Source organism: Thermoactinomyces vulgaris (genome assembly GCF_003688725.1).
GTDB classification, from domain to species: Bacteria; Bacillota; Bacilli; order Thermoactinomycetales; family Thermoactinomycetaceae; genus Thermoactinomyces; species Thermoactinomyces vulgaris.
Genome location: NZ_REFP01000007.1, coordinates 634,600 through 747,683, shown reverse-complemented (window position 1 = coordinate 747,683; position 113,084 = coordinate 634,600). Strand labels below are relative to the sequence as shown.

122 protein-coding genes, 2 pseudogenes, 1 CRISPR repeat array and 1 riboswitch (1 of these 126 running past the window's edge) are annotated in these 113,084 nt (G+C 45.1%); of the genes and pseudogenes, 58 read left to right on the top strand and 66 right to left on the bottom strand.

Going from position 1 to position 113,084, the window contains the following annotated elements; translation table 11 throughout:
* Positions 1-194: 194 nt before the first annotated feature.
* The 6 genes and pseudogenes from ATH33_RS04200 to ATH33_RS04175 all read left to right on the top strand — a co-directional run bounded on the left by ATH33_RS04200 (position 195) and on the right by ATH33_RS04175 (position 6,098).
* Positions 195-1,157 carry a hypothetical protein gene (locus tag ATH33_RS04200; protein WP_062843039.1) on the top strand — a complete coding sequence of 321 codons (963 nt, stop codon included), beginning with the start codon at positions 195-197 and terminating at the stop codon, positions 1,155-1,157.
* A 17-nt stretch (positions 1,158-1,174) separates the two neighbouring features.
* On the top strand, positions 1,175-1,681 hold the full coding sequence (locus ATH33_RS04195) for an Imm6 family immunity protein (RefSeq protein WP_062843038.1): 507 nt from the start codon (positions 1,175-1,177) through the stop codon (positions 1,679-1,681).
* A gap of 1,040 nt (positions 1,682-2,721) precedes the next feature.
* A complete protein-coding gene (locus ATH33_RS04190; protein ID WP_181729121.1) occupies positions 2,722-3,165 on the top strand; it encodes a hypothetical protein in 444 nt (147 codons plus the stop codon).
* Between the two features lie 583 nt (positions 3,166-3,748).
* Positions 3,749-4,570 (top strand): annotated as a pseudogene (locus ATH33_RS13960) (DUF2207 domain-containing protein); the annotation flags it as partial.
* Positions 4,571-4,965: 395 nt separating this feature from the next.
* The gene (locus ATH33_RS04180) at positions 4,966-5,532 is read left to right on the top strand and encodes a phage tail protein (protein WP_121874109.1); all 567 of its coding nucleotides are present in this window, start codon (positions 4,966-4,968) and stop codon (positions 5,530-5,532) included.
* Positions 5,529-6,098, top strand: coding sequence for a hypothetical protein (locus ATH33_RS04175; RefSeq protein WP_121874108.1), 570 nt, complete (start codon positions 5,529-5,531; stop codon positions 6,096-6,098). The genes ATH33_RS04180 and ATH33_RS04175 overlap by 4 nt, the downstream gene beginning before the upstream one ends.
* A 527-nt stretch (positions 6,099-6,625) precedes the next feature.
* Here the strand turns inward: ATH33_RS04175 and ATH33_RS04170 are convergent.
* Positions 6,626-7,081, bottom strand: a complete 456-nt coding sequence (locus ATH33_RS04170) for a hypothetical protein (RefSeq protein WP_121874107.1) — start codon at positions 7,079-7,081, stop codon at positions 6,626-6,628.
* Between the two features lie 190 nt (positions 7,082-7,271).
* Between ATH33_RS04170 and ATH33_RS13535 the strand changes: the two genes are divergently transcribed.
* From ATH33_RS13535 to ATH33_RS04145, 6 genes are all read left to right on the top strand, one after another.
* Positions 7,272-7,430, top strand: coding sequence for a hypothetical protein (locus ATH33_RS13535; RefSeq protein ID WP_170151227.1), 159 nt, complete (start codon positions 7,272-7,274; stop codon positions 7,428-7,430).
* Between the two features lie 171 nt (positions 7,431-7,601).
* On the top strand, positions 7,602-7,919 hold the full coding sequence (locus ATH33_RS13955) for a type II toxin-antitoxin system PemK/MazF family toxin (RefSeq protein WP_121874106.1): 318 nt from the start codon (positions 7,602-7,604) through the stop codon (positions 7,917-7,919).
* A 299-nt stretch (positions 7,920-8,218) separates the two neighbouring features.
* Positions 8,219-8,638: a hypothetical protein gene (locus tag ATH33_RS04160; protein ID WP_121874105.1), complete on the top strand. Its 420-nt coding sequence runs from the start codon at positions 8,219-8,221 to the stop codon at positions 8,636-8,638.
* Positions 8,626-8,943 carry a hypothetical protein gene (locus ATH33_RS04155; RefSeq protein WP_121874104.1) on the top strand — a complete coding sequence of 106 codons (318 nt, stop codon included), beginning with the start codon at positions 8,626-8,628 and terminating at the stop codon, positions 8,941-8,943. The genes ATH33_RS04160 and ATH33_RS04155 overlap by 13 nt, the downstream gene beginning before the upstream one ends.
* A gap of 938 nt (positions 8,944-9,881) precedes the next feature.
* Positions 9,882-10,577 carry an N-acetylmuramoyl-L-alanine amidase family protein gene (locus tag ATH33_RS04150; RefSeq protein WP_062843037.1) on the top strand — a complete coding sequence of 232 codons (696 nt, stop codon included), beginning with the start codon at positions 9,882-9,884 and terminating at the stop codon, positions 10,575-10,577.
* 46 nt (positions 10,578-10,623) lie between these two features.
* Complete coding sequence (locus ATH33_RS04145; RefSeq protein ID WP_062843036.1) at positions 10,624-11,382, top strand: PIG-L deacetylase family protein; 759 nt, start codon at positions 10,624-10,626, stop codon at positions 11,380-11,382.
* Positions 11,383-11,418: 36 nt separating this feature from the next.
* A CRISPR array of direct repeats spans positions 11,419-11,742; the repeat unit is 36 nt; unit sequence GTTTCAATCCTCTAAGAGAGGTGTAATCATTCTGAC.
* 344 nt (positions 11,743-12,086) lie between these two features.
* Here the strand turns inward: ATH33_RS04145 and ATH33_RS04140 are convergent.
* The 3 genes from ATH33_RS04140 to ATH33_RS04130 form a co-directional block, all read right to left on the bottom strand.
* On the bottom strand, positions 12,087-12,431 hold the full coding sequence (locus ATH33_RS04140) for a DUF4064 domain-containing protein (RefSeq protein WP_062843035.1): 345 nt from the start codon (positions 12,429-12,431) through the stop codon (positions 12,087-12,089).
* Between the two features lie 12 nt (positions 12,432-12,443).
* A complete protein-coding gene (locus tag ATH33_RS13530) occupies positions 12,444-12,620 on the bottom strand; it encodes a hypothetical protein (RefSeq protein WP_156473324.1) in 177 nt (58 codons plus the stop codon).
* Between the two features lie 786 nt (positions 12,621-13,406).
* Positions 13,407-13,952 (bottom strand): GNAT family N-acetyltransferase, encoded by a 546-nt coding sequence (locus tag ATH33_RS04130; protein ID WP_121874103.1) that lies wholly within the window; start codon positions 13,950-13,952, stop codon positions 13,407-13,409.
* 376 nt (positions 13,953-14,328) lie between these two features.
* Between ATH33_RS04130 and ATH33_RS04125 the strand changes: the two genes are divergently transcribed.
* Positions 14,329-14,712: a VOC family protein gene (locus ATH33_RS04125; protein ID WP_037995994.1), complete on the top strand. Its 384-nt coding sequence runs from the start codon at positions 14,329-14,331 to the stop codon at positions 14,710-14,712.
* 302 nt (positions 14,713-15,014) lie between these two features.
* On the opposite strand, the gene ATH33_RS04120 is transcribed toward ATH33_RS04125, so the two are convergent.
* From ATH33_RS04120 to ATH33_RS04100, 5 genes are all read right to left on the bottom strand, one after another.
* Positions 15,015-15,248, bottom strand: coding sequence for a hypothetical protein (locus ATH33_RS04120; RefSeq protein ID WP_037995993.1), 234 nt, complete (start codon positions 15,246-15,248; stop codon positions 15,015-15,017).
* A complete protein-coding gene (locus ATH33_RS04115) occupies positions 15,236-16,066 on the bottom strand; it encodes an MFS transporter (protein WP_121874102.1) in 831 nt (276 codons plus the stop codon). The genes ATH33_RS04120 and ATH33_RS04115 overlap by 13 nt, the downstream gene beginning before the upstream one ends.
* Before the next feature lie 232 nt (positions 16,067-16,298).
* On the bottom strand, positions 16,299-16,898 hold the full coding sequence (locus ATH33_RS04110; protein ID WP_121874101.1) for a competence protein CoiA family protein: 600 nt from the start codon (positions 16,896-16,898) through the stop codon (positions 16,299-16,301).
* 96 nt (positions 16,899-16,994) lie between these two features.
* Positions 16,995-17,528 (bottom strand): superoxide dismutase family protein, encoded by a 534-nt coding sequence (locus ATH33_RS04105; protein ID WP_121874100.1) that lies wholly within the window; start codon positions 17,526-17,528, stop codon positions 16,995-16,997.
* A 429-nt stretch (positions 17,529-17,957) separates the two neighbouring features.
* Positions 17,958-18,425 (bottom strand): SMI1/KNR4 family protein, encoded by a 468-nt coding sequence (locus ATH33_RS04100; protein ID WP_170151226.1) that lies wholly within the window; start codon positions 18,423-18,425, stop codon positions 17,958-17,960.
* A 251-nt stretch (positions 18,426-18,676) separates the two neighbouring features.
* Here ATH33_RS04100 and ATH33_RS04095 point away from each other — a divergent pair, with 251 nt between their 5' ends.
* From ATH33_RS04095 to ATH33_RS04080, 4 genes are all read left to right on the top strand, one after another.
* A complete protein-coding gene (locus ATH33_RS04095; RefSeq protein ID WP_121874098.1) occupies positions 18,677-19,381 on the top strand; it encodes a pirin family protein in 705 nt (234 codons plus the stop codon).
* 50 nt (positions 19,382-19,431) lie between these two features.
* Positions 19,432-20,049 carry an NAD(P)H:quinone oxidoreductase gene (wrbA, locus tag ATH33_RS04090; protein ID WP_037995980.1) on the top strand — a complete coding sequence of 206 codons (618 nt, stop codon included), beginning with the start codon at positions 19,432-19,434 and terminating at the stop codon, positions 20,047-20,049.
* A 104-nt stretch (positions 20,050-20,153) separates the two neighbouring features.
* Positions 20,154-20,645: an NUDIX hydrolase gene (locus tag ATH33_RS04085; protein ID WP_170151225.1), complete on the top strand. Its 492-nt coding sequence runs from the start codon at positions 20,154-20,156 to the stop codon at positions 20,643-20,645.
* A 333-nt stretch (positions 20,646-20,978) separates the two neighbouring features.
* Positions 20,979-22,178, top strand: a complete 1,200-nt coding sequence (locus ATH33_RS04080) for an MFS transporter (protein WP_049720128.1) — start codon at positions 20,979-20,981, stop codon at positions 22,176-22,178.
* 155 nt (positions 22,179-22,333) lie between these two features.
* On the opposite strand, the gene ATH33_RS04075 is transcribed toward ATH33_RS04080, so the two are convergent.
* Positions 22,334-23,365: a DUF2332 domain-containing protein gene (locus tag ATH33_RS04075; protein WP_062843030.1), complete on the bottom strand. Its 1,032-nt coding sequence runs from the start codon at positions 23,363-23,365 to the stop codon at positions 22,334-22,336.
* 114 nt (positions 23,366-23,479) lie between these two features.
* Between ATH33_RS04075 and ATH33_RS04070 the strand changes: the two genes are divergently transcribed.
* Both ATH33_RS04070 and ATH33_RS04065 read left to right on the top strand, forming a co-directional pair.
* Positions 23,480-23,857, top strand: coding sequence for a hypothetical protein (locus ATH33_RS04070; RefSeq protein ID WP_037995976.1), 378 nt, complete (start codon positions 23,480-23,482; stop codon positions 23,855-23,857).
* A gap of 55 nt (positions 23,858-23,912) precedes the next feature.
* On the top strand, positions 23,913-24,788 hold the full coding sequence (locus ATH33_RS04065; protein ID WP_037995974.1) for a GNAT family N-acetyltransferase: 876 nt from the start codon (positions 23,913-23,915) through the stop codon (positions 24,786-24,788).
* A 497-nt stretch (positions 24,789-25,285) separates the two neighbouring features.
* On the opposite strand, the gene ATH33_RS04060 is transcribed toward ATH33_RS04065, so the two are convergent.
* The 5 genes from ATH33_RS04060 to ATH33_RS04035 form a co-directional block, all read right to left on the bottom strand.
* Positions 25,286-25,606 carry a transcriptional regulator gene (locus ATH33_RS04060; protein ID WP_062843028.1) on the bottom strand — a complete coding sequence of 107 codons (321 nt, stop codon included), beginning with the start codon at positions 25,604-25,606 and terminating at the stop codon, positions 25,286-25,288.
* Positions 25,607-26,717: 1,111 nt separating this feature from the next.
* Positions 26,718-27,074: a VOC family protein gene (locus ATH33_RS04055; RefSeq protein ID WP_037995970.1), complete on the bottom strand. Its 357-nt coding sequence runs from the start codon at positions 27,072-27,074 to the stop codon at positions 26,718-26,720.
* A gap of 43 nt (positions 27,075-27,117) precedes the next feature.
* Positions 27,118-27,750 (bottom strand): TetR/AcrR family transcriptional regulator, encoded by a 633-nt coding sequence (locus ATH33_RS04050; protein WP_037995967.1) that lies wholly within the window; start codon positions 27,748-27,750, stop codon positions 27,118-27,120.
* Positions 27,751-28,682: 932 nt separating this feature from the next.
* Entirely contained in the window at positions 28,683-29,249 is a 567-nt protein-coding gene (locus ATH33_RS04040; RefSeq protein ID WP_062843027.1) for a GNAT family N-acetyltransferase, read from the bottom strand.
* 51 nt (positions 29,250-29,300) lie between these two features.
* Complete coding sequence (locus ATH33_RS04035) at positions 29,301-30,797, bottom strand: carboxylesterase/lipase family protein (protein ID WP_121874096.1); 1,497 nt, start codon at positions 30,795-30,797, stop codon at positions 29,301-29,303.
* Between the two features lie 398 nt (positions 30,798-31,195).
* On the opposite strand from ATH33_RS04035, the gene ATH33_RS04030 reads away from it, so the two are divergent.
* Positions 31,196-31,423: a hypothetical protein gene (locus ATH33_RS04030; protein WP_037995961.1), complete on the top strand. Its 228-nt coding sequence runs from the start codon at positions 31,196-31,198 to the stop codon at positions 31,421-31,423.
* 50 nt (positions 31,424-31,473) lie between these two features.
* Here ATH33_RS04030 and ATH33_RS04025 read toward each other — a convergent pair whose 3' ends face one another.
* The 7 genes from ATH33_RS04025 to ATH33_RS03995 all read right to left on the bottom strand — a co-directional run bounded on the left by ATH33_RS04025 (position 31,474) and on the right by ATH33_RS03995 (position 36,543).
* On the bottom strand, positions 31,474-32,139 hold the full coding sequence (locus tag ATH33_RS04025) for a hypothetical protein (protein WP_147437062.1): 666 nt from the start codon (positions 32,137-32,139) through the stop codon (positions 31,474-31,476).
* A complete protein-coding gene (locus tag ATH33_RS04020) occupies positions 32,114-33,013 on the bottom strand; it encodes an ATP-binding cassette domain-containing protein (RefSeq protein WP_121874094.1) in 900 nt (299 codons plus the stop codon). The genes ATH33_RS04025 and ATH33_RS04020 overlap by 26 nt, the downstream gene beginning before the upstream one ends.
* A complete protein-coding gene (locus tag ATH33_RS04015) occupies positions 33,003-33,386 on the bottom strand; it encodes a GntR family transcriptional regulator (RefSeq protein ID WP_062843023.1) in 384 nt (127 codons plus the stop codon). The genes ATH33_RS04020 and ATH33_RS04015 overlap by 11 nt, the downstream gene beginning before the upstream one ends.
* Positions 33,387-33,615: 229 nt before the next feature.
* Complete coding sequence (locus ATH33_RS04010; RefSeq protein WP_062843022.1) at positions 33,616-34,341, bottom strand: ABC transporter permease; 726 nt, start codon at positions 34,339-34,341, stop codon at positions 33,616-33,618.
* Between the two features lie 36 nt (positions 34,342-34,377).
* The gene (locus ATH33_RS04005) at positions 34,378-35,127 is read right to left on the bottom strand and encodes an ABC transporter permease (protein WP_037995947.1); all 750 of its coding nucleotides are present in this window, start codon (positions 35,125-35,127) and stop codon (positions 34,378-34,380) included.
* 2 nt (positions 35,128-35,129) lie between these two features.
* Positions 35,130-36,041, bottom strand: a complete 912-nt coding sequence (locus tag ATH33_RS04000) for an ABC transporter ATP-binding protein (RefSeq protein WP_037995944.1) — start codon at positions 36,039-36,041, stop codon at positions 35,130-35,132.
* A gap of 103 nt (positions 36,042-36,144) precedes the next feature.
* The gene (locus ATH33_RS03995) at positions 36,145-36,543 is read right to left on the bottom strand and encodes a hypothetical protein (protein WP_037995942.1); all 399 of its coding nucleotides are present in this window, start codon (positions 36,541-36,543) and stop codon (positions 36,145-36,147) included.
* A gap of 298 nt (positions 36,544-36,841) precedes the next feature.
* On the opposite strand from ATH33_RS03995, the gene ATH33_RS03990 reads away from it, so the two are divergent.
* Complete coding sequence (locus ATH33_RS03990; RefSeq protein WP_231564608.1) at positions 36,842-37,057, top strand: DUF4083 family protein; 216 nt, start codon at positions 36,842-36,844, stop codon at positions 37,055-37,057.
* Between the two features lie 27 nt (positions 37,058-37,084).
* Here ATH33_RS03990 and ATH33_RS03985 read toward each other — a convergent pair whose 3' ends face one another.
* Positions 37,085-37,537: a hypothetical protein gene (locus ATH33_RS03985; protein WP_138614971.1), complete on the bottom strand. Its 453-nt coding sequence runs from the start codon at positions 37,535-37,537 to the stop codon at positions 37,085-37,087.
* Between the two features lie 509 nt (positions 37,538-38,046).
* Between ATH33_RS03985 and erm the strand changes: the two genes are divergently transcribed.
* The 3 genes from erm (at position 38,047) to ATH33_RS13950 (ending at position 39,931) form a co-directional block, all read left to right on the top strand.
* Complete coding sequence (gene erm, locus ATH33_RS03980; RefSeq protein ID WP_037995939.1) at positions 38,047-38,850, top strand: 23S ribosomal RNA methyltransferase Erm; 804 nt, start codon at positions 38,047-38,049, stop codon at positions 38,848-38,850.
* 86 nt (positions 38,851-38,936) lie between these two features.
* Positions 38,937-39,560, top strand: a complete 624-nt coding sequence (locus ATH33_RS03975) for a LysE family translocator (protein WP_062843020.1) — start codon at positions 38,937-38,939, stop codon at positions 39,558-39,560.
* 206 nt (positions 39,561-39,766) lie between these two features.
* On the top strand, positions 39,767-39,931 hold the full coding sequence (locus tag ATH33_RS13950) for a D-glucuronyl C5-epimerase family protein (protein ID WP_082240689.1): 165 nt from the start codon (positions 39,767-39,769) through the stop codon (positions 39,929-39,931).
* Between the two features lie 516 nt (positions 39,932-40,447).
* On the opposite strand, the gene ATH33_RS03965 is transcribed toward ATH33_RS13950, so the two are convergent.
* Together ATH33_RS03965 and ATH33_RS03960 are read right to left on the bottom strand one after the other, a co-directional pair.
* On the bottom strand, positions 40,448-41,194 hold the full coding sequence (locus ATH33_RS03965; protein WP_037995935.1) for a PIG-L deacetylase family protein: 747 nt from the start codon (positions 41,192-41,194) through the stop codon (positions 40,448-40,450).
* Positions 41,195-41,258: 64 nt separating this feature from the next.
* Positions 41,259-41,681 carry a hypothetical protein gene (locus ATH33_RS03960; protein WP_037995932.1) on the bottom strand — a complete coding sequence of 141 codons (423 nt, stop codon included), beginning with the start codon at positions 41,679-41,681 and terminating at the stop codon, positions 41,259-41,261.
* Positions 41,682-41,820: 139 nt separating this feature from the next.
* Between ATH33_RS03960 and ATH33_RS03955 the strand changes: the two genes are divergently transcribed.
* The 3 genes from ATH33_RS03955 to ATH33_RS03945 all read left to right on the top strand — a co-directional run bounded on the left by ATH33_RS03955 (position 41,821) and on the right by ATH33_RS03945 (position 46,093).
* Positions 41,821-43,188 (top strand): hypothetical protein, encoded by a 1,368-nt coding sequence (locus tag ATH33_RS03955; protein WP_062843019.1) that lies wholly within the window; start codon positions 41,821-41,823, stop codon positions 43,186-43,188.
* Positions 43,189-43,206: 18 nt separating this feature from the next.
* A complete protein-coding gene (locus tag ATH33_RS03950; protein ID WP_049720118.1) occupies positions 43,207-44,739 on the top strand; it encodes a cell wall-binding repeat-containing protein in 1,533 nt (510 codons plus the stop codon).
* A 151-nt stretch (positions 44,740-44,890) separates the two neighbouring features.
* Positions 44,891-46,093, top strand: coding sequence for an MFS transporter (locus ATH33_RS03945; RefSeq protein WP_062843017.1), 1,203 nt, complete (start codon positions 44,891-44,893; stop codon positions 46,091-46,093).
* 50 nt (positions 46,094-46,143) lie between these two features.
* On the opposite strand, the pseudogene ATH33_RS13945 reads toward ATH33_RS03945, so the two are convergent.
* Together ATH33_RS13945 and asnB are read right to left on the bottom strand one after the other, a co-directional pair.
* Positions 46,144-46,410, bottom strand: a pseudogene (locus ATH33_RS13945) (helix-turn-helix transcriptional regulator); the annotation flags it as partial.
* A gap of 4 nt (positions 46,411-46,414) precedes the next feature.
* Positions 46,415-48,238, bottom strand: coding sequence for an asparagine synthase (glutamine-hydrolyzing) (gene asnB / locus ATH33_RS03935; RefSeq protein WP_049720117.1), 1,824 nt, complete (start codon positions 48,236-48,238; stop codon positions 46,415-46,417).
* 428 nt (positions 48,239-48,666) lie between these two features.
* On the opposite strand from asnB, the gene ATH33_RS03930 reads away from it, so the two are divergent.
* Positions 48,667-49,317 carry a YhbD family protein gene (locus ATH33_RS03930; protein ID WP_121874093.1) on the top strand — a complete coding sequence of 217 codons (651 nt, stop codon included), beginning with the start codon at positions 48,667-48,669 and terminating at the stop codon, positions 49,315-49,317.
* Positions 49,310-50,017, top strand: a complete 708-nt coding sequence (locus ATH33_RS03925) for a bactofilin family protein (protein WP_049720116.1) — start codon at positions 49,310-49,312, stop codon at positions 50,015-50,017. The genes ATH33_RS03930 and ATH33_RS03925 overlap by 8 nt, the downstream gene beginning before the upstream one ends.
* A gap of 34 nt (positions 50,018-50,051) precedes the next feature.
* Here the strand turns inward: ATH33_RS03925 and ATH33_RS03920 are convergent, their stop codons facing one another.
* Complete coding sequence (locus tag ATH33_RS03920; protein ID WP_121874091.1) at positions 50,052-50,612, bottom strand: thioredoxin family protein; 561 nt, start codon at positions 50,610-50,612, stop codon at positions 50,052-50,054.
* 175 nt (positions 50,613-50,787) lie between these two features.
* Here ATH33_RS03920 and ATH33_RS03915 point away from each other — a divergent pair, with 175 nt between their 5' ends.
* The 3 genes from ATH33_RS03915 (at position 50,788) to ATH33_RS03905 (ending at position 52,986) form a co-directional block, all read left to right on the top strand.
* Positions 50,788-51,261 (top strand): thermonuclease family protein, encoded by a 474-nt coding sequence (locus ATH33_RS03915; RefSeq protein WP_181733375.1) that lies wholly within the window; start codon positions 50,788-50,790, stop codon positions 51,259-51,261.
* A 91-nt stretch (positions 51,262-51,352) separates the two neighbouring features.
* The gene (locus ATH33_RS03910) at positions 51,353-52,438 is read left to right on the top strand and encodes a DUF2157 domain-containing protein (protein WP_170151224.1); all 1,086 of its coding nucleotides are present in this window, start codon (positions 51,353-51,355) and stop codon (positions 52,436-52,438) included.
* On the top strand, positions 52,435-52,986 hold the full coding sequence (locus tag ATH33_RS03905) for a GDYXXLXY domain-containing protein (protein WP_062843014.1): 552 nt from the start codon (positions 52,435-52,437) through the stop codon (positions 52,984-52,986). Before ATH33_RS03910 ends, ATH33_RS03905 begins: the two co-directional genes overlap by 4 nt.
* Before the next feature lie 34 nt (positions 52,987-53,020).
* Here the strand turns inward: ATH33_RS03905 and ATH33_RS03900 are convergent, their stop codons facing one another.
* Positions 53,021-53,437 (bottom strand): GNAT family N-acetyltransferase, encoded by a 417-nt coding sequence (locus tag ATH33_RS03900; RefSeq protein ID WP_121874089.1) that lies wholly within the window; start codon positions 53,435-53,437, stop codon positions 53,021-53,023.
* 105 nt (positions 53,438-53,542) lie between these two features.
* On the opposite strand from ATH33_RS03900, the gene ATH33_RS03895 reads away from it, so the two are divergent.
* Positions 53,543-54,934: an aminotransferase-like domain-containing protein gene (locus ATH33_RS03895; protein ID WP_121874088.1), complete on the top strand. Its 1,392-nt coding sequence runs from the start codon at positions 53,543-53,545 to the stop codon at positions 54,932-54,934.
* 76 nt (positions 54,935-55,010) lie between these two features.
* The gene (locus tag ATH33_RS03890) at positions 55,011-55,775 is read left to right on the top strand and encodes a MerR family transcriptional regulator (protein WP_121874087.1); all 765 of its coding nucleotides are present in this window, start codon (positions 55,011-55,013) and stop codon (positions 55,773-55,775) included.
* A gap of 77 nt (positions 55,776-55,852) precedes the next feature.
* Here the strand turns inward: ATH33_RS03890 and lysA are convergent, their stop codons facing one another.
* On the bottom strand, positions 55,853-57,169 hold the full coding sequence (gene lysA, locus ATH33_RS03885; RefSeq protein WP_121874086.1) for a diaminopimelate decarboxylase: 1,317 nt from the start codon (positions 57,167-57,169) through the stop codon (positions 55,853-55,855).
* Between the two features lie 102 nt (positions 57,170-57,271).
* A riboswitch (Lysine riboswitch) is annotated at positions 57,272-57,463 on the bottom strand.
* A gap of 181 nt (positions 57,464-57,644) precedes the next feature.
* On the opposite strand from lysA, the gene ATH33_RS03880 reads away from it, so the two are divergent.
* The 3 genes from ATH33_RS03880 (at position 57,645) to ATH33_RS03870 (ending at position 61,484) form a co-directional block, all read left to right on the top strand.
* Positions 57,645-58,547 (top strand): cation diffusion facilitator family transporter, encoded by a 903-nt coding sequence (locus ATH33_RS03880; RefSeq protein ID WP_049720108.1) that lies wholly within the window; start codon positions 57,645-57,647, stop codon positions 58,545-58,547.
* A 171-nt stretch (positions 58,548-58,718) separates the two neighbouring features.
* Entirely contained in the window at positions 58,719-58,985 is a 267-nt protein-coding gene (locus ATH33_RS03875; RefSeq protein WP_049720107.1) for a hypothetical protein, read from the top strand.
* 369 nt (positions 58,986-59,354) lie between these two features.
* Positions 59,355-61,484: a Piwi domain-containing protein gene (locus tag ATH33_RS03870; RefSeq protein WP_121874085.1), complete on the top strand. Its 2,130-nt coding sequence runs from the start codon at positions 59,355-59,357 to the stop codon at positions 61,482-61,484.
* A gap of 104 nt (positions 61,485-61,588) precedes the next feature.
* Here ATH33_RS03870 and ATH33_RS03865 read toward each other — a convergent pair whose 3' ends face one another.
* Together ATH33_RS03865 and ATH33_RS03860 are read right to left on the bottom strand one after the other, a co-directional pair.
* Positions 61,589-62,491 (bottom strand): DMT family transporter, encoded by a 903-nt coding sequence (locus ATH33_RS03865; protein WP_049720105.1) that lies wholly within the window; start codon positions 62,489-62,491, stop codon positions 61,589-61,591.
* 95 nt (positions 62,492-62,586) lie between these two features.
* Entirely contained in the window at positions 62,587-62,769 is a 183-nt protein-coding gene (locus tag ATH33_RS03860; RefSeq protein ID WP_037994442.1) for a DUF896 domain-containing protein, read from the bottom strand.
* 81 nt (positions 62,770-62,850) lie between these two features.
* Here ATH33_RS03860 and ATH33_RS03855 point away from each other — a divergent pair, with 81 nt between their 5' ends.
* Genes ATH33_RS03855 through ATH33_RS03845 form a run of 3 tightly spaced genes read left to right on the top strand, consistent with a single transcriptional unit; the run spans position 62,851 to position 65,057 of the window.
* On the top strand, positions 62,851-63,507 hold the full coding sequence (locus ATH33_RS03855; protein ID WP_049720104.1) for a YneB family resolvase-like protein: 657 nt from the start codon (positions 62,851-62,853) through the stop codon (positions 63,505-63,507).
* 2 nt (positions 63,508-63,509) lie between these two features.
* Positions 63,510-64,580, top strand: coding sequence for a M42 family metallopeptidase (locus ATH33_RS03850; RefSeq protein ID WP_037994444.1), 1,071 nt, complete (start codon positions 63,510-63,512; stop codon positions 64,578-64,580).
* Positions 64,581-64,592: 12 nt separating this feature from the next.
* Positions 64,593-65,057, top strand: a complete 465-nt coding sequence (locus tag ATH33_RS03845; RefSeq protein ID WP_037994446.1) for a pyridoxamine 5'-phosphate oxidase family protein — start codon at positions 64,593-64,595, stop codon at positions 65,055-65,057.
* Between the two features lie 27 nt (positions 65,058-65,084).
* On the opposite strand, the gene ATH33_RS03840 is transcribed toward ATH33_RS03845, so the two are convergent.
* Positions 65,085-65,594 carry a PadR family transcriptional regulator gene (locus tag ATH33_RS03840; RefSeq protein ID WP_037994448.1) on the bottom strand — a complete coding sequence of 170 codons (510 nt, stop codon included), beginning with the start codon at positions 65,592-65,594 and terminating at the stop codon, positions 65,085-65,087.
* Between the two features lie 96 nt (positions 65,595-65,690).
* On the opposite strand from ATH33_RS03840, the gene ATH33_RS03835 reads away from it, so the two are divergent.
* From ATH33_RS03835 to ATH33_RS03830, 3 genes are all read left to right on the top strand, one after another.
* Positions 65,691-66,911, top strand: a complete 1,221-nt coding sequence (locus ATH33_RS03835) for a cytochrome P450 (RefSeq protein ID WP_037994450.1) — start codon at positions 65,691-65,693, stop codon at positions 66,909-66,911.
* 144 nt (positions 66,912-67,055) lie between these two features.
* A complete protein-coding gene (locus ATH33_RS13525; protein WP_165489744.1) occupies positions 67,056-67,262 on the top strand; it encodes a hypothetical protein in 207 nt (68 codons plus the stop codon).
* 28 nt (positions 67,263-67,290) lie between these two features.
* Positions 67,291-68,217: a S66 peptidase family protein gene (locus tag ATH33_RS03830; RefSeq protein ID WP_231855183.1), complete on the top strand. Its 927-nt coding sequence runs from the start codon at positions 67,291-67,293 to the stop codon at positions 68,215-68,217.
* Here the strand turns inward: ATH33_RS03830 and ATH33_RS03825 are convergent.
* Positions 68,189-68,959 carry an arylamine N-acetyltransferase family protein gene (locus tag ATH33_RS03825; protein WP_049720100.1) on the bottom strand — a complete coding sequence of 257 codons (771 nt, stop codon included), beginning with the start codon at positions 68,957-68,959 and terminating at the stop codon, positions 68,189-68,191. The two genes, ATH33_RS03830 and ATH33_RS03825, sit on opposite strands and share 29 nt — an antisense overlap.
* 99 nt (positions 68,960-69,058) lie before the next feature.
* Here ATH33_RS03825 and ATH33_RS03820 point away from each other — a divergent pair, with 99 nt between their 5' ends.
* Positions 69,059-70,054, top strand: a complete 996-nt coding sequence (locus tag ATH33_RS03820) for an MDR family oxidoreductase (RefSeq protein ID WP_049720099.1) — start codon at positions 69,059-69,061, stop codon at positions 70,052-70,054.
* Between the two features lie 90 nt (positions 70,055-70,144).
* On the opposite strand, the gene ATH33_RS03815 is transcribed toward ATH33_RS03820, so the two are convergent.
* A complete protein-coding gene (locus ATH33_RS03815) occupies positions 70,145-70,759 on the bottom strand; it encodes a PH domain-containing protein (RefSeq protein WP_049720098.1) in 615 nt (204 codons plus the stop codon).
* 108 nt (positions 70,760-70,867) lie between these two features.
* On the bottom strand, positions 70,868-71,698 hold the full coding sequence (locus tag ATH33_RS03810) for a serine hydrolase (protein WP_049720097.1): 831 nt from the start codon (positions 71,696-71,698) through the stop codon (positions 70,868-70,870).
* Between the two features lie 236 nt (positions 71,699-71,934).
* Between ATH33_RS03810 and ATH33_RS03805 the strand changes: the two genes are divergently transcribed.
* From ATH33_RS03805 to ATH33_RS03790, 4 genes are read left to right on the top strand one after another with little or no spacing between them, the layout of a single operon-like run.
* Entirely contained in the window at positions 71,935-72,894 is a 960-nt protein-coding gene (locus tag ATH33_RS03805; protein ID WP_121874084.1) for a GAF domain-containing protein, read from the top strand.
* Positions 72,891-73,076, top strand: coding sequence for a hypothetical protein (locus tag ATH33_RS03800; protein WP_049720095.1), 186 nt, complete (start codon positions 72,891-72,893; stop codon positions 73,074-73,076). Before ATH33_RS03805 ends, ATH33_RS03800 begins: the two co-directional genes overlap by 4 nt.
* Complete coding sequence (locus tag ATH33_RS03795; protein ID WP_121874083.1) at positions 73,073-73,588, top strand: sulfite exporter TauE/SafE family protein; 516 nt, start codon at positions 73,073-73,075, stop codon at positions 73,586-73,588. The genes ATH33_RS03800 and ATH33_RS03795 overlap by 4 nt, the downstream gene beginning before the upstream one ends.
* A complete protein-coding gene (locus tag ATH33_RS03790; protein WP_049720093.1) occupies positions 73,578-73,853 on the top strand; it encodes a TSUP family transporter in 276 nt (91 codons plus the stop codon). The genes ATH33_RS03795 and ATH33_RS03790 overlap by 11 nt, the downstream gene beginning before the upstream one ends.
* Before the next feature lie 672 nt (positions 73,854-74,525).
* Here the strand turns inward: ATH33_RS03790 and ATH33_RS03785 are convergent.
* The gene (locus ATH33_RS03785) at positions 74,526-74,843 is read right to left on the bottom strand and encodes a hypothetical protein (RefSeq protein ID WP_121874082.1); all 318 of its coding nucleotides are present in this window, start codon (positions 74,841-74,843) and stop codon (positions 74,526-74,528) included.
* Between the two features lie 96 nt (positions 74,844-74,939).
* Positions 74,940-75,266, bottom strand: a complete 327-nt coding sequence (locus tag ATH33_RS03780) for a hypothetical protein (protein WP_121874081.1) — start codon at positions 75,264-75,266, stop codon at positions 74,940-74,942.
* A 118-nt stretch (positions 75,267-75,384) separates the two neighbouring features.
* Here ATH33_RS03780 and ATH33_RS13520 point away from each other — a divergent pair, with 118 nt between their 5' ends.
* Positions 75,385-75,558, top strand: coding sequence for a hypothetical protein (locus ATH33_RS13520; protein WP_170151223.1), 174 nt, complete (start codon positions 75,385-75,387; stop codon positions 75,556-75,558).
* A 227-nt stretch (positions 75,559-75,785) separates the two neighbouring features.
* Here the strand turns inward: ATH33_RS13520 and ATH33_RS03775 are convergent, their stop codons facing one another.
* The 4 genes from ATH33_RS03775 to ATH33_RS03760 all read right to left on the bottom strand — a co-directional run bounded on the left by ATH33_RS03775 (position 75,786) and on the right by ATH33_RS03760 (position 79,998).
* On the bottom strand, positions 75,786-76,739 hold the full coding sequence (locus ATH33_RS03775) for an aromatic ring-hydroxylating oxygenase subunit alpha (protein WP_121874080.1): 954 nt from the start codon (positions 76,737-76,739) through the stop codon (positions 75,786-75,788).
* Positions 76,740-76,816: 77 nt separating this feature from the next.
* Positions 76,817-77,749, bottom strand: a complete 933-nt coding sequence (locus tag ATH33_RS03770) for a cation diffusion facilitator family transporter (protein ID WP_181729119.1) — start codon at positions 77,747-77,749, stop codon at positions 76,817-76,819.
* A gap of 152 nt (positions 77,750-77,901) precedes the next feature.
* The gene (locus ATH33_RS03765; protein ID WP_121874078.1) at positions 77,902-78,654 is read right to left on the bottom strand and encodes an SDR family NAD(P)-dependent oxidoreductase; all 753 of its coding nucleotides are present in this window, start codon (positions 78,652-78,654) and stop codon (positions 77,902-77,904) included.
* Positions 78,655-78,807: 153 nt separating this feature from the next.
* The gene (locus ATH33_RS03760) at positions 78,808-79,998 is read right to left on the bottom strand and encodes an MFS transporter (RefSeq protein WP_249037508.1); all 1,191 of its coding nucleotides are present in this window, start codon (positions 79,996-79,998) and stop codon (positions 78,808-78,810) included.
* Between the two features lie 305 nt (positions 79,999-80,303).
* On the opposite strand from ATH33_RS03760, the gene ATH33_RS03755 reads away from it, so the two are divergent.
* Together ATH33_RS03755 and ATH33_RS03750 are read left to right on the top strand one after the other, a co-directional pair.
* On the top strand, positions 80,304-81,521 hold the full coding sequence (locus ATH33_RS03755) for a Tm-1-like ATP-binding domain-containing protein (protein ID WP_121874077.1): 1,218 nt from the start codon (positions 80,304-80,306) through the stop codon (positions 81,519-81,521).
* A 15-nt stretch (positions 81,522-81,536) separates the two neighbouring features.
* The gene (locus ATH33_RS03750; RefSeq protein ID WP_121874076.1) at positions 81,537-82,361 is read left to right on the top strand and encodes a phosphoenolpyruvate hydrolase family protein; all 825 of its coding nucleotides are present in this window, start codon (positions 81,537-81,539) and stop codon (positions 82,359-82,361) included.
* A gap of 48 nt (positions 82,362-82,409) precedes the next feature.
* Here ATH33_RS03750 and ATH33_RS03745 read toward each other — a convergent pair whose 3' ends face one another.
* Positions 82,410-82,991 carry a hypothetical protein gene (locus tag ATH33_RS03745; protein ID WP_147437061.1) on the bottom strand — a complete coding sequence of 194 codons (582 nt, stop codon included), beginning with the start codon at positions 82,989-82,991 and terminating at the stop codon, positions 82,410-82,412.
* Between the two features lie 109 nt (positions 82,992-83,100).
* On the bottom strand, positions 83,101-83,616 hold the full coding sequence (locus ATH33_RS03740; protein ID WP_037995342.1) for a D-glycero-alpha-D-manno-heptose-1,7-bisphosphate 7-phosphatase: 516 nt from the start codon (positions 83,614-83,616) through the stop codon (positions 83,101-83,103).
* A gap of 162 nt (positions 83,617-83,778) precedes the next feature.
* Between ATH33_RS03740 and trhO the strand changes: the two genes are divergently transcribed.
* Entirely contained in the window at positions 83,779-84,696 is a 918-nt protein-coding gene (gene trhO / locus ATH33_RS03735) for an oxygen-dependent tRNA uridine(34) hydroxylase TrhO (RefSeq protein ID WP_037995348.1), read from the top strand.
* 57 nt (positions 84,697-84,753) lie between these two features.
* Here the strand turns inward: trhO and ATH33_RS03730 are convergent, their stop codons facing one another.
* The 9 genes from ATH33_RS03730 to ATH33_RS03685 form a co-directional block, all read right to left on the bottom strand.
* Positions 84,754-85,848, bottom strand: a complete 1,095-nt coding sequence (locus ATH33_RS03730; protein WP_037995350.1) for an SDR family oxidoreductase — start codon at positions 85,846-85,848, stop codon at positions 84,754-84,756.
* Positions 85,849-85,912: 64 nt separating this feature from the next.
* Positions 85,913-86,695 (bottom strand): enoyl-CoA hydratase/isomerase family protein, encoded by a 783-nt coding sequence (locus ATH33_RS03725; RefSeq protein ID WP_037995352.1) that lies wholly within the window; start codon positions 86,693-86,695, stop codon positions 85,913-85,915.
* Positions 86,695-87,849 carry a thiolase family protein gene (locus ATH33_RS03720; RefSeq protein ID WP_037995353.1) on the bottom strand — a complete coding sequence of 385 codons (1,155 nt, stop codon included), beginning with the start codon at positions 87,847-87,849 and terminating at the stop codon, positions 86,695-86,697. Before ATH33_RS03720 ends, ATH33_RS03725 begins: the two co-directional genes overlap by 1 nt.
* Before the next feature lie 20 nt (positions 87,850-87,869).
* Positions 87,870-88,703, bottom strand: a complete 834-nt coding sequence (locus ATH33_RS03715; protein ID WP_037995354.1) for an SDR family NAD(P)-dependent oxidoreductase — start codon at positions 88,701-88,703, stop codon at positions 87,870-87,872.
* On the bottom strand, positions 88,700-90,556 hold the full coding sequence (locus tag ATH33_RS03710; RefSeq protein WP_121874074.1) for an AMP-dependent synthetase/ligase: 1,857 nt from the start codon (positions 90,554-90,556) through the stop codon (positions 88,700-88,702). The genes ATH33_RS03715 and ATH33_RS03710 overlap by 4 nt, the downstream gene beginning before the upstream one ends.
* A gap of 66 nt (positions 90,557-90,622) precedes the next feature.
* Positions 90,623-90,976, bottom strand: a complete 354-nt coding sequence (locus ATH33_RS03705; RefSeq protein WP_231564595.1) for an SCP2 sterol-binding domain-containing protein — start codon at positions 90,974-90,976, stop codon at positions 90,623-90,625.
* Positions 90,977-91,005: 29 nt separating this feature from the next.
* Complete coding sequence (locus ATH33_RS03700) at positions 91,006-92,178, bottom strand: acyl-CoA dehydrogenase family protein (protein WP_121874073.1); 1,173 nt, start codon at positions 92,176-92,178, stop codon at positions 91,006-91,008.
* A 58-nt stretch (positions 92,179-92,236) separates the two neighbouring features.
* On the bottom strand, positions 92,237-92,872 hold the full coding sequence (locus tag ATH33_RS03695; protein ID WP_170151222.1) for a TetR/AcrR family transcriptional regulator: 636 nt from the start codon (positions 92,870-92,872) through the stop codon (positions 92,237-92,239).
* 814 nt (positions 92,873-93,686) lie between these two features.
* On the bottom strand, positions 93,687-94,937 hold the full coding sequence (locus ATH33_RS03685; RefSeq protein ID WP_049720081.1) for an NCS2 family permease: 1,251 nt from the start codon (positions 94,935-94,937) through the stop codon (positions 93,687-93,689).
* A gap of 240 nt (positions 94,938-95,177) precedes the next feature.
* On the opposite strand from ATH33_RS03685, the gene ATH33_RS03680 reads away from it, so the two are divergent.
* Positions 95,178-96,263 carry a tyrosine-type recombinase/integrase gene (locus ATH33_RS03680; protein WP_049720080.1) on the top strand — a complete coding sequence of 362 codons (1,086 nt, stop codon included), beginning with the start codon at positions 95,178-95,180 and terminating at the stop codon, positions 96,261-96,263.
* A gap of 117 nt (positions 96,264-96,380) precedes the next feature.
* Positions 96,381-97,001, top strand: a complete 621-nt coding sequence (gene lexA / locus ATH33_RS03675) for a transcriptional repressor LexA (RefSeq protein ID WP_049720079.1) — start codon at positions 96,381-96,383, stop codon at positions 96,999-97,001.
* Positions 97,002-97,090: 89 nt separating this feature from the next.
* Here the strand turns inward: lexA and ATH33_RS03670 are convergent, their stop codons facing one another.
* The 6 genes from ATH33_RS03670 to ATH33_RS03645 form a co-directional block, all read right to left on the bottom strand.
* Entirely contained in the window at positions 97,091-98,284 is a 1,194-nt protein-coding gene (locus ATH33_RS03670; RefSeq protein ID WP_121874070.1) for a pyridoxal phosphate-dependent aminotransferase, read from the bottom strand.
* A gap of 71 nt (positions 98,285-98,355) precedes the next feature.
* Positions 98,356-99,552, bottom strand: a complete 1,197-nt coding sequence (locus ATH33_RS03665; protein WP_121874069.1) for an acetate/propionate family kinase — start codon at positions 99,550-99,552, stop codon at positions 98,356-98,358.
* Complete coding sequence (locus ATH33_RS03660) at positions 99,549-100,439, bottom strand: 3-hydroxyacyl-CoA dehydrogenase family protein (RefSeq protein ID WP_282957128.1); 891 nt, start codon at positions 100,437-100,439, stop codon at positions 99,549-99,551. Before ATH33_RS03660 ends, ATH33_RS03665 begins: the two co-directional genes overlap by 4 nt.
* A gap of 21 nt (positions 100,440-100,460) precedes the next feature.
* A complete protein-coding gene (locus tag ATH33_RS03655) occupies positions 100,461-101,969 on the bottom strand; it encodes an AAA family ATPase (protein WP_242062442.1) in 1,509 nt (502 codons plus the stop codon).
* Complete coding sequence (locus tag ATH33_RS03650; RefSeq protein WP_037995393.1) at positions 101,962-102,495, bottom strand: hypothetical protein; 534 nt, start codon at positions 102,493-102,495, stop codon at positions 101,962-101,964. The genes ATH33_RS03655 and ATH33_RS03650 overlap by 8 nt, the downstream gene beginning before the upstream one ends.
* Positions 102,496-102,616: 121 nt before the next feature.
* Positions 102,617-103,255, bottom strand: coding sequence for a hypothetical protein (locus ATH33_RS03645; RefSeq protein WP_121874066.1), 639 nt, complete (start codon positions 103,253-103,255; stop codon positions 102,617-102,619).
* A 198-nt stretch (positions 103,256-103,453) separates the two neighbouring features.
* Here ATH33_RS03645 and ATH33_RS03640 point away from each other — a divergent pair, with 198 nt between their 5' ends.
* Positions 103,454-103,651, top strand: coding sequence for a hypothetical protein (locus ATH33_RS03640; protein ID WP_062842990.1), 198 nt, complete (start codon positions 103,454-103,456; stop codon positions 103,649-103,651).
* 92 nt (positions 103,652-103,743) lie between these two features.
* Here ATH33_RS03640 and ATH33_RS03635 read toward each other — a convergent pair whose 3' ends face one another.
* Both ATH33_RS03635 and ligD read right to left on the bottom strand, forming a co-directional pair.
* Positions 103,744-105,042 carry an amidohydrolase gene (locus tag ATH33_RS03635; RefSeq protein ID WP_242062443.1) on the bottom strand — a complete coding sequence of 433 codons (1,299 nt, stop codon included), beginning with the start codon at positions 105,040-105,042 and terminating at the stop codon, positions 103,744-103,746.
* A 66-nt stretch (positions 105,043-105,108) separates the two neighbouring features.
* Positions 105,109-106,011 (bottom strand): non-homologous end-joining DNA ligase, encoded by a 903-nt coding sequence (ligD, locus tag ATH33_RS03630; protein ID WP_121874065.1) that lies wholly within the window; start codon positions 106,009-106,011, stop codon positions 105,109-105,111.
* Between the two features lie 337 nt (positions 106,012-106,348).
* Between ligD and ATH33_RS03620 the strand changes: the two genes are divergently transcribed.
* The gene (locus tag ATH33_RS03620; protein WP_121874063.1) at positions 106,349-106,555 is read left to right on the top strand and encodes a spore coat protein; all 207 of its coding nucleotides are present in this window, start codon (positions 106,349-106,351) and stop codon (positions 106,553-106,555) included.
* 77 nt (positions 106,556-106,632) lie between these two features.
* A complete protein-coding gene (locus ATH33_RS03615) occupies positions 106,633-107,574 on the top strand; it encodes an ATP-dependent DNA ligase (RefSeq protein WP_121874062.1) in 942 nt (313 codons plus the stop codon).
* A 52-nt stretch (positions 107,575-107,626) separates the two neighbouring features.
* Here the strand turns inward: ATH33_RS03615 and nagB are convergent, their stop codons facing one another.
* Both nagB and nagA read right to left on the bottom strand, forming a co-directional pair.
* Positions 107,627-108,364, bottom strand: coding sequence for a glucosamine-6-phosphate deaminase (nagB, locus tag ATH33_RS03610; RefSeq protein ID WP_121874131.1), 738 nt, complete (start codon positions 108,362-108,364; stop codon positions 107,627-107,629).
* 3 nt (positions 108,365-108,367) lie between these two features.
* Positions 108,368-109,552 (bottom strand): N-acetylglucosamine-6-phosphate deacetylase, encoded by a 1,185-nt coding sequence (gene nagA, locus ATH33_RS03605; protein ID WP_121874061.1) that lies wholly within the window; start codon positions 109,550-109,552, stop codon positions 108,368-108,370.
* 290 nt (positions 109,553-109,842) lie between these two features.
* Here nagA and ATH33_RS03600 point away from each other — a divergent pair, with 290 nt between their 5' ends.
* Positions 109,843-111,027 carry a CynX/NimT family MFS transporter gene (locus ATH33_RS03600; RefSeq protein WP_121874060.1) on the top strand — a complete coding sequence of 395 codons (1,185 nt, stop codon included), beginning with the start codon at positions 109,843-109,845 and terminating at the stop codon, positions 111,025-111,027.
* 54 nt (positions 111,028-111,081) lie between these two features.
* On the opposite strand, the gene ATH33_RS03595 is transcribed toward ATH33_RS03600, so the two are convergent.
* From ATH33_RS03595 to ATH33_RS03585, 3 genes are all read right to left on the bottom strand, one after another.
* Positions 111,082-112,410 (bottom strand): APC family permease, encoded by a 1,329-nt coding sequence (locus ATH33_RS03595; RefSeq protein WP_121874059.1) that lies wholly within the window; start codon positions 112,408-112,410, stop codon positions 111,082-111,084.
* 151 nt (positions 112,411-112,561) lie between these two features.
* Positions 112,562-112,996: a pyrophosphohydrolase domain-containing protein gene (locus ATH33_RS03590; protein ID WP_052186687.1), complete on the bottom strand. Its 435-nt coding sequence runs from the start codon at positions 112,994-112,996 to the stop codon at positions 112,562-112,564.
* 23 nt (positions 112,997-113,019) lie between these two features.
* Positions 113,020-113,084, bottom strand: partial view of a ribonucleotide-diphosphate reductase subunit beta gene (locus tag ATH33_RS03585; RefSeq protein ID WP_242062444.1) — the end only. The gene runs 979 nt beyond the window's last position; 65 of the gene's 1,044 nt are visible here — the last part of the coding sequence; its start codon lies off the right edge, out of view; the stop codon is at positions 113,020-113,022.

Below are 113,084 nucleotides of genomic sequence, written 5' to 3'. Positions count from 1 at the left end.
CTGATTTTGGGCATTGTCTTGTGCATCTTTGCCACACCGTTAGGGATTGCCGTACTCAGTGGTATGGCTTTGTCATTTGTGATCAGTATGGCCCTGAATGGTTGGGAAATTAACAAAATGACCTTCTTGAAGCAGCCATTGGCGGCCTCTTGGGATTGATCGGAGGAGGCATCACGGCAGGAGCTTCCCGGGGCTTGGCCAGCGGCATCGGGCAAAAACTGATCATGGGTGCCAAAAATTCCAAATTCTTGGGTCCTGTTCTTCGCGGAGGACAGAAACTGGTTTCCAAGATGCCTGCTCCCATTCAAAAAATGTTTACCAAAGGCGGATTCATCGGAGCAGCCGAGGGTGCCGGCACCAGTGTGGCAGACGATATCCTGCATGGGCGGAAGATCAATTGGAAAAATGCCGTTTTGGCAGGTTTTTTCGGAGCCGGTTCTGTCGTAGTGGTTCATTTTGCCCAGCCAGCGGTCAATAAAGCCGTCGCATCAATGGAACCGGTTTTGGCCAAAACCCCGATTGTCAAAAATCTTTTCACCAAAGTTGGCGATTGCATTGCTGCTCGGCAAACCGGAGGATATCATGCCTTCTTCCTGGTGGTTAAACCCGGATGTGTTGATACAGGCATAACAGACCTACTAAAAAGTGATTTGAAAAAATGGAGAGAAACAGTAGGTACTGATTTAAATACGATTGCTGTCGCCAGAACGGATATTGAAGGTTTGGAAGGCGAAGTGTTCAAAGGTGTGTCTCCACAAGTTATTAAGGCGGCACCAGAAGAAGCAGGGTTAAAGCCATTAGATGAAGAAATGCCAAATAGACCAATTAAGGCACCGTTTAAAAATCCAAAAGCAAGAAATCATGCTGAAGAAATGGTTATAAATAAATTTATAAAAGCAGTTGAGAATAAGTATAGTAATGATTTAGATGTTAAAGGAAAATTATATATTCATCAATCAAATCCAGATGGAGTATGTCCTAATTGTAAATCAGGGCTTTCACGGGATCCTTATGCATCAAAAGGAGTACTGTATCAACTTAGCAAAAAATACCCAAATCTCGAAATTATTGTATCATCCGAAATTGATGAAGGAAGAAAAGTTACTAAAAGACATTTCTTCATAGTAAAAGATGGTAAACAATATAAATATGAGTGATATGGGGGGCTTTAATTATGAAGTGGTACAAAAATATAAATGAAGATGCCAAAGTTGCTTTTGTATTAACTTTGACAGAAAAACTTTCAGATCAAACGAAAAACTACGATTGGTATGATCGGATCAAAAGAGTGGTGGATATGTGCTGGGATTGGGTTGAAAATAGAAAATATAGTGCTGTGGACATTTATGACGTGTTTGCTGATGAAGATGAAGCACTGGTTTTCATTGAGCACTATCCGGGAGTGGTTGATAATCCTGCATTACTATCTCTATTCTTCTGCATATTTGATGGCATCTGTTATGCTATATGGAAAGTCTATCAATTAGAGAAAGATTATTTCCCACAATTGCTTGAAAGCGAAAGTGATCAATCCATCGAGATCTTTATGGAAAAAATCGTAAAAGTAAATGGCTACCAAGAAGAGTGGGCTGAGCGTTTAAAGCAATACCTGTTGGAAAACTATCCGGCAGGCAGTGATAGGAAAATTAAGAGAGAAGAATTGTTGAGATTGATTGCATAAAAAAATGATTAAGTGGAAACATTTCCGCTATATTTGGCGTAATATATGAAGGGGATTTTCCCCTTTTAATCGTCCCAATTGCACAGAAGCAATTGAGTAAAAAGACTTTTAGATGATTTCCAAAGCCGATACACTGAAGTCTTTCACGACTTTCAAAGCTGATATTTTGAAATCATCAAACCCTTTCCCATGGCCATTTTTGGCTGTGGGATTCTTTATTTTGTTAAAGCACAGTTCATTTCACAGTTCAAACCACAGTTACACAGACATGTTCCCGGGTATTTTTCATAACCACTCGACATCTGAATTTCAAGAGGTTTCGGTGGTTATCTGGACTTTCCTCTTTTGAAAAGTAACGTAAGATTTTTTGTTACTTATTAAATCTAGCCAATTCGTTCCACTATCTCCATATGCCTGGACAATAATTAAAAGCCCTCTCCATATCTGGAGAGGGCTTTTTTGTTTCAATCCTCCAGAAGAGGTGTAACCATTTTGACTGTTCGAAGAAACGCACAATCGAAGCGTGGCAGAGTTTGTTTCAATCCTCTAGAAGAGGTGTAACCATTTTGACTGCATGCGTCTGAAACCCTTGGCACGCTTGAGGTTCAGCACCGTTTTTCGAGCACCTTCGTTTTTTAAAGAGCATTAAGTTATTTTTTATGTATCAGCTCAAAACGAAGTGGCTTTTTCCTTTATTTCATGCGGGTTTTAGCTTTTACGAGCAACCCCAGGGATTTTTGACATATCAAGGCGCTCGATAAATCCTTGTATGAACATCAAAAATATCAACTAATTTCAGTCTACAAAAAAATAAAATTCTTGTAAACCTTCAGTTCTAATATTACAGCCCTCTCCGGAAAATGGAGAGGACTGTTTTTGTAATCCTCCAGAAGAGGAAAATTCACCGCCAGTCCACGTTCTACGGATGGCGCAGTCAAGACGAAGACAACAGAGACAACGCCTGCTGCTGTTTACGATGCTTGGTATGATGCGGTTTATGAAGGTTCAAATGGTAGCGGTGGTGGAGGAGATGGAATCTAATGGAAAAAACGGTAACGATTGACGGGAAAGAAGTGCGGCTAAAAGCTACGGCCGCGCTTTCTATTCGCTATAAGTCTCAATTTGAGCGCGATTTTTTCAGTGACATCTTGAAACTTCTTAAGTTGTTCCCGCTAAAAGATTTGGATCTAGATAAAGACGAAGTTGATCAAGATGCATTGAAATATATCGATCATGTAGACTTTGAAGTTTTTTACAACTTGATATGGACCATGGCTAAGAATGCGGATAAGTCTATCCCAGATCCTGAAACTTGGTTTGATCAATTTGACATGTTTTCATTGGAAGACGTCTTACCTGACTTGTTTGAGCTTTTAGAAGGAGTAATGGGGACTAAAAAAAGACTCGCCACCAGCATCAAAAGAGCCGATAAAGACAGAGAGTTTTCTCCTTATATGCAAACACTGCGGTCTGAATCGGGCTGATCTGGAAGAAATGACAATCACAATGTGTTTGGACTATATCGAAGAGTATGTCGAGATGAACAACCCGAAGAAACATAAACAGTCAGTGAAACGATCGACACAAGCGGATTTTGGTGCCTTTTAAGGAGGTGAGTTGATGGTCCAACGAATCAAAGGGATTACCATTGAGTTGGATGGAGAAACAAAAGGGCTGGACAAAGCACTTTCGGATGTAAATAAACGAAGTCGGGAACTTCAAAAAGAACTCCGTGATGTGGAACGCCTTTTAAAGCTAGACCCAGGCAATGTTGAAGCCCTGGCACAAAAACAACAAATTTTAGCTAAGCAAATAGAAAACACAACAGAGCGATTAAACCGTCTCAAAGCAGCTCAGGCACAGGTTGAACAACAATTCCAGCGTGGTGAGATCGGGGCAGATCAATACCGCGCTTTTCGGCGTGAGATCCAGTTCAACGAAGCCCAATTAAGCAAATTTAAGCGGGAGCTTGAATCTGTTAATGAAACTAAAGCCCTGAAGAACACTAGAAGAGATGCGGACCGAGTTGCTGAGAGTCTTGACAAAGCAAAAGAAGCTGCAGGGGAATTAAGAAACCAGCTCGAGACTGTTGGCGCTGCAAGCGCGGCGGGTGCTATAGCAGCGGCGTTGGATTTATCATCGTTAAATACAAGCATTGAAATATCCATGGATGTGCCGGCTGAATCTGTCGAGTCTGTTAAAAGCGCAGTAAAAACAGTAACAAGCTACATTGGGGACCAGGAAGCAGCATTAGAAGGAGTTAGGCGTCAGTGGGCTTTAAATGCAGATGCATCAGACGAGTCAAATGCACGCATTGTCAAAGGTGCAGGAGCGATTGCCAGAGCATATGCAGGTATTGACTTCACAGAGCTGATACAAGAAACAAACGAAATATCAAGATTCCTAGGGATCAGCAATGATGAAGCACTTGGATTAGTGAACGCGCTTTTAAAAATGGGTTTCCCCCCTGAGCAATTGGACATCATCAGTGAATATGGCTTGCAATTGAGGATGGCAGGATATGAAGCAGAGGAGATCCAAGCGATTTTCGCTGCGGGCATTGACACTGGAACCTGGAACATTGACAACTTGCTTGATGGTTTGAAAGAAGGAAGAATCAGGCTCGCTGAGTTTGGCGAAGAGGTTCCTAAAGCTATGGCGGAATTACTTGAAGAAACAAATATATCTGCTGAACAAATGCAAAAGTGGGGGCAAGCAGTCGCGCAAGGTGGAGAAGTAGGTAAACAAGCAATGGTTGAAGTGGCTCAAGCGATTGATGATATAGAAGACGCGACCATCCAAAATGCTGTCGGAGTCGCTACTTTTGGAACGATGTGGGAAGACCAGGGTAGAGCCATTATTGATACGATTCTTGGTGCAAAAAACCAAGTAGTTGATTTAAAGGTGAATCAAGAGCAGCTAAATGAATCTATCCAACAGCTAGACAACGATCCGGTGGTGAAGTTCAAGCAAGCATTACAGGAACTACAGACTGCCCTTTCCCCTCTTTTAGATCAGATTTCAAACATCGTGATGAAAATTGCTGATTTTATCCAAAACAATCCTCAACTTGTGGCAACGATCATGACTATCGTTGGGGTAGTAGGGACCTTATTGGGGGTGCTAACAGTCTTAGGGCCTATCATCAGCGGAATCACAGCAACAATAGGTTTGCTGGCTGGTGCATTTGGGGTTGCATCTTCAACAGTCTTAGTCGCTATAGGTGTACTCGCTTCTTTAATCATTTAGTTTGGCAAAACTGGGACACGATCAAGGCAAAAGCAGTGGCAATTTGGGGTGCAATTAAGAATTGGTTAGTTCAAACATGGGAAAACATTAAAACTCAAGCAAGCGAAAAATGGGAATCGATGAAACAAACGATCCAAAATAAGATGGACAGCGCTAAGAAGAAAGTCACTGATATTTGGAATTCCATCGTAAGCTTTTTGAAAGGGATAAATCTGTATCAGATCGGAAAAGACATCATCCAAGGTTTAATCAATGGGATAAGCAGCTTGAAAAATAGAGCTTTGCAGAAAGCACAAGAAATCGCAGATGGCATCAAAAGCCGCATTAAAAGTGCTCTTGGAATCCATTCTCCATCCCGTGTAATGATGGAATTGGGTGAAGACACTGGCCAAGGGTTTGTTCTTGGTCTGGAGTCAGCGATCAGGAATATCCAGCGTGTATCTGATAAACTTGCCGCCGCTTCAATACCTCAACAAGGTTCAGGTTCATTAGTAAGCACATCAAACGACCGAGTGAACAATATCACAATGTACAACTATGGCCAAGATCTGAGTTCCCAAAGCGTGATTGATGCGCTTCGTCGCAAGGAGTGGTTGGGTTGAGCAGAATTAAATACATGTGGTACGGAACAAAACCGACGATCCGTTTTGATGTTTCCGAACGGTTGACGCTTCAGGATTCCTTCGAAACATTCCCCACGTCTCCTGGGAATAACTTCACGATTCGGAATCCGTCAACCAGGACCGACACAAACGCCGGGTGGTTTCAAACGGATTATCGCGCCTACTCCGGGTCTTATTCAATCCGGAGCGAACCGCTTACGAGTGTTGCTGGTACGCACCAATACGCCAGGATCGACTTTGTTTTTGAAGTGTCTCCATACGCAAGAAATGTAAGAGTGAAGTATTGGTATTTCCAGGATTGCGAGAATAACTTTGATGGGTTAAAGGTTTACTTCAACGGGACCCTGGTTCACAACTATATCACCAATGGGACGTATTATCAGTGGACGCCTGGCGAAATCTCAACGAGTCAACGTGGTCAGTGCACGATCACGTTTGAGTATGACAAAGATGGGTTAAGGGATTTAGGAGAAACCGACGCCGTCACGCGGCAGCTCCTAGGGCTTTTAGTTGTTGGGAACCGCGGCGTGGTGGGAATTATCTAGAGAGATTTGTTACCTAATTCTGTAAAGGTTCTTATGTATCCTCAGTAAATCAATTTATATTAGGTTAATATATCAAAAGAATTATCTAGTTTATATTGTAAAAAAGATAAAAGAGAGCTGCCTAATAACCGGGTAGCTCTTTTTTTGGGAAATAGATTTTTCCTTATTATGAATCAATATTTGGGATATCCGGTGATGTAAATAATCTTCTTCAAAGCGTTCAACAATAATATTTTCAGATCCACAACTAAAGCCGTTTGTAGTAGTTACCAGTGGTGTATCAAGCAGAATCGTAACAGACTGTCAGTTGCAATGCGGGTAGGGGTTTTTTGCCTTCGCCCCCGGGTAGACAGGTGTCAAAATTGATCTTTTAAAACGGTTCTGATCCCGACCAGTATAACACCGTTCCAATGACGCATATAGTGAACGTTTTCTCTTGTAGTTTCATTGGGTTACCCATTAGCTGTCGCTGTCAAATAAGTGAGAAAAAAAGGCCTGAGGTTTTCCCTCAAGCCTCAAGACATTGACTATTCGTACAGATCCTCAATTTCTACCCATGTTTTATTTTGTAGATTGAATACATCATCTGCTTCATGGGTTCTTATATAAAACTGAATACGGGGTGGTCGATTAGTCGCTTTGTCAAAGCACTTGGAAAAGAACGGAATAATCAGCTCGAACATGATATGATCCAGTCTGTCAATCTGGTTTATATAATCATCATTTGGATCAATAAATTGATCAAGCTTGATTCTAATTTGTACTTCATCTAAAAGTGTTTGTATCCTGCTATAATTAATTTCTTCTCCATCAGACATCGGAGTAATACTAATGCCGTATATTCCGTATTCACCACTGTGCACTTCAAACAAAACTGTGTCTGTTTCTGGAGGAAATTGATAAGAAAGTACCTTTTTGATGTTTTGGATTAAACTATATTCATAAGCATAAACAGCTTTTTTAACATCGGAACGATTGATCATCTTAATCCAAACCCCCAAATCTTTCTTCCATCAATATGATTTGCCAGTTCATGGATATTAGTCTTTACAAGTTGCATACTTTCTGAACACTGACCAATAAAAAAGCTATCTTTGCTTAAAGGGGCAACTTTTTTTATTGAACCAACTAGTTATTATAGCATGTTAGAATATTATAAATTGGAGAAAAGGAATGTTGAAAAGGATAATTGAAAATAAATGGGGCTTAAAAGATCCGTTGAGTGGAGAAGAGCTTTTGCAACGGATTGAAGAAATGCAAAATAAAATCAAAGATCTGTTATATCAGAATCATGTGAGTGCAGAGAAAAAATGGATCCTTATTATCTTTTGAGAGAACAGACTGAGATATTAGATCAAATCGCTTGGTACTTAGATAAGATAAATCTTAATAAAAAGCTACAATACACAGAATTCCCCTTATTTTGTTTCGGTATATATTGGGCGTTTTTAGGACAAAATATTGGAAGCGAAATAAATAAGCGAAGGCCAGTCATAGTTATTTCTGCTCCCCCTGGATCTCCATTGTGTTACCGTCATTCCCTTAACAACTAAGCGTAAAAATGACGGGCGTTGGTATCATGTTGATTTAGAGGATCGAAATCATACTGCTATATGTGAGCAGTTGAAGGTGATTAGTCGAGCGAGGTTGCATGTTCCATATCGAAACAAAGGAGGCAAGCATCGGAGAATTGCAGAAATATCCAAAAGTGACAGGGAAAGAATTCCTTCTGTGCTTCAAAGATTATATACAATTGATATTCATGAGGATGATTGCTCCATTGACACTATGTCTTGGAGAGGATATAATAAAGCTACATAAATCGTCCCGTAGCGGAAGTTACGAGTAAAATCGATTCAAATACGTCCCAAAAAGCAATCCCTAAGGATTGCTTTTTGAGTTTTTGCATACTATATAAATACATAATCGTCCCAGTACCTTAAGGTACTGAGTAAAAAAAGGGATGTGACTAAAATGGCCACATCCCTTTTTTAGTATTTGAATTTTGTGTACAGGGCTTGAATAAAAAGCAAGATTTTTAAATACTAGCCAAGATTCTGGGAGATAGATAAAATACAGAATAGATTTATTTTTAAGTGATTTGTATTGGAGGCGTTTTAATGTTATTTAAGAATCAGGAAAGTACATATTATCATCCAGGTGTTTATCGCTTCTATTGGCCTTTTGTAAGCCCGGATTTACTGAAAGATAATGATCATATTCAATTTTGGTACTATGATGTAGAAATTCATGTTGGTCGTTCAGATGACATGAAAGAAGGAAAATTGTTAACCGTGATCATTAAATCATCGACTTTAGGTGTTACCAACTATATTGAATCCATTGCCACACAAATCCGGAACAACTTTTTTCCTAAATTATTTTCGCAATATCAAGCGAACAAAAAATACCTTAATGAGGATACTATTCGTTGGTTAGAAGTCAACTTTGAAACACTCAATCCTAATCGCTGGAATGAAGTTGTTTTAGAATGGGATCATCGTTTAGAGCAATATCAAAGCCCCACATGGAAAAAATAAACACAGATGCCTGGTATTTCGTACAATATCAATCAAAATTGAAAGATTGGGTAAACGCCGCTCTTAAATCATTTAATGGATATTCCTTTGAAACAAACGCCTCTAGATGGATTCTTGAGTTAAAGGAATGGATTGGCGATAACCTCAATAATCTGGATTTAGCAATTGTAGAAGCATTGAAAGAAGTGCTCGAATATGGGCATGCACATAATTTTTTATCCAAAAAGGTAATTGAGACGTTTGAGAACGAACAATTTAAAAAGCAGAAACAACTTGAGTCACCCCAACCTACGACATTAACATAAACTATATTCTATGCAAACAAAAAAAGCCCTCTCCGGGAAATGGAGAGGGCTTTTTTTGTAATCCTCTAGGAGAGGTGTAATCATTCTGACTTAGCTTATCCGAGGATGAAAGGGATCGTCTGCAGATTGGTTTCAATCCTCTTGATGAGGTGTAGTCACTTTGACTATCAGATGCACCACAACCGATTCATTGGCGAAAATGGTTTCAATCCTCTTGATGAGGTGTAGTCACTTTGACGGCATGTGTCTGAAACCCTTGACACGCTTGAGGATCAATATGGTTTTTCGAGCACCTTCGTTTTTTAAAGAGCATTTAAGTTATTTTTTATGTATCAGCTCAAAACGAAGTGGCTTTTTCCTTTATTTCATGCAGGTTTTAGCCTTTGCGAGCAACCCCAGGGATTTTTGACATATCAAGGTGCTCGAAAAAGAACTTCTGTTACAAGCTTGAATATCAGAAATATCAACTAATTTCAGTCTACAAAAAAATAAAAAACCTGTAAACCTTCAGATCTAATATTAAAGCCCTCTCCGGGAAATGGAGAGGGTTGTTTTTGTAATCCTCTAGAAGAGGTGTAACCTTTGACGACAAAGACAAAGAAATCAAAAAACAATTAAATTCTAGGTTTCAATCCTCTAGAAGAGGTGTAACCATTTTGACTGCATGCGTCTGAAACTCTTGACACGCTTGAGGTTCAGCGCCGTTTTTCGAGCACCTTCGTTTTTTAAAGAGCATTTAAGTTATTTTTTATGTATCAAGTCAAAACGAAGTGGCTTTTTCCTTTATTTCATGCGGGTTTCAGCTTTTGCGAGCAACCCCGGGGATTTTTGACATATCAAGGCGCTCGATAAACATCAAAAATATCAACTAATTTCAGTCTACAAAAAAATAAAAAATATTCTGGACCGAAAAACTTGATCAAAGGGGGCAAGTCCAAATGAGCGTGTATGTTGTGATTGATCCTGGACATGGTGGTAAAGACCCTGGCGCTATTGGTTTTAAGATCAATGAAAAAGATGTGGTGTTAAACTTGGCGAAAAAACTAAATGATCATCTTGGCCAATATGAAAAAGCGGTCGTATCCCTTACCCGTTGGGATGACCGCTTTTTGGAACTGAGCGAACGCGCTAAGTTCGCCAATGATCGAAATGCTGACCTTTTCATCTCATTGCATAACAATGCCGCGAGCGCATCCGCCCACGGCTTTGAATCGTTCATCTATGTTAACGCCAGTACTACAACCGCACGGTATCAGACTATTCTCCATGAACAAGTTATGAATTACCTGGCACAAGTCGGTATCCATGACCGCGGGAAAAAACGTGCAAATTACGCGGTGCTCCGTGAAACCAAGATGCCGGCAATCCTACTTGAAAACCTCTTTATCACAAACGAAAAAGAAAATAAACTCTTAAAAGATGATGCCTTCCTGGATAACTTGGCCGCGGCAATTGCCGTCGGGATCGCCAAAATTTTCGGTCTGAAAAAGAAAAACACGGCACCTAAGCCGATGTATCGCATTACCGTTGATGAGGAGGTGATATATGACACAGCCTACGAGTCCAAAATTACTGATGCTGTACTGGAAGCGGTAAGGAAAGGCTCTAAGGAAATCCAATTGAAAAAACTTTAACACAAACCCTGCTAATGGCAGGGTTTTTTTAATGGAGGGATACATCATGAGCAGACCTGTTGTTTTTTACTCACCACATGCAGATGATGAGACGTTGAACATGGGGATCACCATCGCTGAGCATGTAGCAGCCGGCAGGGATACTCATGTGGTTCTGATGACGCATGGTCGCCAATCCGGGGCCCTTAACGTAATCAATGGAACACATGTCAATGGCGGATACTTCTGGGAGATCAAGCACGACCCGGAGTTTGAGGGGTATAAACCGTTGACAGTTGAGCAATTTGCGGAAGCCCGGATGGAGGAGTTTTATAATGCTCTCCGGCAACTTGGTGTACCAGCTGAAAATCAGCATATTGAATATCTTGATGATCCGAACAGCGACGGCGGGGAAAATGTGACAGTGAATGAAGCCAAAAGTGTAATCCAAAAATATATCAACCTGTTCCCTGATGCTGACCACTATACCTTGAGTTATCACGATATCCATCCGGACCATGCAGCATGTGGACAAGCTTTGCAGGATCTCTATGATGAAGGGGCAATTCAATATTATGTCCGCTTTATCATCAGTATGGCCACAAGGGATGACTATGAATCCCGTGGCGCAGCGATTCCTGGCGGCGGTTGGAAAGATACTCCGACGGATAACACCATCAAGCAACGTGTCATCAATGCTTGCCGGTGTTATGCTGCCTGGGCTCCGAGGTTCGGTGCATATGCGATTGGATATCATTCAGTCAGCCGTCAATTTGATAAATTCTTGGCCGATCCGTTCCACTATCTCCACATGCCAGGACAATAATTAAAAGCCCTCTCCATATCCGGAGAGGGCTTTTTTGTTTCAATCCTCCAGAAGAGGTGTAACCATTTTGACCTTCCCTACAACAAAGATACCATCGCAAAAGCTATCGTTTCAATCCTCTAGAAGAGGTGTAATCATTCTGACAAACATATGTTCCATAAGGAGGAATCAGCAATGACATGTTTCAATCCTCTAAGAGAGGTGTAATCATTCTGACGTGAAAGTTACGTTCGTAAACTTAAAAAGAAGTTGTAGTTTCAATCCTCTAAGAGAGGTGTAATCATTCTGACTTAAAGGCGATGTTCGCCAAGGCGATGCGTAAAAGTTTCAATCCTCTAAGAGAGGTGTAATCATTCTGACGGCATGTGTCTGAAACCCTTGGCACGCTTGAGGTTCAGCACCGTTTTTCGAGCACCTTCGTTTTTAAAAGAGCATTTAAGTTATTTTTTATGTATCAGCTCAAAACGAAGTGGCTTTTTCCTTTATTTCATGCGGGTTTCAGCTATTGCGAGCAACCCCGGGGATTTTTGACATATCAAGGCGCTCGATAAATCCTTGTATGAACATCAAAAATATCAACTAATATCAGTCTACAAAAAAATAAAATTCTTGTAAACCTTCAGTTCTAATATTACAGCCCTCTCCGGGAAATGGAGAGGGCTGTTTTTGTAATCCTCCAGAAGAGGAAAATCCCACCTTTAGGTTCATGCTGACATTTCTTTTTGTTTATCCTTGCGGAAGATTCCCATTAATCCTGCAATTACAAGGAACACGGTTGCTAATACATAGAACATCGAGATGCTAATTATTCCGCCGATCCCTGAAATCAGCATCAAAGTGCCGCCGATCTTTGGATTGATCTTTACTACAATTGCTCCTACGATTGCCAAGATGGAAAAAAGGAAAGCTCCCCAACCTAACCCGGTTACCTCCGATGTACCGCCTGAAACAGCCTCATCCACAGCTCCAAAAAAGATAGCAAACAGTGCACCGCCAAAACCGAAAATCCCACCGATAAGCCCCAGGACAAATTCTGTTGTCCGGCTCATTGTCTATCCTCCTTATTGCACTTTGATTTCAAACTCAACCTTGTTGGTGTTCATAAAATCGGATGACATCACTTCGCCTAAATCCATTTTGATTTCTTTGGCTGACTTGGGGTCCAGACGGTCATTATTATTGGTCAAGAAAGTTAGAACGCCATTTTTGTTTGACACCGCCTGCAATCTTGCCGCCAACCGAATCACCCATAAACATGTTGGCGTTTAATTGCTTATCGCCGACAACGATTTTCCCTTCTTGATGAGGCCGGGCATGTGACCGAAACCCCTGACACGCTTGAGGGTCAACACCGTTTTTCGGCACCTTCTTTGAGTTTGGAATGGGTAGACAGCACAAGTAACCTAAGGGATTGATGAACTGTTTGTTACGTATTATCTATATACAGGTCTTCGAGAAATTGTTTAAATGTATTCCTTACCACTACAACAGCTTCCGGATTAAATTTATTTTCACGGAAAAGATCCTGTGCTGCATGATTTGAGTCTACCCAAACAATAATAGGGTCATTTTCGTTATTGGCTGGGTAAAAGAAACAATACTGATTGATTGATGAAAAGCGAACGGAATGAGTTTGCCTTTGCTTTGAATTGATTCATCCTCATCCAATCTGACGTCATATTCTTCAATCATTTGGTCTGGCAAATAAAACCCATCCAGTTGAAGGGGATATGGGTAACCTTTTGCCTTTATGTATATTTCTCCTTCAAGATTTTCCGGCATATCTTATTGGCTATAGAATCTTACAAAGTCTGGTGGCAATTTTATTCCACAATGTTCTTTCACTTCAGCCAATTCATCATCAGCAGGTTTCTCAGTTTCCTCTAATATACGAAATTTAATCATATTTTTTTCACCTCATTTTAATCCACGGGTACCAAAGAAAAGGGTAAACAGTGCACCACCGAACCCAACGATCCCGTCCAAAATTCCAAGAATGTCATCTTTCTTTATTTATTCAAGGCTTACACATAATCAATGACCCGACACAGCCAAATCATATGATGGCGATCTTTTCCCCAGTAATCTTTGGCGATGTGATAAGGCTTGCCAAATTTCCTTAACCACTTTTTTTGTGCATGCATGTAACCGCTGTCCAAACAAAATTGTTCAATTCCGAATTGATGAAGCCGTTGCATCATGGAATGAATCAAAGCGGACGCCACGCCTTTTCCTTGAAAGCCGGGCAATACATAAAGACTGCCAAGTTCCCCGATGGACTCCAGCTTGCCACGGGTCAATTTTTTGATTTCACTTCCGCAAGGCCCGAAAGAAATCGTTCCGATCAGGCGGCCGTTCATTTTGGCAACCAGAAAGGAAATACCCGGGTTGGCATTCTCCAGTGAAGAGGTGAGCAGTTTCTTTTTGGAATCAATCTCAAAGGCCATATCATTGGTTAAATCTCCAAGGCCTTCTTTTTCAAAAGCGTCAATGATTGAGGCTTCAAACACGTCAAACGCTGCTTGGGTATCTTCTTTTGCCGGTTTGGCAATGGATAAATGATTCATCATATTGATTGTCCTTTCATGGAGAAGTAGGTGGGTTAAGACATCAAGTGGATTCAGTTGGATTGAAGCGGGGTTCTTGGAATTATTCGAATACTATGATACTGGTTTTATCTTATAAATGACGCTGAATGCCTTCAATGGTTTATTTGATAAATTTTTGCCTGCAGGTTGGAAGAAGGGGGAGTTGATTAATTACAGCCGGCACTGGGGGCAATGGATTCAAGATAAAAACCATTATTTAATAAAAACAAGTTTGTAAAACAAACTAAATCAACAAAATACAAAGGACATAAAGCACACTTAGAGAAGTATATTTTGTTCGCATCAAGTTAAACAAAGGAATAAATCATCTTAAACAAGGAAAAGGGAGGAAACCCCGATGAAAATTGTTGTGATGAGCTTGTTGGTGAAAGACCAGGACAAAGCACTTCGGTTTTATACCGAAAAACTGGGGTTTATAAAAAAGGAGGATATCCAAGCCGGTGAATACCGATGGTTGACACTGGTCTCCCCGGAGAATCCGGATGGCACAAAATTGTTGCTGGAACCTGCCCATCATCCGGCCGGCAAGGAATACCAAGAGAAATTATATGCTGACGGGCTCCCGGCCGTTCAGTTTGGGGTCGCAGATGTTCATCAGGAGTATGAGCGTTTAAAAGAGAAAGGTGTGAAATTTACCATGGAGCCGACCAACATCGATGGAATCTCCCTGGCAGTATTTGATGATACATGCGGGAACCTGATCCAGATTGTCCAAAGTTGAAGGGGGCTTTTTGGTTATTTGTATTGCTTTCTAAGAGGTATTCGATCCAAACAGATTTATCACATTTACCAAAGGGCAGTAAGAACCACATGGATTCCAGAAATGTCAATGATAAAACACCATTATATGCCCAAACCAGTTTGTAACACAAACACTCATCAACAATAAACATAAAAAACAAAAAACTATCACATACAAACAGTCTTGTCAAAAGGTTTGTATAAAAAGGACTTGGGCATTCCAAGTCCTTTTTATATGACATTGGAGTGCAAAACAAACTTGCCGAGCCGGTATTGCACAAGTCAATGAATGCCGCATAAGAAAGAGATGATCCCGATAACAAGCCCGGTAACGGAAATTCCCAGTTGCTCGTAAGCCCATCCGGATACAATATAGGATAATTGCATCACTCCGCCATAGGTTGCCATATGCAGAGAGAAGACACGGCCGCGAACGGCTTCGGTTGTATTCATTTGCAGCATGTATGTATCAAGCGGGATGATGATGCCGGAAAACAGCCGCATCAAGTAAAGCATGAAGATTCCCGTGAGCAGCGTATTGGTATGTGCAGAAAAGCGAAAAAAACGGCTTGGAAGAGATACGAAGCCCCGTACCACACAATCCCCCGGCGATATTGATGATTCACGAATTTCTTGACAAGATACGCCCCGGTCAAAACGCCCAATCCGTCAACGGCATACAGGATGCCGATCCCCAACCCCTGCATTTGATAAACATTGTTACCGAGCAAAGGGATCAATATGTAATATCCTCCGCCGGCAAAACCCCAACTGATGCCGATGAGGATGATGGCCCTGGCGACTTGATTGCGGGAGGCTTCATGAACCCCTTTTTTGAGTGATTTGAAATACGAATCAGAGTGTGAAGGAGAGACGGATTCGGACCATTTCATCTGAAAAATGCAAAAAGCGGACCAGAAATAAGAGATTGCATTGATGACAAAACAAACCAAAGGGTTGAAAGCTGTGGATACAATTCCGCCCAAAACCGCTCCCAGAATCCCGATCATGCTGTCCGTTGCGGAGGAAAATGAATTGGCTTCCGCCAAGTCTTTTCTGGCCACCACCGAAGGAATGGCTGCTTGGCGGGAAGGGTTAAAAAAAGCACTCAGGCATCCGATCAAAAAAGAACCGGCATACAAGATCCAAACTTGCTTGAAAAGAAAGGAAAACATAAAAGAGGATACTATCAGGCCACGCGCCAAATCCGAGAGAATCATGATTTTTTTCTTGGAAAAATGATCAATCACGGGACCGGTGAACACCCCCAAAAGGGCAGAAGGCAGGGCGCGGCACATCAAAAGAATACCGACCGACAAGGCGGAATCAGACAAAAAAAAGAACGGTTTGTGCCAGCGCGACCTGATTAAACCAATCCCCCAAGACGCTTCCTGTTTGTCCCAACCACAGAAAACGGTAATTGCGGTTTCTGGATATGAGTCTTTTTTTCATCGGTGATCCATCGGTGATCCTCCTGTTGTGCGCAGGTTTATCTGCTTGAAGATGTTGTGATTTAAAGCACCGGCTCCTCGTTAGCAATAACCGGGGAACCGGTACCTGGAAGATTTAAAAATCGAGTTTCAATTGTTCGTATTTTAAAAAAGGTGGTGGCGCCATGGACGAGTTTAACGATTCCAACAAATATGGATCGGACAACACATTCTCTGCTGAAACCTCAAGCCAACGGGAAGATGGGAGACGGGGACTTTGTGCTTCATCAATGATTCCGATATAAAGAAGGGCTTTTCCGTCTTCGTCATGCAGGGAAAGATGGGAGGTGTGGTCACGGAAGCGTTGATCCCATTTGATCTGATAAACCGGGTTTAAGGGAATGGGATGCGGAGGTTGGAAGAAGAAACTGATTTGAATGGGAGTGGTGTTTTTTTGTGCCAACCATTGCTGAAAAACATGGCGGAGAACCCATTTCGCCAAGGTGACCGGCGAATGGTACAGCAAACATTCGCTGTCTTTCATGTGATGATGGGAGAAATGTGTTTTTCTGCGGTTGCTTTTCCTTAATTTCAGCGGTTCTCTACACTCCGGACACCGGTATTTTTGAAAAGAGTCGGCATCCCGGGGGGCAATGAGTGTTTTGCCGTCGGGCGAAAGTCCGCATGGGACCAACCCGTATAACTGACGAAACTTCGCTGGGATTCCGGAAGCCAAGCAGACAACCCCCGTTCCATTCGAATTAAAATTTTTATCTTCTAACAATATTATAAATATTTTATCCAAATAAAACTATTGTTTTCAGAGCTGTTTTTATCGGAATACAGACGTTGAACCATAAACTCCCTGGATGACTCCGCAAGCCAGGCGTTTTCCGGCATTTCCCGAAGGTTGGGAGCGGAAGTCATCCGGGTTTTGATGGATCATGACCGATTTTCCGATCACTTGGGATGGACGGAAGCGGTTGGTGAAAAAGCTCATCCGTGCATACCCGTTATTTGAAAAAAGAACGGGGAAATCGCCGGGATGATTGCCATGAGGTTGGTTGTCCGGATTCCAATGATTACCGGCCGCTTGAAACGGATCGCCAGGATTTCCAACGGCACAGCTGCCGTTTTCATGGAGATGGAATCCAAACGGACCAACGGGTTGCCGGCCGTTTCCTCCCGGTTGATAGGGAGGCAGTCCGCTCACTTCAATAAACACTTCGGTGCCGCCCGGCACTTCTGTAAACGTCACATAACCTCTGAGTTCCGGTGCAAGCGGACCTCCTTGGATCCAAGCATAAGCTTGATAATTGGGTTGATTGGCCAAATAACCGCCAACAGGGTAATGAGCAAGGTACATGTCATGCCACCTCCGGATGAAAAAAGAAGTTTCTTTTTATTCTATGAAGGGATTTCTGGATATCGACCCATTTTGCCGCCCATTTTTGCAGGTTGATACTTTACCGGTTTCCGGGCGTCATTTGTTGTCTTGGATAGTTCCAAGACGATCGCTTTGGACAATATGAAGGAGTGACGGTCTTCTTTTGGATGTTCCCGAAGAAAATCGACATATCAAATATCTTGATATGAACAGCGACGGCCGGGGAAAGTGGTGACAGGAATGAAGCCATTTGATCCATTCCTAGCCAATCTGTTCCATTATGCCGGGACAATAAAAAAGCCTTCTCCAGTCATGGAGAGGCTTTTTTCTATGGGTAAAAGTATGCGAGTTACGATAAAAAAGCACCGGAAATTGTACTACATTTACGATAGCGCTGTAGAAAAGATATTAAAGTTCATACAGACTTTCCAATAATTCATTAAACGATTCTTTTATAAAGGTTACAACGTAGTCCGGATCATCTTCATAATGAGCTTCCCAGTTAATAAGCACAATTGCGGGGGATTCAGTGGATTCCCGATAATCAAAACAATACCATTTATTCTGTCCATCCAATGCGAAAGGGACAAATCCTTCAGGAAGAGTCGGATCTGAGTTTTCGTCCAAGTACATATGTCTATAGGCTCCGATTACATGGCAAAAATCCTCTTCTTCTCCGTCTTCTTTTGAAACAGATAACAATTGATCAAATGGGTAAGGTTCCCCATCAACATCAATGCATACTCCTGGAACACTTCCGTGATAAACCTTCGCCAATTCTACATAATCTCCAGGCAACTTTTTACCAACAAAATCCTCAATATGTTGAATATCTTCATCTGTCGCTGGTTGCTTTACAGCTTCCCATTTAATCATCTTTTTTACTCCTTTCTGTTTTTCCTGAATACAATACTTCGCTTGTATGATGATTCCTTTTACGATGCCACGCATAACTTCCGATTGGATGGGGTGTTGGATTCCGGGTAACGGATTGACAAAAGTCCGTTGGTAACCTATTATACTTATTAAAAGTAAGTTAATTACAAATGTATGAAGGGAGAGGGGAAATAATCATTTTCGTCAACCATAGCAAAGAAAGAATAGAAGAATCGGAAAGGCTGTGAACCATGATTCAAATTTATCCTGCCGAAAACCGTTTTGTGTCTGATCACGGTTGGTTGAAAAGTTATTTCAGCTTTTCATTTGCTGAATATTTTGACCCCGGGAATATGCACTTTGGGCCTATGCGTGTGCTCAATGATGACACCGTCCAACCGGGGACGGGATTTGGCATGCATCCCCACAAGGAAATGGAGATTGTCTCCATTGTGTTGAAAGGGCAATTAAGGCATGAGGACAGTGCCGGCCACATGGAAACATTATCTTTTGGTGAAGTGCAACGCATGAGTGCCGGTACGGGAATTATTCATTCCGAGATGAATCCGTCAGAAACGGAAGAAGTGAATTTCCTGCAGATGTGGTTTTTGCCGGAAACCAGCAGGCTTCAACCTTCCTATGAACAGATATCTTTTGACCCGGAAAACATGAAAAACCGTTTGTTGCCGGTGGTATCCAAGCATCCTGCATCGGATCAGACGGCATCGATTCATCAGGATATGACGATTTATCTTTCCAAACTGGAAGCCGGCAAATCCCTTACGTTTGAGCAGAAAGAAAACCGCCGGATCTTTTTCTTTGTGATCGAAGGCGATGTCCTCCTCAACGGGGATCATGTGTTAAAGCGCCGGGACTCGGCAAGAATAACAGATGTATCTTCGTTAACGGCGGAGACCGATAAAGGTTGTTTTGTGATGTTGATTGATCTTCCTTAACCGGGTGAATTTCCGGTGAGGATCAACCATGACCAACAGGAGGCATGAGCATGGAAAATGTGAAATTGGCGATCATTTATTACAGCTCGACCGGCACCAACTACAAGATGGCTCAAATCGCTGCAGAAACAGCCAAAAAAGAAGGAGCCGAAGTCCGTCTGTTGAGAGTGCAGGAATTGGCCCCGGAAGAAGCCATTGCATCCAATCCGGCATGGAAAGCCCACTATGAAGCCACCAAAAATGTTCCGGTTGCAACGCCGGATGACATTGTTTGGGCGGATGCGATTATTTTCTGCACCCCCACCCGCTTTGGCATTGTCTCATCCCAAATGAAACAATTCCTGGATACAACAGGGGGCATCTGGGCCCAAGGAAAGACGGTCAACAAAGTGGTCAGTGCGATGACTTCGGCCAATAACCCAAACGGTGGGCAAGAAGAGACGGTTTTGTCCTTGTACACAACGATGTACCATTGGGGAGCGATTGTCGTTGCACCGGGATATACCGATCCTTCCATCCCGGCATCCGGCGGCAACCCGTATGGCACTTCCGTGACCATTGACAATAACGGCAATTGGAAAGATGATGCGGAAAAGGCGGTTCAACATCAAACCCGGCGCGTCCTCACCGTGGCGGGCTGGATCAAAAAAGGGCAAAGCCAAAGCTGATTTTATGGCTTTCGGGAAAAAGCACCGGACTTCAATCACCGGTGCTTTTTCATATTATAATGGAAGGGATGGAACATCTTGAGAAAACAAGGAGAGTCTTCACAGTGAAAACAAGAGAAACCGCCCGTATTGTATTACTCAACGAACAAGACCGGATTTTGCTGTTTAAGATGAAAGACCCTTCCGTCACCAGCAAAGAGAATCCGGCCGGAGAGCCGGTTTGGTTTCCGCCGGGAGGCGGGGTGGAAGAAAACGAGTCTTATCTCGAAGCGGCCAAACGGGAGCTGTGGGAAGAAACCGGATTGGCGGACGGTGTGCATTGGGGGCCGTTGGTATGGATCCGGGATATTCATCTGTTCGTCCATCAAAGGAAAACCCGTTTTATTGAATATTATTATGTGGCACGGGTGCAGGGAAAGCAGATTTCGACGGATCATTTTACAGAGGTGGAGAAAGAGACTTACCAAGCCCACCATTGGTGGAGTGTGGATGAAATCTTGAACACCGGGGAACTGATTTTCCCCAAGCAGTTGGGACAAAAATTGATTCCGCTTTTAAAAGGGGAGTATCCTGCCGAACCCATTGCCATTGAATAACCGAATCCATTCTGAACTTTATTCGCATACAGATGCAAATGGGGTGAGTTGGAAAAAGCCGATTCCTGATAAAGGAACGGCTTTACAATATTTATATTTTCAGAAATGTCATACTCTAGGTCCTTGCCCACCTTACAAAATGAGTTCTTTTAATTGCATGGATTCAACTCCTACATCGATCCAAAAGAAACAAAATCATAAAAATATTCAGGGGGACATGAAAATTGCAATCAATTTTACAAAGCGTATGTCGGTTGCTTGGAACCACGGTTAATGACTGATTAACGGAAATAAAAAGTTCGCAATTCTCATTTATATGGGGGAGTAGTTTAAATGGAACCATTAAATCTTTGGAACAAAAACTTTATTTTGTTATGGTTAGGAAACGCACAATCTGGAATAGGAAATACATTTTATATTATTGCCCTGAGTTACTTAATGCTGGAACTAACGGGCTCACCTAAATATACCGCTTTTACTATGGCAGCCTTTGCTGTTCCTTTTGTACTCAGTCCATTAGTGGGCACGATGGTAGACCGGGTGAATATGAAACCATTTCTTGTGGTCGGCGATATAATCCGGGGTTTTTGTATGTTTTTGATTTGTTATTTATATGAGATAAACCTTTTGTCATCGTCTGTCATTGTCTGTTTAGGGTTTGTTTCAGGGGTGGTTGGTTTGATTTACCGTCCTTCTTTTGGTGCGCTGTTACCAAACTTAGTTCCTAAAAAAGATATTTCCAGAGCGAATGCATTAAATGCTTTAGCGGGGCAAATTTCGAGTCTTTTTGGTTTTGCATTCGGGGGATTGATGATTGGTTTTATAGGTACCATACCAGCGATATTTGTTAATGGGGCAACATTTATTATTATGGCCCTGTTATTATGCTTTATTGATTTCCCAATGGTAAAAAAAGAAAGTCAAGAAAGAAAATCTGTTTTGAATGAAACAATTGAAGGGATTAAATATGTTATTTCTTCAAAATTACTTTTTATCGTCCCTGTTATTTTCTTTGTATTAAGCGCTACTTACAGTCCATTGGAGTTTCTTATGCCTGTTAAGTTGAAAAGTATTAATGTAGGTGCAGAAGGTTATGGTGTATTTTTTACTATCCTGACCATTGGTTCCATTTTAGCCAGTGGAGTTATATCAAAGATTGGTAATCATTTGTCAGTTGCAAAAGGGACACTGACGGGTTTAGTCATAATAGCCGTTTCATTACTGGGGATTGCTTTATCAAATTCTTATATCTTGTTTTGTGTTTTTGCATTTACATTGGGATTTGGGATCTCCCTGTCTTCTGTTAATGTTATCAGTTATGCTCAAACGAATGTCAGCGAGAAGTTCAGAGGCAGAATGTTTGGTATATTTGGAGCGATTGAACAAGTTGCAATGCCGGCAACATTAGCTGGTGCCGGCATATTGGTTGATTATTTTCCGGTTCATTTTATATTTATTATGGGAACTATCGTTATTGCTGTTGTTTCAATATGGTGGTTTGTCCTTAATAATTTTGCAAGGTATGCAAATTAAGTTAAAGAATGAGCGGCATTCCGGCAGTGGTGGGCCGATGAAACGGATCCAAGACGGACAAAGAATCCGTGTGGATGGAAATCAAGGGAGCGTGTAAATTTTGGATGACGTATCATGAAGGGGAAATGGGGTCCGGTTTGGGCCCCGTTTTTTTGTCATTTTGAAGGTTTCCACTCGAACCAACGGCCATGCCCCTCGGTTTTGGCCAAAACCTCATGGTTTTTCCTTCCGCCAATATACGACTCCAAATGAAGAACGTCCCGGTCCTCCATGTTGTTGTATAAATGAAAAACGGTTTGCGTTCTCCCCAACTCCCCGATCTGATCCTTCAGCTTTTGCTTCACTTGATCCGGCATTTGGTTGGCCACATGGGTATGAAAGATGCAGAGGGCGGTATTTTCCGGTACCTGACGGGCTAACTTGGGAAGCATTTCAACTCCGTCGCCTTCAATCAGTCGGAGGGGGTGTTTTTTCAATTGCCGTGCGGCTTTTTCAAAAAGTCTGACCCGTTTTTGGTGTTCCGGCCAGATGAGGGATCGCATCCATAAAAAATCCTCCTGGTCCGTTAAATCCATGATGTGCAAGTCGATGCCCATCCGGAAAGCGACAGGGGGACTATCCGGGAACAAGAAGGGTTGCCGGCTCCCCCGTATTTCCGATTCAATCCGGACAGGGGAAGACGGATGCCCGTAAGTATGGCTTCCTCCATATGCATAACTGTAATGATCCCATAACAGTTGCAACCCCGCACTGGTCCCGATTTCGATCAGGGAAAGGGACTTTTTCACCCGGTTGTAAATCAGGCAAAAGCTTGGATAAAGATAAGCGCAACGTCCGATTTCGTTGGTTTGCACCCTTTTTTGCCGGAGAATAGGGATGATTTCGTCCTTGAACAAAAGGCAAAAGTCGCGAAAGGCAGGAAAGGCCTCGTCTGCTTTCCGCGGAGATTTCACCAGATCCGGATAATAGTCTCTTAAAGGATGGTCTTTCCCTTTTAACAACAGATAATGGACCGCCCCAAACAGAAGATTGGGAACGGGTTGTCCACGCAGGGCATGGGATGCCACGGCAAGAAGCTCATCGTCTTGGGCGATTTTTAATGACAACTGTTGATAGAGCGGGCTGGAGAGGTGACATTCTTTCCAAGCAAAATTCCGAAACAAAAAAGATAACTTTTCTCTTTCCATTTCCGAGCGCACCTTCTTTCGCTAAAAACAGTTTCAAAATAAAGGGAATCCGCCAGTTGTTTCCTAATACTATAAAGGGTTCCGATTTATTCCACGGAAAAGGCAGGGGACAAAATGAAAAACAGAGAGACGATTCCTGGGCATTTGCTCTATGATATCTATAACGACGGCGATCTGAATGTTCATTATTTAATGGAACCTTATGATGAATGGAGACAAATCTGGCGGAAAGTCCCTGTGGAGGTGACGGACTGCCTGACAACCCTGGGCTTGAAATACCGGCATAACTTGCATGTGATGAGCCAGAAGGAAAAGGAGATTTTGCAAGATATAAAGAAATATTTCCCTGAGGTGTGGAATTATTTACATCCGAACGGGGAGTTCAGCCGGTATCTTTGGGATTATGCCAAGTCGGCTTTCTGGTGCCGGTTGCAATTCAAAAAACAAGGCATTTCCGAAGAGGAGGAAATCCTGCAGGAATCCGCGCTTTAATCCCCGCGAACGTTTTACACCGATATGATATCAAACAGAAAAGAAGGGAAATATCATGATTACGATTCGTCCATTAAGCGGGTGCACGTGGGAGCAAACGTTGCAGTTGTGGAATGAAGCCTTTGCGGATTACTTTGTGAATATGAATTTCACCTTTGACCGGTTAATGAACAGGATGGTCCGGGAAAGAATTTCGCCGGCTCATTCCCTGGTGGCTTGGAATGATGCCCGGCCGGTCGGTTTTGTGTTTACGTCCATTGGGGAAATCAAAGGAAAAAAGATCGCCTGGAACGGAGGGACCGCCGTTCTTCCCGGATGGAGGCGAAAAAGGGCGGGGAACCGGCTGATGGAAGCGTTGATGGAGTTGTATCAACGGGAACATGTGCAGCTGGCGACACTGGAAGCAATTGCCGAAAACAAACCGGCCATCCGGTTATATCAGCAACACGGGTATGATATTGCCGATTCCTTGCTCATTTACCAGACAGAAAACTTTCGCCGTGGACAAAAAGGGGCTTCCGGATACAACATCCGCACCGCCCATCCGGCAACTGTCACCGCTTTTTCTTTTTACCCCGACTTGGCCCCGTGGCAAACCCATTGGTTTCAAGGAGATGAAGCATGGATCATTTCCGATTCTTCCGGAAAAGAAGCCGGGTATGCGCTGGTGAGGCGGAAAACCGATGACCAAGGACGAGGACGAGTGCAAGAATTGACTTTGTTGCAATTGGAGACAGCTCCGGGGCATCCGGAAGCGGAAGAACTGGCCCGTCAGTTGTTGCGACATGTGATGGCTTCTGCGGAAGCATCCCGATGCCAGTTTTTATACTGCCCCGAAAAGAAGAAAATGGTGACGAGTCTTCTGGAGGAGGAAGGATTTCACATGTTTTTAAGTAACGTCCATATGGTGAAGAAAATAGCAGAAGATTGATGTCTCATTAACAAGTTAACTTGGCGAGACAACCATTTGGCTCTCAAACGGATGGAGAAACCTGTGGAAAACATCCGATCGCCAAACCCCTTGATTTACAAGGGGTTTCAGTGTTTTACCCTTATATAGTTACAAAAGAATTGTTTTGTAACCCTATAGGACGCGTAAAAAGGATGGATCGGGAAGAAGGAGAAGAGCGCCCGCGACTGTTTTGCACCGAATTTGTTCTTATTTATCTGAACGTACAAAATAATCTCAAAATAAACATACAAATAAAGAGCAATCGATCCCAATAAATGGAATTCCGATTTCCGTCCCGGGAAAAACGGTCTTCTTATTTTCGATTTAAGGGTGGTTTATTTCCTTTCGAGATGAACAGATCGAAAAAAGGGGTGAAAGGCTGTAAGGGGCCTTAAAATCGCTCTCCGGATGTTGGGTTTTTCAGGAAGGAAAAACCTCTGAAAAACAGAGGGAAGAGGGTTTGGTAAATCCGTTTGTTAACTTTTGTTCCATTTTTTGGTTACTTCGCGGATGCGGTCCAATTGTTCCCAATAATTATGAAGCGCAGCTCTTCCCTCATGAGTGATCCGTATGGTGGTATGAGGGATTTTTTTGCGCACGAATTGTTTCTGGATTTGGATATATTCCGCCTTTTCCAATTTGGATAAATGGGAAGAAAGGTTTCCTTTTGTCAAGCCGGTTAATTCTTGCAAAAACAAAAATTCAGCCATCGTGCAGGCGTCCAGCGCGCTCATAATGGCAAGACGGGCCGGTTCATGGATCAATTTATTCAATTTCGCCATTTCCTTAAAGGGCATCAATGGAACCACACTCCATATGTATTATTAACTAGTTTGCATTATAAACTATGAAAGTAAATTTGAAAAGGGCAAAAGAAAGCAAAAGAGGCAAACATAAAAACAAATCAAATATTAGCTCTCAACTGAAAATGGTGCCGAAGAAGTAAATCCGTTAATACTACAAAAATACGGGAAAACCTCTGGAAGGGTTCTCAGTGAAAACAAACATGATATTAGTCAAAATAAGGCCAGTGAGGTAGAATCAAAAAAAGACTTGGGCCAGAATAAGACACTTCCTGATTCGGGAGAGGGGATTCGTCTGAAGGGGGTGGTCGCTTTTCCATTGATAAGCCGACCAAAAAACATAAAGGAAAGATTAGCATCGATGATGGGGATCATCATATCTAAAGCAAAGCCAATTGCAAAGTATTTGAAGGATGTTTTTTTAAGTGACTCAATTAGATATTCTTTGAAATCGGGTTCATTTTTTGTAATAAACCTGTTCCCTTATCTTAAGTGTTAAAAATGATTAAGCCACTTGCACAATAAAATAGGCATCCGGAGATGAATACAGTGAAAAAAATATCATTCTTCGGGTTCTCGTTGGCTTAGTTATAATTGGTGTTTCAATGTGATAGCGGCTTACAATGGATTCTTGCTTTGGATTAGATACGCTAAGTCGGAATTATTTTCGGGGGAAGTTAATGCAGCTATTATTACAGGAATAATTGGTCTTTTGACATTGATCGGTTCAATAATCATGTCCATTTATTCCGCGAAACAGGGGTAGAGGTAGCGAACGACGATTTTACCGCCATCTGTCCAAGAAACACTTTTAGATTTTTCGATTTATATGCCCTATTTCATTTCGGTTAACGATTTTTCGTCGCTCTGTGAGGCTCCTAGACCCCTGTTTTTACGAATGAAAACAGCTGCCCTTTGCGCGGGGCAGCTGTTATTATTCCAGGGGACAGAGTTTGCAGTTCTGGTACACATTGATTAATTCGTAAGATGGCACGAATTTATGACAAGGGTGATCCACCTTTTCCGCATGGGATCGCCTGCGAAGGTCTGCCACATTAGCGTCAAAACCTCCACCGCCTGCACCCGAGCCTTAATTTCAGAACGATTAGCTTTTTAATCTCTCAAGGGATAGAACCTCAACAGTAAATCCACCCGGCGCTTTAACATAAAAAGTCCAACCATGTGCGTTCTGTGGAGGATCTACATCGATGCCGTCTTCTTTCATTCGTTTATTGATCTTATTCACCTGCTCATCGCTTTCCTGCACAAATCCGATGTGAAATGTTTTGGGATATTCGGCTTGCCTTCCTTTCATTAAAGCCAGTAACATCCCTTGATCGTCAGTTAACAGAGTAAACGAGTCGCCGCGGGTAGTCACGGTTTTCAGATCGAAATATTTCTTCAAGAATTCTTCAGTGGCTTGAACGTCAGTAACCGTCAGATTCAGATGGTTGAGATTCATCGAATCTCCTCCTCATGATTTTTTTGTAAAAATGATCGCTGTTTTAGTGATCCTTAACGATGGCTTTCATGTACAAATTTACAATCGCTTCAAGGTCTTTGGTATCAGGTTGTTGGGGTGGACGGTCAGTAACAATGAGTCCGCCAAGCAGGATATAAGTAAGCAATGGTCCGACAAACATGCGTACGGCTGCATTGACGTCAACAACATTTACCAATCCTTTATTTTTCGCTTGCTCTAAAATAGCGGAAACGCTCTTTATGACCTTCTCCGGCAAGGTTGAACGAAAAAGGTTTCCTAGCTGTGGAAACCGAGGAGACTCGGCAACGATAACTCGCATCAATGCCAGGTAATTGGATTGCATAAGACTGGAGATATAGTGATACGCCAAGTTGTTCAATGCTTGGTGCAGTTCGTCACGATTATTCAACGACATATTTTCAAACGAACACAGATTTTCAGTTAAACTGTGAATCAGTTGCTTTAAGACGTCAACCAAAAGATCCTCTTTACTTGAATAGTAGCTGTACACGGTTTGTTTGGAAACACCAGCTTCAGTGGTAATGGCGTCCATGCTCGTCGCTGCAAAACCGTTCTTAAGAAATAAGCGTTCAGCCGCTGTTCGAATCTGATCCTGCTTTGTCCGTGATCTGGGTGAACGTTCTTTGGAAATCAAACAGTCACCTCCGTTATTCCTAGCGGTAGGTTTAATACAGAAATCAAACTGAACCGTTTGGTTTGATCATACGCTTTTATTTGTTAGTCTGTCAAGAAGATTCATCGTGTATTATTGTCCAAAATTGTTCAAACGTACGTTTTGCCCGAAATGATACGGTGACCCCGAATAGATGCCTCTTTTTTTGCTGCATTGAGGCTTTTGGATATAAAAAAACCGCCTCAGCGGAGGAGAGGGAGCATCCGTCGATTTTGGGGCCATCTCTCCAGTAAATGGAAAAATGACTTGAGACACTCTTTAGGGAGACTCAAGTCATTTCGTATTTATACAGGAAACTCAGGGATGACACGTTCATATTCATCCTGAGCATCGGTTATGGCCAATTTAGAATACACTTCAAGCGATTTACGGCTTGCATGGCTGAATGAGTGCATCGTCAATGCCTTGTTTCTTGAGCCACCTTAAAGCTGTGCTTCCCGATTGTTTACCCAATCATGCGCTTTACTTTTTTGGCTCCAGCCGTTCAGGCTCTTGACTGCAAATGTCACACTTCAACAGCAAATCGAATGTCCTGCAATGTTCTTCCGCCAAATGTCTTAAAAGCCATCATTTTCGAACATACAATCGAAACAAAAAATCAGTTTGTATTCAATCGATCTGGTTGGCAAAATAAGCGCGTAGTTCAATACATATGCAGGGGGGGCTGCCAATACGAAATCAATAATTGAACAAATTCGTACGTGTAGAATTTGGGTTTAAAGGAATACTTGTGACGAGACTAAGAAAAAACAAGGCTTTTACTTTTGGGTTTTAAACCCCAAAGTAAGAGCCTGTTTAACACGCCCAGCGCATTTTTTGGTCAAAGAGGAGACAGTTTCAAATAAAAAAAAGCTCGTATACAGGCAGCCGGAGAAAGACGGATGATTTAGCCATTATTTCATTGATGCACCGCGAGAGATAAATTCATGTTGAAGAATCCCCATGATGATGACATCATGATATTGCCCCTTTATCAATACGGCATCTCTTTTTCTGCCTTCTTCCACAAATCCTGCACGAAGATACGCTTGGTACGCCCGCTGATTAAAAGAAAACACTTCCAGTTCGATTCGGTGTAAATTCAGTTTTTCAAATCCAAACTGCAAGGTCATCTGTATCGCTTCTGAACCCATCCCACGACCACAGTCTTCACTTTTAAATAGTGCGATCCGAAAGTGTGCACACCGAAGCTCTTCATCGATTTCATTGATCACGGACTCGCCGATGATCTTGCCTTTGGAATTGATGATTAAGAAATCATACCTTGAATCATCTTCTGTAATCTTTTCTACATAAGTCCTGATTTCATCCTCCGTCGGTTTCTTCATCGTACCAGTGTAAAGCTGAACTTCTTCATCAGGGGATGCAAAACCGCTTTGATAATATTCCGAGATATCGCTGTTTTTTATCAACCGCAAGGAGATCTTTTCTCCCTGAATGTCAATGTTTTTATTTTTCATGCCGTCTTATCTCCTGTGAAAAAGTTTAAAGGCTTGAGCGGAAAAGACCACTCAGGCCTTGTGCTCCCATGCTTCCTGCTCTTGAGCAAAGAGATCGCTTTCCACCCGGCTGTCGGTGTCAAACACCATGACCGGCCGATCTTTTTCTGCAAAGGGCAACCACGCATCAGGGAGATGGTCACCGTTCGGATTCCCTGTCCGGGCAAAAGCAATCCATGCTTCATGCATTTGCCGGGAAATTTGCTCCCGCTTCGGATGCGTTCCGGTGAAAACATCGGCACCCGGCTGATGCAGGTTGTGAAAGACAAAGGGGATTTCAAGCGCGTGACATGCTTTCAACCGGCCGTCAAAGAGCGGGGTTTCGTAATCAAACCGGTAGACCCAAACCTTCCCGCCTTGCTTGATTTGGGCGTCGGCCGTTTTTAACATGCCCCGGGTAAAGATGTGGTAAGTCATGGCACGCAACAGTTTTTGCCATACCGGTTGGGATGGATCGCCGGAAGACAAGTAATATGGAAAGACTTTTTCCGGAACCGGCCCGATTTCCTGTTCGATCCGGTCCATCAGTTCTTCTTTTCCTGCTGTTGTCCAAGAAGGATCGGTCAGTGTAAATAAATTGTATTCATCTTTGGTAACCCCGATGATGATCGGGATGTCGCCGGCTGCTCCGTTATCCAACGCTTTAATCGGATGGGTTTTCAAAACGGTTCCGTCCACAACAGGACCAAAAATCATTCCCGGATGCGCGGATTGTACGGCTTCAAGAAGTTCACCGGCCGGGATGGATAACAACCGGTCGCGATCTCCTTTGCGAATGCCGGCTTTCGTAAGAATGCGATCGGCGATGTCCAAAGCGGTCTGAGGGGAACGGAGCAAAATGGCACCCGAACCGCTTTGCAAGATTGCCCGTTGAAACAGCCCTTTGGTTTCCGGGAGGGAAAGCAGAACCCCGACACTTCCGGCTCCGGCCGATTCGCCAAAGATGGTGATTTGTTCCGGGTCGCCGCCAAAAGCGGAAATGTTTTCTTTCACCCAACGCAGCGCAGCCACTTGATCCAAAATTCCCAAGTTGCCCGATGCTGCAAATTCGTCACCGAACCAATCCCCCAAGTGCAAAAATCCAAACACGTTCAACCGGTAATTGATCGTGACAACCACCACATCTCCATTTTTGGCAAACTCCGCTCCGTCATACCAGGGGGAAGAGCCGGACCCGAACTGATAGGCGCCGCCATGGATCCAGAAGAGAACGGGCCGCTTTTTTCCGTCGGCCGCAGGCGACCAGATATTCAGATAAAGCCCGTCTTCACTCACCGGGTGATCCGCTTCCCCAAGCACGGTGCTGAAGGTGGTGCCGGACGGCTGCATCACCATGGAACGGAATCGGGTGGCATCCCAAACACCATCCCATTTCTCCAGTGGTTCCGGCTTTTGAAAGCGGCGTTTTCCCACCGGGGGTTTCGCATAAGGAACCCCTTTCCAAAAACAAACCTCTCCGTCTGTCCCGCCTTGCACTTTTCCCAAACGGGTTTCCACCAAAGTATTCATTCGAATCACTCTTTTTAATTTATTTTAATTTTCATTTAAATCGTAAATGATTAAGGAGAGGTTGTCAAATTCAAGTGTTTTGAGGTTCCCTTGATGCGACCTGTTGCACCGGATCCCAGATATCCATGCAGCGATCACAAGATCCAGCCGGACCATTCTGTCTGTGAACCGGCGGTTGAAGATTTAAAACACACAGGAAAGATCCAGCATGAATGTGTTTTATCATCCGTATGGCGACACGTATAAGATGTTGAACCAGTTGTCCGTTTGAAATCTGTTCCTCTTTATTTTTCGTGCTGAATTTTGTTTGGGATGTTGTTATTCACACCTTATTGACACTGAGGGACAAGCCCGTTAACCTGAACGATATTCCAACAAAAAAGGAGGAAGAGGGATTAGTGAAAGGGAAGGATGTCATCGGCTTTCTCATTCCTTTTGCCATCGTGCTCATCATTGTGCGGGCCGCGAACTTTTTTGGTTTTTGGAAGGTTGTGTCCATCATTTTAGGAGCCATTATTCTCGTATCAGGAGCCATCTTTCTGTTGTTCCTGATCCTTAAATTGCTGGTTTGGATTCAAAAAAAACGCTTGGCAAAGCAAAGAAGGGATGAATCCCAGACGTCATGAAAAGGCAAAGAGACTCAGGCAACATGCGGACCTGAGTCTCCCGGATTCATTTACAACTTCACGGCGATTTTCTTTGTTAACTGGCGCAATAAGGTGAGAAAGAGGACAATGACCGCCACAGAACTCAATACATTCAGCCCAAGCGAATATTTTTCGCTCCATTCCAGTGCTGAAACAGAAAGAAGGAAAAAGGCAATAAATCCGATTCCGGCGATCCAGTGGAACCGGTAAAAACCGACTGCGATCAGGTAGCCTGCCAAGTAATAGAAAAAGATATTAAGCAGATATTGAATCACCAGCCACCCGTTTCCGTTCAAAAACTCGTCAGACAGCAAATGAGACAGCTGGAACATCTCCAAAATCCCGTATTCCAAATAAGTGAGAATCACGGCGAAGAAAGCGATCGTAGCTGTCAGCCCGAGCGCGGCAATCATCGAACCGGCCCAAAAATCTCTCCGGGTGACTCCCTGTCCGACATAATAAGACAGGAATCCGTTGACGGAAATAATTGCGATTATGATCATATAAACCTTTGCCGATGGAAAAAGATGCACCAAAATCCCTTTCACCGCGGTATCATCACCGATTGTAAAATAACTGGAATAAAGATGTACGATGTGGATAACCAACGCAAAAACCAGATACCAAACCGTCCATTTCATTTGTTCCAAGTACATGTCTTTGGCCACTTTAGGAAATACGGCTGTTGGTTTCATATGCATCCTCCTTGCCTGTTAAATGAATAAACAGATCTTGCAGGGAGCAGGTCCCGGTTTCCAATCCTTGTTTTTCGGCTTCCAACCGGAGAACTTCATGGAAATCCCCGAACACAATCACCGATTTTGTATTTCCGAGCTGCTCTTCATTCAAAATCTTCCGGCCTTTGGTAAATTCATCAACCGTCTTGGCATCCCCCGTGACAGTGAGCCCCTTGGAAATCAAGGTTTCATAGTCTTCGTGCAGCAACAGTTTGCCCCGATCGAGAATCAACACTTCTTCAAACAAATAATCCATTTCAGACACCAAATGGGTGGATAAAATCATGATCCGGGGATGTTTGGCTTGGTCTTTCAACAATTCTTTATAAAACAATTCCCGGGTCGGAGCATCCATGCCCAGATAAGCCTCGTCGAAAATGGTGATGGGCGCCCGGCTGGCCAGTCCGATGGTCACATTCATCGCTGATTTCATCCCTCTTGAAAGTTTCCTGACTTCTTTGTTTAAAGGAAGTTGGAATTTTTCAACCAGCCGGAGTGCATAATCCATATCAAAGAACGGGCGGAACTTGGCTGCATTCTGAATGAAGGTGGAAACTTTTTTCCGCTCTTCCTTGTAATCTTTTTCGTAAACCAACGCAACATGAGGCATGATCTTCGGGTTTTCAAACGGCGGTTCCCCACCAATCCGGATCGATCCTTCCGTCGGAAGACGAAAAGACGACAAGAGAGAAAGGAGGGAGGTTTTTCCGGCTCCGTTCCGGCCGAGCAAACCATAAATCTTTCCGCTTTCCAATCGGAAGGAAACATTTTTGAGCGCCTCAAAGTCTTTGTATCTCAACGATACATTGTCAAATTCCACTTTATAATTCATTCTTCATCCCTTTCCTTTCTTTTTTGATCAGTGCAAACACTTCACTTTCCGTGATCCCCAGTTTGTGGGCTTCTTGCACCAAAGGGACGACAAATTCATCCACAAAAGCCTTTTTTCGTTTTTGGATCAGTTTTTCTCTGGCCCCCTTGGCCACAAACATGCCGATGCCCCTTTTTTTATAAAGAATTCCTTCCTCAACCAGTTGATTGACGCCTTTGGAGACCGTGGCGTGATTGATCTTATAAAAGTTGACCAGTTGCGTGGTGGAAGGAGCTTGTTCGTCTTCCTTCAGCTGTTCGTTGACAATCATGTCCTCGATTTTTTCCCGGATTTGCAGGAAGATCGGTTTGCGGCTGTCCAGCTTCCGGCTCAATTCATATCACCACCTTTACTCCCATACTAACCTCGTTAAACGGTTATATACTTGTGTGTATAAGTGTAACAGTAATTAAGAGTCAGGTCAACAGGTTTTGTGGCTGATTTTGGATGAGGATCGAAAAAAGCCTGATGGAAAAAGGGGGAACCGGTACAAGAAAACGTTCCAAAAACCAAGAAATAAACCCATAAACCAAAAAATGGCCCATGGGTTTTAAAACCGGTTTTTAATGATTGGATTTTTGTTTGATAAAGAGTGAGATTCCGCCAATCAAAAACAGAATCAGCCACATGAGAACAATGATCAATACTTGAATGTGAAAAGAACGGAGCAATATTTGGTTCGTTCCGACCGCCGGGAGAGCCCAAGGGTAAACATACCCCAACCAAGTGTATTTTTTTGAACCGATGATCAAAAAAACCGGAAGGATGAGTAAAATATTGAGAATGACTGATTGTACATAGTTGCTCCAATATGCGCATACTGCCAAATGAAATGCGGCCAACGGCAAAATCCCTATCCATCCGAGAACCAGGCATTGAATCAGCAAGGCCCATGGAAACGGATGATTCAACCGGGCGAATTCCCCGATGACAGCAAACTCCGACAAGGCAATTACCTGAGCCAATCCCAATAAGAGGACAAGCCACAGATACTTGGATAAATACAGTTGTTTCCAAGAAACAGGACAAGTTAAAGCTCTAATCCAATTATGTCCTTCATGCTCCACCTTACACAGATTGGCTGCCAATAATACGGAAAGGATTGGAAAGAAGATGGTTGGATAAAAGTAGTTCGCCATTCCCCAAGCCATCAGCCAATCATTGGTCGCTTGATAATTTTCGGATACAAACCGGGCATAAATGAAGATCCCATAGGCAATCGGAACCAATGGAAGAACCAGAATCAACCGCCAAATATTTGTTTTCCGTATTTTCATCCATTCAACCATTAATAAATTCCCCAATCATATCTCCCTTTCAGTCGATTAATCAAATTCTTTTCGGTAAAACACAGTAATTCCGATCACCAGCCAGATGGCGCCAAACAAAACAGATAACAAGAGGATTTCCCAGTTAAGCAATGCACTCGTTTCCCCAGGGGACAAAGCCTGAACCGACAAAGGCGGAGAGGGGAGGAACGTAGACCAAAATCCCCACGGTGTCCACCAACCCCATCCTTTAAAAACAGGGGCAAGAATAATTGAGGCGATTCCAAATGAAATCGGCACAGATTGGTTCTTGCTGGCCATGGATACGCATAATTGAAAAGCCACAAAGGGGATGGCCAGAAGAAAAGGGGCATACACATAAGAAAACAATTGGCCGATGGTGACAAGGTGTTCAACATCGTGCAATTCAGCCATGATGTATATGCCAAAAACAAACAAAAGCCCCATAACCAAGGTGGTGGCGAATCCCCAGAAGAATTTGGCAACATAGATTTTCCATTTCGCCAAAGGCATGGCAAAAAGAAACTTCCACATATTCGAAAACTGTTCCATGTTGACGATGTAGGCAATGAAGACAGGAACAGTGAAAGCGATGATTTGCCATAAGTATCGGCTGGTAAGTGACAAGATCAATCCCCAACCCTGTTCTGGAGAGTGGCCTTTTTGCAAATAGTACCCAAGGGCAAGTGTGAGGAGAAAACAGGTCACAACAGGAACAAAAATGAAAAGCCAAATGACCCAACTACGGCGGATTTTAATCCATTCGTTGATAACAGATGAATTCATGATCAATGATCTCCATTCTCCAAAATCTGAAAAAACATTTGTTCCAGCGAGTTTTCTTCTTCTTGGAAGTGATAAATGATAAAGTGATGGTCGATGAGTAATCTTTGTAATGAATTAATTTTTTCCGTCGGCAGGGAGTCGATATAAATAAACTCATGATCCCGCGAAATGGAATAGTGATGTTGCTTCAGCAATTTTTCCGCTTCGTCCAACCGGTCTGTCTTCATTTTAAACTGTTTTTGGTTTTGTTTTTTCAAGTCCGCAAGTGATCCCTGAAACAAAAGCCGGCCTTGATGAATAATACCAACATGGGAAGCCATTTGTTCCACTTCACTCAACAAATGGCTGGACACGAATACGGTCACATTAAACATCTGCGGAAGTTGTTTGATCAATTCCCGGATTTCTTGTATTCCGGATGGATCCAGACCGTTTGTCGGTTCATCAAGAATGAGAAAGTCCGGTTGATTCAGAAGAGCCATGGCGATTCCCAGCCGTTGTTTCATACCGAGCGAATAATCTTTGGCTTTTTTATGTTTTGCATCTTCCAAATGAACCATTTTCAGCACTTCGTCAATCCGTGACGGAGGAACTTTAAGCATCCGGCGGGCGATATCCAAATTTTCGTAACCATTTAAATGTCCATAGTAGCCGGGGGTTTCCACCAAACAGCCTACCCGGCTCAGTATGGAAATGCGATGTTTGTGAAATTCTTTCCCGAAAATCCGGACCGTCCCCTCCGTCGGGCGGGTAAGTCCCAAAATCATGCGAATGGTTGTTGTTTTCCCGGCGCCATTCGGGCCCAAAAAACCGTAAATTTGTCCTTTTTCAATTTGTATGTTTAACCGGTTTACAACCATTTGGCCGCGATAAGCTTTCGAAAGATTTTCGGTTTGTAAGACCATGTCTTCCATAGGATCCTCCTTAAGTTGACAGATAGTTAAAACCAGATAAGGAACTTGGGATAGAAGGGTTAAAGTTTTGAACATTCATGTTTCGGGGATATTCAATTATCCATCAACTTTTTTCACCGGCTTGGTAGTTTATGCAAATCACACCTGAGCAAATGAAGATGAATCCGGATATAAAAAGAACAGTCAGAGGATTACCTCCGTTTGCTAATCCGTTGGCAAAGTCGTGGGTTGCACCGCCTGCACACCAAAATCCCAAAATGATACTAAGCCATCCGCTAAGTTTTGAATGAGCTTTTAGCTGTTCAGGCAGTGAATAATACATATGGAATAAAGTGAGTATAAATACGATCCAGAAAAACGGAACGTAGGATTTTGCAGTTTCTGCGATGCTTTCATTAAATAGATAATCACCGAATAAAACCATTACCGAGGAACCGAGTGTAATAAAATCACCGAAATAATTTAAAACAAACAAAACAGAAGGTGCTCTCAGTGAAAACATGTAGTGACCCCCTAACTGAATTATAGATACTGAATTTTTAACTCCTTGGTTGTTAAAACCAGTGTTTTTCCGTGGAAGCCATAATCTCAATCCTGTGTTTTCCCTGTAATGCCCGGGGCGGGTGATTTATGCTGTGGAACAATCGGCAGAGAAGAATTACCCCTTTTGGATGATCAACAAACACAAGTATTAAAAATATTCGTAAACCGAATAATTTTTATGGTATTTGCAGGAGGGAAAGCGGGAGTTTAAACAGAAGGGATCCATGTCATTGATTTTTCAGAGGGGATTACTGGATATGAACATCTTTAATTTGATTTACAATTTGGTGCTCATTGGTTTGGTTATTTTATTTTTCGTATCGTTTGCAAAGTTTGTTTACACCATCGTGAGCAGCTTGAAACAAATGGTGGTAATGACTCGCCAGATCAATCAGAAATTGGATCAGATCCTCTGTCATTTGGAGAAAAAGAAGGATGAACCAAAGGAGCAACCGGAAGAAAACCGCCCTTAGACAAACCGTCTAAGGGCGGTTTCAGTATTAATGATAGCGATACCAGACTTTCCATCCCTCATTCGTTTTGGCCACGAAAACTTGTCCTTGCGACAAGCTGGCGCTGGGGAGGAACTCCGGAAAGAACAGTTCCACCAGCAGGGATTTTCCGGCAACTTCTTTTCTGCATTGTTGTTCGGCGATGCCGGAGTAGGGGGAAGATTCGGGAGCCTTGAGGGTAAGGATTCGTTTGACCTCATAATTTTGGTAACGGGAATCGTCGCCATAGGTTTCTTGAATCAATTGCGGAAGGACATCGCGGATTTCTTTTTCCGCGTTTTCATCCGGTTGGATCAAATCCTCCGCTTTCGGGCACTGTTCCGAGGTTGCCGGCTGATCTTCCGCTGCTGACGGAAGGGAAGAAAAACCGGTTGTTCCGGCAATGGCCAAGCCCAGCAAAAAGCAGAACAAACCCTTTCCGATTAAAGAAATCCGTTTCACTTTTTCACTTCCTTTATGGTTCATTTGAGGAACAAATGTCCCCAACTTAATTTTATAATATCCATTTCGCGAATCCATCTCACCTTTCGCACCAATGGACAGGATCAACCGAAAAGTTTCAGGCGGAAGGAAGGGGGAAATGAACTTTTAAGGTTGATGAAAACAAACATCCATGTTAGACTTTACCGTGTTATTCCATCAAGAACGAAGGAGGATTTACCTGAAATGTATTTCTGCAGACTCCGATTCCAAGCTTTGAACAACTGATTTTAAAAAGTTCAAAGCCCTGCCTTGTGCAGAGTGAATCGGGATCAGTCTGCCCTTTTTCAGGTAAAACCTGTGCATATGAATAGATAAAAAAGGGAGGGGAATCCCCTCCCTTTTTTTGCTTTCATTGCCGACATCCCGCCAAGCCGGAACCACAGGCTTGGTGTGTCTTCGTGCGCCTGAAAAACAGGCTCATCTCCGCATTTGCTTTGCACCGGGCAGAATGCGGAAGGTGAGATAATATGAGTAAAAAGAAGTTAAGAAAAAATTTTCCGGGACAACATTTAATGAAAAGTAAACGGCTGGCAGCGGGCATTGTGGAGATGTCCGGAGTCGGCCCGGAGGATCAAGTGGTGGAAATCGGTGCAGGCAAAGGAGCTTTGACCGTTCATCTGGCGCAAAAAGCCAAAAAGGTCATCGCCATTGAAAACGATCTTTCTTTTGCAAAGATTTTGCGGGAAGAAATGAAACCACACAGGAATGTCAGGGTGATTGAAAAGGATTTTTTGGAAGTGAACTTGCCCGATAAACCGTATTCGGTGGTATCCAATATCCCTTATTCCATCACCACCCCGATATTGAAAAGATTGATGGACCGGCCTGAAAATCCGTTTCAAAACGGTTTGCTGGTGATGGAAAAAGGGGCGGCCAAACGCTTCACAAGCCATCCTTCCACGAACCCGCGCATTCTGGCTTGGCGGATGTATTTTGATTTAACGATGGGAAGGACCATCGCCCGGTATCATTTTGCACCGCCTCCCAAGGTGGATTCGGCCGTCTTGTTTATCAAGAGAAAAGCCCCTCCCTTGATTCCCGTCCGGTTTCGCACTTTGTTTTTTAAACTGGCGTCATATGCCCTGAAGCATCCGGAGTTGCCGGTCGGTGAGGTTTTCAGAGGGATTTTCACGGCACCGCAAATCACGCATCTTGTGAAAACGTTGAAGAAGAGCCGGAATACGCCGGTCGGACGGTTAAGCGACACAGAGTGGGCCGTGGTTTTCCATACCATGGTCCGGCATGTCCCGCCGTACCGCTGGCTGAAATAGCCGAAATAAAAAATCCTCCTGAAAAACAGGGGGATTTTTTAATATAATGAAAAGCGATTTTTCATGGAAAGGAAGTACGCCTGCTCATGGACATGACCAATGTTCTCTATTTTCTGCTGGCTTCTGTTGCACTCACTCTCATGCCGGGACCGGATATTCTTTTTGTGGCAACGCAAAGCATGGTGCAAGGAAAAAAAGGGGGAATCATGACAGCGCTCGGCTTGTGCACCGGTTTGTTGGGGCATACGGCCGCCGTGGCCGTTGGAATTTCCGCTGTCATTTATCATTCGGCGCTGGCATTTCAAATTCTCAAGTATTTCGGCGCGGCTTATCTGCTTTTTTTGGCATGGCAAGCGCTGAAAAGCTCCGGCACCGGTCCCGTGAAGCAAAAAACCTTGAAACAAAGCGCTTTTGCCTTGTATAAACGGGGAATCTGGATGAATTTGCTCAATCCCAAAGTATCCATATTCTTTTTGGCTTTTTTGCCGCAATTTGTTTCACCTCACGCGGGATCCGTCACTCTTCAATTCATCGGGCTCGGAATGTTGTTTATCTTTCAGGCATTAACTATCTTCAGCCTGGTCTCGGTGGGAGTCGGTGCGTTGGGGGAAAAATTTTTGCAACCCTTCATCCGTTCCCGGAGCGTTCATTGGATCGAAGCCGCCATTTATACAATTTTAGGCCTTCGCCTGGTGTTTATGGAAAAATGATTATTCCCGGTCTGCCGGGACAAATGTAAAAAAACCTCTCCATTACCGGAGGGGGATTACTCACCTTACGTTTTAAAGCCCAAACGGATTATTCATTAATGGAAACGACACAGATTTGTATGGTTAGCGCAGGTAACAATCCTTCTTAGGTTACTGGATCCAGATACCATTTCTCTGATCAATACTTGGGACGGCGCCAAAAGTAAATGAAAACCGAAGTGGATCAACAATGGGTGGTGATGTTTGAAAATAGTTATTATTGGATTGAAGAATATCATAGAAAAGTATTAAACGGATTTATCTTTGCCATCTATGGCCTGTATAATTATTACCATCCAACGAAATATAAAGAAACAAATTCAATGCTCTAGGCATCCTTGTCCATAATCTATGATCATCTTACAAAGTACCGGAAAGAAGAGATTCGAGTATGTACTGTCTCAAGAATGATTACCAGTCGCTTCATTACTTAGTCTATATCGAACAATTACAATCACTAAACCATATGATGGGAGACTTATTTCTTAGAATGAGTGAGAAATTTCACGATGTTTTGCGTGGACTTCCTGCTAAGGCGAAACGGAATGTTGAGTAGATTGTTGAAAATTAAATGAATGAAAATTTAAAGCATTTTTAAATAACCAATCATAAAACTTTAAAAATTCACTAGATTGTGTCTAAAATCATTTTTTTAGAGTGTTCACTCATCATGCGTAAATCTGGCATAAAATCCCGTGAGGATAATCAATAGTTATCAAGATAGAGAGAAGAGTAAATATTATGGTTCACTCGCCGAACAGAAAAAGCTGACTCCTCCATCTGTAAAAAAGGTTATTTTTCCATAAATTATTCGATTCCTGATTCAAAAAAAGAGCGAGGATTTCCCCTCACTCATTTGGTTGATGTAGATAGTGAAATGGATTGTCAAGAAGTTTTTCAAACTGTCCTGCTACAGAGTGATAGCCAATTGCATAAGCACCAAGCAATGGTGCCCAAGCGGAATAACAACGACAAGCATTGATTAACTTTTGCTGGATAGTGGAATCAGTTGGTGTATCTTTCCAACCTCCACCGGGAATCGGATCTCCTTTGGATTCAAGCTGCATACGTGTGGCCATTGAGATGATAAATCGAACATAATAATTGATTTCTCCTTCATTATAAAGATCCAGCAGAGCTTGTCCGACATGTGCGTGATCAGGATGCACATCATGATAAGAAAGAGTGTAATGGTCAGCATCCGGGAACATTATAATATATTTTCGAATGATTGCTTTTGCTTCGTCATATTCAAGCGTTTCTTCCTTTGAGGGGTTATCGAGATATTCCACAAATTGATTTTCCCGGGGAACACCCAATTGTGTACAAGCATGATGGAATTCGGTGACTCTTGCCTGTGCTAAGGTGTCTTTCGTGAGCGGTTCGTATCCTTCAAAAGAAGGATTATGATATCCTTTCCAGTAGCCGGAATATATTTCGCCATTAATCGCTTGCAAAGCGCTTGTTAAACGGCCTCGTGTCATCAAAACGACATAAGTAGGACGAGATGCAGCAACGTGCTCGGCAATCGTTATACCCATATTTAAGGTTTCATCATCTGCATGAGGTGCATAGAAAACAACAGGTCTGCTCATGATGTAATCCTCCTTAAGATGTAAAAAGAATCTTACGGTTTTATTCAGCTAGATAAGGAGAAATTTATTCTATTTCTTCAGAATTTAATTCTTTAGATTTATTTGTATGGCCCATAAATTCGAATAGTTTTACGAAAATATATACAAACAAAGCAGAAGTGGTTGAAAAGTATGCGAAAATGTTAGGGGTATCTATTTGTAAAATCCATCGGTCAGCAATAAAACCAAACAAACAATAAGAAAAGAATGCAATTACATGTTTCCATAGACTATTGAATGACCGTAAAAGCAGATCGGTTACATAAGAAACTGCTAGGCCATAAGTGAATATCCCTAATCCGCCATATAAAAAAGAAAGAACAAACATCACTTCAAGGATAGAACCGTCCTCTTGAGGAGTATCAATGACGCCAAGAAACATATAGTAAATTGCAAATAACCCTGTGGCACATAATAATGCAAGCAATCTTTTTCCGATATTTAGCATAATCAAACCCCCTTTATTTCGTAATAATAAAAATTATATAAAAAATACTTATTATAAACAATATATTTTTGATTAATAATAAAATTGTTTTTTAAAATAAATCTGTTATAATATTTCTGTACAAAAGGGGGATTCGAATATGAAAAAGTGGTTTCTTATTTTTATCTCATGCGTTTTGGTTTTTTCATTCAGTTTTTTCGGGTACTCTGATTGGACATCTGCAAATGAAAAATTAAATCCAGAAATAAAAGTGGATGAAAATAACTTACGAATTTCGTTCAATTCAGTCGGGGATAAAGTAACAATTCAAAAAGATGATGATCAAGAAAAGGAAATTAAGATAAAAAAAGGCATAAAAGCTACCCTGGATTCAACATCTAACCAATTTGAAATGACTAACTTAGATAGCAATACGCCTGTCAAACTAAAAATGAGAGCTTATGACCAAAGTAACAGTATTATTGATGAAATAAGGATTGAAACGTCAACTCTGAGATCAGAGAAAGATAAACAAGACTTGGAGGATAATAGACTTAAGAATTCCCATTTAATTACTATTATTCGTAAGAATCAAATTAATTTGAATTGGAGTGGTATTCCTGATGACGATAATACTTATGAAATTTATAAAGAAGGAACACTCATTGACACTGTAAAAGGAAATGAATATATTGATAAAAATCCTGATGTCAAAAAGAGCGAAGTTACATATCAAATTGTTGGGAAAAAGAAAATGAGCGAAGCTGAGATTGAAAAAGCAAAAAAAATTGCCAAAGAAAACCATATTTTTATTCCAAAGAGTAAAGAAAACGAAATTTTTACAGAGACAGCAACTCTAACTAAACGAGTTACCATGAAAGAAAGCGAAAATAACTTAGCGAACGATAAAAACGTTTCTTCTAATTACATGGGTTATGGTTATTTATTCAGATACCAAACTTTTATCCCTCTATCAAAGGCTCCAAATCCTAGTGGTACAAGAATTACCAAAGGGTATAAGAGCTTTGCTGGAGATAATAAGTATAAGCCGGAATGGTGGGGAGATGAAGGCGGAAAGTATCGAACCCGTGTCGATGTTTTAGCACGATTTGATACGAGCCCAGCAAAAGCATATTTTGGGACACGTCATGCTAACCTTACTGTTGCTTATAATAAATACGGTAGTGTAGCCGGAGTTGCCCGAGCAAGTATGGACAAAGTTTACTTTTATAAACGACAATCAGGAAGTGATTCTGGAGGACGCTATGTGCAATTTGGTTATATCCATCAAGTTGGAAACCCGTTAGCTAATCCTGGTCCAGATATTGACTATCAATATTCAGCAAAAGTTTATGAAAATGGAGTATTTACTGCTGTCGGTTATCAAGATAGAGCTCCTTCACATGAACTATGGATGGTAAATATTCAAGGAGATAATGATATCCGAGTCCACTATAGTAAACACGAAGGTTTCGACTGTTTAATTCCAGGATTATGTGCAACAAAATCATGGAGTTATTCTTATTGAGAAAGGAGTATCTAAAAATTGAACCATAAAAAGGCTGGGTTGATCTATATACTTATGTTTTCACTTATGTTATCAGTATTTGCTTTTATTCATCAAGCTTCAGCTAATGTAGATTCTGTGACATATAAAGGAACCTTGAATGGAAAAAGAATGCACGTTTACAAATTTACCACTGTAGAGAGTGGAACTTTGAATATTGAAGATATCGGAACAGATCCGACAATTGGAATTTCGCTACAAGATATAAATAATCCCGAGAATAGATATGCTTCGGGTGATATGTTACCTGCTGGCACCTACGAATTTACTGTTTATACCAATGAAGATATTACGAGCAAATATAACTTAACTTTAAGTGGAGTTGTTTTCTCTGGGAATCCGGATACAAGCTTGCCATCGTTATCAATTACAAGTCCTTCATCCTATGATTTTCGATTATCTAAAGGCTATACAACACTTAGTGGAAAGGGTTCAACCGATGGTATTGCAACCGTTGGGATCAATGATAAGAGCTATAACCTTCCTAAAGGAGAATTTACTCAATACATGAGTTTTCATTATGGAAGAAATCTCGTTGAATTTGTGTCTTCCAATGAAAATGGAAATACAATCATGGACCCTTATATAGTAACTGTTCCTGGTGTTCAAAGATTAAACGGATTAAGTCATGGTGAAGTAGCATCCAGTATTAGTAATTTGATGACAAAGATTTTTAGGGAAAACCCAGACACTGTTATTATTGCACGTTCTGATGCTTATGGAGATACATTGGGCAGTGTTCCGCTTGCTGTAAAAGAGAAGGCACCCATCTTATACACTACGAAATCCTCTTTAGATCCTAGTACGAAAAATGAGATTCAGCGTTTAGGAGCTACGAAGGCAATTATTTTGGGTGGGACTGGCAGTATTTCCTATGATGTAGAAAGTGAACTAAAAGCGACTGGGATTACAACTATCGAAAGAATTAGTGGAGCAAATAACTATGCCGTTGCTACAAATATTGCCTCACGTGTTCTTGATGACAATACCGACACAGCCATAATTACACCTATCGAAAACTTTGCTGATACATTGTCTGCATCATCTATTGCTGGTTATTCTCAAACACCAATTTTAACAACATCAAGTAGTAATTTATCTACTGAAGTGAAGACGTTTTTAGAAAAAAATACACAAATAAATCATTTTATTATTGTAGGAGGTTCGATCTCTTCTAGTGTTGAAGCGCAACTAAAATCATTTGGAACAGTAGAGAGAGTTTCGGGGAGCAATCGATTTGAAGTGGCCAATAATATGGCAGAAAAATACTTTGTTGATCCTTCCGTTTCTGTAGTTGCTGACGGTACAAACTATCAACAAGCTTTAGCTGGTTCCGTTTTAGCAGCTAGAAATGGGGGCCCCTTGATGCTTGTTACTCCAACATCTACTCCAAATGAAACCTTGGCATACTATGAAAAGTACACTCTCGGTTTAGATGCAATATACTTTCCTGGAGATACTAGCTCAATATCTGATTCCACTATTCAAACATTAAATAACTATATTCATTAAAAGGTGGTCTTTTTTGGACCACCTTAATTATTCCTTCATTGGAGAAATCATAGATTTACGAATAAATGTTATCGAGCTCTTAAGAAAGAAATAATTATTTAATCAAAAAAAGTTTCAAAATGCTTTCCAAAAAACGGGAGGAACCGGTTCGTTGAAAAGAAGGCAAAGGTTTCGTCTGCTTTTGTTGTGGATGTTTCTGTTCCTGGGGTTCCAAACCGGTGTATGGGCGATGTTGTTGGACGATTTGGTTTCTGATTTTCATCTGTCTCCGGGTCAACTGGGGATGGCATTGACGCTTCAGTCCGGGGCCGGACTTCTCAGTTTGTGGTTGGGAGGGCGGATCGCGGACAAAGCAGGCAGGAAGCCGTTGGCGTTGCTCGGGATCGGCGGGACGGGAATATTTTTCATTTCTCTTGCGTTTGTCGAAAGGGATCCGGCCTTATTGGCGGTATTCTTTGCCGGAGGGATTTTTATCAGCTGGTATGACATGATCGCCAACACATTGGGCGGGGATTATGAACGCAATTATTCATCGTACGTGATGACGCATCTGCATGCCGCATTCAGCGGAGAGGCGGCTGCCGGGGCATGGGCTTCCGGTTTGTTGCTGGCCCGGGGAGTAACTTATACGAAGATTTATCTTTTGACTGGATCGGCTTTGGTGCTGTTGGCCGTGTTGTTTCTGATGGTTCCGTTGCCAGGCAAATCCGGTGAGAGCAGGGAAGATGGCGGGGATTTCGCAGGAGAGAAACAAAGACCCGGACTTAAAAAGGGACTGTCCGTGATTTTGTTTGCTGGCACCATGGTCGCACTCTGTTTTTTTATCGACGGATCGTTGGAAGGTTTTCTGTCCCTTTACTTGCGCGGGTTTCTTCAGTCCGGCCCGCTGTTGGGAGGAATCGGGATCGCATCTTTGCATTTTTCGGCAATGATTGGACGCTTGAGCAGTTCCGCCTTGATTGAGAAAGCGGGGGAAAGCCGTATTTTAATCTTCAGCGGGCTCATCGCTTCTGTCGGGATCGCTGTGGTCATACTCACGTCCAGCCCGGTTGTGGCCGCTTGCGGATTGCTGGGGGTCGGGTTTGCTCTTTCACCGGTTGCCCCCGTCTCGTTTTCGCTGGCTTCCCGTGCCATCCCCGGACGGGGAGCCCGTTCTGTTTCCATTGTAACGGGGGCCGGGTATTTATCCTTTATCGTGGGGCCGGTGCTGATCGGCCGGGTGGCGGAAATCGGTTCTTTGCAAACCTCCTTTGGTTTGTTGCTTGTCTCGTCGGTGATGATTCTGTTTTTGGCAGTCACGGGACTCGCCTCGGGTGTGACCAAAACAGGAGGAAGACCAACCTTAAGGAGATAACCTTTTGCGATACCCGGACGGACTGATTCCAAACTTTTTTTTCCAAACGCCCGTTCAAAAGAAGAAAGGCTGTTGAACCCGGACTCCAAAGCGATGGAGAGGATGTTTTTTTGGGAATGACGAAGCAGCTGCTCTGCCAATTGTAATCTTTGATCCCGGAGATATTGGCCCGGTGTGGTTCCGACATGTTTTTGGAACAAGCGAATGAGATGATATTTGCTGATTCCCGTGACTTTGCACAAATCGTCCAAGGTGACGGGGGATTTGCCGGCAGAAAACCAAAAGGCTGAGTGCCTTGCGACACTCAGCCTTTTCATGAGACTACAGTTTCAAGGAGATATTGTAGTCTTTCATCCATTTGTTGACTTGGAGGATATATTCCATCATTTTTCCGACTTCAAACGGAGATTTTTCAAAGAGATTGTCGGAAATGTGACGGATTTTTTGTTTGTCCAAAAGCACTGCAACCGGCGCTTGCGGATCTTCGATTAATTCATTCAACATCTTGCGGATGTTTTGATAGTAAACCGGATCCGTTGTGGACGGATATGCACTTTTCTTGCGGGTGCGCACTTCTTCCGGCAGATAACCTTTGAATGCACGGCGCAACAGGCTTTTTTCGACTTTGTCGACGGTTTTTATCGAATAAGGAATATTGAATAAGTATTGAACCAACCGGTAATCGCTGAACGGAACACGCGCTTCAAAACTGTTATGCATGCTGATGCGATCTTTCCGTTCCAACATAAACGGCAGGAAGCGGGTGATGAAAAGGTAAGACATTTCCCGTTGTTTTTCTTCGATTCCCGATTCCCCGTCCAATTTCGGAACCTCACTGACCGCTTCCTGGTATCTGCGGTTTCTGTGCTCCTCCGGCTGGAGCGTTTTGATCGCCTCTTCATTCAAAACATCTTTGAAGTAGCGAATTTGTGCGCTCCACGGGAACGTTCCGGAGAACAAAAATTCATCCTGATGGAACCAAGGATATCCGCTGAAAACTTCATCTGCGGATTCTCCGGAGAGCGTGGCTGCCGCATTTTTCTTCATTTCACTGAACAACAGATGCAACGATGCTTCCATTTCACCCAGTGCCGGCAAGTCGTGTGCCTCTACAGGGAGGAATACATGTTCCGTCAACTGATCATGGTTAATGATGACAGTATGGTGATCGGTATTTGCATATTCCGCAACGATTTTAACATACGGCTCATCCCGGCTGACATGCAACAAGTCGGCTTTGAAATGTTTGTCGCTTCCGGCAAAGTCAAGGGAATAGGTACCGAGTTGTTTTCCTTCTTCCGCCAAATACCGGGCAGCCATGGAAGTGAGACCACTGGAATCCAATCCGCCCGATAACATGGAGACGACCGGGGCATCGGCGATCAATTGGCGTTTCACAGTGTCTTTCAGGATTTCCCGGATTTTTTCAACAGTGGTATCCACATCGTCTTCATGCGGTGTGCTTTCCAATTTCCAATATTGATGATGATCGGCTTTTTCTTTTGTGAAAACAACGTAATGACCCTGTTTGACTTCCTGAATTCCGCGGAACACACCAAAACCGGGGGTGCGGATGGGTCCCATTCCGAAAAGTTCGCTGAAGCCTTCGACATCCACTTCCGGTTTGACTTCCGGATGGGCCAGGATGGCTTTCAATTCGGAACCAAATAAAACTCCGGAATTATGTACTTTGTAAAAGAGGGGTTTGACTCCGATGCGATCCCGGGCCAAAATCAATGCCTGGCGACGTTCATCCCAAATGGCAAAGGCAAACGCCCCGTTGATGCGCTGGATGAAATCTTCTCCCCATTCCAAATAGCTGTGCAGCAAAACTTCTGCATCCGATTCCGTTCCAAAACGATGTCCGAGATTTTCAAGTTCTGCTTTCAAATCTTTAAAGTTATAGATAAACCCGTCAAAGGAGAGTACGATGGAATGATCCCCTGAGCGATAAACCATCGGCTGTTTTCCACCGGCAGGATCGATGACAAAGAGACGGCGGTGACCAATCGCTGCACGTTCCGAAAACCAATAACCTTCATCATCGGGACCGCGATGTTGAATCGCGTTGGTCATTTTGCTTAAAACATTTTGTTCTCCCGACAAATCTCTTTCCCAATCAATCCAACCTGCAATTCCACTCATGAATGAATCATCTCCCATAAAAGAATCAACAAAATTATCGATATATTTAATTATAAAACAAGAAGAAGAAAATAAAAATATTTTTTTACATATTTATATAATATTCTATGTGAAATATTAAAAAAACCGCTTTTTGAATGCGTTTTATGTAATTTATCATGAAAACAAGTAAAATTTTTACATAACGCAAAACATATGGAAATGCAGGGGGAGGATTGGCAAAAAAATCCGGTTTAGCTCCCAAAGAACAGGACGCAAAAGCCGTCCCGACAAATTGCAAAAGGCAACGAAACAAACCGTAACCGTCGGCATCATGCGCTGCAGAGGAAAGGGGGTTTGAGTTCTTGGGCTGAAAACAAGAAAGGGCATTTGCCCTCTTTTTTGCGTAACAATGTTATGTTACAATGATGACGAGGAGGTGTCGGGAAATGGATCAAGACTTAATTTCAAAAAAAGACCTGTTGAAAGAAACTGGCATTTCATACGGACAATTATACCGTTGGAAACGAAAAAACTTGATCCCGGAAGAATGGTTTATCCGCAAATCCACCTACACCGGGCAAGAAACATTTTTCCCCCGCGATAAAATACTGCAACGGGTCAATAAAATCATCAGCTTAAAAGACGATTTGTCCTTGGATGAGATTGCGCAAATGTTTTCTCCCCGGTTTATGGAAATCTCTCTTACGAAAGAGCAAATTCAAGAGAAAAAGATTGTTTCGGATGTTGTGCTTGAACTGCACCTGTCCGCCCATGATCAAGCCAATGTTTTCACCTTGGAACATCTCTTTTATCTCTTTGTTCTGGATCAGTTGCTTGAAACGGGCGAAATCACCCTGGACGAAGGAAAATCGCTTTATCAGTTTTTGAAAAACAATTATCACCGGTTTGAAAAGAAAAATGCAGAGTTATTCGTCATCCGCAAACTGGGGGTCACCTCTTATATTTTGGTGAATGAAATCAAAGAAATTTGTTTTGATGACCGTGTGAAAGTGCTCCTGCGCATTTCGCTTGCAGAGGAATTGGAAAAGTTAAAAGGGAAAATTCAACATTTCGGATGGGGAGATGCAAATGAGTGATTTACTGATCAACGGGTACGGAAATTTTTCGGGCGGTACATTCGAAAAGGTCCGCATCAACGGATTGGGAAAAGTAAATGGCGACCTGGATTGCCGGTTGTTTATCACAAACGGGGACAGTGTCGTGGAAGGAAACGTGCAAACACAAACGGTCAAAGTCAGTGGTTCGTCGGCGATTGAAGGGAAACTGAAGGCGGATGAAACAAAAGTGAATGGCCAATTGACGACAGAAGGGGATGTGCACACCCAAAACATCACGCTCAACGGGACCGCCCAAGTAAAAGGAAATTTCATCGCCGACCAGGCAGACATCCGCGGAACCTTAAAGGTTGACGAAGACTTGGAAGCAGAGTCCGTGGTGATCAAAGGGGTTTTTATCATCAAAGGGCTGTTAAATGCCGGAAACATTCAAGTGGAATTGCTCGGCAATGCCAAAGCAAAGGAAATTGGCGGAGAGAAGATCGTCGTCAAAAAGAACAGCTTTGCTTTAAACAAATGGCTGAAATCCTTTTTTGCCGACAAAACATTGCAAGCCGAAGTGATTGAAGGGGATGATATCGAATTGGAATACACCCACGCCGGCATTGTCAGAGGAAAAAATGTGAAGATCGGCCCCGGCTGCAAAGTGGACGTGGTGGAATACCAAAATTCGTTTGATCAACATGATCAAGCGGAGGTCAAAGAAAGCAAGCAAGTCTGAGGATGCCGCCCCGGACTTGCTTGCAGGGGCGGCTTCATGCTTGCTTCCATTTAATATTGCAACCCAGACTGGGTTTTTGTGTGACCGTCACCGGCTCACCGTTAATGATTTGATCCAATGCGGCACGGATGGATTCGCCGGTCACCGGAATGTCATTCCCCGGGCGGGAATCATCCAATTGCCCCCGGTAAACACATTTCAGATCGCCGTCAAAAATATAGAAATCCGGCGTGCAAGCTGCTTGGTAAGCCTTGGCTGTTTCCTGGGTTTCGTCGAATAAATACGGAAACGGGTATTGGAGTTTTTCTGCCACTTCTTTCATTTTCTCCGGCGAATCATCCGGATATTGCTCCGCATCATTGGCGTTGATGGCGACAAAGGAAATTCCTTTCGGAATGTAAACATTGGCCAGTTGCACCAACTGATTCTGAACATGTTTTACATAAGGACAATGGTTACAGATAAACATGATGACCGTGGCAATGGAGGATTTTACATCTTGTAAGGCCACCGTTTTTCCGGACACCGCATCCGGCAATACAAAATCCGGGGCTTCTTTTCCGAGCGGGAACATATTCGATTCCGTTTTCGCCATATCCGCATCCACCTCTTTATGTTTTTTCCGTATTATAACATTTCGCTCTCTCCTAGAGGAAGATGCAAAGAGGGAACGGATTTTCGTCAAAAAATTCTAAAATAAACAAGGATTTATGCTATAATAACGTTAAAGCGATGAAAGATTCGCAGAGAGGATGGGCTCTTTGCCACCGGTGAACAAAAGAATTCCGATTGAAGTTGTGCGGGTGATTGACGGAGACACTTTGAAAATCAAGAGGAATCAAAAACTGGAACGGGTCCGGCTTCTGTATATTGATGCCCCCGAGCTCAATTCCGCCAATTTGTTGGAACATTTCAAAGCGCTTGAGGCCAGGAAGTACATTGTCAGTCTCATCCATCGCGGCCGGAGTGTCACCATTGAGCAAGGCGCCTTTAAGCGGGATCATTACGGCCGGATCCTTGCTCATGTTTATGTGGATGACATGCATTTGCAACCGCTCTTGCTGAAAAGAGGATTGGCCCGTTGCGTAATTCCGAACCGGGCGCGAAAATTAAAGTCGGAACGGAAATATCTGAAAGAGTTTCGGCGTTTGGAAATCATGGCGCAAAAAGCCGGGCGCGGGATTTGGGAATATGAGCAAAACAACGGCACGATATTAAGCCAGGTGAAAAGCATTCAATCTTGATGGACAGGGATCCTCGGAAAGAGTGTCCCTGTTTTTCATTTTCGTGCGTACTGCATCATGATATAGTCAAAGCATGAAGGGGGATGGGAAGTTGCTTGAAAAGAAAATCATTTCTTCATCAAAGCATCAGTGGCTTCAGATGGAACTTTCCCGTTTTGAAGAAGCCGGAATCATCGATTCCTCGCAAGTTCAACAGATCTTATCTTCATATGAGGTGAAAGGGAAAGGGAATGCAGGTTTTAACCGCATCTTGTTGGTTTTGGGATCCGTTTTGATCGGCGTGGGCATTCTCAGTTTTATCGCCGGGAATTGGGAGGCAATTCCCCGGACAGTAAAGTTTGTGCTGATTTTGTTTGGACTGACGGGCGCTTATTTCACCGGCTGGAAACTGGAAGAATCGTATCCCAAAACTTCCAAAAGTTTTTATTATATCGGCGCGGCGATATACGGAGCAGGGATTTTTCTCGTGGGTCAGATGTTTCACAGTTCATCGCCTTTTCAACAGGCCTTTTTGGTTTGGGCCCTCGGGATTGTACCGTTGGCACTTTATTTGAAAGACCGTTTGGTGATGATCTTGTCCATTTTATTTATCGGAATATATGCTTCGCAAGCTTGGGATGCATCCGTGCCGTATCCTTACTGGGTTTGGGTTTTTATTCCGCTTTTTTACGGGTGCAATGAGCGATGGTTGAACAAAAGCCGTCAGGTGTTTTTCTTTGCCAATGCACTTTTGATCTTCTCGCTCTGGGTGACTTTCGTCTGGCGGGAATGGCACGGGGGGGTGATTACGCTCGTCCTGCTGTTGTTGGGAGTCGGTATGACGTTTCTCTCCATCCGGCCTTATGCGAAGGTGTTGGAACGGCAAGGTGCGGTTATACACGGGGTTGCTGCCATTGTACTTACTTATCCGGACTTTTGGGAAATATGGGGGGAAGTGTTTCATGCCCCGCTTTTGGGATATGCAGTCGCGGTGGTTTATCTTGCCTTTTTGATTTATTTGCTCAAAAGGAAAAAGCTTTCGGCAGAGGTGATTTCCTGCGCGCTCATTTTTCGGTTCTATCTGGATTTATCCATTGAATTTCTTCCCAAGTCACTTTATTTCCTGATCGGCGGCATTTTGCTCATTCTCAGCGGTTATTGGATTGAAAAAAGCCGGAAGAGGGGGGAAGGGAAATGACAAACATCCCCAACCGATGGTTTTGGATCGTTCTTCTCATCCCGGTCGTTTCCCTGGTTTCCATGACCGTGCAACCATTGCTTGCTTTCATGAGCGGCGAACGGATGACGCTCAAAACCATCCCGGTGGATCCGAAAGATTTGTTTTACGGGGACTATGTCCGGTTGAAATTGGAGATTGAGGAAGTGGAGCGTTCCCGCTTTGATCCGCAACTCGCACAGAAGGCTGCCCGCCATCTGCCTGACCCGGGCATCCCGGTTTACGTCTCCTTAAAACCCAAGGGGAATCACTACATCGTGGACCGGGTTTCTGAAAAGAAGCCGCCTGGTGGCTTGTATCTGAAAGGAACACTTCAAAAATCCGTTTTCCCCTTTCGGGATGAAGAGAAATACCGGGTGGATTATCAGTTGGACCGCTATTATGTCGAGGAAGGGTCCGGAAAAAAGTGGGAAGCCTTGGCCCAAAATGGCGGAGTGCTGGTTGAAGTCAAAGTGAAAAACGGTTACGGGGTGATCGTCGGAATTGAAGAAGACCCCGGCAAATCATGAAAAACACGAGCGATTTCCCGCTCGTGTTTTTGGTTTAACCGATGGATTTTTTCCTTCTCATCAGTTCTTCCCGTTTAAATCCAAACCGTTCATAAAGACTGTGCGCATCCCGGGTTGCCAGTATCATGGAGGTATCCCGCACAGCCTCATGTGATAGGAGGAATTTCAGCATCCATTTGGCCAATCCTTGCCGGCGATGATCCGGATGGATGATAACGTCACAAACCCACGAAAAGGTGGCATAATCCGTTACCACCCGCATGAAACCCACTTGCCCTTCTTCTCCGTAGACGCTGAAACACAATGAATTTTCCAAACTTTTCTCAATGATATCTCTGGTCCGGTGTTTGGCCCAATAAGTGGTTTGTAATAAACCGTAGACAGCATCCACATCCAACAAATCCTTCTGGTCACTGATCCAATAGGGTAATGTTTCGTGTCTCCATTCCATCTGTATCCCTCCCGAAAGTTCCTCTTCAGTATAATGGATGAAAATGAGTTGAAAAATGCTTAATTTTCTTATCTGTACCGGTACACAAGATGGAGGGAAGAAACCATGGCGGAAAGGAAATATGAAATGATTAAAAATGCGATAAAGAAAGAACTTCAGTCCGGAGCGCTGCAACCTGGCGAAAAATTGCCTTCTATCCGCTCGCTGTCCGCCAGGTTTGCCTGCAACAAAAACACGGTGATCCGCGCTTACCAAGAGCTTGAAAAAGAACATTTGATTTATTCTGTTCCCAAAAGCGGTTACTATTCCATCCGCCGCCCCGGAGTGCCCGACGAGGATGAAGCTGCGGAATTCGTCGATTTTTCGTCAGCCAATCCGGATCCGGAAATCATGCCATACAAAGATTTTCAACATTGCCTGAACCGTGCCATTAAACTGTATCAGGATGAACTCTTCACCTATTCCGATCCACAGGGGTTTTTGTCTTTGCGCAAAGAATTGGTCAAACATCTGGCGGATTATCAGATTTTCACCCGTCCGGAACAGGTTTCGATTGTCTCCGGATCCCAGCAAGCCCTGAATTTGTTGGCCATGATGCCTTTCCCCAACGGAAAAAATGTGATTTTGGTGGAACAGCCAACCTATCATGGGATGATTCGGATTATTGATGCACTCGGTTTAACAGCCATTGGCATCCGGCGAACCAAAAAAGGGATTGATCTTGATGAGTTGGAACGCCATTTCCGTAACAATCAAATTAAGTTTTTCTATACCATGCCACGTTTTCACAACCCGCTTGGCACAAGTTATGACCAGGAAGTGAAAAAGCAGATCGCTAAACTGGCTGCAAAATATGATGTCTACATTGTGGAGGATGATTATTTGCTGGACTTGGAAACGGATCCCAAGAATGATCCCGTTTTCAGTTATGATTTGTCCGGTCATACCATTTATCTGAAAAGCTTTTCCAAAGTCATGTTGCCAGGGCTGAGGATGGGGGCGATCCTTCTTCCGTCCATTCTGACAGAAAGCTTCCGCCTGTTTAAATCTTCCTGTGACATCAGTTCGGCCACACTGTCCCAAGCCGCTTTGGAAATCTATTTAAAATGCGGCATGTATTTCCGTCACACCGCGTCGATGCGCAATCTTTACCAAAAACGGATGAAAATTCTAAAAGAAGTGTGTAATCTGCATCTTCCCCCGGAGATGAACGTAGCCGCGGAAACAGGCGGCATTTTCGGGCAATTGGATCTCCCAAAGCAACTGCCGGCCAAAGAATGGATTGCCTGCTTGAGGCAACACCACATCCTTGTCTCATCCATTGACCATTGTTTCCTGAAAACCTTCCCGAAAGTGAACGGGTTCCGGTTAAGAATCATACAAACCGACAAAACTCAAATTGAAAAAGGCATTCGCATGATGGGAGAAGTGTACAAAAAACAGTTGAAATCCAAATCAAGCGCCTTTCCGCCCAAAACGGTAATTCATTGGATATGACAGAAAAAACACAAAAAAATGATTTGACATTGACGCATACGTCAAGGTGTACAGTGAAGATGCAGGAGGTGAAATCATGGAATACACCGTGCAGAAATTGGCCCGGTTGGCCGGCGTCAGCACACGGACCCTTCGTTACTATGATGAGATCGGAATCTTGAAACCTGCACGGATCAATTCATCCGGGTACCGGATTTACGGACCGGCAGAAGTGGACCGTCTGCAGCAAATTTTGTTTTACAAGGAGCTCGGGGTGAAACTGGATGTCATTAAAGAGATCATCACGTCCCCGGACTATGACGGGCTCAAAGCGCTACACGAACACCGTCGGCAACTGATGCAAAAACGGGAACATCTGGACCGTTTGATTGCCAACGTGGAAAAAACCATTGATGCGATGGAGGGGAGAGGAACCATGACGGATCAAGAGAAATTTGAAGCTTTCAAAAAACGGATGGTTGAAGAAAATGAAGAGAAGTACGGGGAAGAGATCCGCGAGAAATATGGAGCCGAGGCGGTCAACCGCTCCAATGAAAAACTGCTTGGGATGACCAAAGAAGAATACGCAAAAATGCAACGTTTGAATGATGAGATTTTTGAAACGCTGACCCGGGCTTATCAGCAGAGAGACCCGGCCGGGGATCTGGCCCAAAAAGCGGCGGATCTGCATAAACAATGGCTGATGTTTTCTTGGAGTGATTACAGCAAGGAAGCTCATGCCAACCTTGCGCAAATGTATGTGGTTGATGAACGTTTTAAAGCCTACTATGAGAAGGAACCGGGGATGACCGAGTTCTTGAGAGACGCCGTTTTCATCTATACCGGCATGCACAAAGGATAAAGGATGCTAACCCGTCATGACACATCCCGATGACCAACGGATTCCGGCCGGATCATCGGGATGTTTTTTTAAGGAATTTATGAAGTGGCATAAACTTTTTTTCTCAAATCTTTCCGGATTAAATCATCATAGGTTTCGCGTTCAATCACGATACGGGGCGTTCCGTTTTTGACAAAGACGACGGCCGGCCTGGGAAGGCGGTTATAGTTGCTTGCCATCGAATATCCGTAAGCGCCGGTGGAAAAGATGGCCAACAGATCATTGCTGCTGACTTTCGGCAAACAAAGATCTTGAATTAAAAGATCGCCTGATTCACAACATTTTCCGGCGATGGTCACTGTCTCTTCCAAAGGGGCATCCGCTTTGTTGGCCAAAACAGCGTGATATTTGGCTTGGTAAAGAGCCGGGCGGATGTTGTCCGTCATGCCGCCGTCAATGGAAACATATTTGCAGATTCCCGGGATTTCTTTGATGGCGCCGATCCGGTAAATGGTGATGCCGGCGTTTCCCACAATGCTGCGCCCGGGTTCCACCCATATTTCCGGGATGCTCAATCCCCGTTCATTCCATGCTTTTTTCACTTCTTCCGTGATGGCTTGTACATAATGTTCAATCGGAAGCGGCCGGTCTTCATCGGTATATTGAATCCCAAACCCGCCGCCGACATTTAAAACTTTTGCTTCATAGCCGGTTTCGGCGCGAATCTCATCCAGATGCTTCCGAATCATTTGAATCGATTGAATAAACCCTTCCGTTTCGAAAATTTGCGATCCAATGTGGACATGAACCCCCAACAATTCATAAAAGGGTTTGGCCAATGCCCGTTTGACCGCCATCAAAGATTGCCCGTGCTTGACACTGAAGCCGAATTTGGAATTTTCCTGGCCGGTGGTGATGTATTCATGTGTATGGACTTCAATGCCGGGGGTCAACCGGAGCAAAATTTTCACGTTTTTGCGGCACGCTTCGGCCAAGTCATGAAGCATCTCCAGTTCAAAAAAGTTATCAACGACAAAACAGCCGATGTCAGCTTCCAGAGCCATCCGGAGCTCGGCTTCCGATTTGTTGTTCCCGTGAAAATGAATGCGCTCTGCAGGGAAGCCGGCCTGAAGGGCCGTATAAAGTTCACCGCCGGAGACGACATCCAGCGAAAGGTTTTCTTCATTTGCCAATTCCGCCATGGCCAGACAACTGAACGCTTTACTGGCATAGGCCACTTGGTGGGGACAACCGCTTTTTTGAAAAGCCAGCAAAAAACGCCTTGCATTTTGGCGGATTTGCATTTCATCATACACAAACAGCGGTGTGCCGAATTGTTCCGCCAGTTCGACCGTGTCGCATCCGCCGATTTCCAAATGGCCGGAATCGTTTACCCTCAAGTGATGCAAAAACATATAAAAAAACCTCCTAATCAACTGGTGTTAGGAGAGACAGGCAAGGGCAGAATCCCCATCCGTGAAGACGGGTCGATATTTCACCACACCATAACCATTTCTCCTAAAGATAGCGCACCACACGATTCAAGAGAAGTGAACCGTGTGACAGTCCCGTTCCTGTTCGGAGACGGGCCCAGCCTGCTTGCCCAGAGAAACAAACAGACTTCGGCAGCTTTTCCTTTCCTTCGCAGTCATCGGCATCTCTGTGCCTCATGGGAAGTACTCATAAAAGCCGCAACCTCTACCTCATCACTAGTTATGATGAGGTTTTTTTCAATATGATTTTTATTGGTGAGATTTTAATTACGTTCCAGTATAAAGGAAAGGACACATGAATTGCAAGGAATTGTTCAGATCTTTACAAACTCAAAATGAAAAAAGGATTTTCTAGGCATAATGATAAGATAAGAAACCAAAAAAGGTGATTGATCGGATGAAGCTCAAACCGATTTTGCAAACCCCGATGGCGGCAGCGTGGATCGGGTTGATCAGCAATATTGTCTTGACCATTTTGAAACTGATTGTCGGTTTTTTGTTTCAGAGCCCTTCCCTGATTGCCGACGGCTTTCACAATTTGGCCGATATTGCGGCATCCGGCGCCACCTTGGGTTCCATGCGGATTTCCAAGATGCCGGCGGACCGGGAACATCCTTACGGCCACGGAAAAGCGGAAGTGATTGCTTCCGGCATGGTCGCGATTGTGTTGCTTTTGATTTCTTTGTTTATGATTTATGAATCTGTCACTGCCTTGTTTGAACCGTTTGTCGAAGCGCATGTCCTTTCCTTGCTTGCCGCCTTGATTTCGCTGATTTGGAAACAAATTCTTTATGTCTATACCATCAAAATCGGAAAAAGAGTCAACAGCAAGGGATTAATCGCAACCGCATATGACCATTTGTCGGATGTTTACGCTTCCCTTGCCGCCGTGGTCGGGATTGGTCTGGCATTATGGGGACAGCACCAGTCGGTTCCTTTTGCGGAATACGGCGATCCGTTGGCTGGCATCGTCGTTTCTTTCCTGATTTTGCGCGTTGCCATCCATATGGGGAAAGAAGCCGTCGATATTTTAATGGAGCGAAACATCCCGGAAGAAGAGTTGAAGATTTACCGTGAATTGATCCTGAAAGTGGATGGTGTCAAGCGGATTGATCAATTGCGGGGCCGGGAACACGGCCATTACCGTTTGATCGATGTCCGAGTCGGGGTGCCTGCGGATTTGACCGTCAAAGAGGGGCATGATATTGCTTCGCGGGTCAAAGAAACATTGATGAATGAATTCCGGGAAATCCAAGAAGTCTTTGTGCACGTCAATCCCTGGCAACCGCCGGAACCGTAAATTTTTCAAAGAGGACACTAGAAAGGAGAATAAAGATTCGATATACATAATAATGGGAGTGACACGGGAGGAGGGATCCGGACGATTCATTACGATTTCCATCTGACAAGGAGCGATTATTGGCTGGACAGTCAAAAAAAGCCGATCGGAATCGGGGAATGGCAACAAGTTGTGGAAAAAGACGAGGAAATGAAACTGGTCAATGCCGTCGAATTGAAAACAGTCACCGGCGAAGTGATCAAGCTTGAAAACGAAGGACTTTCTTTATGGACCAACCCCGAAAACGGGGATATGACTTATTTTACATATCGCGACGGGCGGATCTCGGTGAAAAGCCCGGCCGACGGCAAATTGCAGTACCAGGTATTGCGCAAAATGAAGCAACTGGCTGAAGCATTGGAAGCCAATGTTCAAGGGGATGATGGTGAACTTTATTAACAATTCAGTGTCGCTCCCCGGAACATAAAATTCATCAAAAAAAGAAGCACTTCGGTTTGTAAGTGCTTCTTTTTTAATGCTTTTTACAACTATAAATCACATAATCTCTTCTTCACAGCAGTTTTCAAGACTATCGAAAGTAATTTTTTTTGCTCCAACTTATGATTAATATTAAGTTTATAAAATTAATAAATGAATGAGAAAAAACCGCTATACAACAAGTTGAGAAGTAATTTTGACTAATAAGCAATTCAGTGGGCTTATATTGACCAAAGAAGGGTTTTAGAAAAAAATAAAGAAATATAATTATATAAAAATAAAATTATTATTAAAAATATTAGTTATTTACTGAGTGCAGGAGGGAGCATATTGGATAATTATATATTAACAGAGTATAAAGCTGGGATTCATGCCAGTGAAATTAAGATTCATATCTACCGTATGCCGGTTAAAGACTTGGAAAAAATTGATTATGAGTATGGGAAATATACTCGTGATTTAAGACAAAAGAACCGCAAAACAATATCTTTTTATCGTTCGTTAATTGGTTCATTCGAAAAACTAACTATTGTACCAAAAGGTTATGAGAAATATGAATATCGCTCCATTAAACTGGACCAATCGGAAGAAAGCTTACAAGAAAGAAAATTATTGGAAAGATTGATTTTCGATGGATTAAGGGATTCAAACCGTAATCATTTTATGTCAACGGAGCAAAGTATTATTGAAAAGGAACCGATAAAATCTCTCTCCAAATGTAAAATTCATCGTGGAATATATATTGATATTACTGTAAAGGAGAAAGGTGACATCTTCATTGGCTTTGAACTAAAACACTCCATTCAGTCTACTCATACCATTATAAAAGCTTTAAAGGAAAAGAAACTTAACAAGGGTGACAAGGTATTTGATTTTTTGAATAGTGCACATTATGAGTTTGAGGGTATTTCTGACAAGACTATCAGTGATCCTCTACCGGAATTGGGTAATAAGAGTATCATTCAACATTATAAAACTAAACCAAGTATATATTGCCATTTAGTTAAGAAGCCAAATATGCCAGCTATCCTTGTTCGATCTAAATCAGGCAAAGTGTATCCTTATCCGCCTCAATTATTAAAAAAAGAATGCTTGATGAAAGACGTCCCCGCAAAAGAACATTCCTCTATTAAACTAAATCCTAATGACAAAATAAATTACTCCATAGAAATAATGAAAAGGATTATTGATGCCTTTGAAAATCGATATTTTCCAATTGGTTTTGAAAAAAACAATTTGAATATCGCCAAGTTAGGGTATCGTCGTCGTCTTGTGCCAGATCCACTGCTTCGTATTGGAAATGGTGCCACGTGTAACCATCGGGACTTAAAAGGAGCTTTTCTAAGGCATAAAATATATGATTCAGTTTCTTCGCCTATTTATTATCAACTTTTGCTCGATCAGCCATTTGAAAGAGAGTGGCAGAAAAAGATGTCCGAAGCGTTCATAACCAAAATGGAAAATAGATCAAGACAATGGGGAATTAAATTACAATGTACAGGTAATCAAATTCTCCCCACTTCTAATCCTTACGCTCTTAGGCTTCATTTGAAAGATATCAATTTAGACACTGATATCATATCTGTAGTTCTTCTTGATGAAACAAAACAAGAAGGAGAAGAGGTTTATTCTACCATAAAAAAAGAATTAGGAGGAACTCGTGGAGCTCATACCCAAGTCATTCTTATTGATTCATTGAAAAATGAATATACGATCCCACAGATTCTCTTAGGAATTTATACAAAAGCAGGATTGCAACCTTGGGTATTACATCAGCCATTACATGCAGATTGTTATGTTGGTTATGATGTAAGCCATGAAAATGGCCGACATACCACGGGAATTGTTCAGGTGTTCGGCAAAGATGGCAGCCAAATCTTCTCTCAACCTATTTCTTCTGCAGAAGCGGGAGAAAAAGTCAGTAAGGAAACCATTCAAACTATGGTAATTCATGTTCTATATTATTATCAAAAGAAAGTTGGAAAAATGCCTCAACATATTGTTTTTCATCGGGATGGCAGGGGATATGTGGAGGAAATTGACTGGATCAAAGATATATTATCCAATCGAGATCTCACGAATGGCCAATCAATTGCTTTTGATTACATTTCGGTGATTAAAGAATGTGGTCGGAGAATGGCATATTTTGATGATATAAAAAAGAAATACGTCAATGTTCCTGGAATTGCCTATCTTGATGACAATGCCCAAAAGGCTTATCTTTGCTCGACGAATCCATATGAAAAGGTTGGGATGTCGAAACCTATAAAAATAGTAAAGAAAATAGGAGAGATGACACTGGAACAAATTGTAGAAGATATCTATCATTTGTCATTCATGAACATTCATACCGATCGCAAAGTACGTTTACCGGTGACAACGAACTATGCTGATAAAAGTTCCACTTTCTTCAGCAGGGGTTATTTATCTTCTCAAAAAAAAGGGATTGGATTTGTGTAAAATGGATATAATTTTTTTAAAAGCCCTCTCTATTACTGAGAGGGCTTTTTTCTTACATAAAATAACCACTACTAATCAAGTTGGAATTTCAATTAATCCTATCTTCACGCAACCGTTTTGGTTGCTTCTTTTTTTGTTTTGTCCATGGATGAAAGCGCGACGCCGGCGATGATCAAAAATGCCCCCGGATAGAAGTTCCATGTGAGTTTCTCATTTAACAGCCAGGCTCCGAGCAGGGTACCGACTACAGGCTGGCAAAAGAAAAACAGGGACCCGACGGAGGCGTCGATATATTCAAATCCCTTGTTCCATAAATAAAAAGCAAGAGCAGTCGAAATGATTCCCAAATATAAGATGCCCAGCCATATCCCCCAATCCGTCGGCCATGTCACTCCTTTGGCGTGCCATTCCCACCAACTGACGGGAAAGGTAAACAACACGCCAAAAAGGTTGGCCCAAAATGTCGCGGTGAGTGAAGAATATTTGAGCGTTTGCACCCGGCTCAATACGGTATAAAGTGCCCAAGTGACCGCGGCGCCAAACAAGATCAGATTGCCGGTGAAGGTGGAAGAGCCGGTTTCTGCTGGATAACCGATGACAAGGATCACCCCGACGGTTGCGATGATCAGCGCCGATCCTTTGCGAAAACCGGGTCTTTCACGCAACAGTTTCCAAGCGAAAACGGATATGAGTGCCGGGGAAGCGGAAGTAATCAGTGAGCCGAGGGAAGCCCCGGACAAATGCGTGCCGACAAATTGCAATCCGATGGAACCGGTATAACCGATCAATCCGATCAAGGCCATCTGTTTCACATCGCGGAGGTCAATTTTCCATTCGCGGGCCAAAAAAGCCCAAGCCCCCAACACGCACAAACCGATGACAAAACGCATCTCCAACAAAACCCAAGGAGGAATGGTATTTAAAACCACTTTGCTTATTACATACATTCCGCCCCAGATGGAAGCAGCGGCACTTAAGCAAAGGGGACCGAGCCACCATTTTTTCATCTTGCTTTCCTCCTGCCAAAAAACTCTGCCGGTTTGACTGCGGTCTCATTGTGGGAAGAAAGAATGTACAATATAATGGAAATCGAAACCATTCATCAATGTTTGGGTTCATCCACAAAGCGCACCCGGGACAACTGCTGTTTCACTTGTCCCCGGATCGCTTTCAGGTAAATTTGATACAGCTTGGCTTGTTCCTTTTTTTCTTCCTCTGTCAAACCCTGCGTTCTTTTTTTGCGGGCCAGTTCATTGATTCGCTGTATGAGTTGTTCATTGATCACTCCAATCACTCCTTCTTGTTCACTGTACCGAATTCAACGAAGTCTGGCAAGAATGTGAGAGGATGAGAAGAGAGATTAGCTATGAAAGCGATCATTTATGCGAGAGTCAGCACACAAAAAGAAGAACAGGAAACCAGCCTTGAAAGGCAAGTGGAAGTTTTGACCGAATGGGCAAAAATATTAAAAATGGATGTGTGTCAGGTGATTAAGGAGCAACACAGCGGGTTCGATTTAAACCGGCCGGGGTTGTATCAAATGTTTGAGACGATTAAAAAGGAGAAAGCAAACGCCATTTTGATCCAGGATGACACCCGCTTGGGACGGGGAGAAGCAAAATTGGCGATTATCCATCAGCTGGACCGTTCCGGTTGCCGCATCTATTCCAAACAGCATCAGGGCGAGTTGGAATTGGAAGCCGGGGAATCCACCGTGCTTGCCATCATCGCCAAAGTCGAAGAATTGCAACGGAAAATGATGAACCAGAAGATCAGTTGGGGAATGAGACGCGCCATCCGGGAGAAAGGATACAATCCGGCGAAAAATCTTAAGAACCAGGGAATGGGAGGAAGAGAACGGAAAGAACTTCCGGTGGAACAAATCGTGGCATTGAAAGAAAAAAATCTGACATTCGAAGAAATCGCCGCAACGTTGAAAGGTTTTGGCTATCCGGTTTCCCGCGCAACCGTTCACCGGCGATATCAAGAATGGAAAAATCAACAAGAAAAGATGGAGGAGTAACCATGGCTGAAGTCAATTTGGATATTTACAAAGAGTTGACACAAATCCCCGGCACTTCCGGCTTTGAACATGAAGTGCGCCAGTGGATGCGTTCTTACATAACCCCGTTGGCGGATGAAGTCCTGACCGATCGGTTGGGAGGCATTTTCGGAGTCAAAAAAGGAAACGCTCCGGACCCGAAAGTGTTGGTCGCCGGCCATATGGATGAAGTCGGGTTTATGATCACCAAAATCACTTCCAACGGATTTCTCAAATTTCAAACTCTGGGCGGATGGTGGTCACAAGTCATGCTTTCGCAACGTGTGGAAATTGTGACCCGCACCGGCAAACGAATCCCCGGTGTCATCGGTTCCACCCCGCCGCATCTGCTCAGTTTGGAACAACGCCGCAAACCGATGGAAATCTCCCAGATGTTTATCGATATCGGAGCCGACAGCGATGAAGAGGCAAAGAGCTGGGGAGTCAGAGTCGGGGACTTTGCGGTGCCGCATTGTGACTTTGTGGAAATGGAAGGCGGAAAACGCCTGTTGAGCAAAGCTTGGGACAATCGTTTGGGCTGCGGATTGGCGGTGGAATTGTTGCAAGAATTGCAAAACGAGAAGCACCCCAACACCTTGTATGCCGGCGCCACGGTGCAAGAGGAAGTCGGCACCCGGGGAGCGGCAACGGCTGCCAAAATGATTGATCCTGATGTCTTTTTTGCCGTGGATGTCGGTCCCGCCGGTGACACTCCCGGAGTGAAAGACGGGTTTGGCGAAATCGGAAAAGGGGTCGTGATCCGGATTTATGACCGCTCGATGATTCCGCTGCCGGCCATGCGGGACTTCTTGCTGGACACCGCGGAATCCAATGACATTCCATATCAATTCTTTGTCTCGCAAGGAGGGACGGATGCCGGACGCGTCCATCAAACCGGAATCGGAGTGCCGTCGGCCGCCATCGGGATTTGCGGACGCTACATTCATTCCAACATAACCATTGTCGATAAAGAGGACATCGCGGCAGCCAAAGAATTTGCCGTCAAACTGATCAAAAACCTTAACCGTTCCACATACCAATCTTTGCTTGCCTGAGAAAGGGAAGGGATGATGAGTCAAACCGCCATTTCCGAAGAACTGTTTTGCTTTTTGGATGGAAACGACTTGGAAGACAAAACACGGGAGGCCATGATGCTGCTTTCGGTCAGCGAAGACGGCTGGCCGCATGCTGCTATGGTCAGTGTGGGGGAAGTGGTTGCTTTAAACCATGAGGAATTGAGAATTGCCCTCTGGCCAAAGACCCATACCGTCGCCAATTTAAAACGAACCCAACAAGCAACCTTGGTCGCCGTCCACAAAGGAAAAGTGCACTATGTCCGGCTGGCGATCAAACCGCTGCCCGCCTTGAAGGATGACAAACACAACCGGGAGCGGTTTGCGGCCAAGGTGGTTTCCGTTAAAGAGGATACAGCCAAATACGCTGAGATTACTTCAGGCATCCGCTTTGATTTATATGATCCGGAATCCGTTGTCCGGCGGTGGACCGAAACGGTATCCGGGTTGAAGAAATAGAAGACCCACTTTCAGGGTCTTTTTTTATTAATCAATCTCTTGCGACAGGCTTTGAATCCAGTCCAATTCGAGCTCCGCCTGGGCTTTTTGGAAATCGATCACTTTCAATACATAAGGGTTTTGCACATGATCTTGTTCAACCTTCCGGTAGTATTCCAGTTTTTTTTGTAACACTTCCTGTCTGTTTTGCATAATTTCTTGTTGTATTTCCGGTTCCAACCGGTCAAATAATGCCACCCTGACTAAAAATTCGATTTGTCTTGCCGCCAGTTTACCCGGGAAGTCACAGATCATTTCCAGAAAGATTTCCTCCCCGGTTTCGGTCAAACAATAGACGTGGCGGTTTGGTTTTCCTTCTGACTGAATCACTTCTTTGGAAATGGCGCCCATTTCCACAAAACGGCGCAACGCGGGATACAACAAGTTGTTGTTGATTTCAAATTCATCGCCGAGTGCGTTTTGGATGTTGCGTTTGATTTCATAACCATGTTTGGGACCTGACATCAGTTCCCCCAAAATCAATATTTCTGCATACATGGACATCACCTTGATTTGAAATTTTTGCGAATCGCTCCGGCGTCATATTCTAAGTTAATTTATCATATGTTATCCTAACATAGGGAGGGATTTTCGTTGAGTGATACCAACAACACCATCATCGTTCCTGAAATTTCCAAACTCAAAACCAAAGAAGAGCAATGGGAGCCTTATGCATGGTACAAAGAAATGAGAGAAAACCATCCGGTATATTACGATGAAGAACAAGACGTATGGAATGTGTTTTTGTATGATCATGCCAAACGGGTCCTGTCCGATCATGAACTTTTCTCCAACGTAAAAACCAGAAGTTTGATCCCCACTCCCAGAACGGACAACCGGGCCAATATCAACTTTTGTGACCCGCCGGAACATCGCAAAAGACGTGCGCTGTTGGCCAAAGCTTTCACCCCCCGCAGCCTGGATTCATGGGAACCGCGGATCCAAGCCATTGTCAATGACTTGATTGCCGAAATGGAAAAACACGAAACGGTGGATATCGTGGAGAAACTGGCCGTTCCGTTACCCGTCACTGTCATTGCCGATCTGCTGGGGGTTCCCAACAAAGACTGGCGTTTGATCAAGCATTGGTCCGATATCTTGTTCCGTCCCTATGAAAAAGAACACTATGACGATATTGCCGAGAAAAAACAACAAGCTTTGAAAGAATTCCGCGAATACTTATATCCCATTGTGCAAGAAAAACGCAAAAACCCTGCTGATGACATCATTTCCGACCTGACCCGGGCCGAACTTCACGGCGAACGGTTAAGTGATGAAGAAGTTGTTGATTCCAGCAGAGGGTTGCTCGGTGCCGGTAATGAAACCACAACCATGCTCATTGCTAATATATTTTATTGCATGTTGTTCGATCAACCGGGGGTTTATCAAGAGTTGCGCGAGGATATCTCCCTTGTCCCCAATCTGATTGAAGAAGTGCTTCGTTTCCGCTTTCCGGCCTCCAATGACCGCCGGATCGTAAAAGACACCAATGTCTTCGGCCCTTTGATGAAGAAAGGGCAAATGATCATTGCATGGGCCGGATCGGCAAACCGGGATGAAGCCCAATTCGCCAATGCGGAAACCTTTGACATCCATCGTCCCAATAACAAGCAACACCTCACGTTCGGATCCGGACCGCATTTCTGCCTGGGGGCTCCGCTGGCCCGCATGGAAGCCAGAATTGCACTGACCACCTTTGTCCAAAGCTTTGCCGACATCCATCCGGTGGAAAACTTTAAATTAACCGATCATTTGATTGCTTCCGGTGTGGGACAGTCGTTGAAAAACTTGCCGATCCGCTTGGTAAAAGCATGACAACATTGATCATCGAACTCATCTCCTGACAGAAAACACCTTGAGTCCGTCTCAAGGTGTTTTCTTTTTACCTGAGATTGCAAAGCACAAAAGCCATGATATGATAGGGGGGATAGATAATACTTTGGAAAAGGGGTTATGTCATTGTTCCAAAACAGTTGGCTCTGGATTTTTGTCGGACTTTGCATTTTGTTCTCGTTGATCATCACGATCCGATTAGGGGTCAACCAGAGTCCGGAACAAAACCAAGGTTATGTCAAACGCCGCAGAAAAATCGTTTGGCTGCTTCTTTCGATTTATGTCGCAGCCGTTGTGGTTTGGGTTGCCTTTGTGTTCCCTTTTTTATTCTGACGACAAGAGGTGGGGGAATTTGGGTTTGGTGATAAAACCTGAAGCTTTGCGGCCCGGGGATACCATCGGCCTGATTGCACCGGCTGGTCCGGTTCGCGAAAAAGAGTTGGAAGATTGCATCCGCATGCTTTCCGGCTTTGGTTATCCGGTGAAAACCGGAAAATCGGCCGGCAAGGCGTATGGATATTTGGCCGGGAAAGATTCATACCGGAAAGATGATTTGGAAGCGATGTTTCTCGATCCGGAGGTGAAAGCCGTTTTTTGTTTGAGAGGCGGATATGGAAGTTTGCGCATCATCGACCGGATCGATTATGAAGTGATTCGCCACCATCCGAAAATTTTTGTGGGATACAGCGATATCACGGCGCTTCACATTGCCATCCGGCAAATCTGCGGCCTTGTCACTTTTCACGGCCCGATGGGTGCGGAATTGTCCGGCGAACGGTACGATGAAGAAAGTTGGGGCGTATTGTTTTCCGTCTTATCCGGCCGGGATGTGAAGAGTTACACCCCGAATGAACACTTCTTTTCCATTGTTCCCGGCGTGGCGGAAGGAGAACTGACCGGCGGCAATCTGAGTTTGTTGCGTTCGGCCGTGGGAACCTCTTATGAGGTGGACACTCGGGACAAAATTTTGCTTCTGGAAGATGTGAATGAAGAAGTGTATGCCATCGACGGCATGCTGAATCAATTGCGGCTGGCCGGCAAGTTTGAACATGTGCGGGGAGTGATTCTCTCTGATTTCCGGCTCGCCGAACCCGGCCGCGACAAACCTTCCCTCCCGTTTCGGGAAATGATTGAAACCTTTTTCGCCCCGCTCGGCATCCCTTGCTTTTACGGCCTTTCCGCCGGACATTGCCGACCCAATTTCACATTGCCCATTGGCGGAAAAGTGAGAATGGATTCCGAGCGGGGAAGGGTTCAAATCACTGAGCCTCCGGTGATTCCCACCTGATTTGGAATATTTCCCGGATCAAAGCGGGCAGTTCGTTTTCGCTCACTTCTCTTTTTTCTTTTCCGGACGGGGTCACTTGAACCAGCTTTCGGCCGATCAAAGAGACTCTGCCGTCCGGCGTCATTTTGGAGATATAAATGGAGCGATTAAAAGGAGAGCGGGGGGAAGTTTCGATTAAACGGCAAGCTTCATGAAAATCCTGAAATGTTTTCGCTTCCCCTGTAAACCGGTATAAGACCTGCCAACTTTCAGCCCCGGGCTCTTTTTTCTCCAGGACGTATCGATCCGGGTTGGAACGGATCCGGTATTGTCCGGCAATATCTTGCACAACTTCTCCGGATAATGGAACCGGCCGACGCGGGGCGTTTCCGCCAAAACCCACATCAACCAGATATTTTTCATCATTCAGATAAACAAGATTGGCCAGGTGGGTTCCTTCCAATCCCCAATCACCGCTGGACGGTTCGTATACCGTTCCTGCAACCATTTGCACGTCAAACCCCAATTCGTTTAAGAGCAAATGAAACAGGCCGTTTAACTCAAAGCAAACGCCTCCGCGGTGATTAATTATGATTTTTTGAAAGAGGGAGATTGGATCCAACTGAATGGACCGGCCGGAGAGAATATCCAGGTTTTCAAAGTGGATGTGTTGTTGGTGTTTTTGCATTAACCTGGTGAGGCCGGGAAGATGGACCGGAACCGGAGGTTGAACACCGATTCGCGCAAGGTATTGAGGAATCATTCTGATGTCTCCTTTTCCTTTTCTTCGCGCACTTCTTATTGTATCGGAAAGGAATTATGTTGGAAATAGAGAAGTATTTGCTTGAAGGAGGTTGTTGCTGTGCAAGATCGTGAATTTATCGCATTGGTTGTGGACCGGAAGCAAGATCAATATTCCCATTCTTTTCAAACACTGAAGATCAAGGACTTGCCGGAAGAAGATGTTCTGATTCGCGTTCAGTATTCCAGCTTGAATTACAAAGACGGAATGGCCGTTTTAAATCGCGGGAAAATCGTCCGCAAATTCCCCATGGTTCCCGGTATCGATTTGGGCGGCACGGTGGTCAAATCCAAAAACAGCGCATTTCAACCCGGCGACAAGGTGATTTTAACCGGATGGGGAACCGGAGAAACACACTGGGGAGGATATGCCGAATACGCAACCGCGAAACCCGAATGGCTGGTTCCGCTCCCGTCCGGCCTTCAATTGAAACATGCTATGAGTCTGGGGACCGCAGGGCTTACGGCCATGCTGGCCGTGTCGGCTTTAGAGCGGCATGGAATCAACCGGGAAAAACCGATTTTGGTTACCGGGGCATCCGGAGGGGTCGGAAGCTTGGCCGTAGCCATTTTGTCCCGTCTGGGATATACGGTTGCCGCATCGACCGGAAGTCCGGACAACCATGACTTTTTAAAATCCCTGGGTGCAAGCAAAATCATTGACAGGAAAGAACTTTCCAAAGCGTCCCGTCCGCTGGAATCCCAACGGTGGGGAGGCGCAGTGGACGTGGTGGGCGGTGACACGTTGGCTCATGTGTTGAGTGAGATGAGCTATTACGGAACCGTGGCCGCTTGTGGCTTGGCCGGAAGCCATTCGCTTCACACCACGGTATATCCATTTATTTTGCGCGGAATCAAATTGGTCGGCATCGACTCCAACACCTGCCCGGCGGATGAAAGAACCCAAGCGTGGAACCGTCTGTCGGAACTTTTGCCGGCAGAACTTTTGGACCAACTCACCGAAGTTCACGGCCTTCGCGATGTTCCGGCTTTAAGCGAAAAGATTTTAAGCGGCGACGTCAAAGGGCGGATCGTGATCGATGTTCAGTCATTGTAAGCGTTTATTTCAATGATGATTTTTGCGGTGTGGTCACAAAAAAGTCCTCTTTGGATCGATAAAGAGGACTTTTTTAAAAATGCATGTTCATCAGCGGTTGATATAACGTTCAAACACAAACCCGTAATCTTTGACATGATACTGTTTTCTCGCTTCGACGAGCCAAGAGAATGCCGCCTGATTTAACTCCTTGAATTGCTCGACCGGATTGTGTTCAGTGCTCCGGAGATGGCTTAAAGTGGATGAAGCCAAATTGAGGCTCTGGTTGGCGTATTCCAGGATGATTTCATTATCATGGGAGATTTCAGCGATTTTCAGTAACGCTTTGTATAAGTCCTTCAACTCGTTCAAATATTTTTTATGGACATCAATGGAGAAAATCCTGGATCCGATCTTGAATTTGAGTTCGATGTCCAAATCGACGGTTCCGGCGGTTTCAAGCGTCACTTCCGAAATCTTGTGCGTGCTGTAATCAAAGCGGTAAAGAGAACGTTTTTTGCTTGTTGCGCTGGTTCCGTCCAGATGAATTAACGCTTTATTCGTGAAACAATACTCATCGGTTTTGGATTTGATCAAAAAATAGATTCTCTCATTATCTTCGTGCATCACAAAATCGTCCGATTCAACTTTGTCATAATCTTCCGGTTTGATCACGGACCCGATCTCACTCAATCCGAGCACATCCGAGGCGACTTTTACAAACATTTGAATCAACCTTTCCCGTGTGATTTGTTGACGGTTGGATATTTCGTCCCATTCGTATGGTACCATAATTGGAATAAAACGGTTAAAAAAGATCAGCCGGCCCGTTTTTCATCGGGAGGCCTGGGTATAGGCATCGTAAACCCATTTGCCGATATGGTTGATTTCCCGTTGCGCTTGATGATGATCCAGCCCGCTGCTTAATACCACCAAGATCAAGGAATGGGAAGCGATGTATAAAATTCCCCCGTCGTGAAGCGTTTGGTTGACCCACCCGGTTTTGTGCGCCATTTCCCATCGTGGCAGACTGCCGATGATTTCGGAATCGGAGGGAGGAAGCCGTCCGGGCAGGCAATTCCGCCATTGTTGTTTTTTTAATATTTCGACCATCTTTCGGCTGGCATCACGGGAAACGGCTTGACCGGTTGCCAGCAGCCGGAAACAACGGGCCATGTCTTTGGCAGTGATTTGATTGGTTTTATTCGAGCCGGCCGGGACAATATGGAGGCGGTTGATGAAAACCGTATCGGTCATTTCCAGTGCAAGGAGTGTTTCTTGGACAAATTCTTTCCCCAACCGGTCAATCAAAAGGTTGGTTGCTGTATTATCGCTTTGGATGATCATCAAGGTGACCAAGTCTTGAATGGTAAATTTCGTTCCATATGAAAGATGCTGCAAAACCCCCGAACCGCCGACTCTGTCTTCCCGTCTTAATTCAATCCGATCGCTCAAGCAAAGTTTTCCTAGCGCATGGGCCCGGTAAACCGCCACCATCACCGGTACTTTGATCATGCTGGCTGCCACAAAAGGTTGCTTTTCATTCCAAATCCATTTTTCTCCGGTGTTCAGATCTTCCATCCAGATCCCCCAAATCCCCGAAGATTTTTTCTTCCAGGCATCCAAAGAACCGCTCAACTTTTGGAACGGCGATTGTCCGTTCATGAACCATCCCCCTGATCATTTGACGTCATGAATATTCTAATGCAATTCCGGGGTCATTTCTATTTATTCATAAAAATATAACTTTTTTCCTTGTTTTAAAATATTAATATCTGTTTGTCGTTTTGTTGTATAATGGAATCAATAACAGAAACTTCATATCATTCAGGATCTAAAAACTCAAACAATCCATCCAGACATTGCAAAAGACTGATCTTTATAAAACAGGGAGCGGAACAATGGCGGAAGATCTTATCGAGTTACTGGAGATGTTAAATAAAAATTCAGGATGGTTTTTTGACTTTTTAGTGATTATTATTGCTGTCGGTCTGACAGCCACCTTGGTGATCCATATTTATCGTTATGCCACAGGAAAAAATGATTGGTTGGGCCGCAGTTTGGAAGAAGGGGACCAAAACAGCCAAATGGCCATGATCCAACTGGACACTTGCCGAAACGAGAAAGAAGAGCTGGAAAAGAAAGTGCTGCTTCTGGAACAGGACCGGCAAGAATTAATGGATTTGTTAAAAGAAAAAGACCAGCAGATTGATCAACAGAATACCCAATTGGCCAAAGCGGAAGATGAAATTGAGATTTTAAAAAGTTTATATGAAGAATTGGACAGCAAATACAACGATGAAACCTACACCATGTCTCAAATTATGTATACCATTGAAGAAGTGGCCGCGGCCATCGCCGATCAAAACCGCTTCCGGCAAAACCGCGATGAAATCTTCATGAATTTGCTGGACTATCTGGTGAACACGCTGAAAAATTTCCGAAAAAAGCAACCCCGGGTCATCATTCACGTCAAACATCCTGAAAAAAATGATGTTCTTGTGCATTTCGCCCATTCCAGCGGACACTCTCACCGCGTAAAAATATATGAACCCCCGATCCATGGCAGTGCAGCGGGTCGTGCATGGAGAACAAAAGAAATTTATTATGTGCCTGATGTCGAATCCCCGGATTATGAATATGACCAAAAAAAGAATTCACGCAAGGTATATCGCACCATATTATGTGTGCCGATCAAAGCCGGAATGATGGAACCCACCCGGATAGGGGTTCTGACCATTACCGGAGCGCCGGTTGATGCTTATGAAGATATCGAAATTGAACGGGCTGCATTGTTTGCCAGTTTGCTCTTTCCACTGGTCTACAACGATCTTAAACACCGAGGTGGGAATCATCTATGACGCAAGGACGCAAACCATCGTATGAAGAAAGAAAAAAACTGAACCGGATGTATCGCGAAGGATTATTAAGCAGGGAAGAATTGATGGAGAAAATGAAAAACGGACTGTTTGACCACGAGCGGTTAAAAGTGAAGCGGAAGTTTGTCAAACTGTTCAAGTCAAACCCTTCGAAAAGAACATGATTCTTTCATGTTCTTTTTGTTTTTTTGCCGGCAAGAGGAAAGAGACTTTCAACGCTGTTGACGAAGCCATCATTCAATATCCTATGTTGTTGTATCTTCCGCCATTATTTGGATTTCCTGCATTTTCCGCGCATAACGCAGCAGGGATGGTTGCGGTTCAAGTGTTTTTTACGTCCATGGCGGGACTCATCGTTCACGGAAAAGAGGGAGCCCTCAATAAATCGCTAACCGTTTATATGGGAACGGCCGTATTGGCCGGGAGTTTTCTCGGTGGATATGGTTCCAAATGGCTGAGTGAAACATGGATTCATTTGATCTACGCCATCCTGGCCACCATGGCGGTATGGATGATGTTTCGCTCCGAGAAAGAACCAAAAGAAACCGCGGCTCGTCCAATCGCTTCTCACCCTGCAGCAGTGATGGGGGTTGCGTTGGTCATCGGGATTTTTTCCGGTGTCATTGGTTCGTCCGGTTCGTTTATTCTGGTGCCGGTCTTGCTGTTTGTCTTTTAAAACACCCACCCGCACCGCCATCGCCACGTCGCTTGCGATCGCCTTTGTATCTTCATCCGGATCCGTGGCGGCCAAATTGGTTTCCGATCAGATCTTGCTGATTCCTTCTGTCATTCTGGCAGTTTCCGGACTGATCGCTTCGCCGGCAGGAGCGATGGTCAGCAAAAAAGCAAACCCTCGCACATTGCGGGTCGGCTTGACTCTTGTCATCGCCATCACATTTTTGAAAATCTGGTATGATTATCTCGCGATCTATATCGGATAACCCGGCGGTTCTCATCATGAACGTCCGAACCGTCAGGGGAAATCAAATTCATTCTTTGCGCGGCGGGGAGGGGGGGCTTTTATTTCACAACCGGAACGGCCTCATCCATAAATAAGGTTCTGTCAATACAGAAACATCAGAAATCAGGATTAAATCATTTTCAAAAATAAAAGAAATAATCGTCTGGTTTTTTATTCGATTTCCGACACGAATGCTTCGATATACAAATAAATATTTTTTATTTCTCAAAACTATAGTTAACTTTTCTTAATGAGATGACAACAAGTGGGAAAATGCCATTTTTTGAGATGTCGAAGCCTGATCTTCCCTCTCATCAACCTGCAACGTTACAAAATATAAATTTTGTAACCGTATATAATGGGTTTTCGAGGGAGAAATCAACTGTTTATTTCCAGAAAAACCATTTATTACTACGAGTTTTGGTTGTCTGTTTCACATTTATTTCCAATCAGAAATCCGTTCTGATAATCAGATTGGATTCGTGAAAATGATTTACTTTTAGATATATACAATAAACACAAAAAACGCCTGAGTACCTTAATCCGGTTTCTCAAGCGTTTTGATATTTACCCGCTATCTGCTATCCATCTTTCCAAAAAAATTTTTTTTGTAAAATCCTGTATATCATATGTATCAATGGATCAGTTGGATTCAGGATTCAAAGATAATGATGGGCAATACAAAAAAGACGCCGACGACAACCACTGAAAAAAACAAGATACTTAAGATCATGACGATGATTTTCCGAAAGCTCATGTCATATGCCCATTCATTCATACGGTCCAAGGTTCTTCTCAAGGGTTTCTTCCAATGAAGGATGCAAAAGGTTGCGACAAAAAATAATACAGGGAAATAAACGACCATCCATTGAGGAAATTCTTCGTCGTCATAATTTTTTCTTATCAATATGATACCAAGCAAAATTAAAGCGTATAATGCAGAGTATAATAAATTTTTACCGACTTTCACCGCATCTCCCTCCTGCAATGTTTTGATAACATGGGAATATGTCTATTTCATAATACATGGAACACATGATTTTTCAACAACCACCGGATATGGATATCATTGATTTGCAACTTCGGGCTCAAAAACAGCGAGCGGAACCCCGATCAACAAGATGATGGCAATCACCCAGAAAAGAACCATGCCTGCAATGATCATGATACATTTCCAAAAACCCGCTTGCGCCTGCTCTTTCAACCGGTCGATGAATCTTTTCAACGGTTGTTGCCAATGATTGAAGCTAAAGGTCATGACAAACAGGAGTACGGGAAAATAAATCAGCATCCACAGGCGAACATCCGCCCCGTAAAGCCGTTGAAGCAAAAAATAAACCAGCGTGAAAAGCGCGAAACATCCTGACATGACAAGATTCGGTCCAACCCCCATGGTCATTTTCCTCCCGGTGTTTTTTTGATAACATGGGAACATGTCTGTTTCATGTTACATTTCACAATCGTTTTTCAACAGATGCCAAAGGTACTAATTTTTATGGCGAGGTGAAACAATGGATAAAGAATATCAAGTGCAACTTTCCGTGCAAGATCTCAAGCAGGCAGCCAAAATCATGCGCCGGGCTGCAGACCGGATCGAATCCATCAACCAGACGGAGTCTTTTACACTGCAAACGTTGATTTCCGATATCGAAGAGTTGACCGACCGGTTGGATAACAAAGGATGAAAAAGAAAATAATGGAATGAGCAAAAAAATAAAGGCCTTCACATTTCGTTTGTAAGGCCCCTCTTTTTTTATTCACGACCCATATGTCCAAAAGAACCTAACGCCTCTTAAAACCACGCCAGATTCGCTCTGAGGCGATTTTGGATTTTTTGGGAATATACGTTCGCTTTCTGTGGCCGATTTTATGCCGGTTTCCCCCTTGCTCTCCCCTCCTGCCACCTTTTATCTCAATATTCAAAATGATTCGCGATGGAAGACAGCTTTGGCTCGTTGCCGGTCAAAAAAGAATACCACCGGTTTCTGAACCGGACTTGGGGTCCGTCTGCCGCAACATGCGCTTCCAAACGCAGGGATTCCGGTATGGGCCGCGGATGCTGACTTTCCACGATTTCCTGATCCTCTTTCAGTACCTTGAGGCTGAATTTGGACAAGATTTTGTCCATCAAGAACGATTTGGCAAAATTTCGGCCGATATATCCCCGGATGTCCGTGGAATGAGAATCAACCGGCGTAAACGTCACGAAATTAATCAACCGGTGTTTTCCGCGGGATCGGGGGCGTAATATCCATTGTTGCGGAAACCGGTACTCCAATTCGGTTTGATTATTTTCAATGCGGATCCGATCCCCTTCCGCATGAAATTGAATTTTTACATCCGGCGAAGACTTTCTCCCGATCGTCCGGCGGTGAACAACCGGAAGATGGGCCACATCCAAGACGCTTTCCACCACCCGGGTAAAATGGGCTTTCCATGTGGATTGAAAAGGAACAAGCCGGAGGTCCGGATCCTCCAGTTCCGGAAACAACGTCAGCTCATCGTGGGCGTGATCGGAAGGATAAACCCAGATCAGCCCGGCCTTCTCCATCACCCGGTATGCCGTGGCATGGGCAAATTCAGGAATCCTTGCTCCGGGCTGGGATGGAATATCCGTACATCTTCCGTTTCCTTGAAACAACCAACCATGAAAAGGGCACCGGATTCCTCCGTCTGCACAAGATCCCAACGAAAGGTCGGCTCCCCGATGGGGGCAATAGGCATGAATGGCATGTGGGGCATTGTCTTCTCCCCGGAATAACACGATATCCCGGCCGGCGATCCTTTTTTTGAGGGGCTTCTTTTTCAGCTCCGACGACCATGCGACTGCATACCACCGGGCAGGAAACATCGAGTCGTCCGACATGAAATAACCTCCTTGAGATGATTGTTGTCAAGACTTTGTATATGTGGATTCCCGGTATTTAGACCTCGAAGTTTTCCTCAATGGACGGCCAAAAAACGTTTTCCGTACTCCCCGTGATCATGAACGGCAGGATGTTCGATCTGGACGGTGGAGTGGACAATTCCGTATTTTTGAGAGAGAGTCTCATTGATGGCCTTGATCACAAGAAACGGTTCTGCCGCTTCATCAATAAACACATGAGCCGTCAGCGAATAATGGTCCGTGGAAACCGCCCACAGATGCAGTTCGTGCACATCCCGAACCCCTTCCACTCTGCTGATGTCTTGGCGAACCGATTCCAGATCAAACTTTTCCGGCACGGCTTCCATCAGAATGAAATAAGATTCGTAAAGTATTTTGGAACCGCCGTAAAAAATGATTCCTCCGATCACCATACTGATCAGCGGATCAAAAATCAAAAACCCGGTCACGGAGATCAGGATGAAGGAAACAATGATCCCCACGGAGCTCAGCAAATCCCCAATAAAATGCCAGAGAGCACTTTGGATGTTCAGATTTTCTTCTTCTTTGGAACTGCGGCTTAAAATCACCGTCAACACAATATTGACCATCAACCCGATCACCGCGATCGTCAACATCAAAGGCTTATCGATTTCCCGGGGTTCAATGAGCCGGCGGATGCCTTCAATAAAAATCCCGATTGCAATCACAACCAGAGCCAACCCGTTTAAGAAGGACGCAATGATTTCAAACCGGAGAAAACCAAACGTATATTTTCCGTCCGGATTTCGTGTGGCCATGTAACTGGCCGTCAAACTCAGGCCCAATGCAAACACATCGGAAATCATATGGGCGGAATCAGACAACAAAGCCAGCGAATTGGACAGCAGTCCGCCTGCCACCTCAACCGCTGTGAAAAAGACGGTTAACGCCAGGGTGATCCACAAGGTTTTTCGGGAGGTGTGCTGTTCTTTTACATGGTTGAGATGGTGGTAATCATAAACTTTCATTTTCATCCTCCTAAATTAGAATAATTATTAAAAAGGAATCATTCTAATGATATACTTCTTTGCCGCAATGATCAACCTCCAATTGCAAAAAAAGCCGGTGATTTACCGGCTTTTTTTAAAACTCTGAGACCATGTCCTTTATCCGTCTGTCATCAATCCATGTCATTTCCTCCGTTGACCGGAAGATAAGCGCCGTTCATAAACGAATTCCAATCAGCCACCAAACTCAAAACAGCCCCGGCCACATCCTCCGGTTCGGCCAGGCGTCGCAAAGGCGTGACATTCCGGATGGATTCATGCATTTCTTTCGGTTGGTCTTTTGTCGCATCAGTCAACACCAAACCGGGGGCAATCACGTTGGTCCGGATATTTTTGGGCCCCAATTCCAGTGCCAGGTATTTTGCAAACGACACGATGGCTGCTTTGGCTGTCCCGTGAGCAACAAATCCTGGCGCGGGCGTCCGGGATAACCCGCTGGAAATCAAGACGATTTTTCCTCCTCCCTGTTTTTCCATATACGGAACCACTTCTTGGCAAAGATGGAAAGCAGAACGCATCTCGTCGTTCAACTTGACGGAAAACTCCTCCCAGCTCATCTCCAAAAATGGCTTGACTGCAAAGGCAATGTTGGCATTGTTGATGAGAATATCCACTTTTCCGAATGCCTGAACGGCCCGGTCCACCAACTTTTTCACATCTTCTTCCTTCCGGACGTCCGCTTGCACCACAATGCCTTTTCTTCCGACGTCCTCCACTTTTTCAAGCACCTGCAAAGCCTCTTTTTCAGAATGATGATAATTAATGACAACATCGGCTCCGGCTTTGGCGAATAACACGGCCGTGGCGGCACCGATGCCCCGGCTGCTTCCGGTGATCACGGCCACCTTGTTGTTGAGTGGTTTCATTCTTTTCCCTCCTGCTCCTTTGATTCGTATTACTGTCAGCATAAATCATTCACGCCAATCTTTCATCAACGAAACAAACATTGTTTGCCAAGCCAGGCCGATGGTTCAAAAAAACCTCCCGTGCACTTTAAACCGGGAGGATTCTGAAACTGTTTATGCAATCAGTTTTCTTTCATCCGGAACCATGAACGCACAAAGAGCCGCCAAAATGGGCAATGCGGAAATAAATGATAAAATGGTGGGCACCCCGAACAAGTCGATCAGATATCCCATGAGCGTGGCTCCGATTCCCCCGGCTCCGACACCAAAACCAATGGCCAAACCGGAAGCCATAGCGATATTGCGGGGCAGCAATTTTTGCATATACACCACGGTCACGGCAAAAGAAGATAAAACAAAAAAACCGAACAAAAAGATCACCAGCCACATCGAAACCCCTTGGGCATAAGGCAACCATAAGGCAAAAGGCACCGAAGCGAGCAGGGAACCGACCAACCAGCGTTTGATCCCCAAATAATCAGACAACGCCCCGCCGATAAACGTTCCCAACGCGCCTGCCCCCAGAAACACGAAGTTTAACACCTCTGCCTGACTGTAAGACATGTTCATTTGATGCAAAAAGAAAAAAGGCAAAAAAGCGGAAACCCCGACTTGGCACCAAGACCGCAATGTGATCACAATGACCAGCCAAAAAACCCCCGGCCAGTGGTTTTTTCCTTTGGATTGTTTTTTGGCTGCCTGCGACCTGCTCACCTGTTCTTTATACCAAGGCAATAAACGCAAAAGCAAAATGAGCGCGATCACTGCCAGCACACTGAACCAGAGCAGCCCTTCTTTTCCCGTATAAACCAAAAACAACGGAATCATCAAAGGTCCCAAAGCCTGGCCACCGTTGCCTCCCACCTGAAAAATCGCCTGCGCCAGCCCTTTGGTATTTCCTGATGCAAAGTGGGTTCCCCGGGATGCTTCCGGATGAAAAATCCCGGAGCCGAGCCCGGATAAGGCGATCAGAAACAAAACCCATCCATAACTGGGTGCCCAGCCGGTCAGTGCCAATCCCATCACAGAAATAAACACACCGAGCGGCAACATCCAGACCATCGGTTTGTGATCCGTCCATGCGCCAAACAATGGCTGCATGACCGAGGAAGTGATATAAGAAGCGAGAATAATGAGCCCCGATTGCGTGTAAGTCAAATCAAAAGCCTGCTGATACAGCGGCAATAACGCCGGGACGATGCCGGTCGTCACCAAGTCATTCATCAGATGCGTCGTGCTGAATGTCCATACTTTCCCTTTGGACATCGGTCTTTTTGCCGGCATGGATTGTTGTATGGTATCCACCAAAGGCCCCCCTTTCCCTAAAAAAAGGATGATGCCGGTTTTCGGCATCACTAAAAAATTCGGTACGTTAAATATTATTATACAATAACCTTCACAGTTTAAATCAAAAAGAGCATGGATCCAAGCTTTTCTCCTTACACCCCTCCGCTGTCGGAAGCCAAAAATTTAGGTTCTAAAAAAGTTTTTCTAAAAAATCATAAGAAAAATAATTGATATAATGAAGGGAATATAGCATTTATAACTAAATGTTATTTATAAGGGTTTTTCTCTAAAACACCCTAACTCAACTTGCAAGGAGGATCGAAATGGGCAAAACCATTGCTGTCATTGGTGCACTGGATACCAAAGGGCATGATTATGCATTTATCAAGCAGGAAATCGAAAAACACGGGCACCATGCATTTGTCATTAACACAGGTGTTTTGGGAGAACCGTTTTTTGATCCGGACATTCCTGCCGAAAAAGTGGCGGAAGCCGGTGGGGGCTCTTTGGAAGAGCTTCGAAAAAAAGCTGATAAATCTCATGCCATGTCTGTCATGACCCGGGGAATTGCCGTCATTATGAAAGAGCTGTTTCTGGAAGGAAAAATCGACGCCGGTTTTTCGATGGGAGGATCCAACGGGACCATGATCGGGACGTCCGGCTTGCAAGCCCTTCCGGTGGGAGTCCCGAAGGTGATGGTGAGCACGGTGGCCTCCGGTGATACAAAGCCTTATGTGGGGATCAGCGATATTGTCATGATTCCGTCGATATTGGATGTGGCCGGAGTCAACCGGATCAGCGCCAAAATTTATTCCAATGCCGTCGGTGCCATTGTCGGCATGTTGGAAGCCGAGGTGCCGCCCATCGATACCAAACCTTTGATCACCGCCTCCATGTTTGGAAACACCACCACGCTGGTGAATCAATGCAAACATTTGCTGGAACAAAAAGGCTATGAAGTATTGGTGTTTCACGCAACCGGCACCGGCGGGAAAACCATGGAATATTTGATTGGTCAAGGATACATAACCGGCGTGTTGGACATCACCACGACAGAATTGGCCGATGAACTGGTGGGAGGAGTGCTGTCCGCAGGCCCCACCCGGATGGATGCCGCCGCCAAGTGGGCGTTGCCTCAAGTCGTGGCGCCGGGGTGCCTGGACATGGTGAACTTTTGGGGACCGTCCACCGTGCCGGAAAAATTCAGAGACCGACTCTTTTATTATTGGAACGATAACATCACATTAATGAGAACCACCCCTGAAGAAAATGAAAAACTGGGCCGGATCCTGGCCGAAAAAATCAACCGGTCCAAAGGAGAATCCGCCGTCTTTCTTCCATTAAAAGGCGTTTCCGAACTGGATGCTCCCGGAAAAGAATTTTGGTGGCCGGAAGCCGACCAAGCGCTGTTTGATGCCATCAAGCAATACACCAATCCGGATATCCCAATCTACGAGTTGGATTGCAATATTAATGATCCGGAATTTGCCGATGCCGTGACGAAAAAATTGATGGAACTGATTCAAAAAGAAAACGAATGAAAGGAGTTTGACATCATGCCGTTTATCAGCAGAGAAGAATCACTAAAACGTTTAAGAAACACAATTCAGCAAGGAAAGCCGATTATCGGCTGCGGGGCCGGAACCGGAATTTCTGCCAAATTCGCCGAACGAGGCGGAGCCGACATCATCATTATTTATAATTCCGGCCGTTATCGCATGGCCGGTCGCGGATCCCTGGCCGGTTTGCTCCCCTATGGAGACGCCAACGCCATTGTGGTGGAAATGGCTTCCGAAGTGTTGCCGATCGTCCAAAACACTCCTGTCTTGGCCGGCGTTTGCGGCACCGATCCCTTCCGCAGAATTCCCGTTTTCCTGAAACAACTGAAAGAAATGGGATTTGACGGGGTGCAAAACTTCCCCACCGTCGGACTTTTTGACGGGAATTTCCGTCAAAACCTCGAAGAAACCGGAATGGGCTTTGATTTGGAAGTCGAAATGATTCGTGAAGCCCACCAACTGGATATGTTGACTTGTCCATACGTCTTCAATACGGAAGAAGCCGGCGCCATGGCTGAAGCCGGCGCCGATGTCCTGGTGGCGCATATGGGGTTGACCACCAAAGGTTCGATTGGAGCGGAAACGGCATTGACCTTGGAGAAATCCGCCGAACGGATTCAGGCCATCCATGATGCCGCCAAAAAAGTGAATCCCGACATCATCATCCTTTGCCACGGAGGACCCATTGCCGAACCGCAAGACGTGAAAGAAATCTTATCCATGACCAAAGGCGTGGACGGGTTCTTCGGCGCATCCAGCATCGAGCGCCTCCCCACGGAAGTGGCCATTCAAACCCAAGTGGAAAACTTTAAGAATTTATAAATGGCATAATGCAAAAAAAACGCCTGGATTCATTTTTCCAAGCGTTTTTTAATGGTGGTGTGGCTGGATGGTATTGGTTGTGGAAGCCGGAAAAGCATCCACCCACACCGCATTGAGCGGAAACGAAACGATAATGAGTGCGATCGAAAACAAAACCCCCCAACCGGCGATTTTCTTTTCCCGCATGGCTTCCATCTTTTTATCCGCTTTTTTCACTTCCTGTGCAATCAATTGGATGATCAACGCCATGGCAATGACAAAAGAGGCAATCACCACGGCCAGGGTCCATGCCGAATTTTCGGGAACTATCATCACCCCCAGCATCGCCCCCATCATTCCTCCCATGATCCCTGCCAGCAACCCGTCCAGGGAAGCCAAAAGATGTATCGGTTTACCGGTAAAATAACCGGCAACCATCCCAAACACCATGGCAATTTCCGTGGAAACCATCATGGTTTCCAGAAAAACACCGAGCAAGGTTCCCAATAACAGGCTGCTCATCATGGCCACACCCATGGAAACCATCATGCCCGTCATTTTGGTCAGACAACGATTATGTATGTTGGCGATGATCATGACATAAGCCGTAAACCCTATCCAGATCAGATATCCGACTGCCAATGTAGCCAATCTTGCACCCCCATCCCGAGTTTATTATATTTATAGTCCTCCTTTTTCGCATGATTCCTTCGGGCTATATTCAGAGATTTTTTTGCTTGGAAAGAAAAAAGGAGGAAAATCACTCCTCCTTTGGATCCAATGAACAGGCAAAATCCCACAGAGTATATTCGCTCGAAACCAGGATGGACCGGCATCCCGCTCTTTTGCCCGCTTCCAGATCGACTTGCCGGTCCCCCACCATCCATGACCGGGACAAATCCACTTGATGTTTCTTTGCCAGCTCCAGAATCATGCCGGCTTGGGGCTTGCGGCAAGAGCAACCTTCAAAAGGTTTATGGGGACAATACAAGATGTCGTCAATGATGGCTTCGGGATGTCCGGCGATTAAATCTTCCTGCATTTTTTCATGGATTTTTTTCAAGGTTTTTTCCTGGATATAACCCAGCCCCACACCGCCTTGATTGGTAACCACAAAAATTTTGTACCCGAGTCCCCTTAATTTGGCAATCGCTTCCGGAACTTTTTCAAGCAAATAGAAATCCTGCGGCCGGTTGACATGATCCACCCGGTCCGTTTTCACTTCGTTGATAACCCCGTCCCGGTCGAGAAAAACGGCTTTGTTTTGTTCTTTCAACTTCTTCCCACCTTTTGGTCTTTTTGATTATCATAATGGAAAAAAGGCCTTTGTGCGATCGGCTTCGGCCTTAAGCCGTACTTTGCGTTTTTTCATGTCTGTTGTATACTAAAAGGCAGGACTTTTTTCGGGAAAACTGTTGAAAAGGGGAAGTGATCAGACATGGAAACCAATGATCAAAACTATCGTGTACTCCTTTACTATAAATACACACCTTTGGAAGATCCGGAATCCTTTGCGGATGAACACCGTGCATTTTGCAATGAACTCGGCTTGCGGGGACGGATTTGGGTTTCCAAAGAAGGAATTAACGGAACCGTGTCGGGAACAGTTGAACAAACCCAAAAATATATGGATTACATGCATCAGCACCCGTTGTTCCATGATATGCCCTTTAAGGTCGACAAACATCACAAACATGCATTCAAAAAAATGATTGTACGCCCGAAAAAAGAATTGGTCACCTGGCGTTTGAAAAAGAACGTGGATCCCCACAAAAAAACGGGAAAACGTTTGTCGCCCAAAGAATTTTACGAAATGCTCCAACGGGATGACGTGATCGTATTAGACGGAAGAAACGACTATGAGTATGACATCGGCCATTTTCGCGGAGCCATCCGCCCGGATGTCAAAACCACCCGGGAGTTCCCTGAATGGATTCGCAAAAACATGAGCCAATACAAAGACAAACCGATCATCACTTATTGCACCGGGGGCATCCGTTGTGAAAAACTGACGGCCCTGATGCTGGAAGAAGGGTTTAAAGAAGTTTACCAGCTGGACGGGGGTATCATCACCTACAGCCAAGATCCGGAAGTAAAAGGGCAACTCTTTGACGGAAAATGTTATGTGTTTGATGAACGGATCTCGGTCCGCATCAATCAAGTCGAAGACAAGATCGTCGGGAAATGTTCCCATTGCGGAAAACCGGAAGACCGCTACATCAATTGCAAATATGATCCTTGCCATAAACAGCACATTTGTTGTCCGGAATGCGAAGAAAAATATGAAGGCTATTGCACCACGGAATGCAAAGAGCGGGATCTTCAAAAAGCATCCAAAGAGGCATCCGCTTCTTAATCAGCGCAACAATAAAGCTTGTCGCCAAGTCATCCGGCCGACAAGCTTTATTGTTTCTTACCGCACTTCAATCATTTTGTCCGGATCATGCCGGTGATTTTCATAGAATTTGACACAAACCTGAATGTAATCTTTAAAATCCGCGCACTTGACCCCTGAATCTTTTAAATCTTCCAACGCTTGTGAGCAATCGTATTCCGCCTTCAGGCGAAAGTATTCGATGGTCTCTTTTTCCACCATCAACCACCTTCGAAACGCGGGGATTGAAAGCAAACCGTATACAATGAAAGAGGGCAGCGTAAAGGACGCTTTCTTTCCAACCAGTGTCTCGCAAATGATACCGAACGCTTCCCGGGCCGGATAAGGGTTGGGGTCGGTCAAATGATACACTTTTCCTTCCCCCACCGGATGCGTGGCCAAATAACACGTTGCGTCCACGATATAATCCACCGGCACGAGATTTAACAAGGCTTTCCCCCGGCCCGGATAAGGAATGGGGAAACGGGAAAATTTGTCCAAATAACGCATCACAAAGTAAGGTCCGTCAAACTTGACCGTTTCCCCCGTTTTGGAATCTCCCATGACAATTCCCGGCCGGATGATTGTCAAAGGCACTTGCTTCATGATCTTCTGAGTGATAACCTCCGCTTCAAACTTGCTCGCTTCATAATGGTTTTTAAAAGACTGTCCTTCATCCAATTCAGTCTCCAAAATCCGGCCGGTCCGCTTGCCCGATACATAAGCGGTACTGAAATAGACGTACCGCTTCAATCCGGATAAACTTAAGACGAAATCGTTTACATTTCGGGTGCCGGTCACATTGACCTTATAGGCGGTCTCCTTGGAAACCGCCAAGTCATAAATCGCGGCCAAATGAAAAACATAATCGATCTCCTCCCGGAGGCGTTCCATGCGTTGCTGCGGGATGTCCAAATTTTCCTTGGTAATGTCGCCGGGGATCGGGATGAAACATCCTCTGGACCCTGCTTTCTTTTGCGTTAATTGCGAAATCACCTTTTCCGCCTTCTCCTGTTGGCTGGGGTGAACCAACAGCAGGAATCGGGAAGACGGATCCTGGTCAAACAACTTTTCAACCAGCCTGGTGGCAATAAATCCGGGGAAACCGGTAAAAAAGTAAGTATGTGAAGGCATAGGATCCCCCCTTTAAATGAAATGCAGGCACAGCCTCCCTGTCCGGGAGGCTTGTGTGCCGATATTACTTTCCTTTAAAAGACGGTTTGCGTTTGGAAAAGAAAGCGGCAACTCCTTCAATGGCATCCTCCGTGCGCATCACGGCCAGCATGTTCTCGCGTTCGACTTTTAACCCTTCTGTTAATTCCTTCCGGCTCCCGTTGATGACCGATTGGATGATTCCTTTCATGGCAACGGGCGGTCCTTCGGCCAATTGTTTGGCCCATTCAAACGCTTCTTCGGCCAACTGTTCCGCCGGCACAACTTTATTGACCAGTCCGATTTCCAATGCTTCCTGTGCGGAAATTCTTTTTCCTTCCAGCATGATTTCCAAAGCGCGCCTTTGCCCGATCAGACGTGGTAACCGCTGTGTCCCTCCATAACCCGGCATGATCCCCAACCGGACTTCCGGCAACCCGAGTTCGGCATGGTCGGCGGCAATCCCCAAATGGCAAGCCATTTGCAATTCGTTCCCGCCGCCCAACGCTTTCCCGTTGATGGCGGCAATCACCGGTTTGGGGAAGTTTTCAATCCGGTTGAATAAATCATGGATTTGTTTTAAAAAACCTTCTGCCTGTTCCCGATCCCCCATTCCGCCAAACTCGGAAACATCCGCACCGGCGGAAAAAGTTTTCTCTCCCGCCCCGGTGAGGATCAAACTCCGGACGGACGGATCCTTTTCCAGCTGATCCAGAATGGAACCCAATTCAAAAAGGGCATCCCGGCTCAGCGTATTCATTGGCGGGCGGTTGATGGTGATCCGTGCAACCTGATCGCGAATCTCCACCAAAAATTGCTTCCACTCCATCAGTCTTCCTCCCGTTCAATAATGACTGCAAGCGCCATTCCAAATCCGATGCACATCGTGGCCAACCCGTAACGTTCCTTTCGGCGTTCCAGCTCATTGACCAATGTCGCGATAATCCGGGCACCACTGGCTCCGAGGGGATGCCCCAATGCAATCGCGCCTCCGTTGGGGTTGACTTTTTCCTTGTCCGGTTTGATCTCCCGCTCCCAGGCAAGAACCACCGAAGCAAACGCTTCATTGACTTCAAACACCCCGATGTCATCCAAGCTTAAACCGGCACGGTCCAACACTTTTCGGGTGGCGGGAATGATCCCCGTCAGCATGATATCCGGCTCCACACCAGCCAATTGTGTGGCAACCACCCGGGCTTTCGGAACGAGCCCCAAGTCTTTGGCTTTCCGGCGGGAGGTGAGCAAAACAGCGGCCGAACCATCACTGATCTGGCTGGAATTTCCCGGTGTCACATTGCCGTCGGGACGGAAGGAAGGCGACAATTGAGCCAGTGCTTCCAAACTGGTATTGGCCCGGGGCGTCTCATCCTTGTCCAGTTTTACCCATTCCCCTTTATCTCCTTTGATTTCCACCGGCACCAGCTCGTTGTCAAAACGTCCTTCCTGTTGTGCAACCAGTGCCTTTTCATGGCTGTGCAATGAAAATTCGTCCATCTCCTCACGGGAGATTCCCCATTTTTCGGCAATCATTTCCGCTGAGAGCCCTTGCGGAATAATGTTGTATTTGGACAACAGCCGGTCGCTGAAACTGCCGCCGTCACTGCCCATGGGGACCCGGTTCATGCTTTCAACCCCGGCCGCGATCACACAATCCGCCATCCCCGCCATGATGGCATGAGCCCCTTGGGCAACGGTTTCCAAAGAGGAAGCACACATCCGGTTGACACTCACTCCGCACACTTCCACCGGAAACCCTGCGATCAAGCCGGCCATTCTGCCGATATTGTATCCTTGCTCGCCGATTTGCGTGACGCATCCCATTTTAATGTCTTCCACTTCTGCCGGATTCAATTGGTTTTTCTCCACCAGCTTTTGCAGGACGAAAGCTGCCATGTCATCAGGCCGGACCGTCGAGAGTGTTCCTTTTTTCCGCCCGATCGGTGTCCGGATGGCATCAATGATCACTGCATCGCGGTCACTCATGCTTTTCTCTCCTTTCTTCATCAAAAAGTAAACAGATCGATTCCGCCTGCAACCGGAAGTCCGACCCCGGTAATGTATTTGGCCTGATCTGATGCCAAGAACACGATGGCATATGCAATATCCTTCGGTTCCCCCGGTCTTTTAAAAGCCGTCCGTTCAATCATGCGCTCCCGCATTTTCGGGTTGGTGTATTGAAAAGCCTCCGTATTGATAATTCCCGGCACAATGGCATTGGACGTAATATTGTACCGGGCCCCTTCCAAAGCCAAGGTTTTGGTCAAGCCCAGGATTCCCGCTTTGGTGGTTGAATAACTGGCTTGTCCGTATCCTCCCAAGGTTCCGGCCACAGAAGCCATATTGATGATGCGTCCCCATTTCTGTTCTTTCATATAGGGCCAAACCGCTTTGGAACAGTTGTAAGCTCCGGTCAAATTCACCTTCAAATCCCGGTCCCAAAAATCATCATTCTGATGTTCCAAACGCGCTGTATGATCCAAGGTTCCGGCATTGTTGACCAAGATGTCAATCCGACCGAACCTGTCTTTGATTTCAGCCATGACCTTTTGGACTTCTTCCCGATCTGTGACATCCATCCGGTATGCCGCCGAGCGCCGTCCCATTTCTTCAATTTGTTTGGCCGTAGATTTGGTGTAAATGGTTTTGGATTGAGCCATGATTTGGGACATCGGCCCGTACTGTTCGGACTTTTCCTCCAATTTCTCGTCTTCTTCGATCAAAATATCCGTCACCACCACATCGGCTCCGGCTTCTGCCAACTTCAAAGCGTCCATTCTCCCCAAACCGCGGGAAGCCCCGGTGACAACCGCCACTTTTCCTTTGAGTGGAAGATTCATGATGTACCTCCTTGCTTTGCGGATTCTAAAATAATCATGCGCGGATGAGAAACATCCCCGTACATTTGGGCAATTTCATTTTTATAAATTTTTTCGATCTCATGTGTCCGTACTTTCAATGAAGGCGTGATCTCTCCGGTTTCCTCTGTCCACTCCCGTCCGGATATCCAAGCTTTTTTGGGCCGTTCATAACGGGGGAAATTCTTGACCGCCTGCTTGATCTCGTTTTGAAGAAGCGTTTTCACTTCTTCGCATTCGACCAGCTTCTCACGGGAATCGGCAGGCAAATTCTTCTTCTTTGCCCAAGGGACCAGCTGTTCAAAATCAGGTTCGATCAACACGGTGGTGTATTTTCGGTCTTGGCCGATTAAACAGCACTGGTTGATGTACAAACTGGCGCAAATCGCATTTTCCACCGGTTGGGGACTCACATTTTTTCCGGTGGACAATATCAAAAGCCGTTTTTTCCGGTCCGTGATTTTCAAATAACCTTCCTCGTTGATTTCACCCAGATCCCCTGTCTTCAACCATCCGTTGTGGAACTGATTGGCGGTTGCTTCCTCATTTCGGTAATACCCTTGCATCACATTGGGACCGCGAACCCAAATTTCGCCGTCCTCGGCGATACTGACTTCCAAGTTGGGCAGCGGCAGCCCCACAGTTCCGATCCGGGCACGGGAAAACGGATTGACACTGATCACCGGTGAGGTTTCGGTCAGTCCGTATCCCTCCAACACCGGCACATCAATCGCCCAAAAGAACCGGGCGATGTCGGGATTCAAAGCAGCCCCGCCCGAAATCAAACCGCGCAGCCGCCCGCCCAGTTGCGATTTGATCTTCTGAAAAACGAGCTTGTCGGCAATTTTCCATTTCCATTTCAGATTCGGCGGCAAATCATGCATCATCAAATAATCAGCCGGCTTGCTGGTGTACAGTTCATACCGTTTTTCCCCGATCTTAAGAGCCCATTCAAAAACCGCACGGCGGATCGGTGTCCCCGATTGGATCTCTTCTTGGACGCGGGCATAAATTTTTTCAAAAAGCCTTGGCACACTGGTCATCACCGTGGGACGAACCTCCAACAGATTTTGCGGGATCGTCTCCAGGCTTTCTGCATAAGCAATCGTGGCCCCGACCGATAACGGCATAAACTGTCCGGCCATTCGTTCAAAAACATGCGCCAGCGGCAGATAGGACAAGAAAATGTCATCGTGCCGGGCTTCCATGCACCAAATTTGAATTCCCTCAATATTGGATAAAAAATTTCCGTGTGTTAACATAGCACCCTTGGGAACACCCGTCGTTCCGGATGTATGGATGATGGTCATCAGTTGATCGCGCCCGATTGCTTTCCAAATCTCTGACCATTGATCCAGCGGGTGTTCCTTTCCTTGGCGCTCCAAGGAAGAAAAGGTGACGATATTCCCGTTATTTCCTGAATATTCTCTGAATCCCATATAAATAATGGTATGGACATCGTTTTGGCCATGGATGACTTTTTGGAGTTGTTCTTCATCCTCTACAAAAACCACTTCGCAGTCTGCTTGTTTTAAAATGGTGTTGACATGGTCCGCAGGAAGGGACGGGTAGACCGGCACGCTGACAGCCCCCAAACTGCCGACAGCCAGATCCGCAATGGGCCATTTGTATTGATTGTTGGAAAGGATGCCGACTTTGGTATCCTTCCGGACCCCGAAACGATACAATCCTGCGGCCACCCATTGAATACGGTTCCAAAAATTCTGATAAGTGAGTGTTTGGTAAGTGTTGTTTTCTTTCCACTTCAGTGCGATATTGTCCGGATATTTTTCAACGGAGCGCCATACCATTTCCACCAGATTTTGGTTTTTCATTGGCAGCCCTCCAGAAGCAGTGATATGACGCCTGAGGCAGTTCCCGGTCCGGACCGGGAACTGAAATCATACATATTTGCTTACGTCATATTGACGGAGCAAGTTTTCCATCTTCATCGCAGCACCGATATTTCCTTTGATTTTCAATTTCCCGGACATGAACGCTGCGGTTCCGCTCAGATTTCCCAAAAGCAATTCTTTAAAATCATCGATTTTCATTTGCAACACACAATCCGCTTCAGCCGGTGAACCTTTCTCCACTTTGGCTTGACCATTGGACAATTGCAGCTGATAGGTGACTTCTTCTTCGCCTGTGAGATCATATTGATAAACGGCATTCATTCCTTCAATCGGCTTGGAATCCTCATTTAACGCCTGCTCGATTTTTTCGAAAATTTCATGAATGCTCAAGTCTTTCATCATCATTTCTCCCTTCATATTGATAATGTTTAGAAACTGTTGGTGATCACTTTATATTGAATTTGTGTGGTTCCTTCATAAATGGACAGGATTTTCGCATCCCTCATCCACTTTTCAACCGGATAATCCCGCATATAACCGTATCCGCCCAAAATTTGCACCGCATTGGTCGTGACTTCCATGGCTGTTTCGGCTGCGAATGCTTTGGCCATACTGGCTTCGGTCGTACAGGGTTCCCCCCGGTCTGCCAGATCGGCCGCGCGATAAGTCAGCAGGCGGGCCGCTTCGATTTTGGTTTTCATTTGTGCAAGCATAAAGGAAATCGCCTGGTTTTTGATGATGGGACGCCCGAATTGCACCCGGTTTTTTGCATACTCCAATGCATATTCATATGCAGCCCGGGCAACACCGACAGCCCCGGCAGCCACTACCGGTCTTGATTTTTCCAACATCTGCATGGCCCCGAAGAATGCCATGTGCTCTTCTCCCAGCAGGTTTTCCTCCGGAACGCGGACATCCTCAAAAATCACATCTCCGGTATGAGAAGCCCGAATTCCCATTTTTCGCTCTTTTTTCCCTCCGGAAAGCCCCGGCGTTCCTTTAGGGACAATAAAAGCCGACACCCCGTGATAACCCGCATCCGGAATGGTCCGTGCAAAAACGACGTACAAATCGGCAATGCCGCCATTGGTGATGAAACATTTCCGTCCGTTGATCACCCATTCGTTGCCGTCTTTTTCGGCGCGGGTTTTAATCGCTTTGACATCGGAACCAGCGCCCGGCTCAGTCAGTGCCATGGCTCCCATCCGCGGGGTTTCCGGATCACACAAGAACGGGATCCATTTCTTTTTTTGTTCTTCCGTTCCCATATAATAAAGAGGCAATCCGGCCAACCCCGCCACCATCAGCGAAGTGGCAATTCCCGCACATCCCCAATACAACTCCTCGGCAATCAGGCAAGCAGCCATCACGCTGGTCAGCCCGCCCCCTCCGTATTCCGCCGGAGCCGCATAGCTGGTTAAGCCGGCTTTCGCAGCTTTTTCCAAAACTTGCATGGGGAACTCTTCTTTTTCGTCATACTCGGCCGCGATCGGGCGGATCTCTTTTTCTGCAAATCCATGCGCCCACTTTTTGAGCTCCAATTGTTCATCAGAAAGTTGGAAACAAAGTCCAGGATTTGCTTCCTTATTGGTTCCTGACATGATGGCATCCCTCCGTTTGATACCGATACGTACTGGTACTTCCTGTCCAAAGACAGGCCTATTGGCGAACCACGTTTCCAGCTGATTTCCCAAACGAAAAGTTGACATACGAACTGACCATGATCCGGTTTAACAACCGTGCCAAGTGGTCCGTGTCGATTTTTTCATCAGACTGGAAAAGATTTTGCATCACGACTTCATTGATCGCTCCAACCATTGCTTGCGAAATGAACCGGGCATCCTGGTTTTGTTTGGCTGGCGGGAGAATCTCTTGCACGATCCGGTCAATCAAGCCGGCAAATCTCAGGTGCGCTGTCCGGCGCATTCGTTCGACTGCCTTACTCACCCCGACAGACTCCACCAACAATAATTTCGCAACGGTTGAACGATTCACACAAATCTCGATGTAACGGCGTATGCCGGCATACCCCTTGTACGCAATTTGCTCTTCCCGGCGAACCGCTTCCTCCACTTCCTTCAGAACTTCGTTGGCCAACAGTTCAAACAAACAGACAAGCAATTCTTCTTTGCTGCGGAAAAAGCGGTAAAAAGTCGTTTTGGACACCCTTGCCTGTTCCACCACTTCAAGGATCGAGGTCTCTTTAAAGCCTTTGGTGGTAAACAGTTGAAGAGCTGCATACAGTAACTTGTCTTTTGCTTCTGTTGGCATTTTGGTTACATGAAGCATTTCCATCATCCATTCTCCAATGAGTACCAGTACGTATTAGTATTATACTACAAAACCAATCCATTTATCAATTAATTTATTATTTTTTGAATAATATATTTTTATTTCTTTCCGTCTGTGATTTCCTCATTTCTCGACAGATTTGTTTTTAAATCGGAAGTGGTTCGGTTGATTATTGATGTTTTGGGGCTACCCGGGGGATTTCGGCTGGGCAGTTTAGTTTTGTGTTTATTTTAGGGTTAATGGGTTGGATTCTAAACATATCCTTTGTATGGGGTTGTTTCTTTTTTGAAGAATTTTTTGTTTGTGTTGCAAACTAGTTTTTACTGATGTTCCATTGGTGTTTCGTGCAAACGAAAACTTTTTGGATGAAATGCCTGCATTCACCTGCATTCAACGGGATTAACGGGGATTGGTTCCATTCCGTTGGAACTTGAATTTAATTTTGAATAGTGGAAATAAACAAAAAATAATTTCTCCTTACGAATGATCCATTATCGGGATGAAAAGGAGAAAAACTATGATTGCCAAAAAAATATCGGTCATTCTCGTCTTCTCCCTCGGCTTTTTGTTGACATTTTTTCTCGTGTTTTCCCTCCCCGTCCCCATCATGAATCCACCGCCGGCAAAAACAAATGCCACCTTGGATTACATTCGTTTGAATCCGCCCCGCCCGGAATCTTTCCGGACAGGGCAACCTGAAACGGCACACAAGTGCCCCGTCCGGCTGTCCCGGCTCATTCTTTGTTTCCTCAAGAAATCTCCTCACCCGTGATGAAATGTCATCACACAAAAAAAGAGGCCGGATCCGGCCTCTTTTTTAATGCATCATCCATGCGGATGCAACAAAATAGATTAAAAACAGTCCCGCTGTCATATAAATCAAGCGCGAAACCTGTTTCCATTTTCCGCTTGCGGCTTTGATCAACGGGTATGCGATGAATCCCAACGCCAACCCGTCCGCGATACTGCCCGTAAGCGGGATTCCGGCGATGATCAAAAAAGCGGGAAACCCTTCTGAAAAATCATGGAAGGGAATCTCTTCCACGCTTTTCATCATCAGCGCGCCAATCACCATCAATACAGGAGCAACTGCATTTTCCGGAATCATGCTGATGACTGGCAGCATCAAAACGGAAAGGGCAAACAACCCGGCTGCAACCAGAGCCGGAACGCCCGTTCTTCCCCCTTCCGCGATTCCGGCTGAGCTTTCAGCCGATGCCACCGTCGGGCTCGTTCCAAAGATACCGGATGTGAGCGTGGATACCGCCACCACCTGATAAGCCCGCGGAAATTTTTTTGCATCCGGCAGCATACCGCTTAATAAGCCCATGTTTTCAAAAACCACAATCATGGTCATCGAAAAAACGGAAAGCCAAAACGGGATCTGCCAAAAGCTGAACTCTGCCGCAGCAAACAGATGGACATAATCTTGCAGCTTCACATCAGTTGCCCGGGGACGAAAATCACCGGTCAGGATCATCGTCAGCAAGCTGGTGATGATCAGCCCGATCAACATGCCTCCTCTGGTTCCCCGGACAAACAAAAACAGCGTGACAACAAGTCCCAGAATCGTGGCGAGGGTTACCGGATGAGAAAAATCCCCCAGTTGAACCACGTTGATTTCACTCGGTCGGATGATCATCCCTTTTTGCAAACCGATAAAGGTCAGCAAGAAACCAATCCCTGCTGTGATTCCGTGCTTCAACGAATCCGGGACCCCGGTGACAAGCTTATCGCCCCAGGATGTCACACTGGCGACGAAAAAGCAAAACCCGGAGAGAATCACCACAGCCAACCCTTGCTTCCACGAAAGGCCAAAAGATTGCACAATGGTGTAACTGAAAAATGCATTGACTCCCATTCCGGGAACCAGGATAACCGGAGCTTTGGCAAACCATCCCATGATCAAACAACCGAAGACGGAAGCGCAAATGGTGGCCATCAATCCTGCTCCCAACGGAATTCCGGCATCTTTCAAAATCAGTGGATTAACAAGCAGAATATAGGCTGTCGTGAAAAAGGAAGTCACTCCTGCAATGATCTCAACTTTCAATGTTGATCGATCCATCTTGCCTTTCTATTCCTTTGAGATGTTCCCTCACCCACCCGCCACGCAACGAGTTGCGTGACACAAAAAGATCGATGTCGTTTATCATATAAAATGGAATTGTGGTCATTAAAAAAACGGGTGTTTTCCCACACCCGGATAGATATTATAGATGATCCTGACCTCATAAGTCAAATCACCTTCCATTCTTTATGGTAGAATAATGACATTGACTTTCCGGAAACAGGAGGTGGATTCGGCTTGAAACCGGTTTTTAAATCACGCAAACTGCCAGAAAACATCAATCGGATCATTTCTCAGTTTCCTGCAGAAGTGCAAGAATTTTTTCTCGAGATGATCAGCGCCGAACGTTCAAAACAAACCATTGCGAATTATGCCTATGATTTTGCACTCTTTTTTGATTATCTTAATTCCATCAACAAAACGATCGAGCAAGTGGATCCGATGATCATCAAACGTTTTTTCCGGCAGATAGAAAACGGCTATGAACGAACCGTACATATCTTAAGAAAGAAAAAAGACCCGAAAACCGGGAAAATCAAGGAGGAGTGGATCACCCGGACACACTTCCGGGAAAACTCCCAGAGCGGCAAACAAAGAAAGCGCGCTTCGTTGCGCTCTCTCTTTCGTTTTCTGGTCAAAACGCACGTGCTGAACCAAAATCCGATGGCAGAATACGAAGATGCTTCACTGAGAAGCCGTTCGCGCCAAAAAGTGCCCGTCTTTCTGACCAAAGAAGAGGCCCTGCGCCTTCTTCGCGCCGTCAAAACGTACCATCAAAAGAAAAACACCAAAAGCCCGGAATGGATGGAAAGACGCGATCTGGCCATTCTTCTCCTGTTTTTGAACACCGGAATGCGGGTGTCCGAGCTGATTCAATTAAACCTGAACAGTATCCAGTCCGACGGCGAAGTCATGCGGGTGATCATCCTGGGCAAAGGCGGAAAAGAACGGATGCTCAAATTGAATGAGACGGCCAAACAAGCGTTGAAAAATTATTTGACCGTCCGCCCTGAAAACAAAGCATCACGGGAACATCAGCAAGCCTTGTTTCTCAATAAAAACTATCAGCGCATCAGCCGGAAAGGCATCTCGGATATTATCAGCAAATACGTGCGCGAAGCCAACCTTCCACCGAAGGCAGCTTCCATTTCCCCGCATAAATTGCGCCATACCCTGGCCACTCTTCTTTTGTCCAACGGGGAAAACCTGCGGGTGGTGCAAGAAATCCTGGGGCATTCCAATATTCAAACCACCCAGATTTACACCCACGTCATCAATACGGAAAAGGATGAAGCACTCGACCGGCTGGATCAAATGTTATAAACTGTGTTTTAAGAACAAACATTCTGCAAATGTTTGTTCTTTTTCCATTGTTCATGTATACTAATAGAAGATATGTCGATGTGGAGCGGGTGAATGTGATCAAAGGGGGATGAAAACGTGGACAAACTCTCACCCAGGCAAAAAGCCATTTTAGACTATATCCAAAAAGAAGTGGCCGAAAAAGGATACCCGCCTTCCGTTCGGGAAATCGGTGAAGCCGTGGGTCTTGCCTCCAGTTCCACCGTGCATGGACACCTGGCTCGTCTTGAAAAAAAGGGATATATCCGGCGTGACCCGACCAAACCCCGTGCCATCGAGCTTTTACACCGCCCTGAAATCTATACCAAAGGCGTGGAAACCGTCATGGTCCCGCTGGTCGGTAAAGTGACGGCGGGCGAGCCGATTACAGCCATTGAAAATATCGAAGATTATTATCCGCTTCCAAGACGGCTCGCCGGACAAGATGATCCCGTTTTTCTCCTGTCCGTGCGCGGGGACAGCATGATCAATGCCGGAATTTTGGACGGGGATTATGTGGTCGTGCGTCAGCAACCAACCGCCGAAAACGGCGACATCGTCGTGGCCATGACTCCTGAAGGGGAAGCAACGGTCAAACGGTTTTTTAAGGAAAAGGATCATATTCGTTTGCAACCTGAAAATGACACCCTTTCGCCGATTTTATTGCCCAGTGTGAAAATCCTCGGCAAAGTGATCAGCTTGATTCGTGAAGTTTTGTAATTCATGTGATGCTTACAAGGATTTTATCTGTCAAAAAAATATTCTGATGGATGGCAAAAAGGCTGTTGACCACGGTCAACAGCCTTTTTTCATGCCTGAGATTGGGAAACGAACCGTTCGATCCGGTCCAAAGCCTTTTCCAATTGTTCCAATGAGGTGGCATAAGAAATACGGATATGATCTTTGGAACCGAAACCGGAACCCGGAACAACGGCAACCCGTTCGGTTTCCAACAAATCCGCCGCCCACTCATCCGGGGTTTTGTAACGGCCGCCGGAGTTTTCGAGCGCTTTACGGATATTGACAAACGCATAAAACGCGCCCGCCGGCTTCAGGCAAACAAAGCCCGGAATTTTGTTCAAGCGGTCCACCACGTAATCTCGGCGTTCTTTGAAAGCTTTTTTCATTTCTTGAATGGGTTCCTGTGTACCCGACAAAGCTTCCAAAGCGGCATATTGCGCAATGGAAGTGGGATTGGATGTGCTGTGGTCGGAAATTCCGTTCATGGCTTTGATCAGCGGCTCCGGACCCGCAGCAAATCCGATCCGCCATCCGGTCATGGAATAAGATTTGGAAACCCCGTTGATGATGACCGTATGATCATAATAATCCGGCCCCAGACCGGCCATGCTGACATGTTTTTTGTCCGGATCATAGATCAGATGTTCATAAATTTCATCCGAAATGATGAGGATATCCCGGTCAATGCAGACTTTTCCAATTGCACGCAACTCATCCTCCGTATAAACCATGCCGGTCGGGTTGGACGGGCTGTTTAAAATCATCGCTTTCGTCCGCGGAGTAATGGCTTCTTGCAATTGTTGAGGTGTGATCTTAAACTCTTGCTCTTCTGTTCCTTCGATCACCACCGGCTTTCCTTGGGCCAGTTTCACCTGTTCGATATAACTGACCCAGTAGGGGGCCGGGACAATGACTTCGTCCCCTTCATCCAATAAGGCTTGGAACAGATTGTAAAGCGCGTGCTTCGCCCCGACGGTCACAATAATTTGGCCGGGTTTGTAAGTCAACCCGTTATCCTTTTTCAACTTGTTTGCAATGGCTTCTTTCAGCTCAGGGATCCCGCCTGTTGCCGTATATTTGGTATAACCGTTGTCCATTGCAGATTTGGCAGCTTCAATGATGTGTTCCGGTGTGTTGAAATCCGGTTCACCGGCTCCCAGGCCAATCACATCATGCCCTTGTTGTTTCAAGGCCTTTGCTTTGGCAGTAATCGCAAGTGTCGGCGACGGCGCCAACTGTTGCACACGTTTTGAAAGCTTCAAGATCGGGCCCCTCCCATGTTCAGCAGTCTAACAATCTATCTCACTATTATCCATCTTATCATGAACATGCCTTATTGAACCAGTGCTTGTGTTTCTCTGGCAATCATCAGTTCTTCATTGGTCGGAATGACAAGAACATCCACTTTGGACCGCTGCGTACTGATCCGGCGCTCTTTTTTGCTGCGTTCAGCATTTAATGCCGGATCCAGTTCCACGCCAAGGAAGGTAAGCCCTTCGCACACTCTTTCCCGGATCAAATCAGCATTTTCGCCGACCCCGGCGGTAAAGAGAATGGCATCCACGCCGTTCATGGCCGCAATATAAGCTCCGATGGTCTTTTTGATTTTATAGACATACATGTCAATGGCCAGACGCGCGTAATCATTTCCGCTCTCCATGGCTTCGGTCACTTCGCGCATATCTCCGGAAATTCCGGAAATCCCCAGCAATCCGCTGTGCTTGTTCATCATGGAATTGACTTCGGCAAGGGTCAGATCTTCTTTTGTAATGACAAAAGGAACGATTGCCGGATCGATATCCCCGCTGCGTGTTCCCATCATCAAACCTTCCAGTGGAGTCATCCCCATGCTTGTATCCACCGATTTTCCGTTTTGAACAGCGGTAATGCTGGCTCCGTTCCCGATATGACAAGAGACAATTTTCAGTTCATCCAGCGGACGTCCGAGGAATTTGGAAGCCTGTTCCGAAACATACTTGTGCGAAGTCCCGTGGAAACCATAACGGCGAATTTTATATTTCCGATACAAGACATAAGGAAGCGGGTACATGTAGGCATAATCGGGCATGGTTTGATGAAAAGCCGTGTCAAAAACGGCAACATGGACGGCATGCGGAAGTTGGGCCTGGGCCGCGTCAATGCCGAGCAGGTTCGGCGGATTGTGCAAAGGAGCCAAATCGATGGTTTCCCGGATGGCCCGGCGCACATTGCTGTCGATCACCACCGAACTGGAGAAGTTTTCTCCCCCGTGAACCACGCGGTGCCCGACGGCCGCCACTTCTTCAGCGCTTTTGATCACACCGTCTTCCGGATCCATCAACAAATCAAGCACTTTTTTCATACCAACCCGGTGATCCAGAATCTCGCTGGCAATCACCAGTTCTTCTTTTTCCGGCACCTGATGTTTGATAATCGAACTTTCCGTCCCGATCTTTTCAACCAATCCGGTGGCCAAGACGGACTCGTCCTGCATGTCAAACAGCTGATATTTGATGGACGAACTGCCACAGTTGATGACTAAAATCTTCATTGCTGCTCCTCCTTGTCGATACGTTCACCGTCTTCATCATACCGGAAAAATCCTTCCCCGGTTTTCACTCCCAAATGCCCGGCACGGACCATTTTTTTCAACAGTGGTGCGGGACGATATTTAATATCGCCAAATTCACGGTAAAGGCGTTCCAAAGCCGCCAAAATCGAATCCAAACCGAAGTGGTCCGCCATTTCCAACGGACCCTTGTCGAAGTGATATCCGCTTTTCATGGCCCGGTCAATGTCTTTCTCGCTGGCGACTCCTTCCATCAAGGTGTAAATCGCCTCATTGATCAAAAGAACAATCAGACGGGTCGTGACAAAACCGGGAGATTCGTATACTTCAACCCCTTTGATTTCCAGTTTCGGCAGCAACTCCATCACGGTTTCCACGGTTTGTTGCGAGGTTTTCAAGCCGCGCACCATCTCTACAAGCGGTGTCCGGGGAACCGGATGCACAAAATGAAGACCAATCACATTCTGAGGGCGATTGGTCGCAGCCGCAATCTCCGTCAAACTGAGGGTCGATGTGTTACTGGCTAATACGACTTCAGGACGGCACAGTTTATCACATTGTTCAAAGACTTGAATTTTCGTCTTCATGTCTTCGTAAACGGATTCAATCACAAAGTCCGCTTCTTTTAACACATTCATGTCACTGGTGACATGTAAACGGGAAAGGGTCATTTTCTTTTCAGCAAGCGTAATGCCCCATTTCGACAATTTCTTGTCCAGGCTCATCTCAATAGAGTCGTACGCTTCTTTGGCCAATTCATCGTTTTGTTCGATAATGGTGGTATCAAAACCTTTGGACGCAATCAATTCGGCAATGCCACGTCCCATGGTTCCGCCACCGATGACTGCGATGTTTTGTATGCTTGCCACGATAAGTACTCCTTTCATCTTTTACCTAACTTGATCTATTTTAACAGTTCTTGCAGCATATTTCTTTAACATTTTCCGAAAATCGTCACCAGATAACACTTCTTCTTCTAATAAAATGCGCAATGCATCCTGAAACATGAAGGAAAATTGCACAATGTCGTTCAAAGTTTCCCGATACAGGTTATCCAATATTTTCTTGGCTTCCGTGTACATATCTTGTTTGTCCGTCCACTCGGGGTGAATGATTCCGAGCCCCGACAAGCCGGCTTCAATCAATTGCCGGGCATAACGGTAAGCTTGCTCATAATCGTTCTTGGCCCCGGTGCTCTTTTGGCCGTAAACATGTTCCTCCGCAGCCGCTCCGGCCAAACAGACACGGATGCTTTCTTCCAAATCCTCCCGGGTATACAAAAGCCGGTCCTGTTCCGGTTTTTGACGCACATAACCCAGGGCTTGCCCGCGGGGAGTCAAAGTGATTTCCGAAACGGAACCGGGTCTTAACCGTTCCGAGACAATCGCGTGACCCATTTCATGAACCGCCACCCGTTCTTTTTCCTCTTCGCCGGCTTCCCGGTCGGTTTGCTCCCCCATCAGCACTTTGTCAATGGCGGATGCAAAATGCGCTTGTCCGATTTCGGTTTGCTTGTCGCGCAAAGCGTAAATGGCTGCTTCATTTGTCAGGCTTTCCAATTGTGCACCGGAAAACCCGAAAGTTTCGGATGCGATTTTTTCCAATGACACATCCGGGTGCAACGTTTTGTTTCTGGTGTGCAATTGAAGAATCTTTAACCTTGCTTTTTTATCCGGCAAATCCACCTGGATATGCCGGTCAAACCGTCCCGGACGAAGGAGTGCCGGATCCAAGATATCTTTCCGGTTGGTCGCCGCTACAATCAAAAGCTGCACATCCTGATCGGACCGGATCCCGTCCATTTCCGTAAGTAGCTGATTGAGCGTTTGGTCATATTCACGCTGTTGGCCGCCATCCCGTTTCCCGCCGATGACATCAATTTCGTCAATAAAGATAATGGCGGATGACTTTTTGTTTTTCTTGGCTTTTAAACGGGCGTTTTCAAACAACGAGCGAACGCGTTTCGCCCCGACTCCGACATACATTTCCACAAATTCACTGCCGGAAGCGCTGACGAAAACCGAGTCCGTGTAGTGGGCAGCCGCTTTGGCCATCAGCGTTTTCCCTGTTCCGGGAGGGCCGGTGAGCAAAATCCCCTTGATCGGACGAATTCCAAATTGAGCGATCTTTTTCCGGTCGATCAAGAATTGAAGGGCTTCCTTCAACTCATTTTTGGCCCGGTTTTGACCGCCGATCTCGTCAAAATCAACAGTGGGAATCACTGATGTTGTTTTTTTCTTTTCAAAAATCTTTCCTGTCCTTTGCGCCATGCGGGAACGCTGAAAATAAACCATTCCTCCGATCGCCGCCAAAACCAAAACCGGCAGCGGATCCACGCCCAGATATAGAAGAAAAATAACGAGAGCCGCACCGGCTCCCGCCAAAACCGGCTTAATCAACACTGTCGCCTCCTTTCTGCGCAGAATTGACATGCATCACACGGGTTAAATAATGATCTCCGTCATAAAGCAAAATATAAACAGCATCTTCATTCATTTTGACGCCATAACCCAAATGGTACTGGTCCGCCCATTTCCCGATGGTTTCAGGAATTTCGGTAAATTTTTGCGTTTCCAAGCCTTCCCGGATCCCAAAGATCATTTGATCCCAAGCAACCAGCAACTTCTCATTGGGACGGTCTTTCCATTTCACATGAAGAGAACGGTGTTTGTTTTTTTCCTGAATCCGGTGGATTAAATCCGGAACCTCTCTCGTGAAGACCTTTTGATCGGGACGGGTCATTTCCAGTTCAATTTCTATATCAGATGGATAAACATCGATTTTCCTTATCGTCATCCCCGGTTGTTTTTCAATCATGGAAACAACCGGTCTTTTCACCAGCAGCTCTCGGTATCCCCAAAAACCGCCAAACAATAAAACAAGCGTGACCAGGCAACTGATGAAAATGATTTTTTTATTTTTCACACGCCACGCTCCTTTCTAAAGCGACATACACAAATACATAAAAAGTATAACATTTTTTATATACTATCGTATTGACAATCCATTCCAATAAAATAGACAGCATTCCTAAGAAATGCTGTCTTTATCCTTCAATCTCATAAATCAAAGTTTGTTTGGCTTGATTCTTGTCATGCACATGCAATACCATTTGTTTCAAATCCATTTGAGGTTCGGTGTAAATCAACTCATAATAAATTTCCATCTCTTCATAAACCGGAAATAACACTTGTTCGGACTCGGCATTGACGCGCTGTTTGAAATTACGGGTTAACTTCGCCGAATCGACGGATACTTTCATCCATTTTGCATCCGGATTCTTTTCAATCTCTCCATAAACCTGTCCGATAAACCGCAAATGATCTTTCAGCGAAACCAATCCGGCTTGTTCCTGTGTCATTTCTTCCTTTTTTCCTGAATGGAATGCCCAAACCTTATCCTTTTTTCTTTCCATGACTTTGTTGCCCTGCGCATCCAAAATCACACAATTTTCCCCGTTTTGTTTTCCTTTGTACTCTTCTTTTTGTTTCGGATTTTGTATTTGCAAACGAAACGCATAATTGTTTTTTTGCTCCGCACGGTGGATCAGGTGCTGAAGTTCTTGCTGAAGCAGGCTTTGCTCCGCACGCTTGATTTCCGCCGGAGAAGGCTTGTTCGCTTCCGTCCCGCAACCGGAACAAAACCACAACAGGGAAAACAACATAATGCAACAGACCGGTTTCATGCGACCCCTCCTTTCAACATACTTACGTCATTTCCTTGTTTTTTATCCCCAAAAGAAAAAATGGTTCAAGAACCGTTGGATCCTCAAACCATTTCATGACAAAAGCCGTCCGCCGAGAATTTTGCGGACGGGCAAAATGTGCTAATCATAAACGGGTTATCTCCGGTGATACTAACACCAACAAGGGAGGTGAAGGCAATGACAACCCCTTCCCTTTATCCCGATTGGATTTACAAAGAGTTACAAAACCGATTGACCGAAGAAGAATGGAAACAGCTGTCCGCCTTTTTACCCGCGGAAACATGGGCTTCCCCTGCTGCTCAAAAACGGGAATGGCAAGAAAGAAATACAGACATTCCCTTGCGCTTCCAATTGGATATTGATATGGAAATTTGATTTGTTCTTAGTATGACTTAGAAACTCCTGCCTATTCCCCTTCGCCAACTCTCTTTTCGCTGCCAATGATGCCAATAATTGGCGGCTTTTTCTTATAAGATCTCCTGAATGGCCTGATTGGCTTCATATTTGACTTTTTCTTCATCCATGGTCAGCAATTCCCGGTTTCGCATGACCGGTTTTCCATCAATGTAAACATCCCGCACATCATTTCGGTTGGCCGAATACACAATATGCGATACCACATCATGCAAAGGCTGCATATGGACCCCCGACAAATCCAACACCACAAAATCCGCTTTCTTTCCAACTTCCAAGGATCCGGTTTCTTTTTCCAAAAAGGCGCATTCCGCACCGTACAAGGTAGCCATTTTCAATGCCGTCATTGCGGGAACCAGCACCGAATTTTCATGAACGCCTTTATGGATCATCGCTGCGATATGCATTTCTTCAAACAGATCCAGATTGTTGTTGCTTGCCGCCCCGTCCGTGGCCAATCCGGGACGGATGCCTTTTTCAAGCATTTTCGGAATGGGAGCAATGCCGCTTCCCAGCTTCAAATTGCTTTCCGGGTTGTGAGCGACTTTAACATCATAAGAAGCAAGAATATCGATCTCCTCATCCGTCACATGCACGGCATGCGCCACCAACGCAGGCTGATCAAAAAAGCCCAAACGGCGTAAATGTTCCACCGGACGGACACCGTAATCCCTCACATTTTGTTCCACTTCTTTCGCGGTCTCCGACATATGGGTATGCAGTGGCAATGAGAGTTCGGCTGCTTTTTCCACAAATTGACGGATGTAATCCGGCGAACAGGTGTAAGGTGCATGCGGCGCCAGCATGGTGGTGATCCTTCCGCCTGCTTGTCCGTTCCAATCCTTGGCGAATTGCACGGCTTCATTCAGTTTTTGTCTTTGTTCTTCTTCACTGCAAAGCCCGATGGATCCGCGGCACAACCGGGCGCGCATCCCGGATTCCATCGTGATTTTCGCCACTTCTTCCATATGGTCATACATATCCACAAAGCAAGTGGTGCCGGATTTAATCATTTCCGCGACTGCCAAGGCCGTTCCCGCCGAAACTTGTTTTTCTGTAAACTTGGCTTCCAACGGCCACATTTTTTCTTCCAGCCACGTTTGTAACGGAAGATCATCAGCATACCCTCTGAGCAACGTCATGGCCGCATGTCCGTGTGTATTGACAAGACCGGGCATGATCGCGCGTCCCCGGCAATCGATGACTTCATCATAGAAAGCCAGTTCTTCTTCTCCCGGAACCGGGCCTATATATGTAATATCGGTGCCTTCCACACCCATGGCTCCTTGCTCAATCACTTCTTGTCCTTCCACCAGGGTGATGATCGTGCCGTTAATGAATATCCGTTTCAATCATGATCCTCCTCACCATTCAAATAAAATGACATCAATATTAAGATAACATGACCCTTTTCCTTTTTACAGTTTGCGTTTTTTAATGAACTGAAGAATCGCATCCAATCGTTGCCTTTCACCGGATATAACCGGTTCAAACAAATCCCCTTTTTCCTTCAAACGGTCAAAAATGTTGAGCAGTGTCCATTCCTTGGGTGAACGAAGCGTATGCAGTTCCTCCCACTCCAGCGGTGTCGATACCGTTGCCTCCGGAACGGCTCGCGGCGAATAGGGCGCAATCAACGTTTTGTTGTGCCAATGCTGCAGATAGTCAATATAAACCTTGTCCTCCCGCTTTTTGACCTGTCGTTCCACCGTGACCAACCCGGGATGAAGTTCCGTCAAATAATGTGCAATCAATTCCCCGATTTTCCTTGTTTCTTCATAAGAATAAACCGGTTCGATCGGGACATAAATTTGAAGTCCCGTTGCGCCGGAGGTTTTCACCACCCCGAATAATCCGATTTTCTCCAGCACTTCCTTGATCAGCCACGCCACTTCGGCCACTTTTACAAATCCGGGAGCACTGGGATCCAGGTCAAACACCAACTCGGTGGGAACCGGGCGATCCACCCGGTGAAAAGAAACATGGTATTCCAGACAAGCCAGGTTTGCCAGCCAAATGAATGTCGGGACATTATTGAGCAAAATATATTCAATATCCCCTGACGTGCTGGTTTCCACCCAATCCGGGCGGTAAAAAGGCGCGTTTTTCTGATAAAACGAAGAATGGTTCACCCCGTCCGGAAAACGGATCGTCGTCAGCAAACGATCTTTGCAATAAGGCAGGAGATATGGAGCCAGACGGGCACAATACAAAATAAACTCCCACTTTTTGATCCCTGCTTCGGGAAACCAGATTTTATCCGGATTGGTGATCTTTAATTCCCGTCCGTCAACGTGGACGTAACGCTCTTTTTCAGCCATGTGACCTCCCCGTTCAAACGCCTATTTTTCATTGGACAATGACCCGGAACATGATAAACGCATAATTTATAACAAACCCAGAAACCCGAGCAAACAGGAGGAATGAAACGTGTTGGAATCTGCCAATCAGCCGCTTCATGATGATTCTGCAGAATTTGTGGCGTCCGGGTTGGAGCAGGAACCCATCCATGCATCTCAATTTTTCCCGGGGCCGTTTTTCGGAGCTCCCTTCATTTACCCGCGTCCCTTTTTTTATTTTGGATTTTTTCCTTTCTTCCGCCCTTTTGGACGGTTCGGCCCGTATTAACTTCATCACCCGATAAGGAGGAGATTTCGTATGTATCCTTACAATGAGGAATGGATGGATACCGAAGAAGATCTGATTGAAACCAAACAACGGGGTTTTTACCCGCCTTTTTCACCCTTCTGGCCACCTTATTATCCCCCGTTCTATCCGTTCTATCCGCCGGTTTTGTTTCCCCCGGTTTTCCGGCCACCTTTCTTTCCCCGGGACCGGCGCCGGGACAGAAGGCGCGGCTATTGACGGAAGGACACTTCCCTTTTATTGGGAGGTGTCCTTTTTTAAAACCTGCAAAAAATATAAAAAAAGGAGGCTTTCTCATGGATTTGAAGCCAATCATCCCGTTTGAACCGGTGCCAACGGATGATTTTCCGCAAGGAAAACAATGGATCGCGCAAGTGAAGTGGGACGGTGTCCGCATCCTGGCATACCGGAACGGAAAAGAGATCAAGCTTTTTAATCGCAAAAAAAACGAACGGACGTTTCATTATCCCGAACTTCAGCATTTGGATCAATCCTTAAAAGCCAAATCAGCGATATTGGACGGGGAAATCATCGCATTAAAAGACGGAAAACCTTCTTTTTATGAAGTGATGAAAAGAGACGGCCTTCGCAAGATCGACCGGGTTCCGGCCGTGCAAAAACAAGTTCCGGTTACATACATGGTTTTCGACCTGTTATACCTGGACGGTCACTGGCTCATCCACCGGCCTCTTTCGGAAAGAACCGCATTGCTTGACGAAATCTGCGAGCCTTCCGGCCCTGTTCAACTCGTCCCTTCTTTTGAAGATGGAAAAGCGCTGTTTGAGGCAGTAAAAGAACACGGCTTGGAAGGAATCGTTTTCAAAGACCTGAACAGCACCTATGCCATCGGCGGGAAAGATCACCGCTGGCGAAAGAAGAAAAATGTGCAAGATTTGATCGCGGTGGTGGGGGGAGTCGTTGTCCGCGGCTCCATGGTCCATTCCCTTCTGCTCGGATTATATGATGAGCAGGACCGGCTTTGGTATATCGGTCACGCAGGAACCGGCAAATTGACTCACGAAGATTGGAAAACGCTGACCCGTATGATTCAACCCGTCGTGCAGGAGAACATGCCTTTTGTCAATCCACCTTCCCGTCTGAAAAACACGCTTTGGCTGAAGCCGGTCATCACGGTGAAAGTGCAATATCTGGAATGGAGCCACGGACACACCTTAAGACAGCCGAGCATTCAGGCCTTCGTGACCCACCCTCCCCACCAATGCCGCTTGGATCAATAAAACCCCGGCGCAAGCTGAAACCGGCAAACACCGGGTCTACATGCCCGGTGCCTCATCCACGGTTGCCCGGGGACAAAGCCTCTTCATCGGCAATGATGGTGACATTCGGATGTTGTTTCAAAATGGAAGCCGGCAATTCCGGGGAAGGTTCATCCATGGTGAACAGCCGGCGCAAGACCGGGGCTTTCATCTTCCCGTTGGCAAGCAATACAATCTCTTTGCTTTTCATAATGGTCGAAAGCCCCATCGTGATCGCATGGGTCGGAACCTGATCCTTCCCGTCAAAAAAAGGACGGTTGGCTTCCCGGGTCGATTCCGTCAACTTCACCACGTGGGTCTTGGAGGAAAAAGGGGTCCCGGGTTCATTAAATCCGATATGTCCGTTTCTGCCGATCCCCAAAATTTGCAAATCGATGCCTCCGTGTTCTTCGATCTTCCGCTCATAACGCACACATTCCTCTTCCGGATTTTTTGCCAAGCCATCCGGAATATGGGTTTGCCCGACAGGGATATCGATATGTCGAAAGAGGTGTTTCATCATATAAAAGTAATAACTGGTTGCATCCTCAGGACCCAAGCCGATATACTCATCCAAATTGAAGGTGGTGACATGTCGGTAGGAAGTGCCGTTTTGCCGGTGATCCGAGACCAGTTTTTGATAAACGCCGGTGGGGGTCGCGCCGGTCGCAAGTCCCAGCACGGGAGACTCCGTTTCCTTTACCAACCGGATGATTCGTTCAGCCGCCAAATTACACATTTCTTCATAGCTTTGTACACGGACCAGTTCCATCATTCATTCCCCCTGTGTCTGTTGATACGCAAACTCGCCACGGCAGATCGTGAGGTAAATATCCAAGTCGGGATTTAACACCACCAGATCCGCATCTTTTCCAACCCGGATACTCCCTTTGCGATCATCCATCTTTAACTCTTTTGCCGCGTTGGAAGCGGTCATTTGGATCACTTCTTCCATGGTGCATCCGGTATATTCGATCATATTTTTTGCAGCATCCTTCATTTTTAAAATGCTTCCGGCCAACGTGCCGTCTTCCAAACGGGCGTCCCGGTTCGAAACAAAGACCTTTTGGCCTCCCAAATCATAATTCCCCCTCTTCATACATTTGGCACGCATGGCATCAGTGATCAGCAAAATCCGGTCACTGGTGATTTGCTGGTAAGCCAGCCGCACGCTACGCGGATCGATATGGATCCCGTCCACTATCATTTCCACATTCAATTCTTTACACAACATGGCCGCTCCGGCGACACCGGGCTCCCGGTGATGAAATCCGCGCATGCCGTTAAAAAGATGGGTGACATGGGAGATGCCGGCTTCGATTCCTTCCATCACTTGATCAAAGGTGGCATCGGAATGGCCGATGGAAGCAATGACCCCCGTCTCCCTCAAATAGGCTGCCAATTCATATCCGCCCGGTTCTTCCGGAGCCAAGGTAACCAATTTAATGGTTCCCCGGGCAACCTCCTGCCACTTTTTAAACTGCTTTACATCGGGTTCCAAAATAAATTCCAACGGTTGCGCGCCTTTGCGCTTGGCATTGACAAACGGCCCTTCCAGATGAACCCCCACACATTCCGCTTTGCCCGGGGATTGATGTTGCATATATTCCGCGGCATTTTTCAGCGCCTTTTCAATGTTCTCCGGTGACTGAGTGATCGTTGTCGCCAAAAAAGCAGTCGTCCCTTCCCGGGCCAAAGCGACTGCCATTTGATCCAATGCTTCCGGCGTGGCATCCATCACATCAGCCCCGGCGGCACCGTGAATATGGACATCAATCATTCCCGGAACAACGGTTCTTCCTTGTACATCCAGCACGGATCCGCTGCAAGTCGGAACATAATCATCCATGGTGCCGATCGCCGATATTTTATCATCTGTCACAGAAATAAAACCGTTGGGTATCAAACCGTTTTCTGCATAAATCTTTGCATTGATCAAGGTCCACGTGAATTGGTTCATGTGAATAATAACTCCTTTGCTCTCTTTGTCATTCCTAAGTTTAACGCTGTCAATCCCATCCGTCCATCGGATGGCAATGCCATTCATAATATAGCCCGTCCGGTCCGAAAAAAGCGCTCCACTTTTTCATTGCCAGTATGCATCATCTTTGCTACAATATCTTTCAATCAAAGAAACCCTTTTATCTTTTCATATTTCAAGTCAACTTGCAAAGAAGATGGCAGACGTTCATGCCATCTTTTCTTTTATCTTCACCTTTTGTTTATTCCATCTTCAAAGGAGTTCACAGCATGAATCATCAACCATCGGTGCAAAAAGCCATTTTGGTTGCAGGAATTGTTTTTGTTGCGTTTAATTTGCGCCCTTCGATCACTTCTGTCGGGCCCGTGATTCATTCGATTCGAGCCGATCTGCACATATCCAATGGAACGGCCGGATTTCTCACCACTTTGCCGTTGATTGCTTTTGCCCTGCTGTCTCTTGTGGCCCCGCCTTTATCGCGAAAATGGGGAAATGAACGGACCATCTTTGTCGGACTTTTCACACTGGCATGCGGCATTCTTATCCGTTCGGCCGGAACGGTGTTCACCGTCTTTTTCGGCACGATTTGGATCGGAATCGGAATCGCCATCGGAAACGTGCTGCTTCCCGGTATCGTGAAAGAAAAATTTCCGGAACAAGCCGGCTTGATGACCAGCATTTACACCACTTCGATGAACACCTTTGCCGCCATCGGATCAGCCGTGAGCATTCCGCTGGCGGATGCGCTGAACGGGGGATGGAAATCCTCTCTTTCTTTTTGGGCCTGGATGGCCATTGCAGCTTTGTGTATATGGATTCCCCAGATCCGAAGCGCAAATCAAAACCGGTCGGCCAAAGCGGGATCGCCCCGGACAGGCGCTACCTTGATGTGGCGTTCACCGCTTGCCTGGTATGTGACCTTTTTCATGGGACTGCAATCCTTTCTGTTTTACTGCACCATCACCTGGCTTCCCGCCATCTTGCAAAGCCGGGGATTCAGTGAAGAAACCGCAGGGTGGATGGTATCGGCCATGCAACTCATCAGCCTGCCTGCCACTTTTGCCACCCCGGTTCTGGCCAACCGGCTATCCCAGCAAAAAGGAATCGCCTTTGCCATCGGACTGTTTCACCTTGCGGGAATCATTGGTTTGTTTACCAGCGAACCGGTTCTTCTGTATATCAGTATTGCCATGATCGGAATTGCCCAAGGTGCGAGCGTCAGCCTGGCTCTCACATTGATCACACTGAGGACGGCCCATGCCAAAGAAGCCGCCAATCTTTCCGGCATGTCGCAATCCGTCGGGTATCTGCTTGCCGCCTTTGGTCCGATCCTGCTGGGTTATCTCTTTGATGCAACCCGCTCATGGGTTCCGTCCCTTGTGCTCCTGCTGGCAACAACGGTCTGTTTGATTCTTTCCGGACTGGGGGCCGGCCGCCGGGGTCATGTCGCATGATACGAAAAAAGAAGGTTCGCATCCTGCAGGATGTGAACCTTCTTTTTTCATGAATCAAACCTGATCCGTCGCTCTCCGTTTTAAGAAATAATAAACCGGCAGTCCGATGACCATAATGAAGATTGCACCCAATCCGCCGACCGGATCATGCCGGAGCATGCTGACAATGATGTAAATCGAACCGACAATGGCAACCAGAGGCACCAACGGGTAAAGCGGAACACTGTAAGGCCGCTCTTTCCCGCTGTTTCTTCTGCGCAAAGTAAACACGGCAAAAAAGGCAAAAATATAAAAGAGATAAATGGAAAATACCGAGATATCCGACAAACGGTTCGGATCGCTGATCAGCATGAAAACCGTGGCGATCGCCGCTTGTGAAATAATGGAAACATAAGGCGTGTGAAATTTCGGATGCACCTTGCCCAACCCTTTGGAAAACGGCAATTGGCCGTTTTGGGCCATCGCATACGGGATCCGCGGAAAAGCCATCATTTTTCCGTTCAGGCAACCAAAAATCGAAATAATGATTCCAATGGTGATCAAAATCCCGCCAAAATCGCCAAACAACGTTGTTGCCGCCGTACTTGCCGCGTTTTCACCCAACTTCACAATATCTTCTGCAGGCAACACATACAAAAGGGCCATATTGACAAGCAAATAAACCACGGTGACCCCCGCCAAACCGATAAAAATCACCTTCGGCAACAATCTGGTCGGGTTTTTCATTTCCCCGGCAACGGATCCGACCAAAATCCATCCGTCATACGCAAACAAGGTTGCCAGCACGGCCGCGCCAAAGCTGAATTCTTCCGGCTCGAAAGCCCCCGGGGTGAAGATCGACTGTTCTCCCTTCCATAAACCGAAGATGATAATGAGCACAATCGGAATCAGTTTGGCCGCCGTGGAGATGTTTTGCACCCATCCTCCATACTTCGTTCCGGTGATGTTTACCAACATCAACAGTACCACAAACCCGATCCCGATTCCTTTCAACCATGACTCGTCCAGGCCAAACAGATGAACAATCAATGAACCCAGATACAAACCCAATGCGGCAATGACCGCCGGACCGTACACCACGGTCTGCACCCATCCGCATAAATATCCCCAAAACTTTCCATACGTTTCTTCCAAATAAATATATAACCCGCCCGTTTTGGGAATTTGCGCTCCCACTTCAGCAACGGTCAGTCCGCTGGCCAATGTGATCAATCCCCCCAAAAGCCAGGCGAACAAAGCCATCTTTGCATTTCCTGAAGAGGCCAACACTTCGCCGGGTTTCATAAAAACCCCGGAACCGATGACTGTTCCGATTACAATGGATAATGCCGTAATAAATCCAATGTCCCTTTTTAAATGATTGCTGTTGTGTTCTGCGTTCATGGTGTCCTCCTTATAAAGACAAATGTCTTTTAGAGGATTATACATTATCAAGATGGGAATATGTATAAAAATAATAAAGTAACTCAATTTAGAATATATCCATAAAAAAGAAACCGTCTCTTATGAAAGAGACGGCGTTTGGTACCGGCATTTAATCTTTTTGGACACCCGCAGGTTCATCGGATGGATCGCCGGTGGTTTCCATTTTTTGCTTCCGGATTTCTTCCCGGATCCGCGGCTGGGGATCTTTCCACCCCGGCGGCTTGATCACTTTTCCGTCCGTTTCCCGGTAACGGGGTTTTCCATCCGGCCACAACTTGCTCATATTGGCTTCATGGACGATTTGAAAAACCGCTTCCGGCTTCACTCCCATTTCCACCAGCGTGCCCAACGCCAGGTAAATGGTATCGATCATGGCATCCGCTTGATCTTCAATGGTCGAAGCTTTGGCAAACTCGTCCAATTCTTCCTCCATCCATTTTTTGCGCTTGGCGACCCGTTCTTCGGACAGTTTCCCGGGTTGGTCGCTCACCGGAACCGAGTAAGCTTGATGAAATGCTTTGACTTTTCTCCAGGCCTCATTCATGGTCAGAATCCTTCCTATCCATATTAAAGGTCACTGAAATCCAGGTTTCCGGCTTTTGCATAGTTGGTCACTTTCTGCTCAAAAAAGT

Excerpts from the sequence above, each read along its gene's own strand:
- ATH33_RS04195 (WP_062843038.1), top strand. The coding sequence starts at position 1,175 with ATGAAGTGGTACAAAAATATAAATGAAGATGCCAAAGTTGCTTTTGTA.
- ATH33_RS04190 (WP_181729121.1), top strand. The coding sequence starts at position 2,722 with ATGGAAAAAACGGTAACGATTGACGGGAAAGAAGTGCGGCTAAAAGCT.
- ATH33_RS04170 (WP_121874107.1), bottom strand. The coding sequence starts at position 7,081 with ATGATCAATCGTTCCGATGTTAAAAAAGCTGTTTATGCTTATGAATAT.
- ATH33_RS13535 (WP_170151227.1), top strand. The coding sequence starts at position 7,272 with ATGTTGAAAAGGATAATTGAAAATAAATGGGGCTTAAAAGATCCGTTG.
- ATH33_RS04160 (WP_121874105.1), top strand. The coding sequence starts at position 8,219 with ATGTTATTTAAGAATCAGGAAAGTACATATTATCATCCAGGTGTTTAT.
- ATH33_RS04155 (WP_121874104.1), top strand. The coding sequence starts at position 8,626 with ATGGAAAAAATAAACACAGATGCCTGGTATTTCGTACAATATCAATCA.
- ATH33_RS04150 (WP_062843037.1), top strand. The coding sequence starts at position 9,882 with ATGAGCGTGTATGTTGTGATTGATCCTGGACATGGTGGTAAAGACCCT.
- ATH33_RS04145 (WP_062843036.1), top strand. The coding sequence starts at position 10,624 with ATGAGCAGACCTGTTGTTTTTTACTCACCACATGCAGATGATGAGACG.
- ATH33_RS04140 (WP_062843035.1), bottom strand. The coding sequence starts at position 12,431 with ATGAGCCGGACAACAGAATTTGTCCTGGGGCTTATCGGTGGGATTTTC.
- ATH33_RS04130 (WP_121874103.1), bottom strand. The coding sequence starts at position 13,952 with ATGATGAATCATTTATCCATTGCCAAACCGGCAAAAGAAGATACCCAA.
- ATH33_RS04125 (WP_037995994.1), top strand. The coding sequence starts at position 14,329 with ATGAAAATTGTTGTGATGAGCTTGTTGGTGAAAGACCAGGACAAAGCA.
- ATH33_RS04120 (WP_037995993.1), bottom strand. The coding sequence starts at position 15,248 with ATGCTTTACTTGATGCGGCTGTTTTCCGGCATCATCATCCCGCTTGAT.
- ATH33_RS04105 (WP_121874100.1), bottom strand. The coding sequence starts at position 17,528 with ATGTACCTTGCTCATTACCCTGTTGGCGGTTATTTGGCCAATCAACCC.
- ATH33_RS04100 (WP_170151226.1), bottom strand. The coding sequence starts at position 18,425 with ATGATTAAATGGGAAGCTGTAAAGCAACCAGCGACAGATGAAGATATT.
- ATH33_RS04095 (WP_121874098.1), top strand. The coding sequence starts at position 18,677 with ATGATTCAAATTTATCCTGCCGAAAACCGTTTTGTGTCTGATCACGGT.
- wrbA (WP_037995980.1), top strand. The coding sequence starts at position 19,432 with ATGGAAAATGTGAAATTGGCGATCATTTATTACAGCTCGACCGGCACC.
- ATH33_RS04080 (WP_049720128.1), top strand. The coding sequence starts at position 20,979 with ATGGAACCATTAAATCTTTGGAACAAAAACTTTATTTTGTTATGGTTA.
- ATH33_RS04075 (WP_062843030.1), bottom strand. The coding sequence starts at position 23,365 with ATGGAAAGAGAAAAGTTATCTTTTTTGTTTCGGAATTTTGCTTGGAAA.
- ATH33_RS04070 (WP_037995976.1), top strand. The coding sequence starts at position 23,480 with ATGAAAAACAGAGAGACGATTCCTGGGCATTTGCTCTATGATATCTAT.
- ATH33_RS04065 (WP_037995974.1), top strand. The coding sequence starts at position 23,913 with ATGATTACGATTCGTCCATTAAGCGGGTGCACGTGGGAGCAAACGTTG.
- ATH33_RS04060 (WP_062843028.1), bottom strand. The coding sequence starts at position 25,606 with ATGCCCTTTAAGGAAATGGCGAAATTGAATAAATTGATCCATGAACCG.
- ATH33_RS04055 (WP_037995970.1), bottom strand. The coding sequence starts at position 27,074 with ATGAATCTCAACCATCTGAATCTGACGGTTACTGACGTTCAAGCCACT.
- ATH33_RS04040 (WP_062843027.1), bottom strand. The coding sequence starts at position 29,249 with ATGAAAAATAAAAACATTGACATTCAGGGAGAAAAGATCTCCTTGCGG.
- ATH33_RS04035 (WP_121874096.1), bottom strand. The coding sequence starts at position 30,797 with ATGAATACTTTGGTGGAAACCCGTTTGGGAAAAGTGCAAGGCGGGACA.
- ATH33_RS04025 (WP_147437062.1), bottom strand. The coding sequence starts at position 32,139 with ATGAAACCAACAGCCGTATTTCCTAAAGTGGCCAAAGACATGTACTTG.
- ATH33_RS04020 (WP_121874094.1), bottom strand. The coding sequence starts at position 33,013 with ATGAATTATAAAGTGGAATTTGACAATGTATCGTTGAGATACAAAGAC.
- ATH33_RS04010 (WP_062843022.1), bottom strand. The coding sequence starts at position 34,341 with ATGGTTGAATGGATGAAAATACGGAAAACAAATATTTGGCGGTTGATT.
- ATH33_RS04005 (WP_037995947.1), bottom strand. The coding sequence starts at position 35,127 with ATGAATTCATCTGTTATCAACGAATGGATTAAAATCCGCCGTAGTTGG.
- ATH33_RS04000 (WP_037995944.1), bottom strand. The coding sequence starts at position 36,041 with ATGGAAGACATGGTCTTACAAACCGAAAATCTTTCGAAAGCTTATCGC.
- ATH33_RS03995 (WP_037995942.1), bottom strand. The coding sequence starts at position 36,543 with ATGTTTTCACTGAGAGCACCTTCTGTTTTGTTTGTTTTAAATTATTTC.
- ATH33_RS03990 (WP_231564608.1), top strand. The coding sequence starts at position 36,842 with ATGAACATCTTTAATTTGATTTACAATTTGGTGCTCATTGGTTTGGTT.
- erm (WP_037995939.1), top strand. The coding sequence starts at position 38,047 with ATGAGTAAAAAGAAGTTAAGAAAAAATTTTCCGGGACAACATTTAATG.
- ATH33_RS03975 (WP_062843020.1), top strand. The coding sequence starts at position 38,937 with ATGGACATGACCAATGTTCTCTATTTTCTGCTGGCTTCTGTTGCACTC.
- ATH33_RS13950 (WP_082240689.1), top strand. The coding sequence starts at position 39,767 with ATGAAAACCGAAGTGGATCAACAATGGGTGGTGATGTTTGAAAATAGT.
- ATH33_RS03965 (WP_037995935.1), bottom strand. The coding sequence starts at position 41,194 with ATGAGCAGACCTGTTGTTTTCTATGCACCTCATGCAGATGATGAAACC.
- ATH33_RS03960 (WP_037995932.1), bottom strand. The coding sequence starts at position 41,681 with ATGCTAAATATCGGAAAAAGATTGCTTGCATTATTATGTGCCACAGGG.
- ATH33_RS03955 (WP_062843019.1), top strand. The coding sequence starts at position 41,821 with ATGAAAAAGTGGTTTCTTATTTTTATCTCATGCGTTTTGGTTTTTTCA.
- asnB (WP_049720117.1), bottom strand. The coding sequence starts at position 48,238 with ATGAGTGGAATTGCAGGTTGGATTGATTGGGAAAGAGATTTGTCGGGA.
- ATH33_RS03930 (WP_121874093.1), top strand. The coding sequence starts at position 48,667 with ATGGATCAAGACTTAATTTCAAAAAAAGACCTGTTGAAAGAAACTGGC.
- ATH33_RS03925 (WP_049720116.1), top strand. The coding sequence starts at position 49,310 with ATGAGTGATTTACTGATCAACGGGTACGGAAATTTTTCGGGCGGTACA.
- ATH33_RS03920 (WP_121874091.1), bottom strand. The coding sequence starts at position 50,612 with ATGGCGAAAACGGAATCGAATATGTTCCCGCTCGGAAAAGAAGCCCCG.
- ATH33_RS03905 (WP_062843014.1), top strand. The coding sequence starts at position 52,435 with ATGACAAACATCCCCAACCGATGGTTTTGGATCGTTCTTCTCATCCCG.
- ATH33_RS03900 (WP_121874089.1), bottom strand. The coding sequence starts at position 53,437 with ATGGAATGGAGACACGAAACATTACCCTATTGGATCAGTGACCAGAAG.
- ATH33_RS03895 (WP_121874088.1), top strand. The coding sequence starts at position 53,543 with ATGGCGGAAAGGAAATATGAAATGATTAAAAATGCGATAAAGAAAGAA.
- ATH33_RS03890 (WP_121874087.1), top strand. The coding sequence starts at position 55,011 with ATGGAATACACCGTGCAGAAATTGGCCCGGTTGGCCGGCGTCAGCACA.
- lysA (WP_121874086.1), bottom strand. The coding sequence starts at position 57,169 with ATGTTTTTGCATCACTTGAGGGTAAACGATTCCGGCCATTTGGAAATC.
- ATH33_RS03880 (WP_049720108.1), top strand. The coding sequence starts at position 57,645 with ATGAAGCTCAAACCGATTTTGCAAACCCCGATGGCGGCAGCGTGGATC.
- ATH33_RS03865 (WP_049720105.1), bottom strand. The coding sequence starts at position 62,491 with ATGAAAAAATGGTGGCTCGGTCCCCTTTGCTTAAGTGCCGCTGCTTCC.
- ATH33_RS03855 (WP_049720104.1), top strand. The coding sequence starts at position 62,851 with ATGAAAGCGATCATTTATGCGAGAGTCAGCACACAAAAAGAAGAACAG.
- ATH33_RS03850 (WP_037994444.1), top strand. The coding sequence starts at position 63,510 with ATGGCTGAAGTCAATTTGGATATTTACAAAGAGTTGACACAAATCCCC.
- ATH33_RS03845 (WP_037994446.1), top strand. The coding sequence starts at position 64,593 with ATGATGAGTCAAACCGCCATTTCCGAAGAACTGTTTTGCTTTTTGGAT.
- ATH33_RS03840 (WP_037994448.1), bottom strand. The coding sequence starts at position 65,594 with ATGTATGCAGAAATATTGATTTTGGGGGAACTGATGTCAGGTCCCAAA.
- ATH33_RS03825 (WP_049720100.1), bottom strand. The coding sequence starts at position 68,959 with ATGATTCCTCAATACCTTGCGCGAATCGGTGTTCAACCTCCGGTTCCG.
- ATH33_RS03815 (WP_049720098.1), bottom strand. The coding sequence starts at position 70,759 with ATGTTTGTAAAAGTCGCCTCGGATGTGCTCGGATTGAGTGAGATCGGG.
- ATH33_RS03810 (WP_049720097.1), bottom strand. The coding sequence starts at position 71,698 with ATGAACGGACAATCGCCGTTCCAAAAGTTGAGCGGTTCTTTGGATGCC.
- ATH33_RS03805 (WP_121874084.1), top strand. The coding sequence starts at position 71,935 with ATGGCGGAAGATCTTATCGAGTTACTGGAGATGTTAAATAAAAATTCA.
- ATH33_RS03800 (WP_049720095.1), top strand. The coding sequence starts at position 72,891 with ATGACGCAAGGACGCAAACCATCGTATGAAGAAAGAAAAAAACTGAAC.
- ATH33_RS03795 (WP_121874083.1), top strand. The coding sequence starts at position 73,073 with ATGATTCTTTCATGTTCTTTTTGTTTTTTTGCCGGCAAGAGGAAAGAG.
- ATH33_RS03780 (WP_121874081.1), bottom strand. The coding sequence starts at position 75,266 with ATGGGGGTTGGACCGAATCTTGTCATGTCAGGATGTTTCGCGCTTTTC.
- ATH33_RS13520 (WP_170151223.1), top strand. The coding sequence starts at position 75,385 with ATGGATAAAGAATATCAAGTGCAACTTTCCGTGCAAGATCTCAAGCAG.
- ATH33_RS03775 (WP_121874080.1), bottom strand. The coding sequence starts at position 76,739 with ATGTCGGACGACTCGATGTTTCCTGCCCGGTGGTATGCAGTCGCATGG.
- ATH33_RS03770 (WP_181729119.1), bottom strand. The coding sequence starts at position 77,749 with ATGAAAGTTTATGATTACCACCATCTCAACCATGTAAAAGAACAGCAC.
- ATH33_RS03765 (WP_121874078.1), bottom strand. The coding sequence starts at position 78,654 with ATGAAACCACTCAACAACAAGGTGGCCGTGATCACCGGAAGCAGCCGG.
- ATH33_RS03755 (WP_121874077.1), top strand. The coding sequence starts at position 80,304 with ATGGGCAAAACCATTGCTGTCATTGGTGCACTGGATACCAAAGGGCAT.
- ATH33_RS03750 (WP_121874076.1), top strand. The coding sequence starts at position 81,537 with ATGCCGTTTATCAGCAGAGAAGAATCACTAAAACGTTTAAGAAACACA.
- trhO (WP_037995348.1), top strand. The coding sequence starts at position 83,779 with ATGGAAACCAATGATCAAAACTATCGTGTACTCCTTTACTATAAATAC.
- ATH33_RS03730 (WP_037995350.1), bottom strand. The coding sequence starts at position 85,848 with ATGCCTTCACATACTTACTTTTTTACCGGTTTCCCCGGATTTATTGCC.
- ATH33_RS03725 (WP_037995352.1), bottom strand. The coding sequence starts at position 86,695 with ATGGAGTGGAAGCAATTTTTGGTGGAGATTCGCGATCAGGTTGCACGG.
- ATH33_RS03720 (WP_037995353.1), bottom strand. The coding sequence starts at position 87,849 with ATGAGTGACCGCGATGCAGTGATCATTGATGCCATCCGGACACCGATC.
- ATH33_RS03715 (WP_037995354.1), bottom strand. The coding sequence starts at position 88,703 with ATGAATCTTCCACTCAAAGGAAAAGTGGCGGTTGTCACCGGGGCTTCC.
- ATH33_RS03710 (WP_121874074.1), bottom strand. The coding sequence starts at position 90,556 with ATGAAAAACCAAAATCTGGTGGAAATGGTATGGCGCTCCGTTGAAAAA.
- ATH33_RS03705 (WP_231564595.1), bottom strand. The coding sequence starts at position 90,976 with ATGAAAGACTTGAGCATTCATGAAATTTTCGAAAAAATCGAGCAGGCG.
- ATH33_RS03700 (WP_121874073.1), bottom strand. The coding sequence starts at position 92,178 with ATGTCAGGAACCAATAAGGAAGCAAATCCTGGACTTTGTTTCCAACTT.
- ATH33_RS03695 (WP_170151222.1), bottom strand. The coding sequence starts at position 92,872 with ATGGAAATGCTTCATGTAACCAAAATGCCAACAGAAGCAAAAGACAAG.
- ATH33_RS03685 (WP_049720081.1), bottom strand. The coding sequence starts at position 94,937 with ATGGATCGATCAACATTGAAAGTTGAGATCATTGCAGGAGTGACTTCC.
- ATH33_RS03665 (WP_121874069.1), bottom strand. The coding sequence starts at position 99,552 with ATGAAGATTTTAGTCATCAACTGTGGCAGTTCGTCCATCAAATATCAG.
- ATH33_RS03645 (WP_121874066.1), bottom strand. The coding sequence starts at position 103,255 with ATGAAACCGGTCTGTTGCATTATGTTGTTTTCCCTGTTGTGGTTTTGT.
- ATH33_RS03640 (WP_062842990.1), top strand. The coding sequence starts at position 103,454 with ATGACAACCCCTTCCCTTTATCCCGATTGGATTTACAAAGAGTTACAA.
- ligD (WP_121874065.1), bottom strand. The coding sequence starts at position 106,011 with ATGGCTGAAAAAGAGCGTTACGTCCACGTTGACGGACGGGAATTAAAG.
- ATH33_RS03620 (WP_121874063.1), top strand. The coding sequence starts at position 106,349 with ATGTATCCTTACAATGAGGAATGGATGGATACCGAAGAAGATCTGATT.
- ATH33_RS03615 (WP_121874062.1), top strand. The coding sequence starts at position 106,633 with ATGGATTTGAAGCCAATCATCCCGTTTGAACCGGTGCCAACGGATGAT.
- nagB (WP_121874131.1), bottom strand. The coding sequence starts at position 108,364 with ATGGAACTGGTCCGTGTACAAAGCTATGAAGAAATGTGTAATTTGGCG.
- nagA (WP_121874061.1), bottom strand. The coding sequence starts at position 109,552 with ATGAACCAATTCACGTGGACCTTGATCAATGCAAAGATTTATGCAGAA.
- ATH33_RS03600 (WP_121874060.1), top strand. The coding sequence starts at position 109,843 with ATGAATCATCAACCATCGGTGCAAAAAGCCATTTTGGTTGCAGGAATT.
- ATH33_RS03595 (WP_121874059.1), bottom strand. The coding sequence starts at position 112,410 with ATGAACGCAGAACACAACAGCAATCATTTAAAAAGGGACATTGGATTT.
- ATH33_RS03590 (WP_052186687.1), bottom strand. The coding sequence starts at position 112,996 with ATGAATGAGGCCTGGAGAAAAGTCAAAGCATTTCATCAAGCTTACTCG.